Source organism: Chryseobacterium vrystaatense (assembly GCF_000737765.1).
GTDB lineage: Bacteria > Bacteroidota > Bacteroidia > Flavobacteriales > Weeksellaceae > Chryseobacterium > Chryseobacterium vrystaatense.
Genome location: NZ_JPRI01000010.1, coordinates 173,015 through 288,357, shown reverse-complemented (window position 1 = coordinate 288,357; position 115,343 = coordinate 173,015). Strand labels below are relative to the sequence as shown.

105 protein-coding genes and 2 tRNA genes (2 of these 107 running past the window's edge) are annotated in these 115,343 nt (G+C 35.8%); 42 read left to right on the top strand and 65 right to left on the bottom strand.

Going from position 1 to position 115,343, the window contains the following annotated elements; translation table 11 throughout:
* From IW16_RS21470 to IW16_RS25885, 5 genes are all read right to left on the bottom strand, one after another.
* Positions 1-343 carry the 5' portion of a hypothetical protein gene (locus IW16_RS21470; protein WP_034749458.1) on the bottom strand. The gene continues 164 nt to the left of window position 1, outside the view, so the window shows 343 of its 507 coding nt (coding positions 1-343); the start codon lies at positions 341-343; its stop codon lies beyond the left edge, outside the window.
* Positions 344-521: 178 nt separating this feature from the next.
* Positions 522-1,613: a T9SS C-terminal target domain-containing protein gene (locus IW16_RS21465; RefSeq protein ID WP_034749455.1), complete on the bottom strand. Its 1,092-nt coding sequence runs from the start codon at positions 1,611-1,613 to the stop codon at positions 522-524.
* A 288-nt stretch (positions 1,614-1,901) separates the two neighbouring features.
* Positions 1,902-2,471 carry a hypothetical protein gene (locus IW16_RS21460; RefSeq protein WP_034749776.1) on the bottom strand — a complete coding sequence of 190 codons (570 nt, stop codon included), beginning with the start codon at positions 2,469-2,471 and terminating at the stop codon, positions 1,902-1,904.
* A 100-nt stretch (positions 2,472-2,571) separates the two neighbouring features.
* Complete coding sequence (locus IW16_RS21455; RefSeq protein ID WP_034749453.1) at positions 2,572-3,348, bottom strand: hypothetical protein; 777 nt, start codon at positions 3,346-3,348, stop codon at positions 2,572-2,574.
* 112 nt (positions 3,349-3,460) lie between these two features.
* The gene (locus IW16_RS25885; protein WP_051890551.1) at positions 3,461-3,985 is read right to left on the bottom strand and encodes a hypothetical protein; all 525 of its coding nucleotides are present in this window, start codon (positions 3,983-3,985) and stop codon (positions 3,461-3,463) included.
* Between the two features lie 650 nt (positions 3,986-4,635).
* On the opposite strand from IW16_RS25885, the gene IW16_RS21440 reads away from it, so the two are divergent.
* Positions 4,636-4,896, top strand: a complete 261-nt coding sequence (locus IW16_RS21440; RefSeq protein ID WP_034749446.1) for a helix-turn-helix domain-containing protein — start codon at positions 4,636-4,638, stop codon at positions 4,894-4,896.
* A 119-nt stretch (positions 4,897-5,015) separates the two neighbouring features.
* A complete protein-coding gene (locus IW16_RS21435) occupies positions 5,016-5,273 on the top strand; it encodes a hypothetical protein (protein ID WP_034749444.1) in 258 nt (85 codons plus the stop codon).
* A gap of 229 nt (positions 5,274-5,502) precedes the next feature.
* Here IW16_RS21435 and IW16_RS25880 read toward each other — a convergent pair whose 3' ends face one another.
* The 4 genes from IW16_RS25880 to IW16_RS21415 all read right to left on the bottom strand — a co-directional run bounded on the left by IW16_RS25880 (position 5,503) and on the right by IW16_RS21415 (position 9,230).
* On the bottom strand, positions 5,503-6,921 hold the full coding sequence (locus tag IW16_RS25880; RefSeq protein ID WP_051890549.1) for a DNA cytosine methyltransferase: 1,419 nt from the start codon (positions 6,919-6,921) through the stop codon (positions 5,503-5,505).
* A gap of 70 nt (positions 6,922-6,991) precedes the next feature.
* Positions 6,992-7,900: a hypothetical protein gene (locus IW16_RS25875; protein ID WP_051890548.1), complete on the bottom strand. Its 909-nt coding sequence runs from the start codon at positions 7,898-7,900 to the stop codon at positions 6,992-6,994.
* 5 nt (positions 7,901-7,905) lie between these two features.
* Positions 7,906-8,124 (bottom strand): helix-turn-helix domain-containing protein, encoded by a 219-nt coding sequence (locus IW16_RS21420; protein WP_185116424.1) that lies wholly within the window; start codon positions 8,122-8,124, stop codon positions 7,906-7,908.
* A gap of 728 nt (positions 8,125-8,852) precedes the next feature.
* On the bottom strand, positions 8,853-9,230 hold the full coding sequence (locus IW16_RS21415; RefSeq protein WP_131327951.1) for a hypothetical protein: 378 nt from the start codon (positions 9,228-9,230) through the stop codon (positions 8,853-8,855).
* Positions 9,231-9,973: 743 nt separating this feature from the next.
* Between IW16_RS21415 and IW16_RS27240 the strand changes: the two genes are divergently transcribed.
* Positions 9,974-10,273, top strand: coding sequence for an IS3 family transposase (locus IW16_RS27240; RefSeq protein ID WP_034749438.1), 300 nt, complete (start codon positions 9,974-9,976; stop codon positions 10,271-10,273).
* Positions 10,270-11,148 (top strand): IS3 family transposase, encoded by an 879-nt coding sequence (locus tag IW16_RS21405; RefSeq protein WP_034749435.1) that lies wholly within the window; start codon positions 10,270-10,272, stop codon positions 11,146-11,148. Before IW16_RS27240 ends, IW16_RS21405 begins: the two co-directional genes overlap by 4 nt.
* A 1-nt stretch (position 11,149) precedes the next feature.
* Here IW16_RS21405 and IW16_RS21400 read toward each other — a convergent pair whose 3' ends face one another.
* From IW16_RS21400 to IW16_RS21330, 16 genes are all read right to left on the bottom strand, one after another.
* Positions 11,150-11,725, bottom strand: coding sequence for a hypothetical protein (locus IW16_RS21400; protein ID WP_034749432.1), 576 nt, complete (start codon positions 11,723-11,725; stop codon positions 11,150-11,152).
* Between the two features lie 10 nt (positions 11,726-11,735).
* A complete protein-coding gene (locus IW16_RS21395) occupies positions 11,736-12,815 on the bottom strand; it encodes a hypothetical protein (RefSeq protein WP_034749430.1) in 1,080 nt (359 codons plus the stop codon).
* A gap of 322 nt (positions 12,816-13,137) precedes the next feature.
* Positions 13,138-13,869 (bottom strand): alpha/beta hydrolase family protein, encoded by a 732-nt coding sequence (locus tag IW16_RS21390; protein WP_228376976.1) that lies wholly within the window; start codon positions 13,867-13,869, stop codon positions 13,138-13,140.
* Between the two features lie 387 nt (positions 13,870-14,256).
* The gene (locus IW16_RS21385; protein ID WP_131327950.1) at positions 14,257-15,258 is read right to left on the bottom strand and encodes a hypothetical protein; all 1,002 of its coding nucleotides are present in this window, start codon (positions 15,256-15,258) and stop codon (positions 14,257-14,259) included.
* A 36-nt stretch (positions 15,259-15,294) separates the two neighbouring features.
* Positions 15,295-15,957 (bottom strand): DUF6090 family protein, encoded by a 663-nt coding sequence (locus tag IW16_RS21380; RefSeq protein ID WP_034749428.1) that lies wholly within the window; start codon positions 15,955-15,957, stop codon positions 15,295-15,297.
* A gap of 85 nt (positions 15,958-16,042) precedes the next feature.
* On the bottom strand, positions 16,043-16,861 hold the full coding sequence (locus IW16_RS21375; RefSeq protein WP_034749424.1) for a DUF5694 domain-containing protein: 819 nt from the start codon (positions 16,859-16,861) through the stop codon (positions 16,043-16,045).
* Positions 16,862-17,076: 215 nt separating this feature from the next.
* On the bottom strand, positions 17,077-17,634 hold the full coding sequence (locus IW16_RS21370; protein ID WP_034749421.1) for a hypothetical protein: 558 nt from the start codon (positions 17,632-17,634) through the stop codon (positions 17,077-17,079).
* Positions 17,635-17,946: 312 nt separating this feature from the next.
* Entirely contained in the window at positions 17,947-18,552 is a 606-nt protein-coding gene (locus tag IW16_RS21365; protein WP_034749418.1) for a hypothetical protein, read from the bottom strand.
* A gap of 288 nt (positions 18,553-18,840) precedes the next feature.
* Positions 18,841-19,155, bottom strand: coding sequence for a hypothetical protein (locus IW16_RS21360; RefSeq protein WP_165572014.1), 315 nt, complete (start codon positions 19,153-19,155; stop codon positions 18,841-18,843).
* A gap of 334 nt (positions 19,156-19,489) precedes the next feature.
* On the bottom strand, positions 19,490-21,115 hold the full coding sequence (gene groL / locus IW16_RS21355; RefSeq protein ID WP_034749412.1) for a chaperonin GroEL: 1,626 nt from the start codon (positions 21,113-21,115) through the stop codon (positions 19,490-19,492).
* A 118-nt stretch (positions 21,116-21,233) separates the two neighbouring features.
* The gene (locus IW16_RS21350) at positions 21,234-21,512 is read right to left on the bottom strand and encodes a co-chaperone GroES (RefSeq protein ID WP_034723531.1); all 279 of its coding nucleotides are present in this window, start codon (positions 21,510-21,512) and stop codon (positions 21,234-21,236) included.
* A gap of 175 nt (positions 21,513-21,687) precedes the next feature.
* Positions 21,688-21,822: a hypothetical protein gene (locus IW16_RS27120; protein WP_262484382.1), complete on the bottom strand. Its 135-nt coding sequence runs from the start codon at positions 21,820-21,822 to the stop codon at positions 21,688-21,690.
* 263 nt (positions 21,823-22,085) lie between these two features.
* Positions 22,086-22,805, bottom strand: coding sequence for a DUF3108 domain-containing protein (locus IW16_RS21345; RefSeq protein WP_034749409.1), 720 nt, complete (start codon positions 22,803-22,805; stop codon positions 22,086-22,088).
* A 69-nt stretch (positions 22,806-22,874) separates the two neighbouring features.
* A complete protein-coding gene (locus tag IW16_RS21340) occupies positions 22,875-24,089 on the bottom strand; it encodes a dicarboxylate/amino acid:cation symporter (RefSeq protein ID WP_034749406.1) in 1,215 nt (404 codons plus the stop codon).
* A 90-nt stretch (positions 24,090-24,179) separates the two neighbouring features.
* Positions 24,180-25,466, bottom strand: a complete 1,287-nt coding sequence (locus tag IW16_RS21335) for a CitMHS family transporter (RefSeq protein WP_034749403.1) — start codon at positions 25,464-25,466, stop codon at positions 24,180-24,182.
* 18 nt (positions 25,467-25,484) lie between these two features.
* Complete coding sequence (locus IW16_RS21330; RefSeq protein ID WP_034749400.1) at positions 25,485-26,180, bottom strand: DUF2490 domain-containing protein; 696 nt, start codon at positions 26,178-26,180, stop codon at positions 25,485-25,487.
* Between the two features lie 151 nt (positions 26,181-26,331).
* Here IW16_RS21330 and IW16_RS21325 point away from each other — a divergent pair, with 151 nt between their 5' ends.
* Both IW16_RS21325 and IW16_RS21320 read left to right on the top strand, forming a co-directional pair.
* Positions 26,332-27,438 carry a sensor histidine kinase gene (locus IW16_RS21325; protein ID WP_228376975.1) on the top strand — a complete coding sequence of 369 codons (1,107 nt, stop codon included), beginning with the start codon at positions 26,332-26,334 and terminating at the stop codon, positions 27,436-27,438.
* On the top strand, positions 27,438-28,136 hold the full coding sequence (locus tag IW16_RS21320) for a LytR/AlgR family response regulator transcription factor (RefSeq protein WP_034749397.1): 699 nt from the start codon (positions 27,438-27,440) through the stop codon (positions 28,134-28,136). The genes IW16_RS21325 and IW16_RS21320 overlap by 1 nt, the downstream gene beginning before the upstream one ends.
* A gap of 58 nt (positions 28,137-28,194) precedes the next feature.
* Here the strand turns inward: IW16_RS21320 and IW16_RS21315 are convergent, their stop codons facing one another.
* From IW16_RS21315 to IW16_RS21305, 3 genes are all read right to left on the bottom strand, one after another.
* Positions 28,195-29,082 carry a hypothetical protein gene (locus tag IW16_RS21315; protein ID WP_034749394.1) on the bottom strand — a complete coding sequence of 296 codons (888 nt, stop codon included), beginning with the start codon at positions 29,080-29,082 and terminating at the stop codon, positions 28,195-28,197.
* A 20-nt stretch (positions 29,083-29,102) separates the two neighbouring features.
* Entirely contained in the window at positions 29,103-31,493 is a 2,391-nt protein-coding gene (locus tag IW16_RS21310; RefSeq protein ID WP_034749389.1) for a M1 family metallopeptidase, read from the bottom strand.
* Between the two features lie 67 nt (positions 31,494-31,560).
* Positions 31,561-32,139, bottom strand: coding sequence for a HupE/UreJ family protein (locus IW16_RS21305; protein ID WP_034749386.1), 579 nt, complete (start codon positions 32,137-32,139; stop codon positions 31,561-31,563).
* Between the two features lie 69 nt (positions 32,140-32,208).
* Between IW16_RS21305 and IW16_RS21300 the strand changes: the two genes are divergently transcribed.
* Positions 32,209-32,709: a DUF6702 family protein gene (locus tag IW16_RS21300; RefSeq protein WP_034749763.1), complete on the top strand. Its 501-nt coding sequence runs from the start codon at positions 32,209-32,211 to the stop codon at positions 32,707-32,709.
* Between the two features lie 623 nt (positions 32,710-33,332).
* On the opposite strand, the gene IW16_RS21295 is transcribed toward IW16_RS21300, so the two are convergent.
* From IW16_RS21295 to radA, 5 genes are all read right to left on the bottom strand, one after another.
* Entirely contained in the window at positions 33,333-33,929 is a 597-nt protein-coding gene (locus IW16_RS21295) for an acyl carrier protein phosphodiesterase (RefSeq protein ID WP_034749382.1), read from the bottom strand.
* Complete coding sequence (locus IW16_RS21290; RefSeq protein ID WP_034749379.1) at positions 33,926-34,633, bottom strand: VanW family protein; 708 nt, start codon at positions 34,631-34,633, stop codon at positions 33,926-33,928. The genes IW16_RS21295 and IW16_RS21290 overlap by 4 nt, the downstream gene beginning before the upstream one ends.
* On the bottom strand, positions 34,630-35,298 hold the full coding sequence (locus IW16_RS21285; protein WP_034749374.1) for a class I SAM-dependent methyltransferase: 669 nt from the start codon (positions 35,296-35,298) through the stop codon (positions 34,630-34,632). Before IW16_RS21285 ends, IW16_RS21290 begins: the two co-directional genes overlap by 4 nt.
* A 75-nt stretch (positions 35,299-35,373) precedes the next feature.
* On the bottom strand, positions 35,374-36,489 hold the full coding sequence (locus IW16_RS21280) for a helix-turn-helix domain-containing protein (RefSeq protein WP_034749371.1): 1,116 nt from the start codon (positions 36,487-36,489) through the stop codon (positions 35,374-35,376).
* A gap of 11 nt (positions 36,490-36,500) precedes the next feature.
* Positions 36,501-37,850 carry a DNA repair protein RadA gene (gene radA, locus IW16_RS21275; protein ID WP_034749368.1) on the bottom strand — a complete coding sequence of 450 codons (1,350 nt, stop codon included), beginning with the start codon at positions 37,848-37,850 and terminating at the stop codon, positions 36,501-36,503.
* A gap of 55 nt (positions 37,851-37,905) precedes the next feature.
* On the opposite strand from radA, the gene IW16_RS21270 reads away from it, so the two are divergent.
* Both IW16_RS21270 and IW16_RS21265 read left to right on the top strand, forming a co-directional pair.
* A complete protein-coding gene (locus tag IW16_RS21270; RefSeq protein ID WP_034749366.1) occupies positions 37,906-38,316 on the top strand; it encodes a hypothetical protein in 411 nt (136 codons plus the stop codon).
* A gap of 73 nt (positions 38,317-38,389) precedes the next feature.
* Positions 38,390-38,959 carry a YceI family protein gene (locus tag IW16_RS21265; RefSeq protein WP_034749364.1) on the top strand — a complete coding sequence of 190 codons (570 nt, stop codon included), beginning with the start codon at positions 38,390-38,392 and terminating at the stop codon, positions 38,957-38,959.
* A 96-nt stretch (positions 38,960-39,055) separates the two neighbouring features.
* Here IW16_RS21265 and IW16_RS21260 read toward each other — a convergent pair whose 3' ends face one another.
* The 6 genes from IW16_RS21260 to IW16_RS21235 form a co-directional block, all read right to left on the bottom strand.
* Entirely contained in the window at positions 39,056-40,750 is a 1,695-nt protein-coding gene (locus IW16_RS21260; protein WP_034749362.1) for a bifunctional alpha/beta hydrolase/class I SAM-dependent methyltransferase, read from the bottom strand.
* Positions 40,751-40,753: 3 nt separating this feature from the next.
* Positions 40,754-41,989, bottom strand: a complete 1,236-nt coding sequence (locus tag IW16_RS21255; RefSeq protein ID WP_165572013.1) for a phosphatase PAP2/dual specificity phosphatase family protein — start codon at positions 41,987-41,989, stop codon at positions 40,754-40,756.
* A 41-nt stretch (positions 41,990-42,030) separates the two neighbouring features.
* Positions 42,031-42,792: an SDR family NAD(P)-dependent oxidoreductase gene (locus IW16_RS21250; RefSeq protein ID WP_034749360.1), complete on the bottom strand. Its 762-nt coding sequence runs from the start codon at positions 42,790-42,792 to the stop codon at positions 42,031-42,033.
* A 214-nt stretch (positions 42,793-43,006) separates the two neighbouring features.
* Entirely contained in the window at positions 43,007-44,047 is a 1,041-nt protein-coding gene (locus tag IW16_RS21245) for a patatin-like phospholipase family protein (protein WP_034749358.1), read from the bottom strand.
* Position 44,048: 1 nt separating this feature from the next.
* The gene (locus tag IW16_RS21240; RefSeq protein WP_034749356.1) at positions 44,049-44,852 is read right to left on the bottom strand and encodes a phosphatidate cytidylyltransferase; all 804 of its coding nucleotides are present in this window, start codon (positions 44,850-44,852) and stop codon (positions 44,049-44,051) included.
* Complete coding sequence (locus IW16_RS21235; protein WP_034749353.1) at positions 44,842-45,444, bottom strand: CDP-alcohol phosphatidyltransferase family protein; 603 nt, start codon at positions 45,442-45,444, stop codon at positions 44,842-44,844. The genes IW16_RS21240 and IW16_RS21235 overlap by 11 nt, the downstream gene beginning before the upstream one ends.
* Positions 45,445-45,596: 152 nt before the next feature.
* On the opposite strand from IW16_RS21235, the gene IW16_RS21230 reads away from it, so the two are divergent.
* Together IW16_RS21230 and yidC are read left to right on the top strand one after the other, a co-directional pair.
* Positions 45,597-47,204 carry a CTP synthase gene (locus tag IW16_RS21230; RefSeq protein ID WP_034749349.1) on the top strand — a complete coding sequence of 536 codons (1,608 nt, stop codon included), beginning with the start codon at positions 45,597-45,599 and terminating at the stop codon, positions 47,202-47,204.
* 179 nt (positions 47,205-47,383) lie between these two features.
* Positions 47,384-49,180 carry a membrane protein insertase YidC gene (gene yidC, locus IW16_RS21225; protein ID WP_034749345.1) on the top strand — a complete coding sequence of 599 codons (1,797 nt, stop codon included), beginning with the start codon at positions 47,384-47,386 and terminating at the stop codon, positions 49,178-49,180.
* 50 nt (positions 49,181-49,230) lie between these two features.
* Here yidC and IW16_RS26190 read toward each other — a convergent pair whose 3' ends face one another.
* The gene (locus IW16_RS26190) at positions 49,231-49,368 is read right to left on the bottom strand and encodes a bacteriocin leader domain-containing protein (RefSeq protein WP_084694595.1); all 138 of its coding nucleotides are present in this window, start codon (positions 49,366-49,368) and stop codon (positions 49,231-49,233) included.
* Between the two features lie 410 nt (positions 49,369-49,778).
* A complete protein-coding gene (locus IW16_RS21220) occupies positions 49,779-50,363 on the bottom strand; it encodes a ribonuclease HII (protein WP_034749342.1) in 585 nt (194 codons plus the stop codon).
* 313 nt (positions 50,364-50,676) lie between these two features.
* Between IW16_RS21220 and IW16_RS21215 the strand changes: the two genes are divergently transcribed.
* From IW16_RS21215 to argS, 9 genes are all read left to right on the top strand, one after another.
* Positions 50,677-53,652 carry a SusC/RagA family TonB-linked outer membrane protein gene (locus IW16_RS21215; protein ID WP_034749339.1) on the top strand — a complete coding sequence of 992 codons (2,976 nt, stop codon included), beginning with the start codon at positions 50,677-50,679 and terminating at the stop codon, positions 53,650-53,652.
* A gap of 10 nt (positions 53,653-53,662) precedes the next feature.
* Positions 53,663-55,291 carry a SusD/RagB family nutrient-binding outer membrane lipoprotein gene (locus IW16_RS21210; protein WP_034749336.1) on the top strand — a complete coding sequence of 543 codons (1,629 nt, stop codon included), beginning with the start codon at positions 53,663-53,665 and terminating at the stop codon, positions 55,289-55,291.
* A gap of 449 nt (positions 55,292-55,740) precedes the next feature.
* A complete protein-coding gene (locus IW16_RS21205) occupies positions 55,741-58,668 on the top strand; it encodes a SusC/RagA family TonB-linked outer membrane protein (protein ID WP_228376974.1) in 2,928 nt (975 codons plus the stop codon).
* Positions 58,669-58,678: 10 nt separating this feature from the next.
* The gene (locus IW16_RS21200) at positions 58,679-60,103 is read left to right on the top strand and encodes a SusD/RagB family nutrient-binding outer membrane lipoprotein (RefSeq protein WP_034749333.1); all 1,425 of its coding nucleotides are present in this window, start codon (positions 58,679-58,681) and stop codon (positions 60,101-60,103) included.
* 814 nt (positions 60,104-60,917) lie between these two features.
* The gene (locus IW16_RS21195) at positions 60,918-63,872 is read left to right on the top strand and encodes a SusC/RagA family TonB-linked outer membrane protein (RefSeq protein ID WP_034749328.1); all 2,955 of its coding nucleotides are present in this window, start codon (positions 60,918-60,920) and stop codon (positions 63,870-63,872) included.
* 3 nt (positions 63,873-63,875) lie between these two features.
* Positions 63,876-65,336, top strand: coding sequence for a SusD/RagB family nutrient-binding outer membrane lipoprotein (locus tag IW16_RS21190; protein ID WP_034749326.1), 1,461 nt, complete (start codon positions 63,876-63,878; stop codon positions 65,334-65,336).
* A gap of 60 nt (positions 65,337-65,396) precedes the next feature.
* The gene (locus tag IW16_RS21185) at positions 65,397-65,849 is read left to right on the top strand and encodes a lipocalin-like domain-containing protein (protein WP_034749322.1); all 453 of its coding nucleotides are present in this window, start codon (positions 65,397-65,399) and stop codon (positions 65,847-65,849) included.
* Positions 65,850-65,961: 112 nt separating this feature from the next.
* The gene (locus IW16_RS27115) at positions 65,962-66,096 is read left to right on the top strand and encodes a bacteriocin-like protein (protein ID WP_262485521.1); all 135 of its coding nucleotides are present in this window, start codon (positions 65,962-65,964) and stop codon (positions 66,094-66,096) included.
* A gap of 116 nt (positions 66,097-66,212) precedes the next feature.
* On the top strand, positions 66,213-67,979 hold the full coding sequence (gene argS / locus IW16_RS21180; protein ID WP_034749319.1) for an arginine--tRNA ligase: 1,767 nt from the start codon (positions 66,213-66,215) through the stop codon (positions 67,977-67,979).
* Positions 67,980-68,026: 47 nt separating this feature from the next.
* Here the strand turns inward: argS and IW16_RS21175 are convergent, their stop codons facing one another.
* The 5 genes from IW16_RS21175 to ccoN all read right to left on the bottom strand — a co-directional run bounded on the left by IW16_RS21175 (position 68,027) and on the right by ccoN (position 79,781).
* Positions 68,027-68,956: a YihY/virulence factor BrkB family protein gene (locus IW16_RS21175; protein ID WP_034749316.1), complete on the bottom strand. Its 930-nt coding sequence runs from the start codon at positions 68,954-68,956 to the stop codon at positions 68,027-68,029.
* Position 68,957: 1 nt separating this feature from the next.
* The gene (gene tamL, locus IW16_RS21170; protein WP_034749314.1) at positions 68,958-71,285 is read right to left on the bottom strand and encodes a translocation and assembly module lipoprotein TamL; all 2,328 of its coding nucleotides are present in this window, start codon (positions 71,283-71,285) and stop codon (positions 68,958-68,960) included.
* Positions 71,285-76,309, bottom strand: coding sequence for a translocation/assembly module TamB domain-containing protein (locus IW16_RS21165; protein ID WP_084694594.1), 5,025 nt, complete (start codon positions 76,307-76,309; stop codon positions 71,285-71,287). Before IW16_RS21165 ends, tamL begins: the two co-directional genes overlap by 1 nt.
* Before the next feature lie 285 nt (positions 76,310-76,594).
* Positions 76,595-77,482 carry a cbb3-type cytochrome c oxidase N-terminal domain-containing protein gene (locus IW16_RS21160; protein ID WP_034749311.1) on the bottom strand — a complete coding sequence of 296 codons (888 nt, stop codon included), beginning with the start codon at positions 77,480-77,482 and terminating at the stop codon, positions 76,595-76,597.
* A gap of 19 nt (positions 77,483-77,501) precedes the next feature.
* Positions 77,502-79,781 carry a cytochrome-c oxidase, cbb3-type subunit I gene (gene ccoN / locus IW16_RS21155; RefSeq protein ID WP_034749308.1) on the bottom strand — a complete coding sequence of 760 codons (2,280 nt, stop codon included), beginning with the start codon at positions 79,779-79,781 and terminating at the stop codon, positions 77,502-77,504.
* Positions 79,782-79,969: 188 nt separating this feature from the next.
* On the opposite strand from ccoN, the gene IW16_RS21150 reads away from it, so the two are divergent.
* From IW16_RS21150 to IW16_RS21115, 8 genes are all read left to right on the top strand, one after another.
* Positions 79,970-80,263: a helix-turn-helix domain-containing protein gene (locus IW16_RS21150; RefSeq protein ID WP_034749305.1), complete on the top strand. Its 294-nt coding sequence runs from the start codon at positions 79,970-79,972 to the stop codon at positions 80,261-80,263.
* A gap of 117 nt (positions 80,264-80,380) precedes the next feature.
* Positions 80,381-81,811 carry an amino acid permease gene (locus tag IW16_RS21145; RefSeq protein WP_034749302.1) on the top strand — a complete coding sequence of 477 codons (1,431 nt, stop codon included), beginning with the start codon at positions 80,381-80,383 and terminating at the stop codon, positions 81,809-81,811.
* Positions 81,812-82,045: 234 nt separating this feature from the next.
* On the top strand, positions 82,046-82,918 hold the full coding sequence (locus tag IW16_RS21140; RefSeq protein WP_131327949.1) for a GLPGLI family protein: 873 nt from the start codon (positions 82,046-82,048) through the stop codon (positions 82,916-82,918).
* 139 nt (positions 82,919-83,057) lie between these two features.
* The gene (locus IW16_RS21135) at positions 83,058-83,861 is read left to right on the top strand and encodes an AraC family transcriptional regulator (protein WP_034749296.1); all 804 of its coding nucleotides are present in this window, start codon (positions 83,058-83,060) and stop codon (positions 83,859-83,861) included.
* A gap of 108 nt (positions 83,862-83,969) precedes the next feature.
* Complete coding sequence (locus tag IW16_RS21130; RefSeq protein WP_034749293.1) at positions 83,970-84,584, top strand: hypothetical protein; 615 nt, start codon at positions 83,970-83,972, stop codon at positions 84,582-84,584.
* A gap of 4 nt (positions 84,585-84,588) precedes the next feature.
* Complete coding sequence (locus IW16_RS21125; RefSeq protein WP_034749755.1) at positions 84,589-85,692, top strand: agmatine deiminase family protein; 1,104 nt, start codon at positions 84,589-84,591, stop codon at positions 85,690-85,692.
* A gap of 381 nt (positions 85,693-86,073) precedes the next feature.
* Positions 86,074-86,712, top strand: a complete 639-nt coding sequence (locus IW16_RS21120; protein WP_034749290.1) for an HdeD family acid-resistance protein — start codon at positions 86,074-86,076, stop codon at positions 86,710-86,712.
* Between the two features lie 11 nt (positions 86,713-86,723).
* Positions 86,724-87,155: a hypothetical protein gene (locus tag IW16_RS21115; protein WP_034749288.1), complete on the top strand. Its 432-nt coding sequence runs from the start codon at positions 86,724-86,726 to the stop codon at positions 87,153-87,155.
* A 160-nt stretch (positions 87,156-87,315) separates the two neighbouring features.
* Here the strand turns inward: IW16_RS21115 and IW16_RS21110 are convergent.
* Both IW16_RS21110 and IW16_RS21105 read right to left on the bottom strand, forming a co-directional pair.
* A tRNA-Gln gene (locus IW16_RS21110) sits at positions 87,316-87,386 on the bottom strand.
* 248 nt (positions 87,387-87,634) lie between these two features.
* Positions 87,635-87,705 (bottom strand) — tRNA-Gln (locus tag IW16_RS21105).
* Positions 87,706-87,805: 100 nt separating this feature from the next.
* Between IW16_RS21105 and IW16_RS21100 the strand changes: the two genes are divergently transcribed.
* From IW16_RS21100 to IW16_RS21085, 4 genes are all read left to right on the top strand, one after another.
* Positions 87,806-88,837 carry an AMP-binding protein gene (locus tag IW16_RS21100; RefSeq protein ID WP_034749285.1) on the top strand — a complete coding sequence of 344 codons (1,032 nt, stop codon included), beginning with the start codon at positions 87,806-87,808 and terminating at the stop codon, positions 88,835-88,837.
* A gap of 37 nt (positions 88,838-88,874) precedes the next feature.
* The gene (gene arfB / locus IW16_RS21095) at positions 88,875-89,267 is read left to right on the top strand and encodes an alternative ribosome rescue aminoacyl-tRNA hydrolase ArfB (protein ID WP_034749283.1); all 393 of its coding nucleotides are present in this window, start codon (positions 88,875-88,877) and stop codon (positions 89,265-89,267) included.
* Positions 89,268-89,612: 345 nt separating this feature from the next.
* A complete protein-coding gene (locus IW16_RS21090) occupies positions 89,613-89,993 on the top strand; it encodes a GreA/GreB family elongation factor (protein ID WP_034749280.1) in 381 nt (126 codons plus the stop codon).
* Positions 89,994-90,170: 177 nt separating this feature from the next.
* Positions 90,171-91,145 carry a deoxyhypusine synthase family protein gene (locus IW16_RS21085; protein WP_034723588.1) on the top strand — a complete coding sequence of 325 codons (975 nt, stop codon included), beginning with the start codon at positions 90,171-90,173 and terminating at the stop codon, positions 91,143-91,145.
* 263 nt (positions 91,146-91,408) lie between these two features.
* Here IW16_RS21085 and IW16_RS26750 read toward each other — a convergent pair whose 3' ends face one another.
* A complete protein-coding gene (locus IW16_RS26750; RefSeq protein WP_165572012.1) occupies positions 91,409-91,555 on the bottom strand; it encodes a hypothetical protein in 147 nt (48 codons plus the stop codon).
* A gap of 118 nt (positions 91,556-91,673) precedes the next feature.
* Here IW16_RS26750 and IW16_RS21080 point away from each other — a divergent pair, with 118 nt between their 5' ends.
* Positions 91,674-91,970 (top strand): MGMT family protein, encoded by a 297-nt coding sequence (locus IW16_RS21080; RefSeq protein ID WP_034749277.1) that lies wholly within the window; start codon positions 91,674-91,676, stop codon positions 91,968-91,970.
* A gap of 107 nt (positions 91,971-92,077) precedes the next feature.
* Positions 92,078-92,872 (top strand): alpha/beta hydrolase, encoded by a 795-nt coding sequence (locus tag IW16_RS21075; RefSeq protein ID WP_034749274.1) that lies wholly within the window; start codon positions 92,078-92,080, stop codon positions 92,870-92,872.
* 237 nt (positions 92,873-93,109) lie between these two features.
* On the opposite strand, the gene IW16_RS21070 is transcribed toward IW16_RS21075, so the two are convergent.
* The 9 genes from IW16_RS21070 to IW16_RS21030 form a co-directional block, all read right to left on the bottom strand.
* Complete coding sequence (locus IW16_RS21070) at positions 93,110-93,493, bottom strand: helix-turn-helix transcriptional regulator (protein ID WP_034749753.1); 384 nt, start codon at positions 93,491-93,493, stop codon at positions 93,110-93,112.
* Positions 93,494-93,606: 113 nt separating this feature from the next.
* Positions 93,607-94,392 (bottom strand): hypothetical protein, encoded by a 786-nt coding sequence (locus IW16_RS21065; protein WP_131327948.1) that lies wholly within the window; start codon positions 94,390-94,392, stop codon positions 93,607-93,609.
* 9 nt (positions 94,393-94,401) lie between these two features.
* Positions 94,402-94,758: a hypothetical protein gene (locus IW16_RS21060; protein ID WP_034749268.1), complete on the bottom strand. Its 357-nt coding sequence runs from the start codon at positions 94,756-94,758 to the stop codon at positions 94,402-94,404.
* Between the two features lie 2 nt (positions 94,759-94,760).
* Positions 94,761-95,312: a LemA family protein gene (locus IW16_RS21055; protein WP_034749265.1), complete on the bottom strand. Its 552-nt coding sequence runs from the start codon at positions 95,310-95,312 to the stop codon at positions 94,761-94,763.
* Positions 95,313-95,333: 21 nt separating this feature from the next.
* On the bottom strand, positions 95,334-96,413 hold the full coding sequence (locus tag IW16_RS21050) for a hypothetical protein (RefSeq protein ID WP_034749262.1): 1,080 nt from the start codon (positions 96,411-96,413) through the stop codon (positions 95,334-95,336).
* An 89-nt stretch (positions 96,414-96,502) separates the two neighbouring features.
* Positions 96,503-98,395, bottom strand: coding sequence for a molecular chaperone HtpG (gene htpG / locus IW16_RS21045; RefSeq protein ID WP_034749260.1), 1,893 nt, complete (start codon positions 98,393-98,395; stop codon positions 96,503-96,505).
* Between the two features lie 233 nt (positions 98,396-98,628).
* Positions 98,629-99,636, bottom strand: coding sequence for a recombinase RecA (recA, locus tag IW16_RS21040; protein WP_034749257.1), 1,008 nt, complete (start codon positions 99,634-99,636; stop codon positions 98,629-98,631).
* Between the two features lie 204 nt (positions 99,637-99,840).
* Entirely contained in the window at positions 99,841-101,028 is a 1,188-nt protein-coding gene (locus tag IW16_RS21035; protein WP_034749751.1) for an oxygenase MpaB family protein, read from the bottom strand.
* Positions 101,029-101,126: 98 nt separating this feature from the next.
* Complete coding sequence (locus IW16_RS21030; RefSeq protein WP_034749254.1) at positions 101,127-101,900, bottom strand: LuxR C-terminal-related transcriptional regulator; 774 nt, start codon at positions 101,898-101,900, stop codon at positions 101,127-101,129.
* Between the two features lie 431 nt (positions 101,901-102,331).
* On the opposite strand from IW16_RS21030, the gene IW16_RS21025 reads away from it, so the two are divergent.
* A complete protein-coding gene (locus tag IW16_RS21025; protein ID WP_034749252.1) occupies positions 102,332-103,180 on the top strand; it encodes a hypothetical protein in 849 nt (282 codons plus the stop codon).
* Between the two features lie 68 nt (positions 103,181-103,248).
* Here IW16_RS21025 and gap read toward each other — a convergent pair whose 3' ends face one another.
* The 4 genes from gap to IW16_RS21005 form a co-directional block, all read right to left on the bottom strand.
* Positions 103,249-104,253, bottom strand: a complete 1,005-nt coding sequence (gene gap / locus IW16_RS21020; RefSeq protein WP_034749250.1) for a type I glyceraldehyde-3-phosphate dehydrogenase — start codon at positions 104,251-104,253, stop codon at positions 103,249-103,251.
* Positions 104,254-104,284: 31 nt separating this feature from the next.
* On the bottom strand, positions 104,285-105,271 hold the full coding sequence (gene pfkA / locus IW16_RS21015; RefSeq protein WP_034749248.1) for a 6-phosphofructokinase: 987 nt from the start codon (positions 105,269-105,271) through the stop codon (positions 104,285-104,287).
* Between the two features lie 83 nt (positions 105,272-105,354).
* On the bottom strand, positions 105,355-106,227 hold the full coding sequence (locus IW16_RS21010) for a DUF4846 domain-containing protein (protein WP_034749246.1): 873 nt from the start codon (positions 106,225-106,227) through the stop codon (positions 105,355-105,357).
* Positions 106,228-106,259: 32 nt separating this feature from the next.
* Positions 106,260-106,601, bottom strand: a complete 342-nt coding sequence (locus IW16_RS21005) for a winged helix-turn-helix transcriptional regulator (RefSeq protein ID WP_034749244.1) — start codon at positions 106,599-106,601, stop codon at positions 106,260-106,262.
* Between the two features lie 95 nt (positions 106,602-106,696).
* Here IW16_RS21005 and IW16_RS21000 point away from each other — a divergent pair, with 95 nt between their 5' ends.
* Positions 106,697-107,335, top strand: a complete 639-nt coding sequence (locus IW16_RS21000) for a peroxiredoxin-like family protein (RefSeq protein WP_034749243.1) — start codon at positions 106,697-106,699, stop codon at positions 107,333-107,335.
* Positions 107,332-108,132, top strand: coding sequence for a DNA alkylation repair protein (locus tag IW16_RS20995; protein ID WP_034749242.1), 801 nt, complete (start codon positions 107,332-107,334; stop codon positions 108,130-108,132). Before IW16_RS21000 ends, IW16_RS20995 begins: the two co-directional genes overlap by 4 nt.
* Positions 108,133-108,511: 379 nt before the next feature.
* Here IW16_RS20995 and IW16_RS20990 read toward each other — a convergent pair whose 3' ends face one another.
* Both IW16_RS20990 and IW16_RS20985 read right to left on the bottom strand, forming a co-directional pair.
* Positions 108,512-109,270: a TIGR03915 family putative DNA repair protein gene (locus IW16_RS20990; protein WP_034749748.1), complete on the bottom strand. Its 759-nt coding sequence runs from the start codon at positions 109,268-109,270 to the stop codon at positions 108,512-108,514.
* Between the two features lie 100 nt (positions 109,271-109,370).
* Positions 109,371-110,240 (bottom strand): pirin family protein, encoded by an 870-nt coding sequence (locus tag IW16_RS20985; protein ID WP_034749240.1) that lies wholly within the window; start codon positions 110,238-110,240, stop codon positions 109,371-109,373.
* Between the two features lie 94 nt (positions 110,241-110,334).
* Here IW16_RS20985 and IW16_RS20980 point away from each other — a divergent pair, with 94 nt between their 5' ends.
* On the top strand, positions 110,335-110,673 hold the full coding sequence (locus tag IW16_RS20980; protein ID WP_034749237.1) for a winged helix-turn-helix transcriptional regulator: 339 nt from the start codon (positions 110,335-110,337) through the stop codon (positions 110,671-110,673).
* A gap of 44 nt (positions 110,674-110,717) precedes the next feature.
* Here IW16_RS20980 and IW16_RS20975 read toward each other — a convergent pair whose 3' ends face one another.
* Positions 110,718-111,977, bottom strand: a complete 1,260-nt coding sequence (locus IW16_RS20975; RefSeq protein ID WP_034749234.1) for a putative DNA modification/repair radical SAM protein — start codon at positions 111,975-111,977, stop codon at positions 110,718-110,720.
* 143 nt (positions 111,978-112,120) lie between these two features.
* Between IW16_RS20975 and IW16_RS20970 the strand changes: the two genes are divergently transcribed.
* The 4 genes from IW16_RS20970 to IW16_RS20955 all read left to right on the top strand — a co-directional run.
* Positions 112,121-113,449 carry a hydroxymethylglutaryl-CoA reductase, degradative gene (locus IW16_RS20970; RefSeq protein ID WP_034749233.1) on the top strand — a complete coding sequence of 443 codons (1,329 nt, stop codon included), beginning with the start codon at positions 112,121-112,123 and terminating at the stop codon, positions 113,447-113,449.
* Between the two features lie 167 nt (positions 113,450-113,616).
* Entirely contained in the window at positions 113,617-114,696 is a 1,080-nt protein-coding gene (locus tag IW16_RS20965; RefSeq protein ID WP_034749232.1) for a hypothetical protein, read from the top strand.
* Between the two features lies 1 nt (position 114,697).
* Complete coding sequence (locus IW16_RS20960) at positions 114,698-115,084, top strand: DUF423 domain-containing protein (RefSeq protein ID WP_034749230.1); 387 nt, start codon at positions 114,698-114,700, stop codon at positions 115,082-115,084.
* 67 nt (positions 115,085-115,151) lie between these two features.
* A protein-coding gene (locus IW16_RS20955) for a hypothetical protein (RefSeq protein WP_034749228.1) crosses the window boundary here: on the top strand, positions 115,152-115,343 show its beginning. It continues 495 nt past the right edge of the window; 192 of the gene's 687 nt are visible here — the first part of the coding sequence; it begins with the start codon at positions 115,152-115,154; its stop codon lies off the right edge, out of view.

The following is a 115,343-nucleotide window of genomic DNA, read 5'->3' as shown; positions in this document are numbered from 1 at the left end:
TTTCCGGCAGTTGTATTTGCTCCAACAGTGAAAACTGCTCCCTCAATAAGGCTGTATCTGTTGTGGAAAGTATTTTTTCATCATTTATAATTTTCAGTCTGTCCAGATTGTAAATTCCGAGGGTCCATTGTAAGAGGTTATACGCTGTGTCCCATTGTCTAAATGCTGAATATATAATGCCATCAGGTTGTTCAACTAAGATTATTTTATACGGAAACCCTTTAATCGTTGGAAGCTCTGAGAAATAAGCAATGATTTTTTCTCCTGACTTTAACCTGAAATTCTCTATTTCAGTTTTAGCCTCATTCATCAGTGCCTGTATATCGTTTGAAATTCTTTCCATTTTGTCTTTTTTGAAGTGCTGATGTCATTCAGTTATATGATTGATCCCATTTTCGGGCAGAAGCAGGATGAACAGATTAGGCAAAGTGAAAAATCCCCCGCTACCTCAAGAATTCTTTCGTGTAGTTTTGATAAAAAAACAAATCACGGAATTGATATTCATATTTGAAAGGTTATGATCATCTTACAATTTTAACCTTTTGTAAAAGTCCTTTCTCATTTTTATACATAAAAATATAAGTTCCTGCCGGTACCTTTGATACATCTATATTTTTATTATAATAGGCAAAACCTTTAATGATGTACTTCCCATCTATTGAATAGATAGTGTATTCGAACTGGTTGCTGTTATTTTTATTACTGATTACAAAACCGTCTCTGGATGCATTGGTATACACTTTTGTTTTATATACCTGATCTTCATTGGCTGCATCTGCAGAGAGAGCACTTTCACTGATATCTGCCACCTGTATGCTTTTAATCGCTGAGCTGGTGAGAAACGTTGTACTTCCACCGATGACGTATAGTTTATCGTTATATACTTCCGCAGCAGCATGTCTTCTGGGAATCATATTGGATGATAACTGATGCACCTTATTGGTTGTTGTATCAAAATAGGCCAGAAAAGACTGATTATTATAACCGCCTACCATAAAAATCTTATTATCGGATACGGCTAATGAATGGCCGGATATAGCAGCTGGCATCGTATATTGATTGATCCAAAGATTAGTGTTGAGGTCAAAAACATTGATCAGACGTGATGAGGTGCCGTTAAAACCACCAATTACATACAGTTTATCATTAACAATTTTACCCCTTGTTTCTCTGGCTGTAGGCATATTGGGTAAGGGATTCCATGTATTTGAAGCAATATCATAATATTGGAATGTATTAGAAAATTTAGTGGTTGCCGCTCCATTGAGTCCGCTGCCGCCAAACACATATATTCTGCCATTATAGATTGCAGAACCTGCATTTCCTGTATAGGAACGATTAACGGCTCCCTTCGTTATTGTATTGGTGGCAAGGTCTAAAATTTCAAGATGGCTGTTTCCCCAACCGTTAAAAATATAAATTTTATTATTATAAGTCTCCGAATTGGCAAATCTTTTGGGAAGTAGGGTAGCATTGAGAACACTCCAGCTGTTATCAGTAATATTATATTTTTCAATATACTTGGCATCACTTGCTTTTTCCTGATACCCGTTGCTCACATAGATATTATCATTCACAATTACACTGGCTGTGGCACCTCTGCCTCCAGACATATTGGCGAGATTTTTAAATTGAAGCGTTTGTGCATGAACTAATAATGAACCAAAAAATGATAGGAGGACTAATTTTGTTTTCAATGGTGCTGAGATTTAGTGTTTGGTTTCCTTGATTTTCTGTTAAAAATTCGGGATTCTTTTAGCGCCGAATATCAATAGAGCATCGAAGTTCAAATATAGGAAAAAAGTGTAAGTGAATTTTTTTGGTTGGCTTTTCAAAGTTCCAAACGGTAAATGGTTTTGTGAAAATCTTTGCTCTCCAACGTCTCGCTCAGTACAGTCTCTTTAATCGCGGTAAATTGCTAAACGTATTTGATCGAATCCACCTTTTCCTCTAAAACGAAATAAATAGGCATTCAAATTTTGATTTTGCCATTTAATATCATCCCTTACTGTTTCTTCTTTGGATTTTTCTAAATCTTCATATACTTCCAGGTATGGTTTTCCAAGCTTTTCAGTTATATATTTTTTTATTTCTGAGAATTTTTCGGTAAACATACTACCAGGCACTTCCATTTTTTCATTTTCATTCCATTCATACAACTTGAATTTGGTTTGGTCATCTTTTGTGAAAAAATAATCTACTTTAAGAATGAAGCTATTCTCATTTCTTTGATAAGATTTAGGAATTTCAAATGTATGCTTTTCAAAAGTTGGATAAATATTTTCTCCAATTCCCCAAAAATATCCAAGCGTGATATCTTTTGATTTTTTATCTATTTCTTCTTTTTTAATTTCAGTGAAGCTTTTAAGGGAAAGATCTATTTCATCATGTACAGGAACATTGCTGTATTTATTTACTGAACAACTATAAGATATTAGTAAGATAAAGACATAGAGAATTTTAGATTTCATGATCATATTATTTTTGAGTGATTGGGCAGCTGGTGTTTAAAATTTCGTCTCAAAACCTTTTCGCAAAGCTTTTAATTCCGGTTCTGTCAGGTTCCTTTCATTAATTTCCTGCCAGAGTAGCTGTGCTTTGTTGAGTTCTGTTATTCCATTTTTTTTCAGCTCCCCACATCAATATGGCAAAATCCTTTTTGTTATACATGATTCCGTCAAAGTTTATAAAAGTACCTTCATATTGATCGACTGTATTTTTGAAGTCTAATGTTCCTCCTATAGATTCTGTTTTAATATATTTTTCAAGAGTTGAATTTTCGTCATCGTGATTGGCAATGATTTTTTCTTTCACAATATTTTTCACTTCTTCAATGACGTCATTATACTTTAAAAATTGAATGTCTTTGTTGTTGAATTTTAAAACACCATTATTGATTACTGCTTTAGATTTGCTGATACCGGCTAATTCTTTTGCTCTACCTTCTGTTATTTTTCCTTTTAGTTGTGAAGGAATTTGAAAGTTTTCATTTTTGTTGGGGATGATTACGTTATAGAAAAACGAATCATCTTCATTTTTAGGAATTAGCATCAGCATTCCTTTGATACTTCCCTGGTCAACAATCATGAAATAGTAGGAGGGTAATTTGCTCGAAAAATTCCAATAATCATCTATCGTAGGATTTTCATTGATGAAAACGGATGATTGTTTATTATCAATATTATCTTTAATGGTGTAATAACTTGAAGCGATTTCAACATTTTCAAAACTGAAATTTTCTATTTTTTCACTGTTAAATACTGGATTTCCATTTTTATCCAATTGAGCGTACAGGTTTGGACCCGTTAGAAAAATCGATAATAAAAGTATGAATAAATGTCTTTTCATGGATCGTTGTACTATTTCGTTTAACTTTCAAATTTAAGCATTACATCATTATCCTACTTATGCAATGGCGGTAATATTGTTTTTAATTTGTAAAATTTTATAAAAACTTAATTTATTTCTTCTCTCTCCTTTCAAGAATAAGGTGCGCAGCATCCAGCATTTTAATCAGATGGATGTACGGGCTTACGATATTCCTTTCCGGTACATGGTCGTAGACTCCCAATGAGAAATAGATAATCCCGGACATAAAATAATCAAATTCCTGTATGCTGTATTCCTGGAATGCTTTTTTAAAGACCAGCAGAGGATTTTGGTATTCTTTCTCAGAAAGCAGGCCTAAAAGTGGGGGAGAGGGATTTTCCAGCGGAGTATTGCGGGTCCGTTTCTTTTTGTTCAATGTGATGAGATAGCATGCACGGACAAACGACTGGATAGATTGTCGAAATTGAATGATACCGCAAGGATCTTCTTTGATCCAGGTATTTCTTTTTACGGCATAATTCATAATGCTGTTTAATTTTTCTTTGGATGCTGCCAGATTATTGGTCTGAAAGAATGTCTCCATCAGTTGTAACCCGGACTGCTTTTTACCAACTGCCGAAAACCGGGATGGAAAGTCTGTTCTATTCTTTTTCATGAGTTTGTATTGTTATAAAGTATTTCTGTACGAATCGGATCGTTTCTGCTTAAGATGAATTGTTTTTTTGGACTGAACACAGTTGTTGATGCATCATGGAAACTTCACGATACCAGTGCAAGCTGAGTTTTGTTTTTTTACAAGATTTTTTATGGGTTGTAAAAAGGGAGGAAGTTTTGCCAATGCTGAACTTCCCACCCATTACAAGACAAAAAAATTATGATAGAATTTGTGTTTTTCTGAAAGCCCTAAGGCCGCAATGGATTGTACACCCCATTGTAACATGTCATGATACTTGATGTGGTAAAGCGGGCTTAGAAAAAAGAATTGTAGAAAAGCAGAACTGCATGAAAATAAAAACGGCATGGGACTCTACAATATCTGTCATAGAGGTACTGGTATACCGTGCAACAGATAAGAGAGCCCACGCCTAGGTCGTGAGCTTCATACTTATCATCTTGTTGCTTTAAAAATTACCAGTTTTCTATGACAAGACTCTAAGCAATAGCTTCTATGTTTCTTTGAAGTATCGCAAAATTACATCTTCAGATGTAATCTATTGACAAATATAATAAATTTTATTAGATATGGTAATATATTACCATGAAATATTTGATTGAAATTCTAAAATTGCTACTAATTATAAATTAATGGATAGCAAAGACGTTTTAAAATTGTATATGCGGAGTTTTTCTGAACATCTCAAGGAGATAAGAAAGGAAAAATATAATTCTATGGATGCCGTTGCACAAAATTCGGTTTTCGATTCCAGTAATTATAACAAATATGAAAATGGTAAAGGAAATCCAACCATTGAAACTATTCTCAAAATGGCTTCAGCATTCAAAATTCCGCCGAAGGAACTATTTGATTTTGAATTCGATATAGAAAAATATAAAATTGACGAGTAAATCCTGGTGAAAGCTGGGATTTTTTGTTTAAAGTCGGAAGGCTTTGCAGAACGGGGCTTAATATTACCGAATTCTGCAATAAATATTTATGCTTATAATTTGTAACAAAAAATGCAATTATGAATGAGTTTAAGACTGATGAAATCAAAAGAATGGTCTCAGAAAAAATAAAAGAAATAAAAGGAGGAACTCCTTATTCTAAGGTTTCTGAAAGATGTAATGTTACAGCTGCAAGAATTAGTGATGTTGCTAATAACAAGATCGATTGTCAACTCAGTACTTTCATTGAAATTGCAACTGGACTAAGAATGCACCCCAAGGAATTATTTGATATTGTTTTTGATTTTGAAGAATATTATTTAGAATTGGATAAATAAAATAGGCTCCGAAGTCTTTAGACTTCGGAGCTTATCTTATTTAGTTGAAAATGAACTGTCTGAACGAAATTGATTACTTTTAAAGGTCAATGTGCTTTTTGAAAACGTAAAATCATTTTTGTCAACAGTTTCACTAATAAACTTTCAAAATTTTTTGTTATTAACTCTCTTGGTTTTATTGTCTATGAATATTGCGTATAACAGTTAGGGGCTTTGCAAAATGTTTCAATTAAGAACTAAACTCACCATTTTGCAAAACTCCTACTGTATGCTGGCATTTTTCTTCTGTTAGTATTTCAATGGTCTTTTCATTCCCAATTATTGCCATTAACTTTTCAAGCTGTTTGTTCATTTTTAGGTCTCTTTCTTCTTTTCTTCTTAAAATTCCTCTACAAGCTTGTGGACTTAAATAAAACTTTTCAGGAACATTTTCGGTTTGCAAAATGTCCTTAACTTTACTATCAATCGGATTATTTGTTATCGCAGAACTGTTGAGATATAAATTTTGACTAACTAAAAATATGTTGTCAAACAAATATAGCTTTGCATTTAGGTTATTTGGTGATTTTCTTGTTGAATTAAACCAACAAATAATATCTTGTTTTTCACCCATTGAATACTTGTCTATTTGTTTGCCTAACCATTTTACAACTGGAACTGCCCAAGAATTTCCAATTGCTTGAAAACGATTTGTATCACTATTACCATTTATTAAAGTGTAATTATCAGGAAAACCCATTAATCTCTCACATTCTAATGGTGTAAAGCGTCTTATTCTATCATCTTGTGCAACATATAGAGAGCCATTATAGGCGGCTGCATTACCGTTCCATTTTGTTCCGTATGCAGCGTAAAGGCAGTCGGTGTATTCTCTAAATATTTCAAACTTAAAATTACCTTTCTTAAAGATTTTTTCTTCTTTTTTTTTCGTAATCAAGATATCTTGAGAAAATAAATTTAAAATGTCTCCATTTAAACTTTCTTGTTTTTCTGCTTTTGTTTTCTTAACTATATCTTGACTATCAAATTCAAATAATATTTGGTCAGGACGAAAATCTTTTCCTCCTGCAAGTACATATAAACGTTTTCTTTGTTGTGGCAAACCGAAATATTTAGCATCAATTACTCTCCATGCCACATTTCTATTTGGACCTTCTAAATATCCTGCTTTTGTCCACTTTTTTACTTTTATTTCCTCTTCGAATCCTGCAAGTCCAGCAATGAAATTACCAAAAGCGTTTGTTTTATCATTAAGAACTCCTTCAACATTTTCCCATAGAACTATTGAACGGTCTTTTTTTTCTTTTTCTCTGATTTCATCAATTGCATTTGCAATTTCGATAAATGTAATTGTAAGTTGACCTCTTTTGTCGTCTAAACCATTTTTCCATCCTGCAAGCGAAAAAGCTTGACAAGGTGTGCCACCACAAAATAAATCAGGTGCTTGAACTTTGTCTTTTAAAATTAAGTCAGGAAGTTCCGTCATATCACCTAAATTAGGAATGTTAGGGTAGTGGTGATGTAATACTTTTGACGGAAATTCAGCAATTTCTGAGCTCCATAATTGCTCATATCCATAAGGAGCAAAAGCTAATTGAGAAGCTTCAATACCTGAACAAACACTACCAAAAGTCAATTTCTTTTCCATTTTCTTTTCAAATCTCTTACACAAAAGTACAAATGATAATTATAGTATGCAATTTTAATTGATAATTTTATCAATTATTTGTCTTCTCTGCTAGTTTTGTTTTCCAAAGTTCCAAATCATACCAAGGACAACCTTTGCAACCGTTTTCGTCATAAGAATTAGCACCTTCCCAATTTTTATTTCCAATATAAAACCAATTTAGTCCCATATAATCACCTCTTTTACCGGTCTTTACACAAGCATCACAATATCGAGATTTCCACATATTAGTTTGGTTTGAGAGTAATTGAAATTTATTCCTGATTTCTTCATCAGTCATGTCAGTTGGATTGTCAGTTTCTGGAGTGTTCCAACGTTGAGAGGGGAATTTGTGGTCTATCAATAACTCTACATCGCTTCTAACAATGTTGAAGCAAACTTCTTTGTTTCCAAAAAGTTTTTTTATTCTTTTTTTTAAAATTTCAGATATGGGTTTTCTTAATTCGTTACCATGTTCAAACCTACTTTCAATAGGTGGCAACATGATAAGGATATCATGCATAGTTTTTTTTGCACAAGTTGGACAAATTTTTCTTTTAGAACAAATGATATAACCCTTTACTTTCAAGGCTTTTATTCTTGCTGGTGGTTGGTCATTAATTCTGCCTATTCCACAAGTTCTACATTGCCATTCACCTGTGTATAATGCAGCTAAAACTTTATATGTTTCCGTATTTTTGTTTTCCCAACGTGTATCACTTTCAACTATCCATTGTTGAGTATTTGCTGGTTCAAGCAATTGATAATTATTATCAATAAGTTCGTCAAACTCATTGTCAGTTAAATCCAGACCTTGTTTTTCAAGAAATTTTGGTAATGCACCTTGCCAATTCTTTGTTTGATAAGTAAATTCAACTTCTTTAAATACATCATTGGTTTTTTCGGCTGTAAAATACTCTTCATCAACTATGATATATGGCTTAATTTGTTTTTTCCCCATTATTGCTAATTTTTTAAAAGGTCTTCAATTTTGACCTCTAAAGCGCTAGCAATTTTCTCCATATTTATGAGTGTAATGTTTTTTTCAGCTCGTTCTATCATACCAATATATGTTCTATGAAGGTCTGCACGATGAGCCAACTCTTCTTGAGAAATATCAAGTAGCCGTCTGAATTTTCTAACGTTTTCTCCGAAAATATTTAATATTTCGTGTTTTGAAATCATTGCTAACTAAAGTCTACACAAAGCTAACTTTAGTAGTCTATTTTGGCTACATACTATAATTAGCATTTTGGATTTAATAATTTTATGAAATTGTAATTTAGAATGTAAGGTTTGTGGTATTTTATGGTATTCCCCCCCCGCTGCGCAAAGTCTCCCGACTTTGAGCACTTATTTTCATTCATCATAATTATTATATTTCCAAAATTCATTTTTCTTAGTAGGATCTATGACTGGATTTTCAGCAATCTTAACCTCAAGTAATCCTTTTCCAAAAACATAATTACCAGCTGAAAAAGGATATCATTATCTTATTCTTCAGTTGGTAATTATGTTTTTGAGCTTAGTTTTCTAAATTACCTATTAATATCTGAATATTTCTAGCTTTATTTTATGTTTGCGATTTGATGATAGGTCTTTTCGCTAAGGTAAAACGTTGTACAAATTGTTCCTTACGGCAAACCATATTATACAAAAACCACCTATAGAAATAAAGTGGTTAGTATATTACATAGCCTCGGTCGCCGACCGTTACATTATTCCTGGCATTCCACCTCCCATTGGTATAGCACAGGCTCAGCCCCTACTACCGTACGAATCTTTTCGTGTTGTTTAAGTGTAATAAATTAAACATTTTAATAATTTAATCTAAAAGCTAAAACCACATGATACAATCGTGTGGCAGCGAGGGTAATTTTTTATCTGTATAAAAACTGTGTTGGCGGTAGTTTTTAAATACATTTAATAATAATTAATTTTTTTGTCCAATTTCCATGTCCTCCTTTTGCTTTAATTTCAATTTTATATTCTTTTCCTGCTTCTGCTACAAAGTTTTTAGATAAATTATATTCGAAGCAAAATTCGGTATCTTTAAAATCAAGAATAGGAGTAGTATCGGTTGAATTGTTTAAGGTGATCAATAGTTCCTCATTCATTATTAAGTCGCCATCATCATAGATTTTTGCTTTTACTTCAACAGTTGTATTACCATTAAACGTTTGATTGTTAACAGGAGATGTTATTTCTATTCTTGTATAATGATCATCACTACGGCATGAAATGAAAAATATCAGCAGTGTCAATAAAGAAATAGATTTAAAATTTTTCATATGTATTTTTACGTGGTTTTTTATTACTGTTTTTCTTTCTATTTTTCTATAAATTCAATGTAAAAAATTCTATAATTATATTGTTTTTCATCATTTTAGATAAAATTACCGCTAGCACCGAATTTACATATTGTGCTGATATAAAATATACATAATTGCGCCAATATTTTTCTGATTTTGCTTATGTGATTGAAAGTCAGTAATTTAAAAAGTGTTGTTTCTTTGCAAAAAACTATTATTTAAACAAAAAGCCGCTCGATAAAAATAGAGCGGTTTATATATTAAATTGTCCCGGTTGCTGATTATTATATCATTACCCTCGCTGCCGCACGAATCCTTTCGTGTACTTTTATATAATAAATTAAATTAAATATTTAGTAATATAATCTAAAAGCCAAAGCCACACGATATAATCGTAACGGTAGCGAAGATTGTTTATTTGTTATTTTTAAAAACAAGATTTAAGCAATTCCAAATCTTTTCTGGTTTTTCAGATATTATATGAGCAATATTGGTAGAATCAAACAGTTTAATTTTATTTTTTTTAGCAAACATAATAGCTGGTTCAGTAAAACCTAGATGTGAAAATACTATTAAATGAAAAGCATTATGCCTAATATCAACATATTCTAATTCATCAAACCTTATAAATAGTGAATCACCAACTAATTTTCTTATTACAGGAGTGGATATCCTAATTTAGCTTCCAGTTAAAGTTAAGCATAAAACCTTAATTTTAACTTATGAAACGAGAGCGAAAAATCTACGATCCAGCTTTTAAAACCAAAGCCGTTCAATTAAGTAATGAGCGAACTAATATCTCGGAACTCGCACGAGAACTCGGAATTGCAGTCACATTACTCTATAAATGGCGTAAAGAGTACGAAGAATTTGGTGAAGGCAGCTTTCCTGGTAATGGAAATTTAAAGCTGACACCCGAACAGGAAAAAATCCACGAACTGGAGAAAAAGCTCAAGGATACAGAGCTGGAACGTGATATATTAAAAAAAGCAATCGGCATTTTTTCCAAGAACGGTCGATGAAGTATGAGTTTATTAAAAATCATGAATACCTCTTTTCGATTGAAAAAATGTGCTGTATTTTAGAAGTTGGTCCCAGCAGTTATTACAAATGGAAAAGCAAACCAATTTGCAATAGATTGCTTTTGAAAGAAAAAACAAAACAACAGATAACTTCAATTTATTTTGCTTCAAAACAACGTTATGGAAGTCCAAGGATAACAGTTGAACTGAATGTTTTGGGATATAAAATATCACGAATAACTGTTGCGAAATATATGCAAGAACTTGGACTCCGAAGTAAACTGAGCAAAAAATTTAAAGTTACAACCAACTCAAAACACAATTATTTGGTGGCGGAAAATGTTTTGGACAGGAACTTTATCATTTCCAAGCCCTCAAAAGTTTGGGTATCCGACATCACTTATATTCAAACCAAAGAAGGGTTTTTATACTTGACCACAATTATTGATTTGTATGACCGGAAAATAATTGGATGGAGTTTAAGTAATGGTATGAGCACTGAAGAAACAAGTCTTGCTGCTTGGAAAATGGCGCGCAAAACCAGAAAAGTCACAAAAGGATTAATTTTTCACAGCGACCGAGGTGTTCAATATGCGAGCAAGAAATTTACAAAAACCATTGAGTCTTACGGAGTCATTAGAAGTATGAGTCGCAAAGGAAATTGTTGGGATAATGCTGTGGCAGAGAGCTTCTTTAAGTCATTAAAAACGGAGTTAATTTATGGCAACAAACTCATAACAAAAGAAAAAATGGGAATGGAAATATTTGAATACATTGAAATCTGGTACAATAAAAAAAGACGTCACAGTACCCTAAATTACAAAACAATAGAAGAATTTAATAATCAAAACGAAATTTATCAAAATGTAGCTTAACTTATACTGGAAATTTTATTTGCATATCCAGAGTATCAATTTTTTTATTAAAATATTTAGTTTGAATTAATAAATATATTTCTTCATTGAAAACTAAATCGCCAATTTCTTCAGAAAGTTTAACTTTAAAGCTTCCTAAAATATCAATCCCTTTGTCATTTGTATTAGCAGTTAAGTTACAATTAATACCTAAATCTTCTAGAAATATTTTACAAAACTCTTCATAAATAACTCCTTTGTTTTGTTGGTTTTCAAATTCATTTATAAGAGTAATTGCTTCATTATACTTAATACTATGTGATGGGCTATGCTTGCATTTTTCAACATAATATCCATCAATTTTTTCTTCAAGTATTATCTTTTGAAAGTATGAATTAGAGAGATTTACCGACTCAATATGTTTAATTAATTTTTTAAAAGTTTTACTTTTTATATCTGCATATTCATCTATAACCTTTTCTCTTATTTCAGCATTTGAAATTGAACGATATGAAATATCTACAATTAAATCTTCAATAATTTTTGGTCCAGACCAATCATGGCTTATAATTAAATTAACTATTTCATTTACCTTCATCGTTATTTCTTTAATTAGAAATTATATGTAAATGCTTATCTATTTTTGCGTTTATAAGCTCTAGTTTTTCTTTTAATTCAACTGCCCAGTCTTGAACACTTGGGAAACTTGAAATCTTTTCAAAAATCTGATTTAATTCTAATTCCCAATGCTCTTTATCGCTTATTGTTTTTATTTTTTTACTCAAGTTTACTAATAGAATACCGGAATTGGGATCTAAAATTTCATTTATTAATGAGTTAAACTCTTCTGAAGAGTCTTTATCTTTTGAAATATCAATAATAATATCCCTAAATTGTTTTGTATTCAAACCTTGATGAAGTGCTTGATTTATTAATTGAGGTATTTGTATTAATATTTCTTCATAATATTCTTCATCATTATCTTGAAATTCATTCGTTTCTTTATTAATTCCAATTTTTTCACGGATTGAAATATTTTTATCAAATGCCTCTAAATATCCCCAGTTATCATCTGAAATTGGATCAGAGAGTTCAGTTATTTTTGAATATATTTTGAATCTAATTATTGATTCACGGACTTCTTTCAATCCTATTCCTAATTCATTAGAAATTTGTTTGTAAACATCGTGAGAGCGCTGACCTTCAATTGAATCTTCATATAATGAGTTTAAATGTTTAGCTTTAGCAACTTGACTCCATTCTTTTACTGTTGTTACATTTGCTATTCCTTGCGTAATTCTTACTTGTTTCCAAAATTCATCATCTGATTCATCTTCTTCTTTTTCAGCTAAAAGAACTGGTATAAGTGTTAAGTCATTATAGCCTTCAATTTGTAATGATTTTAAGCATGCAACACGTGTATTGCCTTCTATTACAACATATTCACATTCCTGATTTAATTTTTGTAATTTTTCTGAAAATTGATGTGTATCTTTTTTTTGTACAACTATTCTATTCACCCATTTTATATCCTGTTGCATGCTTTTAAGTAATTCCTTTGATTGAGAAGATTGTAACATTTCACTAACCAAAGTTTCTTGTGAGACTTTTCTTTCGTTAACAAACCTTGGATTATAAGGGTCTATCATAATCTTGTTTAATTCAATTTCAGATGGAGTTAATTTCATTTTTTAATTTTTTTAAGTGTAAAGGTTATTAATTTATGTTTTTTTAATAGTCTTGCTAATATTCAAATTTACAAATTCGGTTAATATTATCCGTATACAATTGTACTAGTATTGCTTTTATAATAATACTTTCTAGCTAAATTACAATATTAGAATATTATTTCTTTATGGGAAGCCATACTTTGTAATGAAACAATAAAAAAACCACCCTATAAAACAGGGCGATTAATGTATTAAATTGCCTCGGTCGTTGACCGTTATATCATTCCTGTTTCTGAAATCTTCATTTAAGTGATCTGCTTTAAGCATGTGAACAGATGCTTTATTTTGAAGATTTAGATTTTTTAATCTTCAAAGCTTTCTGTTGTATCCATTGGACAGCAGTATCAACAGGAGCTGTATCATTGCTGGAAGAAGTATTGTGCCCCAGTTTAGAAAAAGAAGCATATTCGAAAGGTTTTCCTTGTGCTTTAAGGGTGTTCAATTGTTCTATACACAACTTTACCGGAATCTGTATGTCTTTTTCACCAAAAATCCAAAGCCCGGGAATTGAAAGGGTATTCAGATAGGTTTTTGGGTCAGTTGCTTCAAATTGGTACCTGTCCGGATCATTTCTGGTATGTTCAATGGCATCTGTTTCTGTATGATTTTCCCAAAAACCATTGTTTCCATTAGTGTAAAACTGGAATCGAAGTTGTTCCAGAGTGGTAATGGTAGGCCCGCTAAATAAAACCATAAATTCAATTTGTGGATTTTTGCTTGCCACCATTGGGATTATCCATCCTGCTTGACTGAAGCCAACTAATCCAATGGGTGTTTTTTTATCTTTCAAATAGGTCTGAAACGTTTCTACAGCTGCATTGGCATCCTGAGCCAATAAAGTAATATTAGCAGTGTCAATATTATTGGTGCCCACAGATGGTCCTACATATACACCACCAGATTCTCCAACTCCACGTTTGTCGTAAGTGAATACAGCAATGCCTTCTTTGGCAAGACGTTTTGCGAATTCCAGTTCTCTTTTTACCGGATCAGATCCGTGAACAATGACCACTGCTGCAAAGGAGTTTTTAGGTTGTAAATGGAGCCTGCGAGAGTGATACCCTGACTTTCAAACTTTACATCCTGAATGGTAGAGTCGGCCGATTGTGAAAATACCATTTCTGGTAAAGCTATTAATAATAGCCAAATAAATACGTTAGAAAAAAAGTTGATTTTCATGGGTTATAGTTACCTATCAAATATAATAAAAAAAACCGCTCTGCAGAAGCAAAGCGGTTTATATATTAAATGGTCTCAGCGACATGCTGTTACATCATTCCTGGTATTTCACCTTCCATTGGCATAGCAGGTTCACCGCTCTTCACTTCAGTGATTACGCACTCAGTCGTAAGAAGCATTCCAGAAACAGGAGCTGCATTTTCAAGGGCAACTCTTATGTTTATTTTAAATATTTAAGACAAGAAGCATTTACCTTTTTCCCTTTCGACGGAATACGCCCCGGAATAGATGTCATATCAGCTATTTGTAAACTTTGAAAATTCATGCCGTCAAATACTCTTTCAAAGTTTAGATATTCATAGGATACGTCATTTCCATTTTTAAATACAACTGCGGCTATAAAACCTTTTCGTAAAACTATGCCATATTCATTTTTTACCACTGTATAGTCTTTGTCAGTAAGTATAACTTTGTACGCGTCGGTTCTTTTCTTAAAAGCTTTTAATACTTCGTTTTCTAATTTTGGATCTGACCATTGCTTTTTTGGGAAACAGTCGCTTTCAATCACTTTTATCGTGTTAGGAATCACCATGTCAATTTCTCCGACTGCAAGAATTTTTTCAGGTTTACTATTATCAGAACATCTGGGGCACACGGGAATCATTTCAATTTTCATTTTATGATTTCCAGGAGTTAATAATTCTGGGTGATTTAAAAGGTCGGTATATAATTCTTCACCAAATAATTCGGTATTGGTACCATCGTTTATACAGCTGTTAATGTTTAGTGAGTGCAATACGTATTCATCATACAGGCTGCCATCTTTGGTTTTAGAAACCTCTTTACCATCGATATACAGTTTGTAAATTATATTGGCAGTTACCATTTCGCTGCCTCTGTCATTTATAACTTTAGCCTTTATACCTTTTTCGACCATTTGTATCAGGATATTATTTCCTATAGAATTAGCCAAAAAACTTCTGATAAATAATTTATCTCCAAAGGTGTAGGAAGAGATATATTTGGATTCAGGGTCGTTTTCTTTAATCTCAGAATTAGCAAATACAATTTTTCCCAGATATTTGCTATTGGTGTTGTTTACTTTTTCTTCGTCGAATAGTACTAATTTAGCTCTTTGCTTTGCAATTTCTTTTGTATCCTGAGCGTTGTACACATTAAAAAATAGTCCGAAGACTATTAAAAATAAGTAGTTAATCTTCATAGTTATAATTTAAGAATTCTCTAGTTTTAGTTTCTTTTATTTATTCATCTCTTTTTCAATTTCTTTGATAAGTTCAATTGATAATGGTTTTGTATTTTGGTCATACACCCTTATGTTATTCTTACCGAGTTTGACAAGAAATTCGATGGTCTTTTTAAATTTGGGGTCAGAATATAATTTCTCTTCAGGTTGATCTGCATTTTCTATCATTTTATCAAAACACTTAAACAGAAAATCATTATAATATTTATCAACTTCGTTAATGGCCGGTACAAATATTTGGTAATAATTCAGGATTTTCTGTTTTAATTTTTCGTTTTCAATGTAACCTATTTTCCCACTTGATTTAAAACCTTCATAATTAGCAATATTCATTTTCGGTCCATGGGAATAAATGGGGAAATCAACTTTATTTTTAGACTTATAAATACTGTCAAGTTGGGGAGTGGTTAATGCTAAAATTTTTTCATATTTTATGTTTGATTCATGGTAAGCATTCTTTTCAATGTCGATATTTTTGATGTCATTCTCCAGATCATTCTTTAAATTACTAAGAAATACGGCTGCTTCCTGTTGTTGATGTCTGTGTTCACTCCAGCTGTGTAACCATATTGAAAGGGTTACAGCAAATACAATAATGAAAATTTCAGTCAATACTTCTTTTACTTTATCTTTTATTGAATGCTCTTTATTGCTCATAGCAGATTGTATTTTTTTTGAGTGTTTTATAATTTCGTCTTGCATGTTTTGTTTTGTCGTTTTAAGTTTAGCTATTGGTTTCAGTTTATTTTAGTACGGTATTGAGCTCAACGACTTCAAAGTCGTCATTATTTTGCAGAAGGTGTTTTAGTATAGGAATATGTCCCTGTCCAAATAGGAGGATAACGTATTGGTCAGTGGGTTTGATTTGAGTAATGATATTAGAGTAAACGGCTAGATTCCTCAAGTACCAGTCAGACACGGATTCTGCACCAATGTAATTCTCTCCGGCACCAATTTTTGCATAATATTTTAGGTACAGTGATAAATTTTTCTGCAAAAGTTCTTTTGTATTGATGTATTTCAGTATTCCGGTGATTGAATTTTGTTTTGTGACACGATCTATTTCACCCATGAAATTATTCGCAGTAGTTCCTAATTCATTTAATATATATACCTGATTTTTTTCTTTAGCCGTGACAGAAACTAAGCTGTCATGTTTCATTCCATAAAAAATATCGACACAATTGATCTGTTTTAAATTTAGTTTTTTGGCTAATCTAAAACCAATTTGCTCCCGTTCAGAAACGGTTAATGTATACTTGTTTTGAGAATAGGCATTATACAGACTGTCGATTTTGGCTTGTTGAGTCAATGGTTTTTCTATCATGACTTTATCAGCATTGGTTCGTTTTAAAACTTCGGTCAGCTCTTCCAGTTCCTTCTGTCTTTTCGGAGCTAAAAAATCGTCAGTCTTTAATTCATACGTATCTAAATGAGGGGTTTCGAAGTGAATGGTCCCGATTAATAGAATTTTGGTTTTAGGTTTAGATTGCTGTCCAAAAGTTGTTGTGACACATAATAGCGTAATTAAAAATGTAGAAATTGTTTTAATGAAAGTCATCCTTTAGGTTATTAGTTTATTTTTTGTTAAAGATAAAGCTTCTTGCGAAACGTAAAGATGAATTCATTACAAAATTTGTAATTGCGTGAAACAGCTGTTGAACTGCATCTTCTGCAGCTTTTCCCGGTTCGCTGTTTTATTGACTTCGTTGTATTATTCGGAACAAAAAAACCGCCCAGAAAAATAGAGCGGTTAGTATATTCATTTGCTTAGAATTAAAATTTTTCATCAGCACCTTTTTTCGTTGCGTTGTATTCAATTAATGTTGCAAATGCTTTTTTTAATCTGTCTACTAAAGCTTGATCGGGTGTAAAACTAAATGCTGTTCTGTAATTATTATAATTTGGGCCACTCATTGAAAGATTGTTATAAAAATTACCTTGGCCTGCTTTGTCATAATCACATTGAACGTAAATTAGTTGTCTTCCTTGAATATAAAAATCTTTTGAGTATTCGTCATTCATTGTTGTGACTTTATTTAAATCAAAACTATAATCACAAAACTGCCTGGATCCATAATTGTTTCTATAAGTGAAAATTCCATCTTTATAAGAAACAAATACGTCGTCACTATGTGTGCTTATATTTTCTTTCATTTTTCCTGCAATCCACTCCATCGTTTCTTGTTTGGTTGGTTTGGAAGTTTTACTTTCCGTAGTGGACTGTGCTGTTTTTGGTTTAGTAGTTTTTACAGTTGCTTTTTTTTGAGCATTCACGTTCATGCTTACAATTGCTGTCATTAAAACAATTGCTAATTTTAATTGTTTGGTCATAGTTTTAGTTTAATGTAATGCTTACTACTGTTGTGGGGTGTCTGTTCAGCTTATTTCCCCTGTATTCATTTTGACTATTTTTATAGAATTTCGTTTTTACTAAACGACTTCAATAATTATATGGTTGGCAAATTTATACATTGTTTTAATTTACCAATATAACATTTATTACTTATTGCAGAGTATTCAGCCAAAATACACAACAAAAAACCGCCCTACAAAAAGTAGAACGGTTCGTATATTAATTTGCCTCGGTCGCTGACTGTTCTGGTATTCCAACATCTATTGGCATAGATGTAGCTACATTTATTTTCAAACGTCTGACTTTACTATAAAATCATAAGCATGCTCGGTAAAATAGACAGGAATATTCTTCCAGTCTAATTTTCTTTTTTTTGCTGTTTCATGTGCAGTTGTCATTAACTCCATAAATCTTGCAATTATAATCTGTTCACACCAATCTCTTGCATCTTGCATTTCATTTGTCCATTCGTCATTTTCTTCTTTTTCTTCAATGCTTTCAAACAGCATTTGGAAATTTTCATAACCTGTCAACACAAATTTTTCGGTGGTCATGGCATCTTCTCCGTAATCAGAAATCCAATCCATATCATCAAGATTAAGTCCGCCGTCTTCTGCGTAAGCTGTTCCTTGTATATACCAAATATCTGTATTAATATCAAATTCATTCATTTCAAAATACATTGATTTAATTTTAATTTTCTTAGAAATTTCTTTATAAAAACTCTCAATCCAATTGACAAGATCATCAATAGGGTTTGTCAGTCTCTTACCAATGATATCGTGAAATTCTGTTTTTGGGATTTTGTTAAGTTCTTTCTCGGCAGTATGAATGGCCTTTTCAAAATCAAGATTTTCGAGATCGGAATTTATTTTTTGTGCAAAATCAAAGTTCATTTTTTTTCTTTATATGATAATAGTTATGTGATTTAGGGCTGTTACAAACTTTTAAATATACGAAACCATAAATAAAGGTCTAAGTAAAATACTAACTGGTCTACAAAAAGTAGAACGGTTAATATAGTAAATTGTCTTGGTCACTGAGTGTTACATCATTTATTGCATTCCATCTCCCATTGGCATAGCGGGTTCAGCGCTCTTTACTTCAGTGATTACACACTCAGTAGTAAGAAGCATATTTTGTACTGATTTTACATTTTGTAATATAATGTTGTACGACGTTTTTTATGTATTTGTAAAGAGTTTTTTTATCTTTCCAATAATTTTTTGAAAGGAAGTTAATTCGTACCCAATGTTCTTACAATGTAAAGCTTCTACAAATTCAGGTAAATTGTAATATATATTTACTTTTAAGGTTACAATTTTCTTGTTTTTATCATTGAATAGACTAATAAATTCATTTCCATCATCATCAATTCCGTTTTTATATCCAAGAATGTCTTTTAGGTGTATAGTTTTTTTTATTAATAAGTAGTTCTTATAAATTAAGTTTTCATGTTGAATATTAGCAAGTATCAATTCATAATAATTTTTTTTCATTACTAAGTAAATTGTAAATAGAAAGACTAAAATAAAATAACTAAACCATAAATAATGTTGTGGAATCACTCCTTTATAAAAAATAAATGGCAGGGAGAATGAAAGAAAAGCAAGTACTATTCTAAAAAAAATGATGAAGTAATTTTTTATTTTTAGTTTCATTAGATTATTTATTCAATTTATTTTTAGGTAAGGGTTTGATGAAATGTTTTACAATTCTCAAACATAGGAAAATCAATATTTAATATTCTAAGATCATATTTCAAAACAAAAAAACCGCCCTATAAAATAGAGCGGTTTATATATTAAATTGTCTCAGCGACACGCTGCGCTATTACATCATTCCCGGCATTCCACCTCCCATTGGCATAGCAGGTTCAGCGCTCTTTACTTCAGTGATTACACACTCAGTAGTAAGAAGCATTCCAGAAACAGAAGCTGCATTTTCAAGAGCAACTCTTGTTACTTTCGTAGGGTCAATGATTCCTGCTTCAAGCATGTTCACATACTCGTCAGTTTTAGCATTGTATCCGAAATCTCCTGTACCTTCAGCTACTTTAGCTACGATTACAGAACCTTCACCACCTGCGTTAGCAACGATTTGTCTTAATGGCTCTTCGATCGCTCTTTTAACGATTTTGATACCAGTAGTTTCGTCAGAATTAATTCCTGTAAGGTTTTCCAAAGCAGTGATCGCTCTTACCAAAGCAACACCTCCTCCAGCTACGATACCTTCTTCAACTGCTGCTCTTGTAGCGTGAAGTGCATCATCAACTCTGTCTTTTTTCTCCTTCATTTCAACTTCAGAAGCTGCACCTACGTAAAGTACGGCAACACCACCAGCTAATTTAGCCAATCTCTCCTGTAGTTTTTCTTTATCGTAATCAGAAGTAGATGTTTCCATCTGAGCTTTGATCTGAGCTACTCTTCCTTTGATTTTAGCTTCGTCACCACCACCGTTTACGATCGTTGTGTTGTCTTTATCAATGGTTACTTTCTCAGCAGTTCCAAGCATATCCAGAGAGATGTTCTCCATAGTGAATCCCTGCTCTTCAGAAATCACCTGTCCACCTGTTAAGATCGCGATATCTTCCAACATTGCTTTTCTCCTGTCTCCGAATCCTGGAGCTTTAACCGCAGCAATTTTAAGAGAACCTCTTAATTTGTTTACAACCAAAGTAGCTAAAGCTTCACCTTCAACTTCTTCAGAGATAATTAATAAAGATTTTCCGCTTTGTGCGATAGGCTCAAGAACAGGAAGCAATTCTTTCATTGAAGAAATTTTCTTCTCTACCAAAAGGATGTAAGGGTTTTCTACTTCAGCTACCATTTTCTCAGGGTTAGTCACGAAGTAAGGAGACTGGTATCCTCTGTCGAACTGCATACCTTCTACAACGTCTACTGTTGTATCGATACCTTTAGCTTCTTCTACAGTGATTACTCCTTCTTTACCTACTTTTCCGAAAGCTTCAGCGATCAAAGAACCGATTGTTTCGTCGTTGTTAGCAGAAACTGAAGCTACCTGCTTCACCATTTCTTTAGAATCTCCAACTTCTTTAGACTGAGCTTTAAGACTTGCAACAACAGCAGTTACTGCTTTGTCGATCCCTCTCTTTAAATCCATTGGGTTTGCACCGGCAGCTACGTTCTTAAGACCTTCTCTTACGATAGCCTGTGCCAAAACAGTAGCGGTAGTAGTACCGTCTCCTGCGATATCATTAGTTTTGGAAGCCACTTCTTTTACCATCTGCGCTCCCATATTTTCTACTCTGTCTTCAAGTTCGATTTCTTTTGCAACAGAAACACCGTCCTTAGTTACGTGAGGAGCTCCGAAAGATTTTTCAATCACTACGTTTCTACCTTTTGGACCTAAAGTTACTTTTACTGCATTAGCCAATGCATCAACCCCTCTTTTTAAAGCGTCTCTTGATTCAATATCGAATTTTATTTCTTTTGCCATTTTTTGCTGTATTATTGTATTATGTACAATGTAAAATGTACTTTTTCTATTTTTAAATAATTTGATTGAACGTTGTTAAAATACTTTGTCACTCTGTACATCGTACTTTTTACAAATCTTACCCGATTACCCCAAGTAAATCTCCTTCCTTAACGATTAAGAAATCTTTCCCGTCTAATTTTAATTCAGAACCTGAATATTTTCCATAAAGAACTTTGTCACCTACCTGAACAGTTGTAGGCTCATCTTTTTTACCTGGGCCTACTGCTACTACAGTACCTTCCTGCGGCTTTTCTTTCGCCGTGTCCGGAATAATAATACCTGAAGCTGTTTTAGTTTCTGCAGCGATCGGCTCGATCAAAACTCTGTCTGCTAATGGTTTAAAGTTTACTGACATAATATATTTTATTTTTTAATTAATTCTCCATTATAATTCTCTAAATGTATGCCATGAGGCACTGATGGATGAAATGGCAGAATTTTATAACCCAGTGTGAAAATTTGGCAGAAAAATGAAAAACGTAAAGCCGGAAACTTCCGGCTTTTGCATTTAACTCTACTTATGGGCTCCATTATGGACAGTGCTGTCCAGGCCCGATCCATAAAGTACATTTTCCCTGATCGTCGCGCTCGCAGCAAACCAGTCTTGCCGCTCCTCCCATAATGGATTTTTGAGCGTCTCTGCTTAATGATTTTGCATTTTTCATTGATTAATATTTAATTTGTTTTACATTCCTGAACGTTTAAGGTCAATCAGGACTTTTGACGATTTGATGTGATAAGTGAAAATCAAAGATAAAAATTTTTATCATCATATAATACACTGTGTGTAGATTTATTTTTGATGTTTGTATTTTGGTTGTCAGTGTTTTAAGGATTGTTTTGTGACAGCGGTATAACGGGTTACTGTTGATCGGATCGGCCTTTGAAAAAAGAAAAGTTTACCATTACAGTAAACTTTATATATTCATTATTGAATGGTTTCCATGGTCATTTTCTTCCCATTCATATCTATATCCTGTTTCAGAATCTTTCGGGTTTCGGGATCTATATAATATGTGACGATCGAGGTCTTGTCTGCAATATCATCAGTTGTTTTTACAGCCCAGACTTTTTTTCCGTTTTCATCTACTTTTTTTACATCCAGAATATAAGCTTTGATCTTCCCTTTTTTAGCATTCGGGTTGTAATCGAAAATAGAAATTTCGGTGGTATAGTTTTCTTTCAGGGGAGAAAAACGGATCATCATTGGATAGCTGCTGCTGTCAAAATAGTCTGCAGCTTCCATTTCAATAGCTTCTTTTTTCTGAGATTTTTTATCAAGATAATAGCCGGTCACTTTTGTCTTACCAGATTTCAGAACCATATCCCGCATCATATTATAAGATGAATGATAAACAGGTTGGAAATTGGCTGTTTTTACGATGGTGGAATCTGTCCATTTTGCATCCGGAGCCTTTTTCAGCTTGACAGTGGTTCTGATGAGAAGGTCAGTTTTGTTTAATTTTTTGAGTTCCGTGATAATGCTTCCGATCTCTATTTTTTGACCTGCATTTTCAGCATACCAGACGGCTTCTGATGTTTCATCTTTGATGAGTTTAGGATCAACAGGACTGTTGGTGGGGGTGATCAGTTTCTGTGAAAATAAATTGACACTGCTTATTAACAAGCATACAAGAAATGTTCTCATGATTTTTTTTAATAATGAGTATTTCTGATTTTCAAAAAGTTACAGATAACAGACCAACTTTTTTCGGGATCAGATAGAGTGGATCTTATTCTTTTGATTGATCTTCGAAATTACTGCTCCGGAAATCGCAATGCTTATAAAATTGGTCACGGATCTAGCCTCATTCATGAAACGGTCTACGCTGTAAAGAAGGGCAATATCCGTTAAAGGAATTTTTCCAAATCTGTTCAGCGTAAAAATTAAAGCAAGAAATCCTGAGCCGGGAACGCCTGATGCTGTTTTTGAAGTCACGGAAATAATCACGAAAAGCCAGAGGTAATCACTGACAGTCAGTGAAATATTGTAAAACTGAATGAGAAAACAGCATGTGACGGAAATATAAATACACGCTCCTGAAAGATTAAAATTATATCCTAACGGGATCACAAACCTTAGGATCTTGCTGTCGTAGCCTTCCGATTCCATTTTCTCGAAGATTAATGGAAAGGCTGTTTTGGATGAAGAGGTTGTGATCACAAGGATAATCTCTTCCTTTAAATCAAGCAAAAATTTCCACAAACGGATTTTGAACACATAAGCAACGATTCCTAAAATCCCAAAGATAAAAACAATGTCAGCGAGATAAACCGTTGCCACTACTTTACTGAGTGGAAGAAGTGTATTGATGCCATATACAGCAACTCCGTATGCAATATTACAGAAGATAATAACCGGAAGAATAATATATAGATATTTGATTACGGTATAAAAAATGGTCAGCCCGCGGTCTAATATGTTCAGGAATTTTTCTCTCGCTTTGGAAAGATTCATCAAAATCCCGGCAACAATAGAAACAATCAGAAAAATTCCGTGACGGTTGAGATACAGAATTCCGGGGATACCTGTATCGCTGATCTCAAATGTTTCGGGAAGTGGCTTACTGATCTTTCCGATTTCAATGCCCGTATCTGCTCCTGGTTTTACTGCAAACCCGAAAATAAATCCTATTATAATGGCTACAGAACTGATGATAAGAAAATAAAGAACCGTTTTCCAGACAATACTGCTGGCATTTCTGATGCCGGAAAGCTGGCAGATTCCGTACATGATCGCCATAAAAATAATGGGAAGGATCAGCATTTCCAAAACCATGAAAAAATAATGACTCACCATTCCCAGCTGAATACTTGACTGAGGTGCATAATGCCCTGTAAGTACACCACCGAGAATAGCGGCAAATACATATAAGGTAAGATTTTTTAAATATCTTCCTGTGAATGTTTTTTTTGTTTCAAAAAGGTTCATCTGAAAAAAATATGCTGTCCGTACAAACCATAACGTAATTCCGATACATCTTTATACGTCTGAAATATAATAATAATTAACGAATTCAGACTAAATCACTCCAAGAATAAGTGCTGCCAGCAGCATTACAAGAGATGATCCCAGTGCCCATTTTAAAGTATATTTCAAGTGGTCTGAAAATTCTACTCCTGCCAGAGAAACCAGTAAATAAGTAGAGGGAACCAAAGGACTCAGAAGATGCGATCCCTGTCCGATAAGACTTGCTCTTCCCAGGATCTCCGGAGAAATTCCCAGCTGATGTCCTGTAGCAACGATGATGGGTAATATTCCAAAATAGTAGGCATCATTGGAAAGGAAAAAAGTAAGCGGAATACTAAAGGCGGCTGTGACAATATTCATATAACCTCCCCAACTTTTCGGAACGATTTCGATCATACTGTTTCCCATCGCCTGCATAATGCCGGAACCATTCAGAATTCCGGTGAAAATTCCTGCCCCAAAGATCATTCCCGCAACAGATAAAGCGTTGCCTGCATGTTTGGAAATGATTTTCTGCTGGTCTTTTAATTTTGGATAATTTATTATGGAAGCAATACAGAAAGCGATCATGAAAGCAATACCTAAAGGAACAATATCCAGAATCATCACGACCAACAGGGTGATGGTAAGCGCCAGATTGATCAGTATTAATTTTGGACGACGAAGCTTTAGATCTACTTCGCCGATGATATCATTGCTGTTATAGTTGGTAAATTTTCCGTGTTTGGCAATTCTTATTTTTTCTCTTCGTCCTAAAATATAGGCAACGAATATCACCCACAGAATTCCTATCGCCATGATCGGGATCATAGGAACGAAAATTTCAGTATGTCCAAGTTTCAGGGAGCTCATTACCCTTGCTGTAGGACCTCCCCATGGAAGAATATTCATAATCTGACCTGCCAGCATAATAATGCAGGTTAGGATCAGTGGATTCATGCCCTGTCTTTTGTAAAGAGGAAGCATTGCAGCAACGACAATTAAATAGGTGGAAGAACCGTCCCCGTCCAATGAAACCAAAGCGGTAAGAACAGCGGTTCCTATTGTTGTTTTGATAGGATTGTCACCAACAGCTTTTAAAATAATATCAACCAAAGGCTCAAAAAGTCCTGTGTCGATCATTAAGCTGAAATAGAGAATCGCAAAGATGAGCATCACACCGGTCAGTGCAATTTCTTTGACTCCGTTTTTCATCATTTCTCCCAGTTCAGGACCAAAGCCCGCAAAAAGAGCTACGGTTACAGGGACGATGACCAAAGCGGTAAGCGGAGTCATTTTTTTGTTCATGATCAGGACCATGAAGATCAGAATCATGAGGAATCCAAGGAAGGTAAGCATAGATGATTTGATTTATAGTTATTTATTTTTGTTTTTCTTTCTCCAGTCGAAACTGTTTCTGTAGCCGATATAGCCGTAGTTGCTTGTAGATCCTGTCTCCATCTGGTTGATAAAAGCGACTTCAATTGCTGAATTTTTTCCGACTTTAATTCCCAGCCCCGCTGTTAAACGGTTGCTGTCAAACGGATCTTCTTTTACCACGTTCATCCTTAATTCATTTTTCAGGATACCATAAAGTTTTTCATTCTCTCCTTTTCTGTTAAAAGGGATTCTCAGGGAAATAAGATACCGCAACCTGACGATGAATTCGTTGGGATTGCTGATAAAGCGTTCTTCCACACGGAAACGGTGGGAAACGGAAGTTCTTCCGATATTTCCACCCAACGTCAGCTGTTGGAAAGGTCTCTTTTCGTATCTCTCTTTTTTAGAATTGTCGGTCTTATAAGAATCCAGTACCAGAAACATGAATCCGGCAGCGGGTTTCACTTCATTGGCTATTTCATAATCTACATAGGCAGAAACCAAAAAAAGTCTGGTGTCATAGGCGAGATCAAAAGAACGGTATTGTGAAAGTGCCGTCAGTGTACTTTTGTCCGTCAGTTTTGCGGACATCAGATACTGAAACCACATATTGTAGTTGTCACGGCTTTGTGCGTTGGCAAAACGGATGATTCCCAGCAGCAAAATGATGATTAATCTGAATTTAATTTTCATGTAATATTGAGTTAATATCCTGATGTCTCAAATATATTTATAAGAACCAGCCGTGAATTTATTTTTCAATCAATGACAGTTTTTATCAGTGAACTGCAGGATGGGATGAAAAAGATGGTATATTTGAAAGATTGAAATTTGGATTTTTTAGATGTTTTTAATTATAAATATTGTATTTATATTATTGGTTTTCAGGATTTTGTTTAATGCAAAAGTTTTGAAAAGACTGATGGAATATCATTGGGGGCTTTTGCTGAAGTTTCAGCATATTTTATTCTTTTTGATCTTCGTTATCATCACTTTTTTCACCGAAAACTACTTTTTGGATGTTCCGGAACTCATCTGGAGTGTTTTATCCGTCATTATTTTTAATGTTGGAATTTACAGTCTCGTCTATGTTTATCTGGTCCCTGAATTCTATCTGTCTAATAAATATCCGGAGTTCATTCTGTATGCACTGATCAGTTTTCTGGTTTCGAGTCTTTTCCGGATTCTTCTGGAGCCGGCGGTTTTCAACATGCATTTTAACGAGACGCTTTCCAATACTAAATTTCTCTACAATGTGTATACATCACAGGGAATTGTCATACTCGTGGCTTCATTTTTAGGAATTACAAAAGATAAATTTCTGATCGAACAGGATTTTAAAGATCTTGGCGAAGAAAAAGACCAGCTTTATCTCGATCTGCTTAAATCGAAAATGAATCCCCATTTTTTGCTCAATACCCTTAATAATATTTATTCCAAAAGTTTTCAGCCTTCAGAAAACACCTCAGAGTCTATATTGCAGCTCAGTAAACTGCTTCAATATGTGATCTATGATACCGGCAAGGAGAAGATCAGTATGGCTCAGGAATTTTCTTCCATCAGATCACTGGCGGGACTGTATCAGTTGAAATATAATAATGTGCTGAACATCAGTTTTGATATTCAGGATGAAGAAACCCTTGAACTGATAGATATTTCGCCGTCATTATGTCTTACCTTATTTGAAAATGCTCTGAAACATTCGGCGGTAGGAATTGAAGCTGAAAGTTATATTGAGGTCCATTATAAAATATTGGATCAGGAGCTTTTGTTTGAGATCAGAAATTCTGTATCGAAGAAAAAAAATCTTGTCGGAAATATGAGTGACAGCGGTTTAGGCAATGAAGCGGTGCTGAATATTTTGGAGAGAAATTATGCCGGGAGATTTACTTTTATATCCGAACCGGCAGAAAACAACAACTATCATACTGTTTTAAAAATAAAATTGTAATGGCTAATCTGACGATTGTAAGTGTAGATGATGAATATCCGGCGCTCCAGCTGATCCAGAAATATTGCGGGCAAATGGAAGATGTGGATCTGCTGAAGATATTTCAGAATCCGGAAGAAGCTCTGGACTATCTTAAAGAGAATAGGGTAGACCTGGTAATTCTTGATATCAATATGCCCTATATCAATGGGATTGAACTTTTGCATCAGCTGCCTTACAAGCCATTGTGTATATTTCTCACCTTAGAAACCCAATATGCGGTAAAGGCCTTTGAACTGGATGTGGTACATTATCTTGTAAAACCTGTTGATTTTGAAACCTTCAGAAAGGCTATTAACAAAGCAAAGGATTTCCTGCAGTTTAAGAATTCGGCAGAACATCAGAAGAAAGAAGACTTTATCATGTTTAAATCCAATTACGTAATGCATAAAGTTCTTCTGAATGATGTGCGGTGGGTACAGGGATTTGGCGAATATATTATTTTGGTGACTCCTCTGAAAAAGTATATGATCCTTGAGCGGATGTCAAATTTTGAAGAGAAATTTCAAAACTTAGGATTTATAAGAATTCATAAATCATATATCGTCCTGTCTTCACATATCAGTTCCTATGATACGGCTCATGTACACCTGAAAGATGGAGAGAAGCTTCCGCTTGGAAGAACCTATAAGAGCTTTGTGAAAAAGGTATTTGAATAAAAAAAACTGCCGTAAAGCAGTTTTATATTTTATAATTTAGAAGTGAAGATTTAAAAACTTATTTACAGGACTGTTCGTAATCATCTATCAGCTTTTGATACATATCTGTAAATAATGCTGTCCTGAATTTCATATTGATTTTTGCTGCTTCAGCTCCTTTTTTTCCTTTAATTAAGGCTTTTCTCTCTATATCTGAAGCCTTTCTTTTTTCTTTAAAAGTTTTGTTGGAAAAATAATCATTCTGTCTTGCCTCATCTACTTTTTTCAGAAACTCGGGACAGTCTGCTCCAATAATTTCGTAAGCTTTATAGAACTTCTTATACAATGTTTTCATATTGAATAAGGCCAGCGGACTTAGTGAACTGTAATCTACCGGTGCTATGGCAAAGGTCTCGTCTGGTTTACTTAAATAAATCATAACGTAGGTAAGCTGGCAGTTGTCTTCATTTCCATCAAATCCCGACGAAAAATTGTCTCCGAAATTGGCTTTACACATCATACTTCTGTAGCCATAAAGGTTAATAGGCCCCTTCTGCATAAGGGGAAGCATCAGTACCGTTCCTTCTGATTCCATTTCCAGATCATTGTTTATTTCCTTTACAATACGTTTATCGAGCTGAAAATTTTCCTGGGTATCTTCATTGGTGTAAATAAGGCTTTTAACATCGGAAACAGGAATGAGCTGTACCTGAGTATCGCTTTTTGATGATTTGAATTTTACTTCCTTTCTGTCCAAATTGGCATTTTTCGAACCTCTCCCTAACATCTGGAAAGTAGCCACATCAGGAAGCATAAAATCCTGGGCAAATCCTTTTTTTGTACTGCCGTCTTCCATCAGAATTTCGATGGGTATAAAATCTCTTTTTCCTGTATAAAACTGTAAAGACTGGGCAAAAAAATAGGGTGCTGACAGTATAATCAGCATTAAAAGCATTAGTTTTTTCATGGTTAGTTTACTGCGAATATTTAGTTTTTCTTTCCTGCGGCCTGCATTGGATTTACTTTGCCGTTAGCGCCGCCTCTTACCGGCCCGCCTCCTTGTTTTTGTTTAAATAATTGGAATTTGGAAACCTGAGTATCAGTACCATTACTGGCCCATAGATTATTGGAAGTGTCAATATCTGCAGTTTCTCTCATCGGGTCAAGCTGTATCGATTTGATCTTTTTGTCAAAATAGTAGGTCTTAGAAACCTTCTGTTCATTCTGTCTCCATATCTGTGCAGATGATTTATCGTATAGTTTTGATCCGTCTTCAAAAGTGAATTCCAGAATGATCGGCATCACCAATCCCCCTTTATTCACAAAATCGATCTGATAGCCTGTAAGGTTTTTGAATTTTTCTTTATCCTTTGCATCCAGAGGAATACCGGCATCTGTTTTTACGGTGTATTCTTTATCGGCATATAATTTCTCCTGACCTCTGTCGTATCTGTAATAGAAATCCTGAAGATCCTTATCCTTATCTACAGAGAATGTGATGTTTTTATCTTCTTTGTTTCTGATTTTTGAAATATCTTCAAATGAATTCTGAAGCGGTTTTTCTACTTTATATTTTGTTTCTTTGGCTTCCTTTGGAAGGGTATTCAAATCGGGAACTGCAACCGTTACTTTATCAATAGCGATATCTACAGGATCTGTTCCGTAGAACCATCCTCTCCAGAACCAGTCAAGATCTTCACCGCTGGCATCTTCCATCGTACGGAAAAAATCTGCAGGTTCAGGATGTTTGAAAGCCCATCTTTTAGCATAGGTTTTAAAAGCTTTGTCGAAAAGTTCTCTTCCCATGATGGTTTCCCGGAGAATATTTAATCCCGTAGCAGGCTTTGAATAAGCATTCGGCCCAAACTGAATAATATTCTCAGAATTACTCATGATCGGTTCCAGCTGATCTTTCGGCAGTTTCATATAATCTGTGATCGTCCAGGCGGGACCTCTTTTGGAAGGGAATTTATTATCCCATTTTTCTTCTGTCAGATATTCCGTGAAGGTATTTAAACCTTCATCCATCCAGCTCCACTGTCTTTCATCAGAATTGACGATCATAGGGAAGAAATTGTGTCCAACCTCGTGAATGACCACGCCGATCATTCCGTTTTTGGTTCCTTCCGAATACGTCCCGTCTTTTTCCGTTCTACCGAAGTTGAAACAGATCATTGGATATTCCATTCCGTTAGCAGCTTCTACAGACTGTGCAACAGGATACGGATAAGGAATGGTAAATTCAGAATAGGTTTTGATGGTGTGAGCCACCGCTTTTGTAGAATATTTTCTATATAAGTTATAAGCTTCTTTTGGATAGAAACTCATGGCCATTACTTTATTATTGTTTTCAGGAATGGTCACACGCATTCCGTCCCAGACAAATTTTCTGGATGAGGTCCATGCAAAATCTCTTACATCATTAGCTTCAAAACTCCATGTTTTTCTCTGTTTGGAATGATTTTTCTCTGCTTTTTTCGCTTCGTCTAATGTTACGATCTCAATGGGTTCAGCAGCACTTTCCGCTTTTCGGTATCTGGCCATCTGATTGGATGATAAAACCTGTTCGTAATTTTTACACTCTCCGGTTCCCCCTACAATGTGATCCGCAGGTACATTCATGGACACTTTGAAATTTCCGAATACCAATGCGAATTCGCCACGTCCCGTGAACTGGTGGTTTTGCCATCCGTGGAAATCACTGTAAACACACATTCTCGGATACCATTGTGTCATGGTATATAAATCATTTCCGTCCTCAGCGAAGTTTTCATAACCGCCGCGGCCGCCCATTTTTATTCTGTTCGGGATATTATAGTTCCAGTCTACTTTGAAAATCAGCTTTTCACCTTTCTTTAAAACCTTCGGAAGGTCAATGCGCATCATTGTTTTGTTCACCGTATATTTCAGTGGGTTTCCTGATGCATCCGTTACCTTTTCCAGATTAACGCCGTAGCCGTTGTCTTTTTCAGGAAGATCGGTGGCTTTCAGCTGTTGATCATTGGAAAAAGCCGGAAGGGTAGAAGGGAATTGAAATCCAGCATTTTTAACGGTGGATTGCTCGTTTTCATCCAATTGAAGCCAGATATAATCCAGATCGTCCGGAGAATTGTTATAATACGTTATGGTTTCTGAACCTTTCAGATTTCTTTTGTCTTCGTCAAGATAGGCAGTGATATCATAGTCAGCCCTGTTCTGCCAATATCCGTGTCCGGGAGCTCCCGAAGCTGTTCTGTAAATATTGGGAGTCGGGAGGATTGTTCCAAGCTGCTCGAATCTGTTTCCGTGGTTACTTCCAGGATTGTTCTGAATATTTTGTGCGGCAAAACCCGTATAGGCTAATACAGAAAATGAAAATAGGACTGCTTTTAGTTTCATTACCGAATGAGTTTAATAATTATCAAAGATAATAATAAGTAGCTGAAAAATTAAAAATGTTTCAAAGTTAAAAAGGAATTTTTTCTAAAGCCATTTTTAAGGATAATGCAAAGACTCCTGAGGATACAAAAAGAATCCAGTCTTTTTTATTGACTTTAAAAACACTTAACAGGATGAATAAAAGGATAAGAATAGCCAGCACAATAACGATCTGCCCCAATTCCAATCCAATATTGAACCCTAATAAAGGAACAGCAATACTCTGGCTTTTAGCAATCATAACCCTGGCAGTATTTGCAAAGCCCATTCCGTGGATAAGCCCGAAAATCAACGCGAGATAATAATTGGCCCGCATAAGAGTCTGCTTTTTGTTTTTCATTAAAATATTGTCCAGAGAAGTGAGAACAATAGTCAGCGGAATCAGAAACTCTACCCAGGCAGAAGGAACTCTGAAAACATCGAGAATACTTAAAGCAAGTGTAATGGAATGCCCGATTGTGAACGCTGTGACAAGGATCAGAATCTTTTTCCAGTCAGTATAAGAATATACTGCGATCAGAGCCAGCACAAAAAGCTGATGGTCTAATGCATCCAGAGAAATAATATGTTCCCAGCCAAGGTTTAAATAGAATAGAAAATCCTGCATCATAACGTAAAAATATAATGCGTACGAAAATAATGATTAATTTCGAACAAATTTTAAATGTCCGAACTTATGAAAAATTTATGGCTGTTTCTGCTTCCTGTATTTTTTTTATTCTCTTTTTCAAAAGCGAAACATCCTTATCATGTAGGTTCTGTAGAAATTAATTATAATTCCAAATCCAAATCTTTTGAAGTTACGGGAAGGTTTTTTCTTGATGACCTGGAAAACGGTCTGTCTAAAAAGTACGGAGGTGCCTTCCATTTTAATGATGATAAATATAAAGCCAGGCTTAATGAGGCTTTAGAAAAATACTGTGCAGAGTATTTTAAACTGAAGTCAGACGGCAGATTTTTAAAAATAAATTATGTGGGTTATGAAGAGGATAGCGAATCTGTAAATGTTTTCCTTGAATCGGAAACAGTAGCTGCTCCTAAAAAATTGGAAGCAGCGGTTAGCTTTTTGTACAACCTTTTCGATGATCAGATCAATATTGTTCACATGATTGTCAACGGTCAACGGCAAAGTGAAAAACTCACTTATCCCAACCGTTACCTGTACCGCCAGTTTTAACAGTTATTTTTTCAGTGTTTTCTTTTAGGTATTATACCATTTTTCATACAAATATTAAATCACTTAAGATTGATTAATAATTTTATATTGTATCTCTTTTAAAATTATTTTTAATAATTAGTCGTTAATGATTTGATCGTTTTGTTATGAATAATATATGTGTAAATATTATTTAGTTAATTAACCTTTATAATATTTGTTTTTTGTTTGAAATAAATTATATTTGTGTAGGTCTAGTTAAGGGTAGTTAATTTTAATTTAATGATTTATTAAAGTAAAATTTTTATTAAAATTATAATTATAATTATTCTGATGATGGAGAGATCACAAATAATGAGAAGAAATAAAACAGTTATTCCTTGCCGACTTTTCGGATATATGATTATCGGTATTGACTAGGTAGGTATTAGTACAAACGATCTGTGGATGATATTAGGTCTTAAAGGAATCGCTACTAAGTAAAATAATAACTCTGATTATAAGGAACAAGACGGTAAATGTGGCTTAACCGGGATATTTTGCCAAATTAATATAGGCACAGCTTAATAAGTCCGCGACAATGAGATATTGATTCTAACAACACAAATTGTTAAAGAGCACTTACGTTCCCTGTAGGTGTTTTTTTATTTATTATCCATTTGGATCATTGCATTGATGCCCTTTGCATGATCAAGGAGATCAGGAAAGAAATCGTCATAGCATTCCTGAAGAAAAGGCTTGTTTTCCAGAAAGGCTTCAAAGACCGGAATGTCTGCCTCAAGATATTTGGCTTTATTGAGTACATTCCGCATACTGAATTTTATACCCCGGTCTTCGCGGTAATTATACAACCAGTCGTCTGCTTCCATTTTAGCGAGCATCATTTTGAAATTTTCAGGAAGCCATTCTTTATGCTCGTTGAGAACTCTGTAAACTCTCAGTGAATGAGATTTCCATTCAGCCAGAGAGTGTAGGCTAAAATCCGTAGCTACAAAATAATCCATCGCAACATCAACAAAAGCACCGGCATACAATCTTACCAGAGGAGAGAACACTTTTTTGGCCTCATGAATAGCGGGGTGAGAATCTGTGAATGTATCGACAGCCCTGTGCATCGTAATACCATCCTGAATATCTTTCGGGAAAGAATAACGGTCCTTGTTCCGGATAAAATCTTCAAGAAACTGTCCTACAATCTGTCCGTCCGAAAATGTAAGAAAAGAATGGGCTAAATAATTCATAAACGAATATAAAAATTTTTATACAAAAACCGGCCATCTGCAAAGGTCTCTACCCAAACTCCTTTTTCCTCTTCTGTATATTTAAAATGAATAGCATTTAAATGGATCTTTTCCGGAGAAACCAAACTAAGCCGAAGTTCGTCATTGCTGACTAAGCTTTGAAACTGGATGGGGTATGACAATATGTTTTGGATTTGCAGGTCTTTATAACCATACACTACTGTACAGTCAGAACCCAATGGCGTAAAACGCTCATGTTCCTGGTAAATATCTACAGAATGAGGATATCTTTCTATAATCTTCAATCCTGCCTGCAAGGCTGTATAATACAGGATAGATGAAAACTGGCAGATTCCGCCTCCGGCTCCGGTCGAGATATTGTTTTTAATAAGATTCCGGCCTTCTTTAAAATTGTTCTTTTCGGTTGGTTTTCCTATTAATTTCCAGAAAGAAAAAACTTCGCCGGGTTGAATAATGAGATTATGAATTTTATCACTGACGACTTTTAAATTATGAATTTTATTTTCACTGAATTCTCCCTTTTTGATAATCTGAGTGAGATCAATGATATGCTCACCAATTCTGCCTGTATCATATTGATCCGGATAACGGTAACGGGACTGAAGCTCATCAAAATATCGCTGTATCAATTTTATGTGCAGTTTCAGGGGATCTGGCAGAATTTTTTTTAATATCAGTTTCATCTTTTTTCCAATACTACGATTTGATAAGAAGCATACTTTTTCAGAAAAGTACGGCAGAGCAGAATATCAAGAGGAAGAAAAAATTTTCTTAAGCTCTTGGGAAGCCTGTGGATGGGAAACAGTAAAATACCTGTAGTACTTTTGGTGTTCCATTTTTCATTGGATAAAAGTGAGATTTCTTTAGCAGTAAAAGTATTTCCTGCATGCCAGTCTTGCTGAGGTGAAACCGTTTTTCTCCGGGCTTTTGTAGGATAATCAAAAATTAAAATCCCATGATGATCCAATTTCCGAAAGCACTCACCAAGGAATTTTGTTGTTTCCTCCTTCGTCTGATGCATGATCACATGAAAACAGAATATACAGTCAAATTCTATTTCAAACGGAATTTTTGAAATCTCGCCAACAGCTGTGATCTTTTCTGCATTTTTTTCTTTTGCGATGCTGAGCATTTTTTCACTGAAATCAACACCGTGAGTCGCAAACTTAAGCAGTCTTCCGGTTCCGCATCCCAAATCCAGAATTTTTGAATAGTTTTTATTTTTGAAAAAAGAATCTAAAAATACATTCTCCTGCCTGTCTATATATTTTCCATAAGAGTTTCCGAAACGGTTTTCTTCGTAGTTTTCTGCAAGATGATCGTAATATTCATGGATACTGTTTTTCATTATTTAAAATTCTTTAGTAAAATTAATTTAATCTAATCTTACTCAATTTCTCAATAGGTATTCCAATTTCTATAACTACTTCAATGATTGCTCCTGTTCCTTTTTAAATTCTGAGGGAGTCATACCAGTCATTTTTTTGAAAATAGTATTAAAAGCAGTTTTGGAATTAAAGCCTGATTCAAATGCAATGCCTACGATAGACCATTTTTTGTAAGAACTATCGGTAAGCATTTTTTTAGCGTGTTCTATTCTGTATTTATTCACAAAATAAAAGAAGTTCTCATTAAACCCATTATTGAGAAGATAAGAAAGCTGATGGCCATTGATCTTAACCAGATCCGAAAGTTTCAGCAAATTAAGATCCCCATCCAGATAAGGTTGTTCCGTTTCCATTAAAGCACTTAACCTTAATTTCAAACCTTCAAGTTCGTGGTCCGGAATCAGTTTTTTTCTTTCAATTTCTTCTTCCTCGCTTTCCCGTTCGATAGACAGCAGCTCATCACGCTGTTTTTTATCTACGGGATAGATCTCTTTTTGCCGGAGTATATAATATAAAGTGCTGTAGACAATAAATAAAAATAAGAGATCCATGACCAGGTGCTGGTGCATCTTATAAACAAAAGCATTAAACAGTTCGTATCCGACCGTTATGATGATCGTAACAAAAAGAAGAAAACTCAGTTTGATCAGCCATTGCAAATCAATATGTTCTGTATTGGATGAAATGGTTTCAATTCTTTTCTGATGCCTTCTGATCTTAAAATAAATCAAAGCTATATAAGGAAGATTATGAGCGACATCTATAAGCAGTACCGCATTGTAGATGATTGGATGATTTTCAGAATTGAATAGCAGAATCCAGTAGATCGCCGGAACAATAAGACAGACGAGATCCCTCTTTTTAAAACAGTAATCGGGATTAATGAAAAACACGACACTGAAAAATAACAGAACAGGAGTGAATATCTGTATGGAATAAACTGCGGAAGTAAATAACGGTCCCGGAGAAAGACCGCAAAATTGCAGGACATTCAAAATCCAGTAGCTGGACCACAGCAATAGAAACAGCCCGAAAAAGAAGTTAGCTCTTCTGTTGACCTTCATCGGATTGACCAATACGGTAAATGAAAGCAAGGTCAGACCCCCGTAAAGAAGGACAAGAACAAACTTTTGAATATTTTCAAGCTGCATACTGAATGGTTTTAAAAGATCCTTTCGTGGAAATCTTCAATTTTACTCACTTCCTCAATCTTAATTCCAAATTTTCTTTTTGGGATCTTGTTGAGGTTGGAGACAAATATTTTTTCATATCCTAATTTTTCGGCCTCAGTAATTCTCTGTTCTACCTGCGCTATGGGACGGATTTCTCCACTTAATCCGATTTCTCCAGCAAAACAGAAGTGCTCGGAAATGGCAATGTCCTCATTGGAAGAAAGAATAGAGGCTACTACGGCAAGATCCAATGCAGGGTCATCCGTTTTGATTCCTCCGGTAATATTTAAAAAGACATCTTTTGCACCAAGCTGGAATCCCGCCCTCTTTTCAAGAACAGCCAGAAGCATATTCAGTCTTTTGGCATCGAATCCTGTGGAACTTCTTTGGGGAGTACCATATACCGCCGTACTTACCAGTGCCTGAATCTCAATCAGCATAGGACGGTTCCCTTCCAGAGTGACTGCGACTGAGTTTCCGGAAAGTTCTTCAAATTTCTTGGTGATAAGAATCTCGGAAGGATTTCTGATCTCTTTTAATCCCTGGGAAACCATTTCGTAGATTCCAATTTCAGAAGTGGATCCGAAACGGTTTTTATTGGCTCTCAGTAATCTGAAGAGATGGTTTCTGTCGCCGTCAAAATTTAAAACAACGTCTACCATGTGTTCCAGAACCTTAGGACCTGCGATCTGCCCGTCTTTGGTAATATGCCCGACCAGGAAAACGGGAACGTTATTTTCTTTAGCATACTTAATGATTTCATTAGAGCATTCTCTGATTTGTGAAACGGTTCCTGGAGAACTTTCAATCAATTGAGACTGTAAAGTTTGGATAGAATCAATAATAATGAAATCAGGTTCCAGTTTTTTAGCTTCATGAAGGATCTTTTCCAGCGATGTTTCAGTATAAAGAAAGCAGTTTGGGTTCTGCACGTCAGTTAATCTGTCTGCTCTCATTTTAATCTGAGAAGCACTTTCCTCACCGGAAACATAGAAGATTTTTTTCTTCATTTTTAAAGCCAGCTGAAGCAGCAGGGTTGATTTTCCGATTCCGGGTTCACCACCAATCAATGTTACAGAACCTAATACAATACCGCCTCCTAGAACACGGTTCAGTTCTTCAGAAGGTGTTTTTATTCTCGGTTCTTCAACGGTTTCAACTTCAATAATATTGATAACGTGTTGTTTTGTTTTTGAAAAAGGTGGAGTTTTAGATGAGGTTTTTTCCACCACTTCCTCCACGAGGGTATTCCATTCCCCACAGTTCTTGCACTGTCCCATCCATTGGGAATATTGGGTTCCGCAGTTTTGACAGAAATATGCTGTTTTCAGTTTTGCCATACTGCGAAGTTAAAAAAAATGAGTGTCCTTTTGGAATTTTAATTAATTTTCGGCTATGAAAAATATGATCCTAAAAAGTCTGGCTTTATTGATTGTAATGAGTCTTCTCAATGCTCAGCTTGCTGATTGGACCGGGAAATTCTTTACACAGTCCGGAGTTCAGTTTGGAATGCTTTCAGCCTCTATTATCGTAGCATGTCTGATTATTACGGTGATTGCATGGGTAACGATACTATTATTCAGGAAGAGCTATGATGCCATATGGAAAATTGCTGTTTTGTTTGAAGTCCTTTACCTGTTGATGCTCTTGCTGTCCGGGACCAATCCTTTTACCTATTTTGTGGAGACAACAGATGTTCATCTTACAAATTTACTGTTATATATAAATTCAATAGGTGTTTTTATCGCAATGTGTCTTTTTGATGTAATTTATTCCAGAATAATTTTATCTAAAGTTAAAAACTAACATACATCAATCGTGGGTGTATCTTTATGTTCTATCTTTACTTTAATTAAAAAACAATCAAAAATATAGTACAATGAAAAAAGTATTTTTATCTTTCTTATTGGTATTGGTTAGTGTAACAGCTTTTGCTCAGAGTATATGGGCAGTAGATCCTATGCATTCGTCTGTTAACTTTAATATCAAGCATATGGGAATCAATTTCGTTCAGGGACGTTTTGATGTATTTAAAGGAAAAGTAAGTACGCAGGGGGCTAATTTAGATAATGCCAGTCTGAATTTTGAAGTAGGAGTAAACTCAATCAATACCGGCGTGGAGATGCGTGACAAACACCTTAAAAGTGCTGATTTTTTTGATGCTGAAAAATATCCGGCTATGACTTTTAACAGTACTTCTATCACAAAGGATAAGAATAACACTTATCTTTTGAAAGGAGAACTGAAAATTAAAGAGACCACAAAAGAAATTACAGTACCGGTAACATTTGGTGGTGTTGCTAAAAACCAACAGGGAAAAGAAGTAATGGGCTTCCAGACGAAATTTACTGTTAACCGTTTGGATTATGGAATTAAATATGACCCAACAGGTGCAGGAGTAGCCAAAGATGTCGAAGTAAGTTTATTTTTCGAAATGGTAAAAGAATAGTTTATAGGTAATCATATAAGTTAAAAAGGTTTTTCAAGTGATTGAAAAACCTTTTTTATTTTTACACAACCTGCTGTAGGCGTATCTCTTTTTGATCTAAGAATTAATTCCGCCCGAAGAAACTGTGAAAATACCATAATCATCAATGAGCATATTTTCCTTCTGAACGCCACTGTATTTCATGACCCTGTCGAGTTCTTTCTGAGAACGCCTTCTCATGATCCAGTCTTTATTCTGATGATTATTCAGAACATAGGCAATCATCTTTAGCTGCGGGTGCCATGGCTGTCCAGTGTACACAATAAAAGATTTTTTTTCAGAAATAGAAATTGCACCTTTAACCGCTTGAGCTGCCATTTCATTATCTCCAAACAGTTCAAGAATCCCTGAAATAATAGTAATATTAGGTTCGAAATCTAATTTTTTGTAGGTTTCAGGATCAAAGCAGTCAAAATTCGTAAAACGGATGTTCTGATAATTTTTTTCTCTGATTACTTTTTCTCCGATCTCAATATTAGCCTTGACAAATTCATTGATGACAATCTCAGAATCGGGATGTTTTTCTTTAATATCAAATAAATAATTACCCGTTCCACCTGCAATATCCAGGATCTTTATTTTTCGGCCTTCCTTTTTTAGTTTCTGGATGTTCTCTTCCAAAAGTGCAATCAGATGCTCTTTACGGATGCGGATTCCTTTCCAGCCTATCGCATTGAGATAGTTCTTATCCATCATTTTCCCAAAACCTAATTTCCCCTTGGGTTGGTTCTGATAAACATAATGAAGTGAAGCACCGGAATCAAAGCCATATTTCAGGCCGATAGCCATTCCATTGCTTATTTTTCCAATGTTATTCAGTGAAAATTTCTGAAGTTTAAAATTAAAATTGTTCCCGATATTATTCTGGAGGTCTTCATATTCTTTCACCGAAAATCGATCGGTATGAAGAGAAGCTGTTTTATGCGTTCTGCCAAAACATTTTTCGGCAAAATCTACAATCTTATCGTACACCTTTTCCTTTCCTGTGTCAAACAGAATTCCATGAAAAAAGCCGGATAGTACTTCATATTTCTTTAAATCTGTATCAAGTTTGTCATAAAATATTTTTTGTTCCTTATTGAAAACAACATGATCTTTTTCTGCAGCCAGAATCAAAGCAGGAGTATCAATAGCTTCAGCATCTTCTACCAGACGTTTTCCTGCTTTTGCGAGATCTATAAGAAGCTCAGCGTCTATTGATCTGGTGATCAGTGGGTCAGTATCATAAGCTTTCTGCTGTTCCGGGTCATGAGTCAGCATTGTAGATTTTACATAACTCTTGATGATCAGTCCTTTTTTGAGTTTTGTTCCCAGAGTGATCATTTCATTAGCGAACGGAACAATAAGATTAATTTTAAAAGCAGGCGCTAAAAGAGCCATTCCTGCGATGTCAGGTGCGAAATCATGAACCCAGGCCGAAGCTACAACACCTCCGATACTGTTAGCCAAAACAAAAATATCTGAAATTTTCACGTCGTATTTTAATCCCAAAAATTTCGAAAAAGAATTCAGATCTCTAACATAATCCATGAAGATGGAAGAGGTTGCTGTTTCTGTATGCCCGTGGCCCCGGAGGTCAAAAGCGAAAATATTATATTTCGAAAATTGTGTTGATTGCGCAATATCATTCAGTCGTTCTGAATGTTCGTGTCCACGGTGGATCACGATGATGCTTTTCTGTTGAGGCTGATAATTCCATTCACGGAAAAAAATAGTACTCCCGTCAAAACTTTTAAAATGTCCGCTGTTCATAGTTTAATTTTTTTTCAAAAAATCCTTCACATAAGGATGGATCACCGCATTTTTATTGATGCTTTTCATCATTTCTGCTGCTTCCTCTATGGGTAAAGATAGAATATTTTTCATTATTAAAATACCTATAACAGAGCTTCTTGTAAAGCCCATCGTACAGTGAATGAGAATTTTTCCATCTATCGGAAGCGTTTTGTACTTCTCTGTGATCTCGGCGATCAGTTTTTTGGTTTCGGTATTGTCAAAAGTTCCAATATCCAGAAAAGGGACTGAATGATAAAAAGTACGATTTTTTACGTTTAAAGTTTCCTCAATTTCTGCTGAAAGGTCATACACGAAAATAGGACTGCCACTATCAAAATAATGTTGATCTTCGGAACTGGGTCTTGATGAAATATAGATACGCGGGGCAATTTCCAGCGGTATTTTATTCTTTCTCAAAAATTTCCAGAAAATCCGGTAGACCATCAGATATGGTGAATAAAAAATTTTACGTGGTAAAGAAATATTTCCTTCTATATCTTTTAAGAAATGGACATTGTTCTTTTGATAGTGATATCCAATGATTATTGACATTAGAGCCGGCCAAAGCAAAAACAGCGATAGATGATCGGAAGACTTATCCAAAAGAAGTGCCGCCGATATCTGGATCCAGCCCAATAGAAAATAAACATTGGCAACCTGAAAATTTCTGTGCTGGAAATCATTTTTACGGTAAGGAAAGATGATAAAGCTGATATGAGCCAAGACAGTTCCTGAGAGGATATCAATGAAATGGTGTTGGTAAGTTGTCAGTGTTGAAATACCAAGTAAAATAAGCCATAACATTATAAAGTTCCCTATTTTTCTAAAATTTCTGAAAACAGTCCAGAATACAAAAGCATAAGCGATATGCAGTGAAGGAGCCTGATTAAAAGGTGAATCAAATGTTTTTAAAAATTCAAAAGAGTAACCGAGAACAGAATTGTTGGTTATTGGTTTTACCAGAGAAAACTGCAGTGGAAATATAATAAAGGATAGCCCCGCTGTTATAGTAATGAAAAGCATTCTTCTGGTCAAAACTTTAAGCTGTTCATCATCTTTACACATGAAAAACACAGAACAGAAAAAAATCCCGCTTGTCATATACGGAATAATGCTCCATGGGAGAAACGGGATGTATTTTTCAAAATCAAATACAAAAGACGGGACTTTTCCGGCCCTTGAAGTATACCATGCTGCAAAGTTGTAAACAGTCATGAATACAGTTGCACAGATTATAAAAGCTGTAATTTGCTGTTTTAAGGTCGGTCGTCTTTCATCCATTTGGCTTTCCTGAACATGATCATATTTAATAAAAACGAAGGCAGTAAAGAGAGTGATCTCATCATCCACTTCATCTTAGTTGGGAAAATAACGAATTTTTTCTGCATTTCTATGGCTGCAACAATAATTGCTACCGCTTTTTCAACATCCGTAAGAAATGGTTTTTTGCTGAGATCATTATTGTTAAGCTGTCTTAATTTCAGAGTATCTACATAGCCTGGGGCAATTGTTGTTACAGATATTCCAAAGGGTTTCAGGGCACGACGGTACGCGTCACCAATCTGAATAACAGAACGCTTTGTTTTGGTATAGAGGCTTGAATTTTCGTAATCTAAAATTCCGGAAACAGAAGCTATGACAGCTATATGTCCTTTTTTCTGTCCTTTCATTGCTTTCCGGGCGATTTCAAAACAATTGACTGTTCCCAAAATATTGGTTTGAAGCATTTCTTCGGCTTCCTCATAGGAAATTTTTCCGGCTACATCTTCGGCATAGCTACCTGTACAATTGATGAAAATATCAAGATTTTTTCCATGTTTTAGAAAGGATTGCACTGCAGAGCCAATAGAATCCAAATCGCAAACGTCCGCCTGGAATGCTTTTAAATTTTTAAAGCTGTTGGCAGAAACCTTTCCCGGATTTCTTCCACATATTCCTACATAATATCCTTTATCAAGATAATGCCGGGCAAGAGCATAGCCAATACCGGAAGTTCCGCCTGCTATAAAAATATTCATGAGATGGTTGTAATTTGAATTTTATGTAAAAATAGATTTTAAAACTGAAAGTTGGCTAAGTTTTTATCACTCACAAAAGGTATAAAAGTTTTGGAATGCTTCAGTGATTAGAAAGACCATAGTTTTGAAGATATCAATAGAAGCGGGCTTTAGCCCGTTTAATCAAAATAAAAATACATCTGGCTTTGGCCAAAACATATTTCAACATGCAAAATTATCCACGGATAGATTTGATGGTCTGATTAAATCCATACTGCCATTGCATTTCCATATCTTCTGCAAATTGTTGATGGTCATTAGGAAAAGAAAAATCAATCTCAAATTTTTTCCAGTTGATTCCTTTTTTTAGATAATGACCTTTTAAATCCCGTTTAATATGAGTTGTGTCAATCTGGAAATCCGGTGATAGTTTTTCAATTTCTGCAAGTCTTTCATTTCCGCTAAAACCCAGCACAGCGCGGACAAAAGCTTCTTCAACCGGACTGTAATACTGTTTTTTTTCAATAATGATTTCATCAGCAAGGTGCTGGGCCAGTTCTATAGGGATAAGATCAATGGCTCCGCCGGCGAAATATTTCCCCTTAAGAAAAAAAGGTTCTACGTAAAACATATCGGAAACAGAAATTCGGGTACTTTCAAGCAAAGAAAGGTCGGTTTTTATTAACGGTCGATTTTCAACAGCACTGTTCATTAAATTTTTAGATTTGATGGTGATTTGCCCGGGATTAATTTTTTCTGCCGTTGTTGAGTCTGTGATAATAATTTTCCGGTAAAGTTTTCTGTCCTTTCTTTTCTGTTCAGTTTCCTGTGGGTCAAAAAGTATTTCGGAACCGATAATTACGGTGGGAATTATTTGTGAAAACTGAGTGTTTTTTAAAGATGGAAAAACCTTGGACAGATCTTGGGGCATTTCTACGAGGTATTTGCTGAAAACATCTTCAATGAAAGGAGCGTTTCTCTTGTTGAGAATCTTTTTTAAAGACAGAACGCCTATTTGAGAAAGCTTTTTATATGGTGTCAAAACAGTGCCCGACACAAATTTGAAATATTCTTCTGATTTCAGGTATTCCTTTCGGGATATGTTGTCTGAGAAAGAGTTGATCACGGTTGCGGCAAATGCTCCCCCGCATGAAGCAATGATGATATCTGGTTTCATTTCCAGTTCTTCCAGAGCGGCGAATATTCCGAGGTAGATCATGAGCCTGGTTCCTCCTCCCGAAAACAAAATTGCTTTTTTAAATTTTTCACTCATCATATTACCTTGTTATAAGAAGAGTCAAAATCCAGAAAAAAATAGGTGCATTGAAAATCAGGCTGTCCATTCTGTCCAGAAGGCCACCATGTCCGGGTAGCAATGCTCCCGTATCTTTTACAGCTCCTTTTCTTTTCAGATATGACATAAAAACATCGCCAAAGAAACCTGAAACCCCCAAGATAACTCCTACAATAGTATTTATGAGGATGTCAGCCTGTAATAAGAACAACCCTAAGATATTGCTTAAAATAACGGTAAGAAAAACGCCACCGATAAATCCTTCGAGGGTTTTATTGGGACTTATTTTTGGTGTGATCTTATGTTTTCCAAAAAACTTGCCCATTAAATATTGAAAAACATCGTTAAGTTCAGTTACAACGACCAAAAAAATGATAGCATTCAATCCTGAGACTGTTTCTCTTACGAATAGTAGATGGGGGAAAGCAAGGAGACAAACCATTAAAGCTATGAGAACCCCGTAAAGCTTTTTTATATTTGTTTTTAAAAGAAGAAAATACAGCAGGACAATAACTGCCAAAGCAGCACTGTAAAGGAAGTAGTTTTCACAAGTGAAAAAGTAGAACAGTAAAAACTGTGCAGTTCCAACAAATAGTGATGGAATGATACGATTTGAATGTATTTTATATAAGCTTAAAAATTCAAAAAAGCACTGAAAGCTGATCCATGAAACGAAAAGTTTCATGGCAATAGGGTGAGAGATTCCGAGTGCAAAAACAATGATGATATAAATCCATGTTTTTACCCTTAGTGGAACATCAGCAAATTTATTTTCTTCAGGCTTCATGCAGTGATTTCTTTAATCTGATATACGTACTGATTATCAGTAGAATAATAAGAAGACCAAAAATATACTTTGATATTCCTGAAATATCCGCGCCAAAAAACACAGCCAGTCCATAAACTCCCAGAATCAGGGCACGGTCACTTTTCCCCATTGGACCATCATAGCGGCGTTCTTTTCCAATGGCCTTTCCGATCAAACCTGCAAATTCATTGATGATACTAAGTACAATGAATATGATGATGAGGTATAGACTTTCCGGCTGGAATTTCAGCAGCGGAAAAAAGATAATCACATCGGAGACGATATCACCTACTTCATTTAAAACTTCTCCTAACTTGCTGGTCTGATTAAATTTTCTGGCCATCATTCCATCTAATGCATTCAGAGCCATCCTGAGCAAAAGCCCGATTGGAAGACTCAGGAAGAACCATCTGGACTCATCCGCATTCCAGAATAATACTCCGATTACAACAGAAAGCAGTATAGAACTTACCGTAATCTGATTGGCTGTAATGTGATTCTTATGCAGGAATAATAAGACCGGGGTAAGAAGCTGCTGAAATTTTGGTTTTAATTTATAGACGGAAATCATGATGGATATAGCTTTTGGGCATTGTGTATATCAAATATAGATATTTTTTTTTAGCAGAATTTATAATTGATAGAGGAGGGTTTTCGCATTTTCAAAATTTAAAAAATTGCTTTGTGTCTCTTTTTCCCATAACTTTGCACAAACCTAATCTAATGAGTAAAAAGAATACAAAGTACATCTTTGTGACAGGAGGTGTAACTTCATCTTTGGGAAAAGGAATCGTGTCTGCTTCTCTGGGGCTTTTATTAAAATCACGCGGTTTTAATGTAACGATCCAAAAACTGGATCCTTATATCAACATCGACCCGGGAACACTGAATCCATATGAACACGGAGAATGCTATGTAACCGAAGATGGTGCAGAAACGGATCTGGATTTAGGTCACTACGAGCGTTATCTTGATGCTCCTACTTCCCAAAACAACAACGTTACTACCGGGAAGATCTACCAAACAGTTATCGAAAAAGAAAGAAAAGGAGATTTCTTAGGAAAGACAGTTCAGGTAATTCCTCATATCACCAACGAGATCAAAAGAAGAATCAAAATGCTTTCCAAGCAGAACTACGATATCATCATTACTGAGATTGGCGGAACGGTAGGGGATATTGAATCTCTTCCATACATTGAAACAGTACGTCAGCTGAAATGGGAGCTTGGTGAGAAAAATTCTATGGTCATTCACCTTACATTATTGCCTTATCTGGCTTCAAGCGGTGAGTTGAAAACAAAACCTTCTCAGCATTCCGTTCGTCAATTGATGGAAAGTGGAATTATGGCAGATGTTTTGGTTTGCAGAACAGAACATAATATTCCAAAAGATCAGAGAGCGAAATTAGCTCAATTCTGTAATGTTTCTCTTGATAATGTGATTGAATGTAAAGATTTGGAAACGATCTATGAAGTTCCAATGTATCTTCAGAAACAAAACTTTGATGATGTAGTTTTAAAAGAATTAGATCTGAAAAATGATAAAGAAGCTGATCTTAAAGATTGGAAAACTTTCCTTAAAAAATTCAAAAACCCTAAAAGAACTGTAGAAATTGCCTTAGTAGGAAAATATATTTCTCTACAGGATTCTTATATTTCTATTGCTGAAGCTTTCAAACATGCAGGTGCAAGTCTGGAAACTGAAGTGAAAGTAAGATGGGTGTACAGTGGAGATATCACTGCTGAAAATATTAATGAAACCTTAAATGGTGTAGACGGAATCCTTATTGCTCCAGGTTTTGGCGATAGAGGTATTGAAGGTAAAGTTCTTACTGCTCAATATGCAAGAGAGAATAAAGTTCCTATGTTGGGAATTTGTTTGGGAATGCAGATTATGACCGTTGAATTTGCAAGAAATGTTCTTGGTCATTCAAAAGCCAACTCAATGGAATTTGATACTTCTACACCTGATCCTGTAATTTCTATCATGGAAGAACAGAAAAATGTAGTAGATAAAGGAGGTACAATGCGTCTTGGAGCATGGAAATGTTCATTAAAAAATGGTTCCAGGTTATACGATATCTACGGTTCCAAAAATATTTCAGAAAGACACCGTCACCGTTATGAATTTAACAGTGATTATCTTCAGGAATTTGAAAAGAATGGTTTCCTTGCAACGGGTACCAATCCTGAAACAGGGCTGGTAGAAGCTCTTGAGCTTACTGATCATCCGTTCTATGTAGGAGTGCAGTATCACCCTGAATATAAAAGTACAGTAGCAACACCTCATCCGCTTTTCAGAGCTTTTATCAAGGCTTGCGAAAAGAAATAAGGTAATTGTATACGATAAACGTCTTAACATAAACTCAAGCTGATTCTTCTCAGCTTGAGTTTATTATATAGTAACATAGTAATGCATAGAGTTTTGATAAAAAAATAGTATTTTTGTCAGCTCAAAAAGCCGCATATTGTGATGCTTGATTAAATTTAAAATTTTAATATAAAAATAAAATGCAAGAAAACAAGGGAATCGATAAAAGTCAGATGATCAGTTTTGCAGTTTTGTGTTTGGTTCTTTTCGGATTCATGTTCTATTTCCAGAACAAGCAGTCGAAAGAAGAGCAGGTAAAAGCTCAGGAACAGAAAATCGAGCAGGTAAAAAATGCTGTAAAACAGACTCAGGCAAGTAATATCAATCCAAATGTAACTCCCGGTGCGATTCAGACGGCCAGTTTGAGCAACAAAGAGCTGAATGTAGAATTCTCAAGCTTAGGAGGGCAGGTTTCTAAAGTACAGCTTTCGGAATATAAAGCATATGATCACAAAACGGATAATGCAGATCTTCCGCTTTATCTGATCGATAAAAAAAATTCAAACTACGGTTTTCAGTTTAAAGACAAAACCGGTAAAGTAATCAATACTAAAGACTTAGTTTTTACACCTGCTGTTAATGGCAATGCTGTAACGATGACAGCGAACTATAACAGTGCTGTTATTCAGTTTGTATATACATTACTTCCGAAATACACACTTGATTTTAAGGTAAGAACCAAAGGACTTGCAGCTCTTACTTCTGATAATAAAGCAGACTTTATCTGGGATTATAGTGTGAGAAACTTGGAAAAAGGTAGAGCTCAGGAGCAGTCCCATTCAGAATTTTCATATGCATTCAATAATTATAAAGATTATGATTATGATGGCAGAACGGAGATGAGTGAGGAAAAAGAAACCCTTAACTGGATCGGTGTAAAGCAACAGTTTTTTACTTCTGTAATCGAAGCAAAAAGCGGTTTCACTCATAGTAAAGGAAATCAGGAAGCTATTGAAGAAGGAGAATATCTGAAGAAACTTAATTTTGAAGGGTTTGTTCAGATGACAGGGAGTGAGCTTAATCAGGATTTTACGTGGTACTTTATGCCGCTTGATTTACCTCTGTTAAAAACGTATGATAAAAACTTTGACGAAATCCTGCCTTTAGGATGGTCTTTCATTGGATGGATGAACCGTGGGTTCTTCATGCCGATGTATAATATTATTGCTGAATGGGGACTTACAGCAGGCTGGGTGATCTTCTTAATGACAATCATTGTGAAATTGATCTTATCACCGATTATGTATAAGCAGCATAAATTGAGTGCGATGATGAAAGTGATCCGTCCTGAAATTGACGAAGTGAATGCGAAGCTGAAAGATGCAGACCCAATGAAGAAGCAGCAGGCGACGATGGAAATCTACCGAAAGGCTGGTGTAAATCAGATGGCGGGATGTCTTCCGGCACTGGTCCAGATTCCGATCTTCTACGCCTTATTCCGTTTCTTCCCGAACTTTATTGATCTGAGAGGAAAAGGATTCTGGTTTGCAAAAGATTTGACAGCTTATGATGACTTGATTAAACTTCCGTTTAAGATTCCTTTCTTAGGAGATCATTTAAGTGTTTTTGCATTAGCGTGTACCATAGTAATCTTGATCTATACAGTAATGACTTCAGGAAATATGCAGCAGCCTCAACAGGAGGGAATGCCAAACATGAAAGTGTTGATGTATATCTTCCCTATTACATTCCTGTTCTTCCTTAATACATCAGCATCTGGACTTTCATGGTATTATTTTGTATCCAATGCGATCAACATTTTAATTATCCTTGTTATTAAATATGTGATACTGGATGAGAAGAAAATTCATGCACAGATTCAGGCAAATAAGGAAAAACCAAAGGCAGAAGGTAAGTTCCAGAAGAAAATGAGAGAGATGATGGAGAAAGCTCAGGATCAGCAGAAAATTCAGGAGCAACAGAAAAAGAAGAAATAAGAAATATTCTATATATAAAAAAGAGAAGCAAATTTTGCTTCTCTTTTTTTTTAGTTACAAGGTTTTGGAACCGGTTGGTTCATGTCTGGGCAAGGTGTACCACAAGCACAGATTTGTCCTCCCTTAATTTGCTTTAATTGATTTTTACTAATTAATTTAGCGTTTTTGATTTTTGTGATGTTTTTCATATTTTAATATTTAATTTGTTTTTATATTTCTTAATAATTGGAAAGAAATATACGGTGTTTGTAATTCAAATATAAATAAAAATATTTGCTCCAAATGTTTTTATTTGAGTTTTATCAATTTTAAATGGTAGTAAACTTCCCACATATCAGCATTTTCAACAGTGGTATATGCTATGCCTGACATTACTGGTTCTGTTCTTCTTAGAACTATCAATATTTTATCTTCTGTGCTACTATATATATGTATTGGATGATAAGAAACTTTTGTAAAGAGTTAGGTGAATAATGAGAAGTGATACCAATGGAAAATTCAGGAGCAAAAGAAAAAAGGAATAAAAAGACTTTTATTATAGAAAAGCGGAGCAGGTTACTGCTTCGCTTTTTATTTTTATTGAACTCTAATTTAGATGTTAATCATATTTCAGTCTGAACGACTGTCTGTGATGTTTTGTGGGACCATGTTTTATTAAAGCTTGCTGATGTGCTTTTGTAGCGTACCCGAAATTAGTGTTCCAGCTGTATTCCGGATGTTCTTCATGAAGTTCGATCATTAATTGATCTCTGTAATTTTTTGCAAGAATTGAAGCAGCTGCAATAGAAAGAACTTTTGAATCTCCTTTAATAATGCATTGGTGAGGAATATAATTATAAGGATGAAATTTATTTCCATCCACCAAAATCAGTTCGGGAGTAATTGTTAACTGATCCAGAGCACGATGCATAGCGTGAATACTCGCATTAAGAATATTGTGCTCGTCAATGAACGAAGGTGGTAGCTCTGCGATGGCGTAGTTTTTAACATTGTCTTTGATATAGCTGTCCAGTTCCATTCTTGTTTTGAATGTTAACTTTTTGGAATCATTAACCAAGTTTTGCTGAAAACTGTCATCTAAGATTACAGCAGCAGCGACTACCGGTCCGCTCAAACATCCTCTTCCTACTTCATCACATCCTGCCTCGATGTACAGGTCTGTCCATTTTTGTAATAAATCCATTTGGTTATTTATATCATTTCATAAATCAGCTGTAAAATTAGCGAAAATTACATTTTATGTTGATTCATCTTTTTTTTAATTTATTTTAATTTAAATGAGGATATTGCTTCTATTTGAATCAATGATTGAATTTTGTTTAATTGTAGTGTTTTTGGTGTTTTTCATAGATATATCTTTTTTGTTGTAGTATTTTTAAGTATTATCTTTTTTATGGTTATATTATTTATTAATTTAAATATATTTAACGAAATATTTGGTGATTTTAAGAAAGTTTCACATATTTGTAATCAATAAAAAAATAATCAATTTAAATATGAAGAAATTAACGACTAGTGTTTTAGTGGTAGTTCTTTCCTCAACATTTGCTTTAGCAAGTGCACAGAAAAGGGATACTGTTAAAACGACAGAGATTGGTGAGGTTATTATGACCGGGGCCATGAACAGAAAAATGAAGCTGGATGCTCAGACTTCAACAGCTGCTGTTATTAGTAAAGAAAAGCTGACACAGGCTGGAGCTCCCAATGCTATTGCGGCTCTGGCAAGTAAAGTTCCGGGACTTACTATCAATAAAACAAGCAGTAGTGTTGACGGTACATATGATATCAAAATCAGAGGTTCGAGAACATTAACCGGAAGTACTGCGCCATTGATCGTTATTGACGGTGTAATTTCTTCTATGACTATTTTTCAGTCATTACCTTCTGATGCGATTGAATCTGTTACAACTCTATTGGGTCTTCAGGGCGCTGCTCTATATGGATCTCAGGGTGTAAATGGTGCGATTATCATCACCACTAAAAAAGGAAGTGGCTCAAGAAAACCAAGAGTTAGTTTTAACAGCAATGTGGAATTCGATAATGTGCTTTTTACCCCTAAAAGACAACAAAAATATGGTCAAGGTTGGTATGGAGACAGAATCCACGTCGAAAATGGTTCTTGGGGACCTGCGTTTACTGATCCTGCGTATGCTGGGCATAATGTAGCGATTGGTGTACCTTTTTATGATGTAAACGGCGATGGAATTATTTCTGTGAATCCAGATGGGGATGTTCCTGCTGCAGACGCAGCGGCATCTGTTTTTGCTCCGTTTGCTGCAAGAAGCAAGGATAACGCCAAGGAATTTTTTAACACGGGATTGAATTTAAATAACACACTAAGTATAACTGGAGGAAGTGAAGGTGCATATGCGGGATTGACAATTAACCGTCAGGATAGAGAATTCATCGTTGCTGAGGATAAATTGAAGAAAACCTCTGTTACGTTGAACGGAGGCTTTAAAATGGATAAATTTACTTTAGATGGATCGGTGACCTATATTAACAGCTCTGTGAATACAACGGATCCTGCTTTATATAGAAATCTTCTTCAGTCGTCTCCTGAAATCCCAATTACGGAATTCAGAAACAGTCCGAATCCGTTTGCGTGGACCTTATTTTACCAGAATCCATACTGGACTATTAGAAATATAAGAAACACTACAAAAACGGATATTTTAAACGGAACAATTTCATTAGGGTATAAATTTAATGACCATATTTCCATTACGAATAATGGAACAGCCCAAATCACTTCGACGGATATACTGAACTATAACAACGGATATGTTCCATCGACTGCAACGCCAAGAATTGTATCCGCTCCTAGTCCTATTACATCGACATTTTTGCAGTCTAACGCAGTCAATAGGTATTACTATAACGACTTAATGGCGAATTTTAATTATGACTTTACAAAAGATATCAACTTTAAATTAACATTGGGATATAACGTTCAGCGAACAGAATTGAAAACCACCAGTGTAGGAGGTAATGGTATCAAGATTCCTGGGATTTATCAGTACTGGAATCTTACGAATCTGACTAATCCATATAGATTGAATAACAGAAGGTTTATTGATAATAGATATGCCTATTTTGCGAATTTAGATCTATCATACAAAGATTATTTATATGTGAATGGGACAGCACGATATGAAAATTCATCTAAGCTGCTTCATTCTGATAAGAGCCAGCCAAGTGATTCTGGATACTTCTATTATTCAGGTGGGGTGTCCTTTATGCCTTTGAAAGCCTTCAATATTGAAAGTAATACTATAAGCAGATTTGTAATCAAGGGATCTCATACCAGAGTAGGGAATGATCCGGTAAATGTTTTCGCAATCGAAGATACAGTTGTTTTAGGTACAGGTTATCCGTTTGGTACAGGTCCTTTAAGTTTTACGAACAATCAGACTCCTACCGATACCAATATTAGACCTGAAAAAGTAACCAGTAATGATATCAGCTTAGGTTTAGGATTCTTAAAAAACAGAATTACCTTAGATGCCAGTGTTTATCTTCAGACGACAAAGGATTTGATCACTAACCAGACTACATCATCTGCCTCAGGATTAAGATTTACTCCGGTTAATATCGGTGATATCCGTAATAAAGGAATGGAGATAAGTTTGGGGTTGGTACCTATTAAAGGCACTGATTTTTCATGGGACTTAAATCTGGCATGGTCCATCAACAGAACCAAAGTAATTGAGCTCGCTAACGGACAGGATGAGGTCAATCTTACTACGGGAGGTATTGCCGGGATTTTTGCAGTTAAAGGAGAGGAGTTTCCAATGTTGAAAGGTACGGCGTACATGAGAGATGAGCAGGGCAGAATTATCATCAACCCTGACAATGGAAATCCTTATATCAGCAATAAATATGTTAACTTTGGTAGAGTGACACCTAATTATACCTTAGCATTAAATACGAATTTTAAATATAAGAATTTTGGTTTCTATGCGGTTCTAGATTACAGAAACGGAGGTAAATTATACTCAGGAGCTATGAGTGGATTGGCATTCAGCGGAAACTTAGAACAGTCTGCAGAATATGACAGAACTCAAGGTGGTTATGTTATTCCAAATTCTGTGTATATGAATTCTGCAGGGCAATATGTTGAAAATACATCCATAAAATCCGGAGGAAATGATTATACAGGTTTGCCGGATTATTACGGAAAGGTGTATGGAGGGATTGCGGAAAACTTTGTGATAAGCGGTACAGCATTCAGAGTTAGAGAATTAGGAGTATCTTATGCCTTAGGTGCGGATATGGCAAGATCAATCGGGCTTTCAGGATTAAGTTTCAGCGTGTATGCAAGAAACCCATTCTATAAGTTTGCAAAAGACAATAAAGGCTATTCTGATCCTGAAGGATCGTTTGGAACAGGCAATATAGTTGGTCTTACAAATAATAACCAATATCCATCAACTAGAACGGTAGGTTTTACCACCACTATTAATTTTTAAATAAATCATAATGAAAAAGATATTAATACCAATTTTAGGAATGACCACGCTGCTGTTTTTTAACTCATGCAGTGACGATTTCTTAGATGTTAATCAAAATGTGAATGAAGCTTATACCAATCAGGTAAGTCCTAAGGATAGGTTGTCAGCTGCTGAGTCTATCGTATTCAGAACGCAGGGCAATACCATGAATAGATTTGGTAACCTGATGATGAATGCATGGGCAGGAAATATTTATTACTTTGCTTCTCCATATGGTGATGAATTCAGAATGGCTGCAGATGCACAGTTTTATGATAATATTTGGGATAACCTTTATCTGGGAGTAAGTAATCTACAGGCAGTTATTGATGCTCCTGGTGCTGAAAATTACCCACATCATGTTGCAGCAGCAAAAGTGATGAAAGCTTACTATATGCAGATGATTGTTGATCTTTATAATGATGTTCCTTATTCTGAAGCATTCAAAGGGCAGGCTAATAAGAACCCCAAATATGATAAAGGTAAGGATGTGTATAAGGGACTGATGGCTGAGTTGAATCAGGCACTTGCTTTGATTCAGCAAACACCTGTGGCTACTAACAGAATAGGATATGCAACAGAAGATCCTATTTTCTCTGCTAGTAATACTGTAACAGGTGTTGCTGCTACAGATTTGGCAAATTGGAAAACATTTTGGACAAAGATGGCCAATACGGTAAAGCTGAAAATGCTTGTGAGACTCTCTAAATGTACTGACTCAGAAGTTACAACATGGAGAAATGCGGAACTTCAAGCTATGAGTTCGCTTACTAATAATCCACTTAACTTTATTGATAAAGATGTTAAGATCAATCCAGGCTACGTTACTTCTACAGCGGATCAAAGGAACCCGTTCTATAGTACTTTCGGAAGAATTGACTTAGATGCGCAAGATGTAGGTCAGGATTTCAGGATTACAGTAGCATCGGACCACATAGTTAAGACCTTAAAAGGAGAAACAGCAGAAACATTCGGCGTTGAAGATCATAGGATTAGTAGATTATTTAAGGCTAATGGGATGGGTGATGATTCTAATGATGATTTGGAAAATATGAAAGGACAGGTTCAAGGAGGTACTAAAGAAACCGGAGCTAAAGAAACAGATTTTGCAACCTTGGGTGAATTTATGATCTATAGTACAAGTGGGGCTACTACTGCGGGGTTAGTACTAACATTGTCTGAAGTTAAGTTTTTACAGGCTGAAGCTGCAGTTGTATATCCTACCACTATGTTATTCAATGCTGAAACTAGTTTCAACAGTGGGATTACTGAATCATATAAAACATTCGGTTCTTCTCCAGCAGATGCTGGTACTTATCTAACAGATATAGCAACGAAGCCAGGTGTGGGCTGGGCTGCTACAGCTAACAAGATCCAGGCGATTCAGTATCAAAAGTGGATTGCGTTGACGAATATTAACCCAACGGAGACGTACATCAGCTATACGAAAACCGGATATCCTCAGTTGCCGATGCCTATAGGTTCTTATTATCCAACAAGACCTAAAAGATTAATGTATCCGCAATCTGAGTATGTTTCTAATAGTGCCAATGTGCCGAATCCAAGTGTTAACGATATGTACAATATCAACGCTTATTCTCCATTCTGGTTAAAATAAAGACGACAAATTTTTTAATATATTTTATACCGCCTTCGGGCGGTTTTTTTTGTTTTATGGTTTTTGTGTGACGTTTTAGGGAATAAAAATGATATAAAGGAGAAGTTTCAATAATTACTCATTTATTGATTTTTAGCTACTATCTATTTGATTACCATTTTGTTTTGGATATTTGTTGTGGTTTTTGTGAATTTAAGGGTTGTCAGAAAAAAAGTAACAACTAACCTTTTTGTTTTGTTTAATATTCATTGAATGATACTTCGTATTAAATTATTTTATTTGAATTGGTTTAATTAGTTTACGAGTGCTGTTTATTTTACTATTTCTTTGCGTCTTTAGTAAATTTTTGCAAAATTGGACACAGATAATTTATTATAGATTGATATGAAGAAATTAACAGCAAGTGTACTTTTCCTTGTTTTGTCTTCATCCCTAGCTGTGCTCAGGAGGTGAAGAATGATACGGTTAGGACAAAAGAAATTGAAGGAGTTGTTGTAACAGCTCTCGGAATTAAAAGAGAAAAAAAATCTTTGGGCTACGCATCTCAAGAAATAAAAGCGAGCGCACTTTCAGATGGAACAACGAATACCGGAAATATCGCATCTCAATTGTCGGGTAAAGTAGCAGGGCTTAATGTTACTACGAGTAACAATTTTGGTGGTTCATCAAACTTACTGATAAGAGGAATTAAGTCTCTTAGCGGTGGAAATCCACTAATTGTTATTGACGGTTCACCAGTAAATAATACGTATACACAGGAAAAAAATGTAGATTACGGAAATGCATTGTCTGACATCAATCAGGAAGATATTGAATCAATTAATGTTTTAAAGGGTGCAGCTGCATCAGCTTTGTATGGGGAAAGAGGGCTAAATGGTGTAATTGTTATTACAACTAAAAATGGAAAAGGAAAAGAGGATGGATCCTGGGGGGTAACATTTTCTTCGTCAATGCAGGTTGGGTTTATTGATAAATCTACATTTCCTGAATATCAGACAAGATATGGGGCTGGTTATTCTCAAAAATTTGGAACTCAGGCAGCAGATGGTGTAAATAATACAAACTTTGGTGCTGATGCATCTTGGGGACCAAAATTTGATCCTAATTTGTTAGTTTATCAATGGGATTCATTCGATCCAACTTCTCCAAATTACAGAAAAGCTACACCTTGGGTTGCTGCTAAAAATGGACCGATTGAATTTTTCGAGAACCCTACTACGTTTACAAATACTATAACTTTGGAAAAGGGGCAAAAAGGGAAAAATATCAGTTTTACTTATGACAATATGATGTCCGATGGATTGATGCCAAATTCACATATTAATAAAAATAACTTTTCTTTAAAGATCAATTATGATCTGACGCCAAAGTTACATTCTTCTTTCTATTCTACGATGACTTTGCAGGAAACTAAAGGCAGAAGTATTACAGGATATTCTGATAATACAGTGACTGGTTTTAGACAGTGGTGGCAGGCTAATGTAGATGTTAATGATCTGGAAAGAGCTTACTTTGCTAATGTTAATCCTGATATTGCCAGTGCTACTAATAATTATGGAAATGTGACATGGAGTAGAAAATCAGCTGGTGATGGAAGGCCTGCATATTGGAATAATCCATATTTCCAGGCGTACCAAAACTATACCTCAGATAAAAGATATAGAAACTTCACCTATGCGCAAGTGACTTATGATTTACTAGATAATATAAGTGTTACTGGAAAAGTTTCTTATGACAGATCAAACCTTATCGCTGAAAACAGATTGGCTGTTGGGTCATTGCCACAAAATTTTGGACAATCAAATAATTCGATTTCCTCTGGTTATGCTAGACGTGAGGTATTAAGAAGTGAAACTAATTATGATTTGATGGCGAATTATAAATTTAACATTACAGATAATATTAATGTTTCTGGAGTGTTAGGAGGAAATATACGTAGGAATTATTTTAATTCTGCTTATGCTTCAACAGAGGGAGGGTTGATTGTTGCTGGAATTTATGCCTTATCAAATTCTAGGAAATCACCTTTAGCATCAGATGAAAATGAATTTACAACACAAACTAACTCAGGATATGTCACTGCATCGTTAGACTTTTATAAAATGTTTTATTTAGATGGAACATGGAGAGTGGATCAAAGTTCTACTTTACCAGCTGGAAATAATGTTTATAACTATCCTTCAATAACTGGGGCTGTAATTATGTCTGAAATTTTAAATACAAAAAATTGGATGAATTTCTGGAAATTACGAGCGAATTATGCTGAGGTTGGTGGTACTGCTGATCCTTATCAGCTCGCTAATAATTACAGGTCTGCTGGTATTTTGTCAGGAGTTGGGATATATAATTCAATTTTAAATCAATCCAATCCGAATCTGAAACCTCAGAGATCTAAAGAATTTGAAATAGGAACTGAAGCTCATTTTCTAAAAGATAGAATAACAGTAGATTTTGCCTATTATAAAACAAAGACAGTTGATCAGATTATTACTCTTCCTGTTTCTTCAGGAACAGGATATATTGGAAAAGTTATAAATGCAGGGAGGATTGATAACACTGGATATGAAGTGCAATTAGGCTTAGTGCCTATAAAATCCAAAGATTTTACATTGAATATTGATGTTAATTGGTCAACAAATAAAAACCAGGTAGTAAGCTTGTATCCGGGAATTACTAATCTTTTACTTAATAGTTTTCAAGGTGGTGTTTCTTTGAATGCAAGAGTGGGAGAAGCTTGGGGAACTTTGGTTGGATCAGATTATACCTATCTGAACGGTGAAAAAGTTATTAACCCAAATACAGGTAAGTATTTGCAGAATAGTAATCAAATCCTTGGAAATACAACACCTGATTGGATTGGTGGTATCAGAAATAGTATCAAGTATAAGGGGTTCTCTTTAAGCTTCTTAATTGATATGCGTAAAGGGGGAGATATATTTTCAACCGATATGTATTACGGATTATCGTCTGGTTTGTATAAAGAAACTGCCATAGGAGATTATAGAGATAAAAATGTTGTTCTTCAAGGTGTTCTTCCAAATGGATTACCCAATACGATTGCACTGTCACAGTTTGATAATGGACATTCTACCGGATATAAGACGCAACCTCCCGGAGAGTTTATTTATGATGGTTCTTTTGTTAAGCTAAGAGAGGCGAGTATTGGATATATGCTTCCTAAATCTGTATTAGCGGGTACTAAGATCTATGATGCTAAAATTTCGATTGTGGGTAGAAATTTGTGGATAATTCATAAAAATTTACCATATGCAGATCCAGAGGCTGTAGTAGGTGGAGGGCTTAATTCTTATGGTTGGTCTATTGGTTCGATGCCTACTACAAGAGATCTGGGAGTTAATGTAACGTTTAAATTCTAAGTTGTAAAAAATGAAAAATATTTTAAAAATAAGTCTGGTATCTGCATGTATAGCTTTGAGCTTAAGTTCATGCCAAAGTGATTTAACTTCTCTTAATAATGACCCTAAGCACCCATCTGTTTTGCCGTCTGAGAATTTATTGGCCACAGCTTTATACCAGTCTTCATATTATATGGATAGTCCAAGTGTTAATTTTAACAATTATAGATTTTTTACACAGCAATGGGCTGAAACTCAATATCCAGATGAAACTCAATATAACTTGATTACTCGAAATCAACCTAGAAATCATTTTAATAGAATGTATGTTTATAGTATTAATAATATTAAGCAGGCAAAAGCTAATTTAAAAAATGAAGTTGAAACCGAAGATATTCGAATAAATAAATTAGCAACGTTAGAAATTGAAGAAATTTTTATCTGGGAAAATATAGTTGATACGTATGGAGATGTTCCTTACTCTGAAGCCTTTAAACCTGATGAGATTTTAAACCCCAAATATGATGATGCGAAAACTATTTACGTGGATTTAATTAAAAGAATCAATGATGTTATTGCAACTATAGATCCAGCTGTTAATGGATATTCAGGTGACTTAATTTATTCAGGTGACATGAAAAAGTGGATAAAATTTGCTAACTCTGTTAAATTAAGATTGGGTATAAATTTAGCCGATGTCGATCCCGCATTATCAAAGGCCACTGTTGAATCAGCAGTTTTGGGAGGAGTTATTTCTTCTGATATAGAGGCTTATAAATTTAAGTATGACGGAAATACATTTTCAAACCCTGTTTTTGACAATCTTGTTGCTTCTAATAGAAATGATTTTCTTCCCACCGAATTAGTTATTAATACTATGAGTAGCTTGTCAGATCCAAGAATGGAAATATGGTTCTCTAAAGTGGGTGGTGTTTATAAAGGTGGTGTTTTTGGAGATCTAAATGACCCATATACTAATTTTTCACAATTAACGTCTTATTTTAGGTCTCCAACAGCAGCCTCTAATTTATTGAGTTACACGGAAGTGGCTTTTCTAAAAGCGGAAGCTGCTGCCAGAGGATATTCAGTTGGGGGTACTGCTGCAGAACTTTATGCAGCGGCTGTCACAGCATCAATGCAAGAGAATGGAGTAAGTCCTGCCGATACGGCAAGTTATTTAGCCGCTAACCCCTATAATGAAATTGATTGGAAACAGTCTATTGGGGTTCAGGCATGGATAGCGATGTTTAATAAAGGGTTTGCTTGCTGGAACTTTACAAGACGTTTAGATAATCCTGTTCTTGTAAATCCTCCCAAGTCTAACTTATCATCAGTGCCTTACAGAATGCCATATTCAGACCAGGAATATGTTTTAAATGGCGTAAATGTGAATGCAGCAGCCAGTAAAATAGGAGGTGATAAAGCAACTACAAAATTATTCTGGGATATATTTTAGAAAAGTGGTTTTAATATTTTAACATTTATAGTAAGTTACCTTTGGGTAGTGGGTCGGAAGAATTTTTCTTCCGACCTTTTTTGTATTGAAGTTGAGCTTTTTTTTCGTTATAGATTAATTCTTACATGTTAGAGATTATAAGTGGTGCTTCTAGTATAATAGTCATTCGTTAGGTTAGGTGTTCTTAGAATTAAAATACTTTATTGGCTTCTTACAAGATTTTTTTGGTATAACAAAAAATAGGGGGTAGCTGTACGTTGAGAAATTTTCAAAGTAGGTTCTGATTCTTGTATGAAGCTTATATGTTTGAAGTGTTCAGGTCTGTATGATAAATTTTAAAATATATTCTAATTCAAATAAGCTTTATCAAATCTGCTCCTGTACAATTATCGAAAATTTTGGCTCAGTATATTGCTGTTTTAATACTACTTTCTTTAGAGGTTTTTCTGTTCTTTAATCTAATAACTCATCTAAAATGAATAAAAAAAATAATATGCATAGCATTGTTTTGTTTTGTATGCATATCTTAATTTATCATAAATAAGTGAATAATTCTTTTGAGTATCAGTGTTTTACAGTTGTTTTCGTTAATATTTCTTATAGAAATTATCAATTAAAAGCATTTGTGTTTTTCAAAATAAAAATATTATTAAAATACGCTGGTTTTGTTAAAATTATTTATTTTAACATTATTTAGTAATTTTTTACATTAAATTATTGAAAATTGTTAAATATTTAATATTTTTTTTAGATTTTACTTTGTGATTTTAATAAAGTTTTACAAATTTGTACAGTCACAAAATTAAAATTTGATATGAAGAAACTAACAGCAAGTCTGCTTGTTTTGGTATTGTCTTCCTCGATTGTTGTCGCCCACGCCCAGCAAAAGAACGATACGATCCAAACAAAAGAAATTGAAGGCGTAGTGGTAACTGCACTCGGAATCAAAAGAGAGAAAAAATCTTTGGGATATGCATCCGAGGAAGTAAAAGCTGCAGAGTTGACCGGTGGGACTACTAATACAGGGAACGTGGCATCACTTCTTTCCGGTAAAGTGGCAGGATTACAGGTTAATACAAATAATAACTTTGGAGGATCTGCCAACCTTTTGATCAGAGGGTATAAATCTCTGTCAGGGGGATCGCCACTTATTGTTATTGATGGATCGCCAGTTAATAATAATACAGTTGCAGGATCTACATTTGATTACGGTAACTTTCTTTCAGATATTAACCAGGAGGATATAGAATCTATTAACGTTCTAAAAGGGGCTGCAGCATCTGCATTGTATGGAGAAAGAGGTAGCGACGGGGTCATCCTGATTGTTACTAAAAGTGGTAGAGGCAATAATGACGGCAGTTGGGGAGTTACTTTATCCTCAGGAATAACAGCTGGATTTATTGATAAATCTACTTTCCCTAAATATCAGACAAAATATGGTGCAGGATATACAGGTGGTTTTAACAGTCAGCTTTCTCCTGACGGTTATAACTATGCGAATTTCCTTGATGATGCTTCTTATGGCCCTGCCTATAATTCAAATCTTCTAGTATATCAGTGGGATTCATTTGATCCTTCTTCTCCCAACTATGGTAAACCCAGACCTTGGGTGGCTGCTAAAAATGGGCCGATAGAGTTTTTTGAAACTCCGATGACTTACGTGAATACACTAACTCTCGAAAAGGGAACAAAGACATCCAATCTCTCTTTGTCCTATTCCAATATGCTTTCTAACGGGCTACTGCCTAACTCGGAACTTCGAAAAAATACCATATCTGCCAAGTTTAGCCATGATTTTACTGATAAACTACATGCTTCGGTTTTTACAACCTTAACATTACAGGATACTAAAGGGCGAAATGAAACAGGCTATTCTGATAATATCGTGTCCGGTTTCAGACAATGGTGGCAGACCAATGTTGATGTCCTTGCATTAAGAGATGCGTACATGAATAATGGGAACTCTAATTTTTCATGGAACAGAACTTCAGCTGCTGATCCGACACCTCAGTTTTGGAACAATCCTTATTTTCAAAGATATCAAAACTATCAGTCGGATAACAGAACCAGAGTGTTTAGTTATGCTCAGCTGAAATATGATGTGTCCAAAAATTTTGGGATCACAGGTAAGTTATCCTATGACGATTTACAGATGGTTATAGAAGAAAGATTGATGAATGGATCTTTGCCACAGGTATTTGGAGCTTCCGGACTTAATGCAACTTCAGGATATTCAAGGACCAATGTGAAAAATACCGAAATGAATTTTGATCTATTTGCCAATTATAAGATAGACATCACACCGGATTTGAATGTAAGTGGTATTGCCGGAGGAAATGTTAGAAGAAATCTGGTTGATAATGTTTTTGCAACTACAGAAGGTGGACTATCCAAGCCTGGATTGTTTGCCATATCCAACTCAGTGAGGTCTATTCTTCCTCCTGATGAAACGTATGCAAAATCGCTTACGTCCAGTTTGTATGCAACGGCTTCTTTTGGATTTAAAAACATGTTGTATGTTGATGGTACTTATAGAGTAGACAGAAGTTCAAACCTCCCAAAAGAAAACAATACCTATGATTATTACTCCGTAACAGGGTCCCTGATTTTATCAGAATTTGTAAAACAACCTTGGCTAAGCTTCTGGAAAGTGAGAGGGAATTATGCAGAAGTAGGATCATCTACCACTAATTACAGACTTGTAAATACTTTCAAAGCAAGAGGAGAGGGACTGTTTGATCAGCCTTTTTTCCTGGCCAATCCAAATTTGAGACCTCAGAGATCTAAAGAAACAGAATTTGGTATGGAAGCCCAGTTCTTTAAAAACAGATTAGGTTTTGATGTTGCGATCTACAAAACAAGAACGTTTGATCAGATTATCAACTTACCTGTTTCACCAGCTACGGGTTATAGAACCTTTTTGGTGAATGCGGGACAGATTGATAATAAAGGGATAGAAGTACAGTTAAACGGAACACCGGTTAAAACAGATAAATTTACCTGGGATATCAATGTAAACTGGTCTAAAAACGAAAATGAAGTAATTTCATTAAACGGAAATTCAACGAACTATTTATTGGCGAGTTATCAGAATAATGTATCTATGAATGCAAGAGTTGGAGAAGCTTTTGGAGCGATAGTAGGTTCTGATTATGTATATGATGCCAATGGACAGAAAGTGATTAACGCGACTACAGGAAGATATCTGAAAAATAATAATCAGGTGATCGGTAATGTTACGCCTGACTGGGTAGGGGGTGTAAGAAACAGCTTCCGTTATAAAGAATTTTCACTAAGCTTTCTTATTGATGTGAAGCAAGGGGGAGATGTATTTTCTCCGGATATGGGATATGGAATTTCAACAGGACTTTATCAGGAAACTGCAGATTATAGAGAAAGTGGGGTTGTGTACCCAGGAGTGAATCCTAACGGTAATATCAATACCACACCTACGAGCCAACCGAATATTAGTGGTCGTGTCGACGGGTATAATGCAATGCCTAATATCCGATTTGTATATGACGCGTCTTACGTTAAATTAAGAGAAGCCAGCATAGGATATACTTTACCTAAATCAGTATTAGCTAGTACCTCTATCCGCGATGCTAAAATTTCATTAGTGGGAAGAAACCTATGGATTATCCATAAAAATCTTCCGTATGCAGATCCTGAAACAGGAACAGGAAATGGCCTGGCAGCGAAAGGCCAGTCGATAGGGTCTCTGCCTACGACTCGTGATATTGGGATAGATATAACTTTTAAATTCTAAAAAATGAAAAAATTAATTTTAATCATAGGTTTGGCTTCAGCAGCATTAACATTTAATTCGTGCGAAAGAGATATTACTTCTCTGAATGAAGATCCAAAACATCCAACTGTAGTTCCTTCCGGTGTACTTTTTGCAAGTGCCGAGCATGCTTTGCTTGATCAGGTGCTGTCCGCCAGCGTTAACCGTAATATTACCAGGTTTTTCACGCAGCAATGGGCGGAAACAGTATATGTAGACGAAAGTAATTACAACATGACGGCAAGACCGATCCCAAGAAATCATTACAACCGTATGATGGCTTCAGCTTCTGCTGTTATTAATTCTCCGGGGGTATTATCTGCTTTAAGAGATGCAAGAAAATTTCTTGAAGATGAAGGGGTAGGTGCTGTTAAAAAGAATAATAATATTGCTATGATTGAATTGGTTAATGTATATGCATGGGCCAATTTAGTAGATACTTATGGAGATATTCCTTATTTTGGAGCATTGAAGGCGACAGCAGAAAATCCCGGAAATGCAGAAATTCCATACGATGATGCCAAGACCATTTATCTTGATCTTATTAAAAGAATCGATGCTGCTGTAGCGATGATTAATATTTCCGAACCAGGGTATTCCAATGATCTGATCTATAAGGGAGATATGGACAAATGGAAAAAGATGGGGAATTCTCTGAAATTTAGGTTGGCTGTTACATTAGCTGATGTAGAGCCTGCTCTTGCTAAAACATATGCAGAAGCAGCATTTAATGCAGGATTATTTACTGATAAAAGTGATAATTTTGGTCTGCAGACTTTTCCGTCAGGACTATTGTCAAATCCGGTTTATCAGGACGTCATACAATCTGGTAGAAATGACTTTTTACCTTCCGATGTTTTGGTTAATTTTATGAATTCTAAGAGTGATCCTAGAAGAGATGTATGGTTTACAAAAGTTGCAGGACTTTATGTTGGGGGATCTTACGGAGATGAAAATACCTTTAGTGATTTTTCTCACTTCACAAACGCTATTTCCGGTGAAAATGCACAGGGGTTTTTATTGGATTACTCTGAAATTATGTTCTTAAAAACTGAAGCGGCAGCACGAGGATTTTCTGTTGGTGGTACAGCAACTGATTTATACAGTGATGCTATTAAAGCTTCTATGACAGAATACGGAATAAATGACACAACTGCAACTGCATATATTGCAGCCAATCCGTTTGACGCTGTGAATTGGAAAAAATCCATTGGTGAACAGGCTTGGGTAGCGATGTTTAATAAAGGCTTCCAGGCATGGAACTTTACCAGAAGATTAGATTTCCCGGTATTTACAAACCCTGCTGGATCATTAGTAGAAGGTGTTCCGGTAAGAATGTTTTATTCTGATCAGGAATATCTTTTGAATGCAACTTATGTAAAAGCAGCTGCTCAGAAAATTGGGGGAGATAAAGTGACCACCAAGATATTTTGGGATAAATTTTAAACTAATAGCAGTCAAGACAAAGGAAAGCAAGCTTTGTTAGACTAATGTAAATAATATGATATGAGAATTTTTGTAGGAGTTTTTCTTTTAATTTGCGCCGTTTCATGCTCCAATGGAGATGATGATAATGTTGTTGCACCGGAACCAGTCAATGTTAGCGGAAACTGGAAGCCTGTTAAATATGAATTTAGAGGTAAAACCATCCCGTTAAGTGCCTGTGAACAAAAAGGGCACATCCTGATTAATACAGATTTTTCAGGATCTTATGACAGATATGATACAGAAGCCGTAACCGGAAACTGTATCAAACCGGATTCTTTTGCCGGGCAATGGGTTTTTGACCAGTTGTACAGTACTTTGAATCTTAAATATGTAGAAGGAGGAGTAACTAAAACAGTTCAAAAAGAAATAGAATCATTTTCCCCTACGGAGCTAAGGATTTTGGATAATTCTAAAAATCTGGACAACGTTCCCGGAAATGATGAAGCTACTTTAATTTTTATAAAAGAATAATATTCAATAATCTAAGAAAAACCGCCGTCAGGCGGTTTTTTTTTTACTTCGTTTTTTTAGCCATTCCAATTCTTTTATTTATATTTGATTACCAACCAAACAATTAGTATTTATGAAAAATTTAAAAAAATTATCGAGTGTGGAATTAAAAAAAATTCAGGGAGGGCAGGCTCCTGCTTGCTGCCTGAGCTGGAATCCGGCAACAAGAGAATGCCGAAGATGGGATTTCAACTGTCTGAACCCTTAATTTAAACTTTTAGAGACTTCATTTATGAAGTCTTTTTTATTTCACTAAATTTGTATCTCAAATTTTGAGGTAAAATAAAGCTGTCCTGTGCAGCTTTTAAAAAGTAATATATACACATGAATATTAAAGATAGTATAGAGAAGAAACTTTCGGAGGTTATTTTAAATGTATTTCAGTTAAAAGACATCAATCTGGAAGTTCAGGAAAATAAAACGGAATTTGAAGGTGATTTTACCATTGTGACATTTCCATTGGTAAAACAGCTGAAAAAAAATCCGGAAAGCATCGGTGTTGAATTAGGAGAAGCTTTGACGGAACAGTCTGATCTGTTCGAAAGCTTTAATGTAGTGAAAGGGTTCCTTAACGTTAAAGTAAAAAATCAGCTTTTTGTAGATAATTTCAAATCTGTAACCCATGATTTTGATACGGTAGAAAAAAAGAACTCAACGGTAATGGTGGAATATTCTTCTCCAAATACCAACAAACCGCTTCACCTAGGACATATCAGAAATAATTTATTAGGGTTTTCGGTATCACAGATTCTTAAAGAAGCAGGATATGATGTTATTAAATCTCAAATTATCAATGACAGAGGGATTCATATCTGTAAATCAATGTTGGCCTGGGAGAAATTTGGTAAAGGAGAAACTCCGGAATCAACGAATACAAAAGGAGATAAGTTTGTTGGAAACTATTATGTAGAATTTGATAAAAACTACAAAACAGAAATTGCAGAACTTGTAGCCAATGGTTCAACCGAAGATCAGGCAAAAAAAGAAGCTCCATCGATTGTTGAGGCTCAAAAAATGCTTCTAGATTGGGAAAGTGGCGATGAGACCGTAAGAAATCTTTGGAAGGAAATGAACTCGTGGGTTTATAAAGGCTTTAGCGAAACCTATAAAAGATTAGGGGTTGATTTTGACCAGATTCAATATGAAAGCAATACCTATATATTAGGAAAAGATCTGATTCAGGAAGGTCTGGATAAAGGTATTTTATATCAGAAAGAAGATGGTTCTGTTTGGTGTGATCTTACAGATGAAGGACTTGATCAAAAATTGTTGCTGCGTTCAGACGGAACGTCAGTGTATATGACTCAGGATTTGGGAACAGCTGTGGAGCGTTTTAAACAAAATAATATTCAAAAATTAATTTATACAGTAGGAAACGAACAGGATTATCATTTCCAGGTTTTATTTAAAATACTGAAAAAATTAGGATATACATGGGCAGATCAATTGTTCCACCTGTCTTATGGAATGGTAGAACTTCCTAACGGAAAAATGAAATCCCGTGAAGGAACTGTTGTAGATGCTGATGACCTGATGCAGGAAATGCACGAGACGGCCAAATTAAAAGCGACAGAACTTGGAAGATTGGAAGGCCTTTCAGAAGAAGAAAAAGTAGCTTCTTATGAAATAATAGGTATGGGAGCTTTGAAATATTTCATGCTGAAAGTAGATCCCAAGAAAAAAATGCTTTTCAATCCTGAAGAAAGTATTGAATTTAACGGAAATACCGGGCCTTTTATTCAGTATACCTACGCTCGTATTCAATCCTTAATGGCAAAAGCTAATTATCAGTATAAAGAAGTTTCTACAGTTGATGCCAACCAATTCGAAAAAGAATTGATCATATTATTGGTCAACTATAAACATGTAGTGGAAAAAGCAGCGGAAGCATTAAGTCCTGCATTGGTAGCCAACTATGTATATGATTTGGTTAAATCTTACAACTCATTCTATCAAAATCAAAGCACTCCGATTGTGAAGCTTGAAGATGAAAATTTAAAACAATTCCGTTTAAATCTATCAGATATTACGGCAAAGACAATAAAAAAATCATTAGGCTTACTGGGAATAGGAACAGTAAACAGAATGTAAAAAATAAAAGCCTCTTGAATTGTCAAGAGGCTTTATTATTAAAAGAATCAAACTTGAGGTTTTTGATTCTTATGACTGTCTTCATAGAGTTTTGCATCACTCCATTTTGCATGTTTTGAAGGAATGATTTTATATCCTTTTTTATACGTATACACCTTTGTAAATTCGGCTCCGAAGAAAACCAGCATACAGGAATAATTGATCCACATCATAATTAAGATCACTGTCCCAGCGGTTCCAAAAGCAGAAGTAGGCTTGAAATTTCCAAAATAAAGGCCCAGTAAAAATTTACCTAACGTAAATAAAATAGTGGTCAGAAAAGCACCTTTCCAAACCGGCTTCCAGCTGATTTGTACATCCGGCAAAAACTTGAACATTAATGCAAATAACAGCATTACAAGCGCAAAACCTACTGCGAAATTCACTAATTCTACCAGTAAGTAAGTTTCAAAACCGAAGTATGTAGTTATTAAATTATTAAAAACACTGATCAGCGAAGATAGAATCATCGTGATCATCAGTAGAAATCCAATCATAAGGATCATTCCCAGTGAGTTTGCCCGGTCCAAAAGGAATTTAACTAAAGCTTTTTTAGGGGCAGACTGTACATCCCAAAGGCTGTTGAGTGAATGCTGAAGTTGGAAAAATAGAGTAGTTGAACCAAAAACCAATGAACCAATCCCTACAATCTTCATGAAAATATTCTGTTTGTCAATGAGGGCTCCGGCAATCATGCTTTCTACACTTTTTGACACTTCTGTTCCCATAATTCCGCTGATCTGATTGCTGATCTCACCACGAATGGCTTCTTCACCAAAAAAATTACCTGCGATCCATATGATAATAATCAATAATCCCGGAATAGAAAAAATAGCGTAATACGCCAAACTTGCAGAATCTCGTGATGCGTTGGAATCATTCCATTCGTCGAAAGTCTCTTTTAAAGTTTCCCAGAAAAATTTGATATTGTTGATCATATTAAAAAGGATATCCTATTGCTATATTTAAAACTAAATTATCTTTTCTCCACTGTGAATCTCCGAAATTAATTCTGTCAAATGCCCATCGGTCTCCTTTTTCATAATAGGGAACACGCAAAGGCATAGCAAGATCCAGTCTTAAAATCAAGATAGAGAAATCAAGTCTTAGACCAACTCCTGCTCCAACGGCAACTTCGCTTAAAAATTCTTTCGAAAATTTAGCTCCGGGTCTTTGTTGATCTTCATTAATTAACCAAACATTTCCTGCATCAGCGAACACGGCAACATTTAAGAATTTATAAATATTGGCGCGGTATTCCGCATTTAATTCCAGTTTAATATCCCCTGACTGGTCTAATAATGTTCCCTGCTCAATCTTTCTCGGATCAAAACTTCCGGGACCTAATGTTCTTGCACGGAAGGCTCTGATACTGTTACTTCCTCCTGAGAAAAATTGTTTAGAGAAAGGGATAAACTCTGAATTTCCGTAAGGATAAGCTACTCCAGCAATCAACCTTGTGGCTATAGATGTTTTTTCTGTAAACTTATGATAGAGTCTGAAGTCATTTTCAATTTTAGCATATTGACTGAAAGGTATTCCGAAAATTTTTCTTTCTTTTCCCTTTTCAACATTGGCACCAGTGACCAAACCAGTAATATTTCCTGCCAGATCCAATGTCCCCTTATAATAAATAGTGGTAGGCTTGGAAAGCATTGTATTCGTATACGTATAAGAATAAGTAGGACCGAAAATCAGCTGCTTTTCAACGACTCTTTGCATCGCATCACTCTTTTCAGATTTTGATTTATACAAATCTGTAACCTTGGAGGGAGAAACCAATGTAATATCTATTACCTTCAGGTCATGCTCTTTTCTTGCATTTTCTTTCCATAAATATCCAAAAGAAGCACTGAATGTATTAAGTGTATAATATTGTGTCCGGTTTTGGAATTCAAATCCTAAATTGATATTCGTCCTTGGAACAAAAGCACTCGAGGAGTTGAAACGGAAAGGAGCCACGATTCTCGGAATGGAAAGCTGAACGGTAGATCCTGCCCGAAATAAATTCTGTGCGTCTTCCTGACCTCCCATCTGAAAATCAAAAGCTCCATAAATAGATGCTTTAAATTGTTCAGCCCCTTTGAAAAAATTTCTGTGCGTCCAGTTCAGGTTTAATTCACTACCCGCATAATTCGCAGAATTGGTTCGTCCCAAAGCTTCCAGTCTGAGTGACTGAATTTGTCTTGGTGTCAGCAGATAATAGGCATCAAAACGATGACCTAATGAATCGGATACAATAAATTCATTTTTTACAAATTTGAAAACCCCCAGACTGATCAGACGGTTAAGAGTAAGATTATGATTGGTACGGTTGTAAAGATCTCCTTTCTTAAAATACAGAGCCCTGTCAAATATTTTCGGTTTAAATTTATGCTTTGGATCAATGACATAAATGTCATCATAGGCATATTTAGAAAGAGAGTCCTGATTCATCGGAACGCTGTATTTGCCTCTCTTCACATCCTGAATATTATAATTAGGGAACACAATAACTTTATCAATACTGAACTGCTCCGTTGCCAGATCAGGAGTATCTTCTTTTAATTTTACGTTAAGTTCAACCTCGTGCTTTTTGCTCACAGTGCTGTCTGCCTGAACAATAATATTGTCCGGACTGAAATAATAAAATCCTCTTTCTTTTAATCCGTTATCAATCCGTTCTCTTTCATTTTTTATGACATCAAGATCGAAGGGTTTCCCAGGTTTAAGCAAAGTCTTGTCGGTGAAAGTCTGAATTTCCCTGTTGATGAGAGTAGAATCCTGTTGAAACTTAACATGATTCACCAAATATCTTGCGCCAGGTCTTAAAGTATAAATGACCTGTGCTTTCTTATTCTTAGACACTGTATCATAGGTCGCTTTTGCATTAAAATACCCCTTGTTTTCAGAATAGTTTTCAATGATCTTTCTGTTGAATTCACGATCTACATCTCCCAGCAAAACAGGTTTTTCACCCACTTTATATTTTAACCAATAATTAAAACCCTTATCTTTTTTAGGTTCTTTGGCAATATTATAAAAATATAATTTCGGACGTAATCCTAATATTTTGGAATTGGGTTTGGGAACCAGATTTTCTTCCAGTGCTGCCTGAAGTTCATTTTTGTCTTTCTTGGAAAGGCTGTCATTTTCGATTTTTACTGTACCACCCGTGTAAAGCATCTGACCTTCCTTCAGGAATTTTGTATTGCTGCAGGAAAGACTGACAGCGGCAAAACCCGAAGCAAACACATATTTGGAATATTTATTAAATCTACTTTTCATTATTTAAATTCTACCACTTGGTTATTCTTGTTTTCTTTTTTACGTCTGTCTTTCTTAGATTTTCTGAAAATCTCACGGAATTTATCATAGTCTAAAGTGATGATAAACCCTAACCCTGTTTCTATGATCTGTCCCTGAAGAGCGACCTGGTATTCATCTTTACGGTAAGCTCTCATCATATAACGTCCATCTTTTGACAGGCTGTAATCAATGGTTACATTTCCGGCAATATTGGTAGTGTTTTCGTTTTGACGCGCTTCACCTTCCAGAGCAAAATTACTTCCCACAGAAACTTTCAGACGGTCATTCAATAATTTTTTGCTTACCCCCACGTTCAGGTCAGTTCTTGTATTTTTTGTTCCGCTGGAATAATCTTCAGAAGAGTCCAAACCTAAGTCTATATCAACTCCTTTGATCAAACCGGAGGCAAGATTGTTCAATTGCTGAGAAAGAATTTTACTCACACTTTGTCTGGCCATCATTTCAGCCGACATTCCGGCACCGGATTCAAAAGGATTTTCTCCAATGAAACGGTTCAGTAAAAGCAGGGCAAACACCTGTTTATTCATTTCAGATTCCTGAGTTCGAAGCTGAGTCAGTTTCTGATCCACGATATCGGTTACCGCAGATGAAACAGAATTGTTCTTTTCGTCTGTAGTGATATCAAAACTGATTTGCGGCTTCAGAAGTTCACCCTTCATTTTTAATAAGGTATTGAAAGGTATTCTTTGTTTAAGCTGATTCAGTACAGAGGCATCATCAACTTGCTGTTCAACAAGATCAATAGGAGGGGCCTGCGTTTTATACACGGCTGTAATATCCATGATGGCTGCCGTTGGTTCTCCGGTCCAGGTGATGGTACTTCCTTTCTGGATATCAAATTTACGTTTCAGAACACTTACGGAAAGTTCATAAGATCCTTTTTCCACTTCGTACACTCCTACAAGCGTTATTTTTCCTGAAGGATCAATTCCGCCTGTCAACTCTGCTTCTCCCTGAAGTTTTACAAAATCTCCGTTAGCCTTATCAATTACGATAGACATTTTGGCTTCTTTGCTTACTTCGATATTCACACTTACATCCATTCCTTTGAAACGGGTCTGTGCTTTCAGAGAATCTGCTTTAATCGTTTTATTTAAAACCACCTGATCCTGATCAATGAACTCTACAATTCCATCCCTTTCCTGTACAGACGGGCTTGACTGTGGAAGTACGAATGTGAAATCTGTATCATCGGAAACTGCCAGCCTTCCGTCGACCTTTGGAAGATCCAGATTTCCACGGATATGAAGTCCCGCATCGATAGCAAGAATTCCATACATCATTGCATCATTGGATTTTTCTGAGTTCACCACTTTGAAATCCTTGGCATTCACATCAAGATTGAACGCAAAATCTCGGTACGTCTGAGTAAGAACCTGTCCATCTACAACGAGTGAATTGCCGTCCTTATCATTTATTTTAAATTTATTAAACTCAATACCTCTGTTGGTAAAATCAATTTCGTCATTAAGTTTTCTGAAATCACTGCCTGTTTTTGCAATTTCCAGTCCGGCATCATTGAATTTTACCTTACCTAGAATATTAGGTTTTTCTGTATTTCCGGTAATTTTTAAATTTCCTGAAATATAGCCCTCCGTATTCGTAATGGCATTCATGGAAAAGCCCTGAACACTCTTCATCTGCAGTTTATTGATCGCCATATTCAGATCAAAAGTGCTTGAAGAAGTATTGTAATCCCCGAGGATTTTCACATCGTTGTTATTGCCTGATAAGGCAACGTCAGCATTCAAAATATTCGCCGAAGTATTATTTACTTTAGCAGTCAGGTTCCCGACCGGGCTTCCGTAAACGATCAGATCTGTGATATTAAGATCAGAAGTGAACGTCATATTTTTCGTTAAGTCTCTAAGCTGAGCTGTTCCGTTGATCGTTCCTCTGGCCAGAATTGTATCTTTCTTGATCAGTTCTGTGATCGTTTCAATTTTAAAATCTTTCAGTGAAACATTTAGCGGGCTGCTTGGGCTCTCTGTTTCAGACTGAAGTGAGATTTGACTTCCTCCATTGGAAAGAACAAAATTATCCGCCAAAATTCCTTTGCTGCTGATCTGAATCTTATTGTTTTCAGCAACATTCCAGTCTGAATAATTTAATTTTAAACCGTTCGGATTCAGGGAAATTTCGGTAATATCATTTAAAGATTTGGCATTTCCTGCAATAAGGAACTGCGTAGCATCTTTGTCATCTTTCGTGGTAACATTATAATTGATGGTATTGTCGGCCACATCTCCAGTTATGGCAATTTTTTTCAATGTGAAGCTTGAACTTTTTAAAGCGGCTGCATTCAGGTTATATTGTAATGCCTGATTTTCATTGGTTACTTTTAAAGCAACATTTTCCAGTGAATTTTCACCGTACAATAGCTGCGGAATCTGTCCGTCAATTTCTATTTTTTGAGAATCGGCATCATAATTTCCTGCTAAATTGATCGTTTCAAAACTTTTCAGTTCAGGAACAAATTTTCTGATCAGGTCATCATTTTTGATTTTAGCATCGAAAGTAAAATGCTGCCCCGGATCGATTTTCTGTCCTTTAGCAGGTTTCTGAAACTGGTAATATTGATTGATCGTCTGCGTCAAAGCACCAAAGATCTGCGTCAGTTTGTATTTCCCTTTTAAAGAAACATCAGCAATCTGAGAATTGAAAATAATCTGTGTTGAATCTTGCGTGGAAGAAGCTTTCAGATTCACTTCCTGTACCGGATAAACTTCTTTGGTATCTGAAAATGCAAAATCTTTTAAATTTAAATATCCATTCAGTGCATCAGGATCAAGGCTTGAAAAATCACCGTCAATCTTTCCTGCGATGATCATCGGCTTCTCATAGAATCCAAGTTTATTCACATCCAGTTTGATAACCTCACCGTTAATTTTTACTGTAGGATTTTTTTCACTGTAAACTCCTGAAGCTATTAAATTCAGATTTGCATTCGGATCTTTTGAGTTTAAAACAATGTTATAAACCCCCTTATTAATTTTGCCGGTAAGATCCATATTCTGGTAACGGTATCCTTTGTAAACAGCGGATGCCACATGGCCTTTTAGATCGGCTTTAGCATTTTTGAAATCAAAGCTTTCTCCTTTGGCAGAAATCTGGGCTGTGATAGGTCCGATATCTTTATTCTTAATGATCTTTCCGACCTGTATTGCCTGAAGGTTAGCTTTTATATCGTACAGTTCCCTGTTCTTTCTGCTCATATCCACATCTGCAACAATAGCTGCATTTCCAAGGGTAGAGTAGAGGTTCAAATCGGTCTTTACTACTTTGGTTGTTCCTTTAGCATTTCCTTTGATGCTGAAATGGGAAGGCAGAGAGATATTTGAGGGAATGGTGTTTTTCGGAACAAGATTGTACACGGTTCTGGCCTCTGCTGAAAATTCTCCGATCCTCAGATCATAGTAAAGGTTTTCAGGCTTCATTGCATTTTTTATTCTTCCCGAAGCTGCTACCCTCAGCTGATCCAAACCTGAAACTTTAAGATCTTTGATCAGCAGGTCATTGACAATTCCCTGAACGTTAGCATTAACATTCAAGATGGCATTCGGATATTTATTGAAGGGTACTGTGTTTCGTAACGTCGGAACGATATTCAAAATATCAGCAAACCCAATTTTTGAATCTTTTATATTGGCAGAGATTTTTACGGTACCTGGATTTGAAGTCAGTTGGTCAAGAGAATCATAATTTAATACGACTTCATCACGGATCAGTGTTTTTGGAGTCTGCAGATAAAGGTCTTTCAGGTAAGCCTGTTTTTCAGCATACATAAAATCTGTGTTGAATTTTTGAATATTCAAGCCTCTTCCTTCCTGAATTTCCGCGGAGTTAACGGTTCCCGCAAAAGTATTATCCTCCATTTTGAAACTTCTTACTTCCACGTTCATTTTTGAAAAATTCATGTGGTTGAAATCCATTCCCTGTTTCGTGGGAGCAATAGCCGTATTGTTATACACCGCTTTTACGTCGTTCAGAACAAGTTTCCCAAGGATTACTTTCATGGCTTTATCGTGATCTGAAACTTTCGAAACTTCCGGTTCTTTTTTATCTTTCGGATTGGCATTTTGCGCAGGAAGATAAAGATTGGCATTAATATCTGCTCCGGAAAGAAAAACATTGGAAATATTGTAGGCATTATTTTCGAGATCCAGCTTATTCACCTTGGTGCTTAATTCTTTGAACAGAACTTTAGCAAAGGTTTTGGTATTGTCATCACCGTAATCAATATCGAAATTCGTAAGCTTGATTCCTCTCAAACCAATATTCATTGGTTTTTTGTCATTCAGAGAATCAACCTTTTTTTCTACTTTTTTTGCAACCTCTTCAACCAGATCCTGCTTTAATTTTAATTTCAGTCCGTCAAGATTGATATCATTGACCGCATACGTGTTTTTGTTGAGATCAAAAGTTTTAACCCTGGTATCAAATGATTTGAAATATAATTTAATATCATTCCTCGACTGTTGGTCGTTGAACGTTACCCCAATATCTTTTAAATTGATCTTATCAAGAGAAATAATGAAAGGTTTGGAAGAGCTTTCCTCCTTGTCACTGGTGGCAAAAGCATTGATAATATAATCGAAATTGAAGGTTCCGTTGGGTTTCCGGACCACATTGGCGCGGGCTCCTTCAAGATCTACAGAGGTAATGTCCGCTGTAGAGCTGATAAGTTTCAGCATATTCAGACCCACATCCAGCTTTTTTACAGCAAGAAGTGTATCTACATCCTGTCCTTTAAGATAAAGGTTTTCCATCACAAGGCTGTTAGGAAATCCTATATAGACCCTTTCCAGACTTACTTTTGTCTTGATCTTTTTTTCAAGATAGACGACGAGTTTGTCTTTGATGAAATTTTGAACGGCAGGAAGCCTTAGACTAAGGATGAGAAGGGTAAGGAAGACCAATATAGAAATAATGGTTATTGCAATACGCTTGAAGAGTTTACTTTTGTTAATTTTCAGTTTCAAATGCGTCAGGTTTGTAACAAAGATAAGAATACTATTTTATTAGTTCTTTGTTGTGGTATCCTGTTCAGATGCAAAAATCCTGCCTTGGCTGTCCGGATATGGAATTTAGTTTAGTAGTTGTCAAGTGAATAGGTTGATATAGACAACCAAGGTGTGGATTATTTTGTTTAAAAAGCCCCCTTTGTATCATTTTTTTTATGTTGAAAAGGTTTAGCAAAAATGAAAATTCAAATGTTAGATTAGTTTCAAAGGGGGCAAGGAATATATGGAGATAATAAATTTTTGTTAATTATTTGCATTGTCCCATTTCACTTCTTCACCCTGGGGAGTCGCTCCGCCCTGAGCCGGAGTGATCGGAGAAGTTTCCTGGTTGATATGATAGATATAGGCCGCAATCTTTTCAGCATCTCTTCCGGTGATGGTTCCGTCTTTGATGAAAGGCCTCATGGTAGGATTGTTCGGAGATCCGTTTTCAAGCATCCAGAAAACATTTTTAAAAAGACTTTTCTCTTTTATGTTGATCCAGTGTGAGTCCGTAAGATTGGGACCGATTCCTCCTTTTCCTCCATCACCATGACAGGTTACACAGTTGGTTTTGAAAAGTTCCTGACCTTCTGCAATATTATCCGCACTGTATTTTGCTGTTGCCAGATCAATCTGAGGTGCTGTTTTTTCATATTCCGCTATAGACGCCAGCATTGTTTTCACTTCTTTATCATATTCAGCTTCCGGATGAGCATAGTCTGTAAAAGCGAAGGCAATAAGATAGACGGCACAGAATATACATCCGAACCAGAACAGGCCTATCCACCATTTTGGCAGTGAGTTGTCTAGCTCTGTGATTCCGTCAAAACCATGATCGATAAGAATATCTTTTTCTTCAGTAGCAGATTGTTTTTTAAACGCTGAATTCCAAAGCTTCTGATAATAGGGAATATTTTTTTCTGCTAAATATTCTTTCTTTTCCTCTTCCGAAAGTCTGTTGAAACTTTCGTTTTCAACCAGATCTCCAATGGAGTTCATGATCATAAGAAGGATAACAGCGATTACAATAAGCGCCCAGAAAAAGGGAGAAGAAAAATAACCTGAATCTCCGGCGAACATTTCAAACGCCATGATCGTTAAACCTATCGTTGTTGCGATATATATTGAAATGGGGGTTCTCTTTTTCATTGCAGTACAATTTTAAGGGTTATTCAGCACTTGCGGTCTGGATTTGGGTTGTTTTAATATCAGTACCTAATCTTTGCAGATAAGCAATCATGGCTACAATTTCTCTCTGCTCAAGAGGAACATAAGACGGGCCTTTTGCTGTTTTTTCTTTTTCCATCTGATCTTTTAGATCGGCAGCTTCAGAATATATTCGCTGTACAATAGCTTTAGACTGGTTATCTGCCCATTGACCTGCAGAATCTATTTCTGCTTTTGAGTAAGGCACATCGAAAGAATTTTTCATCAGTCTCATTTTATCAACCATTTGAGTACGGTCCAGTTTATTTGTAATCAACCATGGGAAACGCGGCATGATAGAACCGGCAGATGTAATCCTTGGGTTGTACATGTGTTTAAAGTGCCATGAATCAGGGTTTCTTCCCCCCTCTCTGTGAAGGTCCGGTCCTGTTCTCTTAGATCCCCATAAGAAAGGTCTGTCATAAATAAACTCTCCCGCTTTGGAGTACTGCCCGTTTTTTCCTTCAAACCTTACGATCTCATCACGGAAAGGTCTGATCATCTGTGAGTGGCATGAGTTACACCCTTCACGTACATAAAGATCCCTTCCTTCCAGTTCAAGCGGTGTATAAGGTTTTACAGCCGTGATCGTAGGAACACTTTCTTTAAGAGATAATGTTGGAACGATTTCTATTAATCCACCTATAGCAACAGTGATAAAAGCTAATATGGACAGTAGTTTTGGAGTTCTTTCCAGCCAAAGGTGTACCCCTTCGCCTTCTTTTCTTGCAGTACCGATATTTGCCAATGCAGGGGCTTCCGCAGGAACTTCTTTCTGAAATGATCCTGATCTAACGGTTTTGACAACGTTAATGACCATTAAAATAGCTCCTGAAATATAAAATAAACCTCCTAAGAATCTCATTTTAAAGTAAGGAATAATAGCCGTGACTGTATCCAGCCAGTTTTTCCATAATAAAGTTCCGTCCGGGTTGAACTGTTTCCACATCAATCCCTGTGTGAATCCTGCGATATACATCGGAACTGCATAGAAGATAATCCCCAGTGTTCCCAACCAGAAGTGCCAGTTGGCTAATTTTTTAGACCATAAAGGCGTTCTCCACATAATCGGGATCAGATAGTATACCACTCCGAAAGCCATGAAACCATTCCATCCAAGCGCACCTAAATGTACGTGACCGATTACCCAGTCTGTGTAGTGCCCGATTTTATTTAAAGATTTTGTAGCCAGTAAAGGTCCCTCAAAAGTCGCCATACCATAACAGGTAATGGCTACCACGAAGAATTTTAGGATGGGATTGTCTCTTACTTTATCCCAGGCTCCCCTTAAGGTAAGAAGCCCGTTCAGCATTCCTCCCCATGAAGGAGCAATAAGCATGATAGAAAATCCTGTACCTACGGCCTGAGCCCATGCCGGAAGCGCCGTATACTGAAGGTGGTGAGGGCCTGCCCATAGGTATACGAAAATCAGCGACCAAAAGTGAATAATGGATAATTTATAGGAGAATACAGGTCGCTGTGCCGCTTTCGGCATGAAGTAGTACATCAGACCTAATACCGGAGTTGTCAGTACGAATGCTACGGCATTGTGGCCGTACCACCATTGTACAAGAGCATCTTTTACACCGGCATATGCAGAATAGGATTTCCAGCTTGTGAATGATAAAGGAACCTCAAGATTATTAAAGATATGCAGCATAGCCACGGCGATCCATGTGGCGATATAGAACCAGATGGCTACATAAAGGTGTCTTACCCTTCTCTTTGCAATGGTTCCGAACATGTTGATCCCAAAGATAACCCACGAGAAGGTAATCAGGATGTCAATCGGCCATTCGTGTTCTGCATATTCTTTAGACGTATTGATTCCCATTAAAAACGTGATCACTACGGCAACGATCATCAGCTGCCATGACCAGAAATGGATCCATGATAGCGTATCGCTGTACATTCTTGTTTTTAAAAGTCTCTGCATACTGTAATAGGCACCGCAGAAAAATGAATTACACACAAAAGCAAAAATAACGGCACTCGTATGAAGCATTCTGATCCTTCCGAATCCCATAGCGCCCTGCGTGTTGATTAATCCCTGAATATTTCCGCTTCTCAAACTCTGAATAGTGGTATCATCTGTCCCGAATAAAAACTCAGGCAACTCAGGGTAGAAAAGCATCAGCGCGGCCGTAAGTCCCAGCAGAAAGCCGACCAGACCGAATACGATAGTAGCATACAAGAATGCTCTGACAATATTATTGTCATAATTGAATTTTTGCGTCTCCATAATTCCAATTGTTGTTGTACCGAAGTAATATTTATCCTCCGAAATAAGGCCGTACTGTCCCTGATCCGTATGAAAAAATAAATATCATGTAACGTGTATAATGTTTTGCCAAAGGTATTTATTAACTTTGTGTAAGTCTAGTGGGTATCCTTCTAAACTATACCGAAAACTACTAAAAACAAAAAACGATGAAAGTGTGTGGTCAAAATATCAGAAAAATCCGTAGAAGCAAAGACTTTACGCAGGAGTATATGGCTTTTGAAATGGGGATTTCCCAAAAGGCCTATTCCGACATTGAAAATTCTAAAGTAAAAATCAACCTGGACATACTGACGAAGATTTCTGATATTTTGGAAATTAAACCTTCTGATATTTGCAGCATTTCCCACAAGTGCGGAATGGATGGGAATGACGACAGGTACCAGTCGCTTTTAGAGTATATGAAAAAGAATAATATTTCTGTTCCGGAGGAATATTTGTAGAGAAATACTGCTCTTCTGCTTTTTAATTCTTTAAAACTGAATAAATTGAATGTTCCATAGGTTTTATAGAAGGCAAATTTCTCTAAAGTTTTATATATTTAGGGCATAATTCTTTTTATGAGCAGCGAACAGAAAACGGAACCGAATGACGGATCTCTTGTCCGGGGATTAACCAACAGACACATACAATTAATTGCCCTTGGAGGAGCCATAGGAACAGGACTGTTTCTCGGAATCGGACCGGCAGCCGTTTTAGCAGGCCCATCCGTTATTCTTGGATACGCATTGGCAGGAATCATTGCATTCTTTATTATGCGCCAGCTGGGTGAAATGGTTGTTCAGGAGCCTGTTTCCGGAAGTTTCAGTCACTTTGCCTATAAATATTGGGGGAACTTTCCCGGTTTTGCATCAGGCTGGAATTACTGGATCCTTTACATCCTTGTGAGTATGGCCGAACTGACGGCTATTGGACATTATATTCATTTTTGGTGGCCGGAAATCCCACTCTGGGTGTCCAGCTTATTCTTTTTCATAGTTATTAATGCCTTAAATCTGGCCTCTGTAAAAGTATATGGAGAAACCGAATTTTGGTTTTCCATTATCAAAGTGGTTGCCATTATCGGGATGATTGTTTTTGGTATTTATTTATTGGTGAGTGGTACCGGAGGAGATAAAGCGAGCATCTCGAATTTGTGGAATGACGGAGGTTTTTTTCCAAAAGGTTTTTTTAATAAAAGCGAAAGTGGATTTTCAGGTCTGTTTGCAGCGATGGCGATGATCATGTTCTCTTTCGGAGGATTGGAACTCATTGGTATTACGGCTGCTGAAGCTAAAAATCCCGAAAAGACAATCCCAAAAGCAACGAATCAGGTGATCTATAGAATACTTATTTTCTATGTGGGAGCTCTGGTTATTTTATTTGCATTGAGTCCGTGGAGAGAAATTACCGAAGGGACAAGTCCTTTTGTAATGGTTTTCCAGAACTTAAATGGATTTGAATTCAATATTTTCGGGAAAGTGATACAGTTCAATATTTTAATTGCCAATATCCTCAATCTGATTGTTTTAACGGCAGCATTGTCCGTTTATAACAGCAGCGTTTACAGTAACAGCAGAATGCTTTTCGGATTGGCTCAGCAGGGAAATGCACCAAAATTTTTAAAGAAACTGAACAAAAACAGTGTTCCTACGAATGCGATCCTGATCTCTTCATGTTTTGCAGGAATCTGTATTATCATCAATAAACTGGTACCTGAAAAAGCATTTGAATACCTGATGGCTTTGGTGGTATCTACGTTGATTATCAATTGGCTGATGATCTGCTATACCCATTTGAAATTCAGAAGAGAAAAAGATAAATCAGGGGTGAAAACATCATTCCCATCCATATTTTATCCGGTATCAAATTACATCTGTATCCTGTTCTTGGTGGCTATTTTGGTATTGATGAGTATTACAGGAATGGAGATTCAGGTGATCTTAATTCCGGTCTGGCTGGCGTTCCTATTCCTGATGTTTAAACTCTATAAACCTAAAACCAAATTGTAATACATCATATCGTCAAACATTTTTGATGGATCAACGAACAATATATATATTTTAAATAATAGAAAGGATGGATTTTAATCTGTCCTTTTTTTGTACTCAAGTAGAATCTATATGGAAGTATATTGATGATGGAATAAAAAATGTATACTGATACCGGCTTTAGGTCTGCTGGCTGAAGTACAAAATTCAAAAGTTGTCCTTTTCGGTGAAATTTTGTAAGTTACTTAAGTTTTTGTGATTCAATTTGAGTTCGTCAAACAGGCGTTTTCACTTGAGTGGCAAGCTCGAAACATTAACCGAAATTTCATGAAAACAACACGCAAATTAAAACTCATTTTATTTTTTTTAATACTGTCAACACTTTGTTTTTCACAGAAATTTAGTTTTATATACGAAACTAAATATAAAGCAATTAAAGCAAAGCCGAAGGATATTACTACTGAGAATATGATTTTGGATTTTGAAAATAATAAGTCTGTTTTTCGGGAATCGGCATCCAAAGATGCTGATTCCTTGCAGCTTATTAATAAAAATGGAAGCTATAGGACGGGAGTTGAATTTCAATTTTACGTTAAAAAAGATATTAATACTAATAAAATAGAAAAAATTGTTACTTATTTACATACCAATTATCTGCTTCCTGTTGAAGAAAAATTAAACTGGAAAATCTTGCCAGAGCAAAAAACAATAGGGAAGTATAAAGCGCAAAAAGCAGAAGTAAGCTACGGCGGCAGAAATTGGAAGGCATGGTTTACTACAGAATTACCGTTTAATGATGGGCCCTATGTTTTCAATGGTTTACCCGGCTTAATTATTTCTATTGAAGACACAGAAAATGAGTACTCATTCAATTTAATACAAATAAAAAAAGGAGGAAACTGGTTTGATGCAAGGACAAAAACGATTAAAATTGATTGGTCAAAATATGATACGCTGGGAAAATCATATTATAATGACCCTTGGAATACCAAAACTGCCAAAAAAGCTACATTTATTGATCCTCAGGGAAATCAAAAAGATATGAACGAAATGATCAGGCAGGCACAACAATCGATTCTTGAGGAAGACAACCCTATAGAGTTGAATCACAAAATCAACTATCAATAAATACATCAGCTGGCATGATACCGGTGCTGTCGAACGGGTATTTTGTCATTTGCCGGCAGTGAAATTTTGTTGATTTCATACACTGAAATGCTGTATCTTTATGAGTATATAAACTAATCGATTTGTAAAATATAAAGCCGTGCAGATCAGTTTTAATGAAATACAGAAAATTGTTGATTTTATCGAAGAAAACTTTGACAGGGAGATCACGGCCTATGAAATAGAACATTTGTCCAGGTATTCTTACCGCAATTTTCAGAGGATTTTTTTTAAGATCTTTAAAGAGACTATTTCGGGGTTTCAGAAACGGCTAAGACTGGAAAAATCGTATAAAAAATTGATCTATACCACAGATGAAATTTCTGAGATTGCCTGGGAAGTTGGGTATTTCAATATCCAGTCTTTTTCAAAAGCGTTTAAAAAGCAATATCATATTTCACCTGCAGAGGCAAGAAATCAGAAGCAGGAGATTTTTAGAGAATTCATAGATTGTGAAACTGTAGATCTGCAATATGAAATAAAATATAAAGATGCTGTTTCCGTGTACTGTATCTTTATAAAGGCTAAAGATTATAATAATCAGGAAATTAATGATTTGTGGGCAGAGATTGAGCAGAAAAATGGAAACTGCTTTCCTTCATATGGAATTGTATGTGATCAGCCCTTAATTACCAACAGTTCTCATTGCAGATATGGAGCAGCGATACCACAAATTGTTTCAGAAAACTCCGGCTTTAGAAGGATAGAAATTTTTGGAGGTAAATACATCAGGTTTGTTCATGATGGATCTTTTGACAGTATTTTAGAAACTTACCGTTCTTTTTATCGCTTTTGGCTCACCCAGCCAGATCTGCTGCTTGACAATTCAGATGTTATCGAAGAATATATGCCGTCTGAAAATGGAGAAATGCTTACCCATATTTACTTTCCCCTTCATTCTTAAAGATGTCCTTTTAGGACAAGTTTTATTTTTTCGGTCATCTAATTTTGCATCAGAGAAATATCCGGGCTTAAGGAATTTCTACAGAACAAATTTAGAAAACAAGACAGAATGAAAAAAAATGGAATTCTCTTGATCATATTAATTTCATCGTATGCAAAATCTCAGGTTTCTATCCAGGCTTGTGGTGGAAACAAAGAAGCTGAGGTGTTGGGAATTTATGATAAAGATTTTAAAAACAGATGGAATTACTTTGTATCGGGAACAGCCTCCTATGATTATGAGACAAGAAAAGTGAGTCCCGGAATTTATCAGAGCCTTAATTATTACGTGGGGAACGATTGGGGAGCGTCTGCAGGAGTTTATATTTCGGATGAAGATGTGATGCCTTCGTTAGGAGTGGCTTATGTGAAAGAAACCCGAACCTTGGGAATCAATTTATTTCCAGCTGTTACCTATTCATTTGATACCGGAAAATTTGGATTAGGACTTTACACGCTAGTGGAATATACCCCTAAATTGAATGAAAATCTTAATTTCTACAGTATGCTGATGGTAGAATCTGATTTCAGTTTTCAGGAGCATCAGGCCAGCAGTCAGATCATCCGTTTGGGAATAGAAAACAGCAAAAAGATGCAGTTCGGGATAGGAAGCAATATTTCGCAGACAGGAAGTACTTTTGAAACCGATATCAATTTCGGACTATTTATTGGAAAAAAATTTTAATGATATGAATCAATTATTTGCACTCGCCTTATTATTCAATACTACATTTTGTATGGCACAGACTTATCACTTTCCCGAAGAATCTTCCCCTCATGAAGGAACATGGCTGCAATGGCCCCACCATCATCAGCACGGTACAGAATACCGTAAAAGAATAGAACAAACATGGATTGATATGACACGCGAACTTCAGTCCGGCGAAAAAGTTCATATCATTGCTTATGATGATACCGAAAAGAAAAGAATTTTTGATCTCTTGGAAAAAAATAAAATCTCTTTAAAAAATGTTGATTTCAAAGTATACCCTACAGACGATGTCTGGATCAGAGATAACGGACCTATTTTCGTTAAAGATGGCCAGGGACGTGTATTAATCGAAGACTGGGGTTTCAATGGATGGGGAGGAAAATATGATTACGAAAACTGTGATGAAATTCCTCAGCGGATCGGAACAGATCTGGGCATTAAAGTAATTGATCTGAATGAAGAAATGGTGAATGAGGGAGGCTCCGTAGAAACCGATGGAAACGGTGTTCTCATGGCTTGTAAAAGTTCAGTGATCAGCCAGAAAAGAGAATCTACAAGAACAAAAGGAATTACACAGCAGGAAGCTGAAGACCTGTTTAAAAAATATTATGGAGTTTCCAAAGTCATATGGCTGGATGGTGTTACAGGACTGGATGTTACGGATATGCATATTGATGGTTTTATGAAATTCATCAATCCTAATACCATGATCACAATGGACGAGGATGGCCTTTTTGAAATGGGACTTACGGATAAAGATATCAATACACTTTACGAAGCATCTAATATCGATGGAAAAGAGTATAAAAAAATATACCTTCCTGCTACTAAAAATAAAGTAAAAACAGCCTATGGAAAACAGTTGGAAGATAAAGGTTCTTATGTGAATTTCTATGTGGCCAATAAGGTGGTTCTGGTTCCGAATTATGGCGATCCCAACGATAAGGTAGCTAATAAAATGATACAGGATCAGTATCCGGACCGAAAAGTTATAGGGATAGATGTAAGAAATTTATACGAAAACGGTGGAATGATCCACTGTGTAACGCAGCAGCAGCCAGCCGGGAGTTTTCTGAAATAAATCTAAACTAAAGAACGAACGGTAAAAGCATCTGATAAGATAAATTGAATTGAACTCATTTTTTCTTTTCGGATGCTTTTTTTTAATAAATATTATTACACATAATGAATATTGGGTTTCTGTATTTTCTTTGTTTATAGGGAATGTTAGAAAAAGAATAGGTCGATGTCATTAGAAATGATATTTCTTACTTTTTGTGAATGTTAAATAGGTCTGATCAACAAATAATTAGTGTTTGATTTGGCTATTTACTACGTTGTTTTTTTGTAAATTAGTGACAGGTTACATCTCGAATTCATTAGAAAAACTGATTATTTTGAGAGTCCTGCGGACAAGCTGAACACCGCGACACAAAGTAAGCAAAACTATAAAAACACATATATGGCTAATTTATTTGAAACCCTGACAAACACAGTGAAACATTGGTATATCCCATTGATCTTTGGAATTGTATTTTTAATCTGCGGTTTTTATGTATTTAGTGTACCTCTTGCTACGTATGTAACTCTTTCAATATTTTTCAGTATTTCCTTTTTATTTTCAGGGATTACGGAAATATTTTTTTCCTTACAGAATAGCAAGTCGCTCCAGGGATGGGGTTGGTTTCTGGTAAGCGGATTATTGACTGCTGCCATTGGAGTGTATCTGGTCGCTTATCCGCAAATTTCAATGTCGATTCTTCCGTTTGTGATAGGATTTACTTTGCTGTTCCGTTCCTTTCAGCTGCTGGGATTTGCTTTTGATTTGAAGAGTCATAAAAATCTGAACTGGGGAAATGTTGCCTTGGCGAGTGCGGGAGGGATTATATTCTCTTTACTGCTTATATTTAATCCAGTATTTACAGGACTTTCTTTAGTTACCTTAACGGCTATATCTTTTATTTTCATAGGAATTGCATCCATCATGCTGGCTTTAGATCTTAGAAAGCTTAAAAAATTCCCGGGAAAAATAAGTGAAGAACTGAAAAGTAAAATGAAATCTCTTCAGGATGAGATTGATGATTTAAAAATGAGAAAGTAAATAAAGAAGATATGAAAAAATTGATATTAATATCGTTCGTTTGTATTGGAACAGCAGCTTTCTCTCAAAATAAGAAGATCGGGGATCAATATGCATCCAGACAGCCACAGGATCTTTCTGTTCCACCTCCGCCAACTATTACTTTTCCGGCTCAGTTTCCGGGTGGAAATAAAGCTTTTGTGAAAAAAGTTGAAGAGAATTTGAATAAAGAGGCATTAAAGTCTTTATCACAAAAATTAGATACACAAATCATTCTTAAAATCGATAGTGACGGAAATGTTTTGAATATTTCTACTTATGGAAAAAATGATATTTTTAATGATGAGGTGAAGACAGCTGCAGCAAAAGCTACCGATAAAATACAATGGACTGCCGGAAAAAATAGTCGCGGTGAAAAGGTAATTGATATTGTGAAAATTCCTTTTCGGTATAAAAATTTGTAGATTCTTTCATCTAATATGATTCTGTTCAATAGTTTTATAGAATTAAATGAAAAATGCATTGTAGGACTTTGCCTCTTCCTCTGCGAATATGGTGAAGAGTTTGAATTAAAAATCGATCACTTTATAAAAACAAAAACCATCCTTAGAAAAGGATGGTTTGTAGACCCACAGGGATTCGAACCCCAACTGATGGTACCAAAAACCAGAGTGCTACCGTTACACCATGGGTCTGTTTTATTTTGATGCTGCAAATTTACAATTTTTTTCTTTACAGGCAAGACTCTCCCGAAAAAAAGTAGGGTGTTTTTTAGCCTGAAACAGGTAATAGTCTATGTTCTTAGCAGTTAAGTTTTGTTTTTATAAGATACCTGTATTTTTTTGAATACCTTCGTTAGGTTACAGACGACAGAATAGTTAAAAGCTTTGACATTATATAACAAAAAAACCATTTGAAAAATCAAATGGTTTAAAATAAATTGTAGACCCACAGGGATTCGAACCCCAACTGATGGTACCAAAAACCAGAGTGCTACCGTTACACCATGGGTCTGTTTTTATTTTGGTGATGCAAATTTACAGCTTTTTTCGATAGATACAAGAACTTTTTAAACTTTTTTTTAAATTTACACGACTTTTTATTTGATATAATCATGCTGGTAGACTTCAAGAATCTCAATATTAATAATTTATCCTTTCAAACGGATTTCGAACATAAAATCAAATTTTTTTTGGATGAATGGTTTTCCGATGGACATACCGTAAAAGTGCAGACCTCCGGTTCCACAGGTGTCCCTAAAATTTTTGAAATCGAAAAAAAGAAAATGCTCAATTCTGCTGTGATGACCTGTAATTTTTTAGGTTTAAAAGAAGGAGATAGAGCATTGATCGTTCTTCCTGTAGAATATATTTCCGGTAAAATGATGCTGGTTCGTTCAATTGAAAGAAAATTAAAGTTAATTTCTGCAGAACCGTCTCTTAAACCGGCAGAAGATTTGGATGAAGAAATAGATTTCTGTGCAATGACTCCGCTTCAGGTCGAAAATTCTCTCGACAAACTGCATTTAATAAAAAATCTGATCATCGGGGGAGCTGCGGTTTCCGAAAATCTGAAGGATAAAATCTTAGCTAAAAGGAACCTTTCCAGTTCAAACCGTATTTTTGAAACGTATGGAATGTCTGAAACCCTTTCCCATATTGCTTTAAAAGAACTTATGCCCAAACAGGAAGATTACTTCACTGTTTTTGAAAATGTTTCAATTTCTTTGGACGAAAGAGGCTGTCTGAAGATTTTTGCACCAAATGTAAATGCTGAGGTACTGCAGACTAATGATTTAGTTGAAATTAAAAACGAAAAACAGTTTAAATTTTTGGGAAGAATTGACAATGTCATTAATTCAGGCGGGGCAAAAATTTTTCCCGAAAGCTTAGAAATTCTGGTCAAAAAAGAAATTCCAAATGAAGCGATATTTGTCGGCATAAAAGATGAAAGCCTCGGTCAGAAATTAATACTGGTCATTGAAGGAGAAGAATCTACAGATCTGATTAAAAAAATATTGGAAATTGATTTTGAAAAAAGCTTCCACAAACCCAAGAAAATTGTTTTCACTGAAAATATCCCAAGAACTCCAAATGGCAAAGTAAACCGGATGGAATTACATAAAATAATAGAGGCAGGGCTATAATATTTTATCTTTACCCTTTTAATCCATTCATTAAATCATGAAAGACTTTTCAAAAGAACTCAGTTTCAAAACTTCCCGCAGCAGTGGGGCAGGTGGGCAGAATGTGAATAAAGTGGAAACTTCTGTGACGGTTCTTTGGCTTGTCGCTGAGTCCGAATTTTTTCATGATGATCAAAAGGAACTGATCCAGACTAAACTAAAAAACAGGATCAATGCTGAAGGCTATATGTTTCTCACCGTTTCGGAAAGCAGAACCCAGCTGATGAACAAAAATAAAGCGATTGAAAAAATTATTGAAATCGTAAATAAAGCGCTCATTGTTCCCAAGAAAAGAGTCCCAACCAAACCTTCGAAAAACCAGAAGCAGAAAAGACTGGACACCAAAAAGAAAATTTCCGATAAGAAAGAAAACAGGAAATTTAAATTTTAGAAAGCAGCAGAATAGGGTGATGTGTTTTGCAGGTCAAAAAAAATGAGTATCTTAGGGTATTAATAATATTATTATAAAATATGACAGCAACTATTTCTTTATCTGCAGATTGCCACTCTAATGGCCTTTTGCTGTCGTTGCTGTACTTACATACAGATTCTTTTCTTAAAAGTTCCAAGGACTTTATTAATTAAGCCCTGTCAGGATCCACGACAGGGAAAGTATTCCGGTAATTTTACATATTATTTTTTGCAGTTGTCTACGGCGAAAAGACTAAACAGGTCTTTATCCCGCATTGGATCACTGGGTATTACTGCATCCATCAATTAAAAAAAGAATTAGAACATGTCCGATCATATTATTGTAACCACAGGAATCTATGATGCTATTAAAGATACCCTCAGAAGAAAAAAGGTAAGCATCCTTGAAGAGAAAAGACTCACGGAAGAATTGAGGAAAGCCAAACAGGTACTCAGAAGAGATCTTCCGGAAGATGTTGTGACTGTGGACAGAAAGGTAACCATCAAAGACCATACTCAGGATTTTGAACATGAATATATTTTCGTTGCTTCTGCAAAGGCTAAACCTGCAAAAAATAAACATTCCATCCTGTCGGATATTGCTCTTGCCACCGTTGGGTATAAAGTTGGGGATGTTATCGATTGGCCTTTTAAAGAAGGAGAGAGAAAAATTGAGATCTTAAAGGTGGAAGCCTGGGCAGGATAACAATAGGTAAACAATAGTTAATAAAGTATAGCCCTCTTGTGGCTGTACTTTTGATATAAAAGTAAATTTTAAGATGATTTTTTATCATTTGTTAAAAAAGAATGCCCAGACAGGAGTTTCTTGAAGGACTCATGTTGCATTCCGTTTTTAAGTTTTATCTTTGCAAAAATTAAAAAAATGAGCAAACCGATTTCTGAATTTATAGAGAAATATTACCTGCACTTCAATGCTGCTGCCTTGGTAGATGCATCTAAAGGGTATGTTGCACATCTTAAAGATGGCGGAAAAATGATGATCACTTTGGCAGGGGCGATGTCTACTGCTGAATTGGGAAAGATTCTTGCAGAAATGATCCGTCAGGGGAAAGTTGATTTTATCTCTTGTACAGGAGCTAACCTTGAAGAAGATCTGATGAATCTTGTGGCACACTCTCACTACGAGAGAGTTCCTCACTACAGAGATTTGACAGCACAGGATGAGTGGGCTTTATTGGAAAGAGGATTAAACAGAGTTACAGATACATGTATCCCTGAAGAAGAAGCTTTCAGAAGACTTCAGAAGCATATCGTAGATATTTGGAAAGATGCAGAAGCTAAAGGTGAGCGTTATTTCCCGCACGAATTCATGTATAAAATGATCCTTTCAGGAGTGCTTGAGCAGTATTATGAAATTCCAAGAGAAAACTCATGGATGATCGCTGCAGCTGAGAAAAACCTTCCGATTGTAGTTCCGGGATGGGAAGACTCTACTATGGGTAATATCTTTGCTTCTTACTGTATCAAAGGTGAGCTTACCGCAACAACGATGAAATCAGGGATCGAATACATGATGTATCTTGCAGACTGGTATACTAAAAATTCAGCTGGAAAAGGAGTTGGTTTCTTCCAGATCGGAGGAGGTATCGCCGGAGATTTCCCAATCTGTGTAGTGCCGATGCTTTATCAGGATATGGAAATGCATGACGTTCCTTTCTGGTCTTATTTCTGTCAGATTTCAGATTCTACAACATCTTACGGTTCATATTCTGGAGCAGTTCCAAATGAGAAAATCACTTGGGGTAAACTGGATATCACTACACCGAAATTTATCGTTGAAAGTGATGCAACCATCTGTGCACCATTGATGTTCTCTTACATCTTAGAAAATTCTTAAGAATAACCTTCTTATAAAGATACGAACGCTTCAATGTATTTGAAGCGTTTTTTTTAACCCGTTATGGCGAGCATAACGAAGAAATCTCACTTCAAAACAGAATCGAATGACGTATTCATCATCCATACTTATGCAAAAATAAGTGCGTGTCCCCCGCCGTTCCTAAATCCCAAAGGGGGGTCGGGCTGCTCCGGGCTCCACTTCGTTCCGGTACGATGTACCGCTCACTACCGTTCGCGCCCTCCATATCCCTCACGCGGAGATCAGTCAAGGGAATTCACCAGCACAAAATAACGGTAGGCCAAAATTCCTTTCTCAATCTTGGTAAGACTGTTCGGATCTTTACTGCTCAATTTTGGGAGCATCTTTTTATTCACTGCGTTCAGCAGTCTGAAAAATGATTTTTTCATATCTTTATATTTAAAATGAAACATCATTGAATAACTAGCAGTTCAAAAATGATGCAAAAGAAGATGTAAACTTAATTTAGGCTATATTTTTCATTGAAATTAAACAGAGGTATTGGCTATGGACGAAATTTTCAAACAACAGATTTACGAGATCACAAGACTTATTCCGAAAGGAAGAGTTTCCTCTTATGGAGCTATAGCTAAAGCGGTGGGCTATCCCAATCATTCCCGCCATGTAGGAAAAGCAATGGGAGGATGTCCTGAGGATGTCCCTGCGCACCGTGTAATATCCAGTTCGGGAGTATTATCTGTCCCTGAATTTCAAAAAAGGCTGGAAGCAGAAGGGATTACTGTTGAAAATTTGAGAATAAAAGATTTTAAAAAACTGTTTTGGAATCCCTTAGAGGAACTTTAATCCCGTAAATCTACCATTCGGTCGATTGTATTCACCTTTCCGTCGTCTTTTTTTTTTAACCTGCTAAGGATCGCAATACCTTTGGTTCATAAATAAAACAAAAACTTATGAAACCAATGTCAATCTTCTCGTTACTGTTTCTTTTTATTGCGGTATTTTCAAATGCACAAATGGATGATAAATTTTATCAGCCCAGCAAAGAAATGAAACCTTTTGAGTTTAAAACACCTGAACAGGTCAGTTTTTCTGTAGATAAAGATACCATTACAGCTTTTATCGCAAAACCTAAGATAACAAGCCCAAAGAAAACAATTTTCTATTTTCATGGTGCTGCAGGAAACGTAACCACCTATCAGTTCATGACCAAACCTTTGGTAGATGCCGGATATCAGGTTGTAATGATCGACTTCAGAGGATATGGATTATCAACAGGTAAACCTTCTCATAAAAATGTGGCGGAGGACGGCCAGAAGTTCTTTGATGAGCTGATGAAAAAATCCGACATTAAAAATACAAAAGTGTACCTCTACGGTGCTTCTTTGGGAACTCAGATTGCAGCTCACCTTGCAAAAGATAATGTTTCTAAAATTTCAGGTCTTATTCTGGATTGTCCGATGGCTTCTTTTACGGATATTGCAGCTCACTTTGCCCCTCAATATAAAGATTTTATCCTCCAGTCAATGGTTTCTCCATACGCAGCTAAGGAAGATGTAAAAGCTTTAGGAAAACTTCCTGTACTTATCATTCATGGAGGAGATGATAAAACAGTTCCGTTGGAACAGGGGAAATTGGTTTTTGATAATACTTCCGGAGCGAAAGTATTCATACAGTCAAAAGGAGATCACCTGCAGGGATTGGTCAATAATAAAGAAGAAATTCTGAAGGCCATTGAAAAATTATAAAGATGGTTCCGGCGGCGAAGCCGCCGGAACCAAAAAAAATATTATTTCATATTTCAACCAGTAGAAGTCGGATCACAATTCCCTTTCTATGAAGAGGTGGATTTTTACCGCAAAAATGCGGGGGAGTTAAAAAAGTACATCCAGTATATTGCTACAAATAAAAATGCCCTAAATACGGATGAGTATTCAGGGCATTTACAATATATAAATTAGCAGGTGGATTTTCAAAATCCACTGTTATTTTCTTCCTCTGCTGGGAGTTCTTAATTCTTCTTTTAATTTTTCATTTTCCTCTTTCAATAGAGCGATATAATCCTGTAGATTCTTGATAATAGATCCCGGAATATTATTAAACTGATTCATTGTTCCATTTCCGGAAGAACTGTCATTAAATACAGGATGGTCATAATTAATAACTACTTTCGCTTCCTCATCTTCATAAATTTCTTCAACATTAACATCGAGGAAACGGGCAATTTTGTCCCATTCGTCCCTGATGATCTTTACATCACCGCTTTCTTTTCTGCTGTAGTTGGATACATCAGTTGCGATAATATCAGCTACCTGCTGCTGAGTATAGCCTTTTTGTTTTCTGATGACGCGTAATTTTTCTTTTTGCATATCCGGCATTTTATACAAAAATGGAAAAAAAGGATAATGTGTACAAGGATTTATGGCACAAAAATTCAAAAAATACATAATGAGATGGTATGCTTCCAATCACGCTGTATCAATTATTTTGACATTCGTTTTTTGAAGTTCGAAAACCTACGTGAGCTTTTAACTGGTTTTTCTTTAGTAAAAATAACTTTTAGATATCCGAAGAAAGCAGGAATCAGAAGAGTTACAAAAAGACTGCAAATTCCCAATGCCCAAATCGGCATATCATTTCTTCTCCCCTGAAAATATTCCCAGATCACCCAGGACATGGCACCGATAAAGAATAACATAGCTGCAGGAAAAACCAGGTACAGAACAAACCCCATTCCTATCCGTAAAATAATAGAATAGTCCAGCCCTAAGGAATATAATAAGAACCAAGCCATAGCCAGACCGAGTAAAAAGAGGAATAGAGAAACAATAAATATAGGAAGTAGCTGCGTTTCAAAACTTAAGTTGGTTACCCTTTGATCTCCATTTTCATAACCAATGGTTATTGTTTTTCCAATTTCTACAGGATCGCTGCTTCCATAGTTTAAAGGTTTTTTTATCGTTTGGTTATTATCATTTCTGAATTCTACTACAGCGGTTTTTGTATCATTACTGCTGGAGTCTGTGAAATCATAATCCACAACCTTAGCCTCATATTTTGGGGCTGAAAAAAAAGCGGTGACAGGGTGAGCAATCAAAGCCACCAGACCGAAAAAGAAACATGAAACCACAAAAACGACCAGTGCAGGGTAAATAAACGAAGTGGGAGAAATTAATGTATCATGACGCTTGGATTTCTTTCTTCTGTAATTCATAAACAGAGTGAATGCTGTAAATAGTAAGGATGCCCATAAAATGAATTGTCCCATAGTTTTGTTTTAACGGTTGTGTTTGTTTTTTAATTTAGAGGCGTCTTTTATAAAATTCACGGTCTCCTCTGTATTGAATAACGTGAAAATCGTTACACAAAAAAGAATACATATATAAATCAAGGTCAGCTTCAGTTTTTCAAAGCCTGTAAAAGCGGAGAAAAAAATAAAAGGGATCAACACAATAACCGACAGTCCGAAAGTGAGAATAATAAATTTGAGGATTTTTTTGACAAATAATATCTTACTGAAAACACTGTACAGTATACACAATCCCAGTGTAAGAATGGGAAAACCAATAGCCAGACTTCCGAAAAATTTTTCAGAACTGATAAAACTGCCAAGTGAGCCTAAATCTATTTCCATAATTAAAAAGTGATGTTGTTATACTGTTTTTCGCTTTCAGAGAATTGAAGCATTTCCATTTTTTGGTAATTCATCATTTTGGCAAAAATAAAATCAGGGAACACTTCAATTCCGGTATTGTAAAGATTAATAGAATCGTTGAAATACTCTCTTCGGTCAGCAATGATATCTTCCAGCTCACTTAATCTTTTTTGCAGTTCAAGAAATGACTGGCTGGATTTTATTTCGGGATAACTTTCTACGGTAATCATAAAAGATTTTAGTTTTCCGTCCATATGACTCGCAATTTTCATTTTTTCTTTGCTTTCATGGGTACTGAAATACTGAGAGCGGAGCATTACAAGTTCTTTCAAAATTGTATTTTCGTTCAGTGCTGTGGCCTTTACCGTCCTTACCAGATTAGGGACTTCGTCTGCACGCTGTTTCAGCACCACATCAATATTGGAAAAAGCTTTTTGAGAATTATTCTTAAGCATCACCAGTCTGTTGTAGGTATTGATTAAGAAGGTAATAAGACCGACTGTGACTATCGTTATGAGTAAAAGCGGTATCATGTTTCAGTTTTAGATTAATGGCTAAAAAAAGCCTTCAAAAGGGTTAGAATGTAATATTTCTTTCCAGTTTCTTTTTTCAATAATGATTTTAGTCCCATTCATTGTAATGGGCGTGAAAAGAATAAAGGCAGAACAGACAGCAATGCATGCTAATGTGGTCAGTGCTCTCAGCTTTAAGGGCCGCCATTTGTTGAAAAAATTGACAATATCTAAAGGGGCAATTCCAAACACTTTTTTACCCTCATCAAAACGGAGAATAGAATGGGAACCTTCATAAAATGCCTGTCCGATTAAGAGGAAGTCAGTTTTTTCATCGAGAATAAATTCCTGATAACGTTTTCTGCCATCTTCCCGCGAATTTGTTGGTAAAAAGTTAATCCATTGAAGTTGGTCGGGAATGATTTCTATTTTTCCGGTTTCATCTTCAATATAGAAGTTTTTAAGTTCCATTTTTCTGGAGATTTCACGGTAGGATGTTGAGGTTCTGCCATCATCATCTCTTGACGTGTGGATTTCATCAACAGTATAAATATATCCTACACAAGAGGTATCTGTATCCGGAGAAACGACTGAATGAATAGCTTTTGCCTTTCCTGAAATTTCTGCAAGACCCATCGCTACACTTTGTATCGTTGAAGTAGGCAGAATTCTCTGGTAGAAGTAAAAGCAGTTGGTATTATTGGGGAGAATAGAACTTACAATGATCAGAAAAAAAATAATGAAGAAAGAATAGAGTCCTAAATAGAAAAAAGCAAGGTATCCCAGCAGGGCCAAAAGTCCGCCACCAATAATTTTCCAGACCGGGATTTTATTTTTTTGCTGTTCTTTAAAAGAATCAATCGTAGATTCTATACCGTTTTTTATAAACCCTATAATCGCCATGACGAAAACGGAAAGAAACAAGACAATGAAAATAATTCCTGATTCTTTTTGAAAGAATAAAAAAGCGACTCCTAAAATAGCGGGATCTACGATAAACATAATCCAGCCTGGTTTTAGATTTACATTGAAGATTCCAGACAAAATAAGCGTATGAAACAACGCAATTCCTAGACTGAACAGCAAGAGAAAGGGAAGTATTTCAGAGGATATTTCGAACATGGATTACGTTTTGAACAAATGTAATGATATTCCTAATAACAAAAACGGCATAGATAAACTATGCCGTTTCTGCTGATATTCTTCTGATATTATTTTTCGAGCTGCTTGTAGCTTCTCTGGATAAAATCTGTAAGGTCTTTTCCTTTCAGTAGATTCTGCGATAGTTTCGCGAGATCCAGAGCGTACCTGATCAGCGTTTCTTTCTCCTGAGGATTTTCAGTCTTTAAGATCTGGCTGGAAAGTTCACTGTTTGAGTTCACTACCAGATTGTACATTTCCGGGAAGCCTCCCATACCGAACATTCCGCCTCCGCCTGTTGCCTGCATCTCTTTCATTCTTCTCATAAATTCCGGCTGAGTGATGGTAAACGGAGCATCATTGCTGTCAAGATCTTCAAGCTGTACTGTGAATTTAGCATCCTGTACGGCTTCTTCCACGTTCTTTTTTAATGATTCCTTTTCAGTTTCATTTAATTTGGAAATAACAGGTTCGTCTTTCTTGATCAGATTATTGATATGGTCTGCATCTACTCTTGCAAATGAGATCTTCTCTTTTGAAGTTTCCAGTTTCTGGATCACGTGAGAAATAACAGGTGAATCCAGTAACAGTACATCATAACCCTTATCATTTGCAGCCTGAATGTAGCTGTGCTGTTCGTCTGCATTGGTTGCATAAAGGACTACGGTATTACCGTCTTTGTCTGTATGTGCAGGCTGTATTTTTTCAATCAATTCATTCCACAGGAAATATTTTCCGTCTGTGGTAGGATATAAGGTAAATTTATCTGCTTTTTCTGCGAATTTCTCTTCCGTGATAATTCCGTATTCGATTACTATTTTAATGTCATTCCATTTCTGTTCGTAATCTTCACGGTTCTCATTAATCAACGAAGACATTTTATCAGCTACTTTCTTGGTAATGTAAGATGAAATCTTCTTCACTGCACCATCTGCCTGAAGATAAGAACGGGAAACGTTCAACGGAATATCCGGAGAATCAATTACCCCTCTCAGAAGCATCAGGAAGTCAGGAACAATACCTTTCACCTCATCCGTTACAAATACCTGGTTCTGATACAGCTGAATTTTATCTTTGTCAATATTCAAATTATTGCTCAGTTTCGGGAAGAATAAAACTCCTGTAAGATTGAAAGGATAGTCAACATTCAGGTGAATATTAAATAAAGGCTCTTCAAACTGCATTGGATACAGTTCGTGGTAGAACTTCATATAATCTTCACTGGTCAGTTCGCTTGGTGCAATGGTCCATGCTGGTGTTGGATTATTGATGATATTGTCTACCTCCTCAGTTTCAGCAACCGCATCTTCAGCTGCATCTTCCGGCAATGGAAGGGTATGGGTTTTTGTTCCGAATTTGATTGGAACAGGCATGAATTTATTATACTTTGAGAGAAGCTCACGAATCTTAGATTCTTCAAGAAACTCGGTAGAATCTTCTGCAATATGAAGAACGATTTCTGTTCCTCTATCTGTTTTGTCAGTGGTTTCTTCAAGAGTGAATTCAGGACTTCCATCACAGATCCATCGTACTGCTGCACCTTCTTTATATGATTTTGTAATAATTTCTACTTTTTCTGCCACCATAAATGCAGAATAGAAACCAAGGCCGAAATGACCGATGATTCCAGAGTCTTTTGCGGAATCTTTATATTTCTCAAGGAATTCTTCAGCTCCGGAAAAAGCAACCTGATTGATGTATTTCTCAACCTCTTCAGCAGTCATCCCAATTCCCTGGTCGATGATGCGTAAAGTTTTTTGCTCCTTATCGATTTTAACCTCAATTTTCGGGTTTCCGTATTCCACTTTAGCTTCCCCGATACTTGTCAAATGCTTTAATTTCAAAATAGCATCTGTTGCATTGGAGATCAGTTCTCTCAAGAATATTTCGTGGTCACTGTAAAGAAATTTTTTAATAAGTGGGAAAATGTTTTCCACAGATACATTAATATTTCCTTTAGTCATCATATTTTTAGATTTTTTAATTTCTTATTAATGCTCAAAAAAAATACCATGAAGAAGAATGTGACAGAATGACAGAACATCACTTCAAGTTAAAAGGAATCTATTAAAATTCAATAGAAGCGGCTTTAGCCCGTTTATAAAATATAAATACATTCATTGGCTGTAGCCGAAACCTAAATTATAAAAAAAAGACAGCCCGAAAGCTGTCTTAATTTATATAGATTGAAAAAAAATTATTTAACCTTATTTTTCAATTCTTCTTTGATTTTGTTTTCCAATTCCTCAGCTAGCTCAGGGTTGTCTTTTAACACATCTTTTACAGCGTCACGACCTTGTCCTAATTTGGTTTCTTCATAACTGAACCAAGAACCACTTTTCTTTACAATTCCCTGTTCTACAGCCTGATCAAGGATTTCTCCTGTCTTAGAAACTCCTTCACCGTACATAATGTCGAATTCAGCCTGTTTGAAAGGCGGAGCTACTTTGTTTTTCACAATTTTCACTTTCACACGGCTTCCTACTGCTTCATCTCCATTTTTAATAGGTGCACTTGCTTTTCTGATATCTACTCTTACAGAAGCATAGAATTTCAATGCGTTACCTCCTGTAGTTGTTTCCGGGTTTCCGAACATTACACCGATCTTTTCTCTCAACTGGTTGATGAAAATTACAGTACATTTTGTTCTTGAAATTGTAGCCGTCAGTTTTCTTAGTGCCTGAGACATCAGTCTTGCGTGAAGACCCATTTTGGAGTCTCCCATTTCACCTTCAATTTCTGCTTTTGGAGTTAATGCCGCAACAGAGTCAATGACAACGATATCAATTGCCCCTGAACGGATCAGGTTATCAGCAATTTCCAGAGCCTGCTCACCATTGTCCGGCTGAGAAATGATCAGGTTTTCAAGATCGATTCCCAGTTTTCCTGCATAGCCTCTGTCAAAAGCGTGCTCTGCATCAATAAATGCTGCAATTCCTCCTGCTTTTTGAGCTTCTGCAATGGCGTGAAGAGTTAACGTTGTTTTACCGGAAGATTCAGGTCCGTAGATCTCAATGATTCTTCCTCTTGGATATCCACCTACTCCAAGAGCGATGTCTAATCCTAAAGATCCGGAAGGAATAACTTCAATGGTAGTATCGATAGTACTGTCACCTAATGTCATTACAGTTCCTTTTCCGTATGTTTTATCTAGCTTGTCAAGCACTAATGCAAGTGCTTTTTTCTTATCGTCTATGTTGCTCATCTGTTGTTAAAATAATTGTTCAAAAATACGGAATTTTACCATCAAAAACTAATATTATTTAATTTGAAAAACTGTTTTTAGAGTTAAATAATTATAATGTTTTGAGGCTGATGTCATTCATTACGAACGGAATGTGGACTTTTATGATTCAAAACATAAAAAAAATATTTTTCGTCTTTGATAGCTGCTCTGCCTGTTGATTTTCTAATGAAAATTTGAATTTTTTGTAATTTTCAGATAATCTTCCAGTACTTTCATCTGGTCTTTGTCTCCCTTTTTTATTCTGGCATCTCTGCTTACTACCGTATCATAGATCTTGTTGATCAGGATTTTTGTTTTAGGAAATAAATTTCTATTTGGAACCTCAGGAATCTGTAACCTTTTGCAGACTTCATCATCCAACAGGAACCATGTACAGCAAATATGCAGATACCTCAGGCTTTTCCTTTGAAACTTGAATTTTAGAATTGGATTTTCCAGAGATTCGTTCAGTAAAGAGTGAGCCAACAGGATAGAATCTTTATCTGAAGGGGGCTGTACAGAAGTCCAGAGATAAAAATATTCTGTTGCCTGCTTTTTGGTATCGGGAAGAAGTTCTTCCGGAATTCCCAATAAGTATCCCACATATTTCCAGAGATGGAAAATACCTTTCTCTTCTTCTATAGAAAAAGTGTTTCCTAATTTTTGCAGACTATGAAGAAAAACAAGACTGAAACCAATATAGGTAGCCATCATATCCCAGGAATTGATCGGTTCGCCCCAGTTTTCAGTATCCCATTGCTTGTAATGCTTCTTTATCGAAAGCCTGGCATAAGAATGAATCAGGCGGGTCTTTATGGCAAATTCATATCCCTTTGCATGGAGATGAAGTGCATCATAACGGGTAGCATTCACCCAGAAATCCAGGGTTTCGGAAAGGCGTTTTACAGCACCTTTTTTCAAAGCCTCAGTAGCCGTAAGAGGTTTGTTGAGATAAGCATAATCATAGCCGCCCATCAGGCAGTAATCCCTAAGTGATATCAGCGAGTCCAGATTACTCCGCATGCAGAGTTCGGCGCCACTTTTCAATAGACTGTAATCAAGCCAATCTGGAATATGCTGGGTCTGAGAGAACAGTTTCTTGACACTTTCCGGAACATCGGCTGATTCGGAAACACCGTTTCGTATATAATCTTCAATCTCCCGGGAGGCTTCCTGATATTTTTGAGTAAAATAGACCTCTTTTACGACTTCATCTCCAATGTCATCTACATGATAAAAGTGAGAGGCAAATTTATCAAACTCCTTAAAACTCACCTCGGCTCCGGAAAAATCAATAAGCTGTTTTCCATTTCCCTTCTCCCAAAAATCTTTGAAGTGGGTGGAGTTTTTAAAACGGGGATGTACGGTCATTTTTTCCATTGCACTATAAAAATACAAGTTTTGCACCGAAATTCCCTGGTGAGATTTATCAGCCTTTCAATAAATCCTTTATATGAAAATGGCAGATATCAGACAAGCCCTCTTTCAAAAGCCTTTTTTACAAGTTCCTTGCAGTTTCTGGAATCCGTTTTCCGCAAAATATTTTTTCTGTGTGTACGCACAGTATGTTCAGAAAGACTTAGGGACTGGGCTATTTCGGGGCCGGAATAGCCTTTGGTAATAAAGGCAAGGATTTCCATTTCCCTTTTCGTTAAATGTTCTGAAAACTGTTCAGGTTTCGAAAAGCATTCCAGTTTCACCTGTTGAAAATCATTTCTCGGACCTATCCCGGAAATCAGAACGGTAAAAGAATTTTCTTTGGTGATATGATGGATATTGGTATGGATATTTATAGCCTGTACAGGGATGCCGGTCTCATCTTCCATAGTAATCATGGACTGATGATGGAAAAGTTCATAGTTTCCTTCTGCTGTTTTCATTCTGAAGCAGTAGCTGCATTTAATATATAGCTGATGTTCCAGACCTATTTCTGTCATTTTGTCGATCAGGGTCTGTTCTGCTTTCATCACAAATTCCATATCATCGGGATGAGTAAGATCAAGAACATCCTTTAAGTTTTCAGGGTAGGATTCAAGTCCGTGAAGTTTTAAGATGTTTTCATGGTGGTGTGAAAGTGTACTGTTGGTAAGATTAAGGGCATAATAATAAAACTCACCGATCGCAAACATCTCACCGATGATGCGTTCGACAGGAGGTCTATTCAGGATCTCTCTGTCTCTTCTGATGCCTGGATAAGTATTCCAGACTTCAATGAGAGGATGTTTTTTTTCTGAATTCTCCATGAATAAATAGTTTTACGCTAAAATAACTAAAATACTTACAAAATACCACAAAAGGGGGATTTTTTTACTTTGATAAAATTCTAAACTTTGTAATAACTAATAACCATGGCAGCTCAATTTATTCTGTCCCGTTTTGTTTAATAATTAAATTTTTTCTGTAATCTATTTTTAATCAGAAAATATTGATCGTCAGACTATTGATGGACCGTTATAAGAACGGTTTTACCATACGCTAATAATGAATGTTATAAAAACAGTTTACTCTTTTCTTTTTTAGTTGTTTGAAAATGATAAACTAATAGCCTCTCGTTGCTGGGAGGCTTTTTCCTTTTTAGATACGTCTTATTTTTTTATTCTGATGTTCAAAATCACCCAAAAGGGTTATTTACTTGTATTCCTGGAATTCCAAACTTTGTATAAAACTAATAGCCATGAAAACAATTGTATTTTTATTTTTCCTGTTTTGGGCGGGAATGGTCTTAGGACAGGATCAAAAATCCTTTAAAGAAAGAAATAGTGTCGCTTTAGACTGTTTTGTATATACAGCAGCGAAGAAAAAAACTGATTCTGTTGTTAGAAAAAATATCAAATACAGCGCTAATAGGCAGATTATTTCTTTCGAAGAAGATACTTTAAAAAAGCAGCCTGAAGAAAGATCATTTGTTACATTAAACGAATCTGAGACAGGAATTGATGCTGGCAGTATAATTACTGCAAATTTAAAAGTTGTAGACAAGAAAATAATGATTTATCCGTGGTACTTTAATTACAACTCTAAAACCAACAAGTTTTTTGATGAAAATGACGTATATATAAAAATGAAGGATCGTGTGAATTACGGTTTCCCTTATAGATCTATACAAGTTGGACTAATCACTTTACCCGTTAAATGGTACATGGATAGTAAGATAGGAAACATTGAAACGAGTTTGAATGCCATGATTAATGTGGGATATAAATTTGGAAATTCAAGATTTGTAAAACTTCCAAATGAAGAGAAACCAAGAGAGTATAAGACCGGATTTTCTGTAAATGGATTGGCTGGTATTTCTAAAATTGAATTAGATGAAAACAATACTTCATTGTCTCAGAATGGTATTGCTAAAGGTAATGTGGCTGCAATCTCATTGGGTGGCTCACTGGGGTATCATTATAATGATTTTACACTAATGATTGCTTTAGGGTTTGATTTGCCAACAAGCAACAGGAAGAATTGGAATTTTAATGGGGTTCCCTGGCTTGGATTAGGGATAGGATATAATTTCTTGAAATTTAATTAACCGGTACCGTATAAACAAAAAACCTTCCCACTGGGAAGGTTTTTTTATAGCGTATAGCGTATTACTTATTATAAAGAAGCAGAATGGATAAGCATATCTACCAATTTGTTTGAGTAACCCATTTCGTTGTCATACCAAGAAACAAGTTTTACAAAGTTTGGAGAAAGCATGATACCAGCGTCTTTGTCGAAGATAGAAGTTCTCTTATCTCCTACGAAATCCTGAGAAACTACTGCATCTTCAGTATATCCTAAGATTCCTTTTAATTCGCCTTCAGAAGCAGCTTTAATAGCAGCGCAGATCTCATCGTAAGAAGTACCTTTTTCTAATCTTACTGTAAGGTCAACTACAGAAACGTCTACTGTAGGTACTCTGAAAGACATACCTGTTAGTTTTCCGTTTAATGAAGGGATTACTTTTCCTACTGCTTTAGCAGCACCTGTAGAAGAAGGGATGATGTTGTTTAGAGCAGCTCTTCCACCTCTCCAGTCTTTCATTGAAGGACCGTCAACAGTTTTCTGAGTAGCCGTTGTAGCATGTACAGTCGTCATAAGACCTTCTACGATTCCGAAGTTATCGTGGATTACTTTTGCTAAAGGAGCTAAACAGTTGGTTGTACAAGAAGCGTTTGATAAAATTTTGATATCGTCAGTAAGTTCTTTGTGGTTCACACCCATTACGAACATCGGAGTGTCGTCTTTAGATGGAGCAGAAAGGATTACTTTTTTAGCTCCGGCGTTGATGTGAGCCTGAGCAGATTCTTTAGATAAGAAAAGCCCTGTAGATTCTACGATATAGTCAGCACCTACTTCATTCCATTTTAAGTTGTTAGGATCTTTCTCAGCAGTTACTCTGATTCTTTTTCCGTTTACCACAAGGTCGTTCCCTTCAACAGAAACTTCTCCCGGGAAAATACCGTGTACAGAATCATATTTTAACATGTAAGCCATGTATTCTGCGTTGATTAGGTCATTGATTCCTACTACTTCAATGTTATCTCTTTCAGTCATTGCTCTGAAAACAAGACGTCCAATTCTACCAAAACCGTTGATACCTACTTTGATTGTTGACATAATAGTTTGTTTTAGATTTATAAAAAAATAATTAGATTGCTAAAATTTCTGAAATCAGTAAAAGGTCTTTATTGATTTCATTATGTTTTTTAATGGCATCTTCGATCGGTGTATACACCATATCATTGGAACGCATTCCGGCCATTACATTTGTTTTTCCTTCCATTAATCCCACTACGGCACCATAACCCAGTCTGCTGGCCAGAACTCTGTCTGCACAGCTTGGAGAACCTCCTCTCTGGATATGGCCTAAGATCGTTACACGGATATCATAATCAGGGAATTCTTCTTTCGTCAGGTTGGCAAGATCATAGATGCTTCCCTGCTTTTCACCTTCAGCTACTACAACGATACTTGATGCCTTTCCTGTCTTTTCAGCCTTTCTGAAATTAGCAAAAAGTTCATCTCTGCTGTCTTTTTTCTCAGGAATCAGAATGTCCAGGGCACCCGTTGCTAATCCACTGTTTAACGCAATGAAACCTGCATCACGACCCATCACCTCTACAAAGAAAACTCTGTTGTGGGAAGTTGCCGTATCACGAACCTTATCAATGGCTTCCATAGCCGTGTTTAAAGCGGTATCGTATCCGATTGTATTATCTGTTCCGAAAATATCATTGTCAATAGTTCCCGGTACACCGATTACTCTGATACCAAACTCTTCGTAAAAAACTTTTGCTCCGGTGAAAGTTCCGTCTCCTCCGATGCATACCAATGCATCCACACCATGCTTTACACAGTTGTCGTAAGCTTTCTGACGGCCCTCATGAGTTCTGAATTCCACGGATCTGGCGGATTTCAGAATCGTTCCGCCCTGATTGATTATATTTTTTACGGAACGGGGACCCATTTTCAGGAAATCATCATTGATGAGCCCATTATAGCCTTCCCTTACTCCGTAGCATTCAATATTATAATAATTTGCGGTTCTTACTACCGCCCTTAATGCTGCATTCATACCTGGAGAGTCTCCTCCGGAAGTAAGAACTGCAATTTTTTTTACAGCACTCTCTTTCATCTAGTAAAAAATTTCGAACACAAATTTACAAAAACAAGTTCAGATAATGGCAGTAAGTTGATAAGAGTTTTGAATATAAATAATTAAAAGCTCCTAAAATTTGTAGGCTTAAAAAAATACCTGGCAGTTTTCGTTTCAGAAGAATTTACATCAAGACGATACCATGGCGAAATATTTTTATCAAAAGGATTGGAAAGCATATGAATAGATTGCGCTGGAGTGAATCCTTCACTTAATAAAAATAACTTTTCCCCTTTCTTATTTTCACATACTCCTGAAATAAAAACAATATGCCCCGGACTTCCCGGTGTGATCAGGATGTCACCGGTTTTCAGATCTGAAGTTTTTGCGACAGGTTTTGTCTCTTTATTTAAAGATATCGTTCCGGCATAGTTGAAGATCAGATCCAGATACTTTCTGAAATTTTGGTAGGAATCGTCAAAACCTGCTGTTTTCCTGAAGTTGACGGAATTTCCATTGACGAAAGCGCGGATACCACTTTTATAATCATTCCATGAAACCAGATCACCGCTTGTAAAATGGAATTTGATCTCGTCAAACCTTTTGGCTTTATATAAATATTCAGCCCGCAGCCGGATTGCAGCATCCGCGCATTGCTGAAGATCCTTATTCCCTGTATCAATATCAAAAACAGCTTCATGAACATCCTGCGTTGCAATGGGAGTTCCGTCATATGTTAAGATCTGACTTCCGTAAGGTTTCAACCTGAAGTGCTCAATAAAGTACCCAAATGAATTTGGCTGTTCTTCTACCCACACATAGTTTTCAGGGGGTGAAAATCTTTCTTTGATGGTATTTTTATCTTTATTGACCGGAACAGAATGTTCTGAAATCAAAGCCTTGGTTATTTCGATTTTACTGCCTGACACAGATTTATCATTGCTGCATGCTGAAAGTGCAAAGGCAGCAATCAGAATCAAAATAATTTTTTTCATTTGGTTTTTATTTAAATACAAATATCAAAGATTTAAACTTTAGAATCCTCAGGAATTAATAATTTTCCCCAATCATTCAGCTGCCAAAGAATTTTTACCAGCTTTTCACCTAACTCGGTCAGTGTATATTCCACCCTTGGTGGCAGTTCATTAAAAGATTGTTTTGTAAGGATACCGTCCTCTACCATTTCATTAAGCTGTTGGTTGAGAACCCTGCGGTCTACTTTAGCAATACCCCGAAGAAATTCACTCGGACGTTTCTTACCTTCATTAATCTGCCATACAATAGGAATTTTCCATTTTCCACTAATGGTATTCACGGCTACTTCCAACGGACAGATTTTATTTTCTTCAGCTTTCTCCTTTGTTTTCATAAAATTGACTTTTTTATCCCTATGGGTTGAAAATATGCGTTATTGCTTATTCTGATCCGCTTTTAGACCTTTGTAAAAATAATAAAATTTAAAAGATGAATGTTCTGGCTAAGCAGATTGAAGAATTGAATCACACATTGTCTTCACAGCTTCCAAAAGAAGTTTTGCACGTATTTGAAAAATCTATTGAAGATCTGAAAAACCGCAACCTGGAAGAAAGCAGTTGTAAGGTAGGTGATAAAATGCCTGAATTTTCCCTTCCCAATCATAAGGGACAAATGATATCGTCAGCAGAAATTCTTAAAAAAGGAAAAATGATCCTGGCTTTTTACAGAGGAAACTGGTGCCCATACTGTAATCTTGAGTTGAGATCTCTGCAGGAAAATCTCTCAGGAATAAAAAACAAAAATGCTTTTCTGGCAGCCATATCTCCTCAGACTTTAGATCATTCCAGGACAATGGCCGAGACTCATGAACTGGATTTTGATGTTTTGACAGATGCGGATAATACATTGGCTAAAAAGCTGGGAATTGTTTTTCAACTACAGGATTTTTTACTTCCTTATTATCAAAACCTTGGAATTGATCTTGCAGATTTTAATGGGAATGCAGAAAACAGCCTTCCCATTCCTGCAATATTTGTAGTAGACGGGGAGGGGTGTATTATTTTCAGATTTTTAGATGTAAATTACATGAACAGACTGGATGTTGAAGAACTTATTAAAGTATTATGACAGAAAAGAGAAAAGGTGCCCGCTCTATAAAAGATATTCCTGCGGATGTCCTCGAACGCTTAAACCGGGGTGAAATCGAAAGTGTAAATCTCACTGAATGGCTGGCGGTAGATCAAAAACTGTTGCTGGAGCATTTGCTCCAGCAGAATAACCGAACAGAATATTTGAAACCTATTTTAGAAAATGTAGACCAGCTGAAAAAACAAACCGTTAATACCATTAATGAAACTATCGGAATTGGTTTACTTAATCTGTCGGCTAAAAATAATGACGATGAGTTTCTACTTAAACTTTCAGCCCATACGGCAGATCTCGTACGTTGCTGGGCTGCTTATACCATTGGACGAAACAATAATTTGAGTGGTAAAGAAAAATTAGACAGGATTCAGCCATTTGCCTCTGATCCTCATTTTGGAGTGAGGGAAATCTGCTGGATGACGGTACGTCCGGATATCTCCAAAAATCTTGATGAAAGCTTATCTATTTTAGCACGATGGACGATGCATGACAATGAGAACGTGAGACGTTTTGCCAGCGAATCTACAAGGCCGAGAGGAGTTTGGTGTGAGCATATCATTGCTTTAAAGCAAAATCCCGGACTTGGACTGGAAATTCTCGAACCTTTACGATCAGATTCTTCAAGATACGTGCAGGATAGTGTAGGTAACTGGTTGAATGATGCCAGCAAATCACAACCCGAGTTTGTAGTAGAATTATGTGATGAATGGCTTCGGGAAAGTCCGACAAAAGAAACGCAGTATATCGTAAAAAAAGCTTTGCGAACCCTTAAAAAGTAAGAGTTATCCACAAGGAAAGAGTGGTGATGTAATTTTTATTTACCTATATCGCAGATTTTCATGTTTTTAAATGTTTTTTTTAACCCTTTATTCTCCTTGGCTAAGGAATAATTTGCTCAATTTACCACGGAAAATAAGATTGAAAAAGCTTCAATATTAACTGTATATTAACTGAAAAAAGTTATCCACAATGTGAGTTTTTAATTAATGTGAATTATATATATCAAAAAATGAATAGTTTAAATAAGTGGAGCCACAAATAGACCTGAAATTATATTTTTTTTTCGCTAAAATAAAAAGTTATCCACAATATGGAATTATTGATTACAATTTTAAAACTTATTTTTAAAGATCAGCTGTTAAAATTTTTAAGAATCTGCTACGATTTTTCGGTCAGATATTTCCAGTATCTCTTTGGAACATGCTGAATATGGAGTTTTAAATTCTTTCGTTCAACAATATTGGTTTTCGTAAAGTAACGCTGCCAAAGGGTCTGATAGTTCTTTTCCTCGTCATGGAATTTCTGTTGATACTGATGCAGATCTAATTTTTCTTCAGGATAAAAGAACTCACAGTTCTCAAGATCATACAGCAAGCCATAATTTCTTCTCAGGTCATAGATCATCCATTTCTGATCCTGATAACGGTCTTTAAAATGCTTCCGTATTAACGGTAAAACATCAAAATCAGGATCTATTTTCGCAAAAAAGACACCATCCAACATTTTCTCAAAGCGAACAAAAGCGGTCATTCTATGTCTTTCACGATCCACGGATTTACAGATCTTTGAGATTTTTAAAATATCACAATCAGCATAGTTTTGAAGTATATTTTCCTGGGGATGCTGTATAGATTGCTGTATTGCGGATAAGATAATTTTTTCAGACTCAGAATCTTCGGATAAAAACACCTTCAATAGCTGATGGATTCCTGATTTACCAATATTCTGTTCGAGTTTATTTAAAACCCTTTCTGCTTTATCATTCTGTGTAATTACATCATGAATTTCGGCGAACATATTCTCCTGATGAAAACGCCCTTTGCTGATTATTTCAACATCTTTATACCTGTATTCGAAGACTTCGAATACTGCTGTTAAAAGACCGTCAAAACTTCCGTCATAAATCAGCGTGGTCATCATTCTATATATTGGTCATGTAAATGTATTCCATACAAAAATAGACAAAAAGGACGCTCATAAAGAATTGTGAGTGTCCTTTTTTTATAGATTTATTCAGTTATTTTGATTCTTTAAAATACTGGATTTTTTGCGATTCAGGGAGGCTGTTCAGATGTGGCATTTCACCGTGACGGTATTCTCGGTAAAGTCTTGAAATATCTTCTGCGCTATCTGCTACAAATGGCCCATGCTGTACCACGGAAGCATTATGCGGCTGCCCTGCGTACAAGACAAAACGGGCGGTTTCTTCATTGGTATCAAAAATCAACTGGCTGTTTTCATGGGTTGCCGCCTTATTTAGCCATCCGGTTTGTCCGGTTTTGATCGTTTTTCCGGCAATACTAACTGAGCCTTCCAGCATATAAATCAAACCATTATAATCTCCCGGGATTTCCTGAACGATCTGTGCGTTTTTTTCCATTCGGTAATCTATTAAGCTGAAAGGAGTGTAGTCTTTAACAGGAGAGGTAAGCCCGTTGCTTTCGCCACTGTAGATCCTTATTTCATATTGATCCGTGATGATCTTAGGTACATCTTCCAACAGTATTTTTTGGAAAAATGGCTGCGTCCAACGTTTGTCAGGAGGAAGTACAATCCAAACCTGCAGAAAATGTACATTTTTTTCCGTGGAGATTTCTTCTGTATGAATAATTCCTTTCCCTGCAGTCATGATTTCAAGACTGCCTGTTAGCAGGTCTTTTTCGTCACCCTGTAAAACAAGAGTTAATGTTTCAATTCCTGCATGAGGATGAGGTCCGCCTACTGCAGGGCCTCCGGGAAGATTCAGGTCATCATCCATAAATACAATAAACGGATCGGAATTCTCGTAGGGAATATTTTCCAACACATTTAATGCTCTGTGTCCATTTCCTAGGAAACCCTGTCTCCATGAACCCTGTATTACTGATGCTATTGTTCTCTGTATCATTGTAAGTGCTTTTATTTATAAGTCAAATTTCAGAAAAAAAACTCTAAATTTATCATGTGTTACATAAAGGATAGTAGTTACAAAAAGGATACTTATGCATACGAAAGAAACATGCCAGAGATCTATCCGCGCCATTAAAGATACACTGGATGTGGTAGGGGGAAAATGGAAATTAGTCTTAGTGACAGTCTTGATGAGTGGAAAAAGACGGTTTGGAGAATTGTCCCGGGAAGTGGGGATTACACCGCGTATTTTATCTAAAGAATTGCAGGAGCTGGAAATCAATGGTTTGGTGAGCAGAACAGTTCTTGATACCAAGCCTGTTACCGTGGAATATGAATTGACACCCTATAGTAAAAGTCTTCAGGAAGTGTTGACTTCTATGGAAAAATGGGGTGAGGATCATAGAGAAAAGACGATTAGAGAAATGTAATGTGTAAATACTCCAGGTTTGTGGTCAGAATGGTAAGGATATGATCAAAATAAAGTCAACTGCTGCGAAAACTGGTTGTGAAATTTAGATGAACTTCCACCGATGAGCAGTTTTCTTAAATTTTTATCTGTTAAATACCGCAAGTATGCATTTCCTGCATTAAAGTCTATAAAATACTTTGCCCGGTTCACAGCAGCTCCTAGTTTTTTTAAATGATCCATATTCAAAACCTGAAAACGGCGCGCCTGAACGATTTTATGTGCTGTTTTTACTCCAATTCCCGGAATCCTTAAAATCATTTGGTAATCCGCAGTTTGCAGATTAACCGGGAATTGATGCAGATGCCTTAAAGCCCAGCTCAGCTTTGGATCGACTTCTAAATCTAAAAAGGGCATATTGGGGTCGAGAATTTCTTCGGCTTTAAAACCATAAAATCTCATTAACCAATCCGACTGATACAAACGGTTTTCACGAAGCATCGGAACTTCGGTTGTCAAAGAGGGGAGTCTTTTATCTTCCAGAACAGGAACATATCCGGAATAATACACTCTTTTCATATTGAAGTTTTTATAAAAATGGTCAGCAACTTTTATAATCTGCAGATCATTTTCATTGGTAGCACCTACGATCATCTGGGTAGACTGTCCCGCCGGGGCAAATTTCGGAACTTTTCTGAAAATTTTCTTCTCCTCTTTATATTGGTCGATTCCTTTCTGGATATAACGCATAGGATTGATCATATCCTGGCGGTTTTTTTCAGGAGCCAGCAGCTTCAATCCACTTTCTGTAGGAATCTCAATATTGACAGAAAGCCTGTCTGCATACAACGCAGCTTCCTGCATCAGTTCATCACTGGCACCGGGAATAGATTTTAAATGAATGTAGCCATTGAAATTTTCTTCAGTCCTTAATCTTTTTGCAACCCGTACCAGACGTTCCATCGTAGTATCTGCATTTTTGAAAATTCCGGAACTCAGAAACAGACCTTCAATATAATTCCTACGATAAAAATTTATAGTGAGATCCACCACTTCTTCCACCGTAAATGCTGCCCGTTTAATATCATTGGAACTTCTAGATACACAATAAGCACAGTCGAAAATACAATGGTTGGTCAGTAAAATTTTGAGCAGGGAAACACATCGACCATCTTCTGTATAAGTGTGACAGATCCCGCTTACAGAGCTGTCTCCTAAAGCGCCTTTTTTATTTTTTCTCGTACCTCCGCTGGATGAGCAGGAAACATCATATTTCGCCGCATCAGCAAGGATTTCGAGTTTTTCTTTCAGGCGTTCAAAATTCATATTTTTCGCTGGGTGTTACAATTTGTATCAGAACTTTATCCAAAAATAGTTCCAAAATATATAATTATCAACTTTTTTCTATGGAAGTTATCAACAATGGAGACTGACAAAATTACTATCTTTACACCTATTAAATTTATGCTATGGATCATAAACCGGTAGAAGGTTTCTCTAAACTTACAAAACAGGGAAAAATCGATTGGCTTGTAAGCGAATACCTTGAAGGAAAAGAAGAATATCAAAATATATTAAAACAATACTGGAACGAAAATGCTGATCTTCAGAAACTTCATGAAGAGTTTTCTGAAAATACGATCTCCAATTTCTATATGCCCTATGGAATTGCTCCCAATTTCTTAATTGACGGCAAACTATTCGCGCTTCCAATGGCTGTTGAAGAAAGTTCAGTAGTAGCTGCAGCTTCTAAAGCTGCCAAATTCTGGATTGATAAAGGAGGTTTTAAAACCACTATTATTAACAATGAAAAATTAGGACATACCCACTTTATATTTAATGTAGAACCTCATAAACTTTTACATTTCTTTAATTTTAATTTAAAGAAAAAACTGTTTGAAACTACAGAGGCTATCACCTCAAATATGAGAAATAGAGGGGGAGGGATTTTAGATATCAAACTTGTAGACAAAACTGCTGAAATGCCGAATTACTATCAGCTTAAAGCAAGCTTTGATACGGTAGATTCCATGGGTGCGAATTTTATCAATTCATGTCTTGAGCAGTTCGGAAAAACATTAAAGCAGGAGATTGCAACAAGTGAAGATTTTACACAGGAGGAAAAGAACTCACTTCAGATTGTGATGAATATTCTTTCCAACTTTACACCGGACTGTCTGGTAAGAGCTGAGGTTTCATGTAAAATCGAAGATTTAAAAGATGACAGTGGAATTTCCAATGAAGAATTTGCAAGAAAGTTCAAACAGGCAGTTACCATTGCTGAAATAGAACCTTTCCGCGCGACAACTCACAATAAAGGAATTATGAATGGGGTAGATGCAGTAGTAATCGCCACGGGAAATGACTTTAGAGCAACAGAAGCCTGTGCTCATGCCTATGCTGCGAGAGACGGACAATACAGGTCTTTAACGCACTGTACAATAGATAACGGAATTTTCAGATTCTGGATTGATCTTCCGATCTCTGTGGGAGTAGTAGGAGGGCTTACCAATCTGCATCCACTGGTAAAATTCTCACTGGCACTTCTTGGAAAACCTTCTGCACAGGGGCTGATGAGTATTCTTGCTGTTTCCGGCCTTGCCCAAAACTTCGGAGCACTTCGTTCTTTAGTAACCACCGGTATTCAGAAAGGACACATGAAAATGCACTTATTGAATATTTTAAATCAAATGGGTGCTACTGAAGAGGAAAAGCAACATTTTGTAACGTATTTCAAAGATAAAACGGTGAGTCATCATGAAGTTATTAATGAATTTAACAGATTAAGAGCTCAATAATGCTGCAGATCATTTTACCCCTTATATTTATCGCCTTTGGAATTTTTCTGAAGAAAACGACATCGCCAGGATTTAGAAATTCTAAAAAACTGTCCAATGTGTTTATTATACTGGGCATTTCAACCTTGGTTGCAAAAATTATTTTAATCTTTATAAAGTAAGGAATAATGAAAAGGAAAATACTCTTCTTTCTATTGATTTCGGGTTTAAGTTTTTCGCAACAGAAAAATGTGAAGATCAGTGATCTCCAGCCGAAATCTGAAGAAGCTGTATTTCCCGTGATTTCCTATCCACAGAATTCTTTGATCGAAAAGAAGATCAATACTTTTCTGCAGGTCAATGAGCTGGAATATGTACCGGATTCCGGACCCAATCCTTTTAAGAAGGCTTCTTCGGCGACGATAGCCTCTACCAATTATCTCTATTTTTACAGCTGGGAAAAATTAGAAACGCCTAAAAATATTTTAAGCATTAGTATGGAAGGAGAGGCATCAGGAGCTTATCCTGAGGGTTTCTCAAAATCGTATAATTTTGATCTGAGGACAGGAAATTTGATCAATTGTCAGGATCTGTTTAAGCCTGGTGCAGTTAAAACCATTGAAAATATAATCAATCAAAAAGTAAAGAAGAGAGTGGATGACTTTCTTGTTCAATTACGGGCAGAGAAAGATCCGGATGTAGAAGTTCAGGATCAGATTGCGATGTATGAAGACTGCTTTATGGAGCATACCTTAAGGTATATCGAATTTTTTTTTGGAAAGGATCAACTGACTTTTGTGGCCGGAAGATGTTCCAATCATGCAATGAGAGCATTGGATGATCTGGGAAGACACACCATTGAAATTCCTTACAAAGATCTGGAAAAATACTGGAGCCCTTATGCAAAAAATCTTCTTTCGGGTTCTGAAAAACCGGATGCTACTGGTATTCAGTATAAATTGTTTAAAGGTAAAATAGACCATAAATATCCCATTACTGTTTTGATCAGATATCTATATGGAGATCATGATAAAACGTCTTTTTCTGCTGTATACTGGTATGATAAAAATAAGAAACTAATTGAGTGGAACGGGAAGTTGAATGGAAGCCATATCTCAATCACAGAAAATGATTATTATAGTGAGGATACGAATCAATGGATGCCGAAAGCGCTTATAGAAGCGGATATGAAAGGCAGTAAAATGGTGGGAACCTGGCAGGATTACAAAACAAAAAAATATTTAAATCTAGAATTAGAAGAATTATAAAATGAAAACAATTACTTTAATTTTCGGTGCTGCATATGGAATGCTGTCAGTTATTCTGGGAGCTTTTGGCGCGCACGCTTTAAAAAAAATATTGTCTGTTGAAAGACTGGAAAGTTTTGAAACAGGAGTGAGATATCAGATGTATGCTGCATTCTTTTTATTGATTGTAGGATATATCTTAAAATTTGATACCTCATCACAAAAATGGATTTCTATTTTAATGATCGCCGGAACCCTATTGTTTTCTTTCAGTATTTATTTCCTGAGTTTACAGGATTATCTGGGAGCCAACTTGAAATTTTTAGGACCCATTACTCCTCTTGGAGGTCTCTTTATGATTTTAAGCTGGGGAATGCTGATCTGGTATTTCGCCAAAACAAAAATATAATCAGTAGTTCAATCTACAAAAAGAAGGCACTCTCGATGATAGACTGTGCCTTCTGAAAAATAAAAAAATGAATAACTGCCTTACCCTGTTTTTTATTACGCTCATCACTTTTTTTCTAAGCATTCAAAAGGTAAATGCACAAGGAAAGATGCAATTGCATAATGGAAAAATTTTCACGGAAGTGAAAAATATACAAAAACGTTTTTCGGACAGTACAGGTCGTTATGATTATAAAAAAGATCCCGGTTTATATTCTGAG

Excerpts from the sequence above, each read along its gene's own strand:
- IW16_RS21465 (WP_034749455.1), bottom strand. The coding sequence starts at position 1,613 with ATGTCTGGAGGCAGAGGTGCCACAGCCAGTGTAATTGTGAATGATAAT.
- IW16_RS21460 (WP_034749776.1), bottom strand. The coding sequence starts at position 2,471 with ATGAAATCTAAAATTCTCTATGTCTTTATCTTACTAATATCTTATAGT.
- IW16_RS21455 (WP_034749453.1), bottom strand. The coding sequence starts at position 3,348 with ATGAAAAGACATTTATTCATACTTTTATTATCGATTTTTCTAACGGGT.
- IW16_RS25885 (WP_051890551.1), bottom strand. The coding sequence starts at position 3,985 with ATGAAAAAGAATAGAACAGACTTTCCATCCCGGTTTTCGGCAGTTGGT.
- IW16_RS21440 (WP_034749446.1), top strand. The coding sequence starts at position 4,636 with ATGGATAGCAAAGACGTTTTAAAATTGTATATGCGGAGTTTTTCTGAA.
- IW16_RS21435 (WP_034749444.1), top strand. The coding sequence starts at position 5,016 with ATGAATGAGTTTAAGACTGATGAAATCAAAAGAATGGTCTCAGAAAAA.
- IW16_RS25880 (WP_051890549.1), bottom strand. The coding sequence starts at position 6,921 with ATGGAAAAGAAATTGACTTTTGGTAGTGTTTGTTCAGGTATTGAAGCT.
- IW16_RS25875 (WP_051890548.1), bottom strand. The coding sequence starts at position 7,900 with ATGGGGAAAAAACAAATTAAGCCATATATCATAGTTGATGAAGAGTAT.
- IW16_RS21420 (WP_185116424.1), bottom strand. The coding sequence starts at position 8,124 with ATGATTTCAAAACACGAAATATTAAATATTTTCGGAGAAAACGTTAGA.
- IW16_RS21415 (WP_131327951.1), bottom strand. The coding sequence starts at position 9,230 with ATGAAAAATTTTAAATCTATTTCTTTATTGACACTGCTGATATTTTTC.
- IW16_RS27240 (WP_034749438.1), top strand. The coding sequence starts at position 9,974 with ATGAAACGAGAGCGAAAAATCTACGATCCAGCTTTTAAAACCAAAGCC.
- IW16_RS21405 (WP_034749435.1), top strand. The coding sequence starts at position 10,270 with ATGAAGTATGAGTTTATTAAAAATCATGAATACCTCTTTTCGATTGAA.
- IW16_RS21400 (WP_034749432.1), bottom strand. The coding sequence starts at position 11,725 with ATGAAGGTAAATGAAATAGTTAATTTAATTATAAGCCATGATTGGTCT.
- IW16_RS21395 (WP_034749430.1), bottom strand. The coding sequence starts at position 12,815 with ATGAAATTAACTCCATCTGAAATTGAATTAAACAAGATTATGATAGAC.
- IW16_RS21385 (WP_131327950.1), bottom strand. The coding sequence starts at position 15,258 with ATGAAGATTAACTACTTATTTTTAATAGTCTTCGGACTATTTTTTAAT.
- IW16_RS21380 (WP_034749428.1), bottom strand. The coding sequence starts at position 15,957 with ATGAGCAATAAAGAGCATTCAATAAAAGATAAAGTAAAAGAAGTATTG.
- IW16_RS21375 (WP_034749424.1), bottom strand. The coding sequence starts at position 16,861 with ATGACTTTCATTAAAACAATTTCTACATTTTTAATTACGCTATTATGT.
- IW16_RS21370 (WP_034749421.1), bottom strand. The coding sequence starts at position 17,634 with ATGACCAAACAATTAAAATTAGCAATTGTTTTAATGACAGCAATTGTA.
- IW16_RS21365 (WP_034749418.1), bottom strand. The coding sequence starts at position 18,552 with ATGAACTTTGATTTTGCACAAAAAATAAATTCCGATCTCGAAAATCTT.
- IW16_RS21360 (WP_165572014.1), bottom strand. The coding sequence starts at position 19,155 with ATGAAAAAAAATTATTATGAATTGATACTTGCTAATATTCAACATGAA.
- groL (WP_034749412.1), bottom strand. The coding sequence starts at position 21,115 with ATGGCAAAAGAAATAAAATTCGATATTGAATCAAGAGACGCTTTAAAA.
- IW16_RS21350 (WP_034723531.1), bottom strand. The coding sequence starts at position 21,512 with ATGTCAGTAAACTTTAAACCATTAGCAGACAGAGTTTTGATCGAGCCG.
- IW16_RS27120 (WP_262484382.1), bottom strand. The coding sequence starts at position 21,822 with ATGAAAAATGCAAAATCATTAAGCAGAGACGCTCAAAAATCCATTATG.
- IW16_RS21345 (WP_034749409.1), bottom strand. The coding sequence starts at position 22,805 with ATGAGAACATTTCTTGTATGCTTGTTAATAAGCAGTGTCAATTTATTT.
- IW16_RS21340 (WP_034749406.1), bottom strand. The coding sequence starts at position 24,089 with ATGAACCTTTTTGAAACAAAAAAAACATTCACAGGAAGATATTTAAAA.
- IW16_RS21335 (WP_034749403.1), bottom strand. The coding sequence starts at position 25,466 with ATGCTTACCTTCCTTGGATTCCTCATGATTCTGATCTTCATGGTCCTG.
- IW16_RS21330 (WP_034749400.1), bottom strand. The coding sequence starts at position 26,180 with ATGAAAATTAAATTCAGATTAATCATCATTTTGCTGCTGGGAATCATC.
- IW16_RS21325 (WP_228376975.1), top strand. The coding sequence starts at position 26,332 with ATGTTTTTAATTATAAATATTGTATTTATATTATTGGTTTTCAGGATT.
- IW16_RS21320 (WP_034749397.1), top strand. The coding sequence starts at position 27,438 with ATGGCTAATCTGACGATTGTAAGTGTAGATGATGAATATCCGGCGCTC.
- IW16_RS21315 (WP_034749394.1), bottom strand. The coding sequence starts at position 29,082 with ATGAAAAAACTAATGCTTTTAATGCTGATTATACTGTCAGCACCCTAT.
- IW16_RS21310 (WP_034749389.1), bottom strand. The coding sequence starts at position 31,493 with ATGAAACTAAAAGCAGTCCTATTTTCATTTTCTGTATTAGCCTATACG.
- IW16_RS21305 (WP_034749386.1), bottom strand. The coding sequence starts at position 32,139 with ATGCAGGATTTTCTATTCTATTTAAACCTTGGCTGGGAACATATTATT.
- IW16_RS21300 (WP_034749763.1), top strand. The coding sequence starts at position 32,209 with ATGAAAAATTTATGGCTGTTTCTGCTTCCTGTATTTTTTTTATTCTCT.
- IW16_RS21295 (WP_034749382.1), bottom strand. The coding sequence starts at position 33,929 with ATGAATTATTTAGCCCATTCTTTTCTTACATTTTCGGACGGACAGATT.
- IW16_RS21290 (WP_034749379.1), bottom strand. The coding sequence starts at position 34,633 with ATGAAACTGATATTAAAAAAAATTCTGCCAGATCCCCTGAAACTGCAC.
- IW16_RS21285 (WP_034749374.1), bottom strand. The coding sequence starts at position 35,298 with ATGAAAAACAGTATCCATGAATATTACGATCATCTTGCAGAAAACTAC.
- IW16_RS21280 (WP_034749371.1), bottom strand. The coding sequence starts at position 36,489 with ATGCAGCTTGAAAATATTCAAAAGTTTGTTCTTGTCCTTCTTTACGGG.
- radA (WP_034749368.1), bottom strand. The coding sequence starts at position 37,850 with ATGGCAAAACTGAAAACAGCATATTTCTGTCAAAACTGCGGAACCCAA.
- IW16_RS21270 (WP_034749366.1), top strand. The coding sequence starts at position 37,906 with ATGAAAAATATGATCCTAAAAAGTCTGGCTTTATTGATTGTAATGAGT.
- IW16_RS21265 (WP_034749364.1), top strand. The coding sequence starts at position 38,390 with ATGAAAAAAGTATTTTTATCTTTCTTATTGGTATTGGTTAGTGTAACA.
- IW16_RS21260 (WP_034749362.1), bottom strand. The coding sequence starts at position 40,750 with ATGAACAGCGGACATTTTAAAAGTTTTGACGGGAGTACTATTTTTTTC.
- IW16_RS21255 (WP_165572013.1), bottom strand. The coding sequence starts at position 41,989 with ATGACTGTTTACAACTTTGCAGCATGGTATACTTCAAGGGCCGGAAAA.
- IW16_RS21250 (WP_034749360.1), bottom strand. The coding sequence starts at position 42,792 with ATGAATATTTTTATAGCAGGCGGAACTTCCGGTATTGGCTATGCTCTT.
- IW16_RS21245 (WP_034749358.1), bottom strand. The coding sequence starts at position 44,047 with ATGATGAGTGAAAAATTTAAAAAAGCAATTTTGTTTTCGGGAGGAGGA.
- IW16_RS21240 (WP_034749356.1), bottom strand. The coding sequence starts at position 44,852 with ATGAAGCCTGAAGAAAATAAATTTGCTGATGTTCCACTAAGGGTAAAA.
- IW16_RS21235 (WP_034749353.1), bottom strand. The coding sequence starts at position 45,444 with ATGATTTCCGTCTATAAATTAAAACCAAAATTTCAGCAGCTTCTTACC.
- IW16_RS21230 (WP_034749349.1), top strand. The coding sequence starts at position 45,597 with ATGAGTAAAAAGAATACAAAGTACATCTTTGTGACAGGAGGTGTAACT.
- yidC (WP_034749345.1), top strand. The coding sequence starts at position 47,384 with ATGCAAGAAAACAAGGGAATCGATAAAAGTCAGATGATCAGTTTTGCA.
- IW16_RS26190 (WP_084694595.1), bottom strand. The coding sequence starts at position 49,368 with ATGAAAAACATCACAAAAATCAAAAACGCTAAATTAATTAGTAAAAAT.
- IW16_RS21220 (WP_034749342.1), bottom strand. The coding sequence starts at position 50,363 with ATGGATTTATTACAAAAATGGACAGACCTGTACATCGAGGCAGGATGT.
- IW16_RS21215 (WP_034749339.1), top strand. The coding sequence starts at position 50,677 with ATGAAGAAATTAACGACTAGTGTTTTAGTGGTAGTTCTTTCCTCAACA.
- IW16_RS21210 (WP_034749336.1), top strand. The coding sequence starts at position 53,663 with ATGAAAAAGATATTAATACCAATTTTAGGAATGACCACGCTGCTGTTT.
- IW16_RS21200 (WP_034749333.1), top strand. The coding sequence starts at position 58,679 with ATGAAAAATATTTTAAAAATAAGTCTGGTATCTGCATGTATAGCTTTG.
- IW16_RS21195 (WP_034749328.1), top strand. The coding sequence starts at position 60,918 with ATGAAGAAACTAACAGCAAGTCTGCTTGTTTTGGTATTGTCTTCCTCG.
- IW16_RS21190 (WP_034749326.1), top strand. The coding sequence starts at position 63,876 with ATGAAAAAATTAATTTTAATCATAGGTTTGGCTTCAGCAGCATTAACA.
- IW16_RS21185 (WP_034749322.1), top strand. The coding sequence starts at position 65,397 with ATGAGAATTTTTGTAGGAGTTTTTCTTTTAATTTGCGCCGTTTCATGC.
- IW16_RS27115 (WP_262485521.1), top strand. The coding sequence starts at position 65,962 with ATGAAAAATTTAAAAAAATTATCGAGTGTGGAATTAAAAAAAATTCAG.
- argS (WP_034749319.1), top strand. The coding sequence starts at position 66,213 with ATGAATATTAAAGATAGTATAGAGAAGAAACTTTCGGAGGTTATTTTA.
- IW16_RS21175 (WP_034749316.1), bottom strand. The coding sequence starts at position 68,956 with ATGATCAACAATATCAAATTTTTCTGGGAAACTTTAAAAGAGACTTTC.
- tamL (WP_034749314.1), bottom strand. The coding sequence starts at position 71,285 with ATGAAAAGTAGATTTAATAAATATTCCAAATATGTGTTTGCTTCGGGT.
- IW16_RS21160 (WP_034749311.1), bottom strand. The coding sequence starts at position 77,482 with ATGAAAAAGAGAACCCCCATTTCAATATATATCGCAACAACGATAGGT.
- ccoN (WP_034749308.1), bottom strand. The coding sequence starts at position 79,781 with ATGGAGACGCAAAAATTCAATTATGACAATAATATTGTCAGAGCATTC.
- IW16_RS21150 (WP_034749305.1), top strand. The coding sequence starts at position 79,970 with ATGAAAGTGTGTGGTCAAAATATCAGAAAAATCCGTAGAAGCAAAGAC.
- IW16_RS21145 (WP_034749302.1), top strand. The coding sequence starts at position 80,381 with ATGAGCAGCGAACAGAAAACGGAACCGAATGACGGATCTCTTGTCCGG.
- IW16_RS21130 (WP_034749293.1), top strand. The coding sequence starts at position 83,970 with ATGAAAAAAAATGGAATTCTCTTGATCATATTAATTTCATCGTATGCA.
- IW16_RS21125 (WP_034749755.1), top strand. The coding sequence starts at position 84,589 with ATGAATCAATTATTTGCACTCGCCTTATTATTCAATACTACATTTTGT.
- IW16_RS21120 (WP_034749290.1), top strand. The coding sequence starts at position 86,074 with ATGGCTAATTTATTTGAAACCCTGACAAACACAGTGAAACATTGGTAT.
- IW16_RS21115 (WP_034749288.1), top strand. The coding sequence starts at position 86,724 with ATGAAAAAATTGATATTAATATCGTTCGTTTGTATTGGAACAGCAGCT.
- IW16_RS21100 (WP_034749285.1), top strand. The coding sequence starts at position 87,806 with ATGCTGGTAGACTTCAAGAATCTCAATATTAATAATTTATCCTTTCAA.
- arfB (WP_034749283.1), top strand. The coding sequence starts at position 88,875 with ATGAAAGACTTTTCAAAAGAACTCAGTTTCAAAACTTCCCGCAGCAGT.
- IW16_RS21090 (WP_034749280.1), top strand. The coding sequence starts at position 89,613 with ATGTCCGATCATATTATTGTAACCACAGGAATCTATGATGCTATTAAA.
- IW16_RS21085 (WP_034723588.1), top strand. The coding sequence starts at position 90,171 with ATGAGCAAACCGATTTCTGAATTTATAGAGAAATATTACCTGCACTTC.
- IW16_RS26750 (WP_165572012.1), bottom strand. The coding sequence starts at position 91,555 with ATGAAAAAATCATTTTTCAGACTGCTGAACGCAGTGAATAAAAAGATG.
- IW16_RS21080 (WP_034749277.1), top strand. The coding sequence starts at position 91,674 with ATGGACGAAATTTTCAAACAACAGATTTACGAGATCACAAGACTTATT.
- IW16_RS21075 (WP_034749274.1), top strand. The coding sequence starts at position 92,078 with ATGAAACCAATGTCAATCTTCTCGTTACTGTTTCTTTTTATTGCGGTA.
- IW16_RS21070 (WP_034749753.1), bottom strand. The coding sequence starts at position 93,493 with ATGCAAAAAGAAAAATTACGCGTCATCAGAAAACAAAAAGGCTATACT.
- IW16_RS21065 (WP_131327948.1), bottom strand. The coding sequence starts at position 94,392 with ATGGGACAATTCATTTTATGGGCATCCTTACTATTTACAGCATTCACT.
- IW16_RS21060 (WP_034749268.1), bottom strand. The coding sequence starts at position 94,758 with ATGGAAATAGATTTAGGCTCACTTGGCAGTTTTATCAGTTCTGAAAAA.
- IW16_RS21055 (WP_034749265.1), bottom strand. The coding sequence starts at position 95,312 with ATGATACCGCTTTTACTCATAACGATAGTCACAGTCGGTCTTATTACC.
- IW16_RS21050 (WP_034749262.1), bottom strand. The coding sequence starts at position 96,413 with ATGTTCGAAATATCCTCTGAAATACTTCCCTTTCTCTTGCTGTTCAGT.
- htpG (WP_034749260.1), bottom strand. The coding sequence starts at position 98,395 with ATGACTAAAGGAAATATTAATGTATCTGTGGAAAACATTTTCCCACTT.
- recA (WP_034749257.1), bottom strand. The coding sequence starts at position 99,636 with ATGAGCAACATAGACGATAAGAAAAAAGCACTTGCATTAGTGCTTGAC.
- IW16_RS21035 (WP_034749751.1), bottom strand. The coding sequence starts at position 101,028 with ATGACCGTACATCCCCGTTTTAAAAACTCCACCCACTTCAAAGATTTT.
- IW16_RS21030 (WP_034749254.1), bottom strand. The coding sequence starts at position 101,900 with ATGGAGAATTCAGAAAAAAAACATCCTCTCATTGAAGTCTGGAATACT.
- IW16_RS21025 (WP_034749252.1), top strand. The coding sequence starts at position 102,332 with ATGAAAACAATTGTATTTTTATTTTTCCTGTTTTGGGCGGGAATGGTC.
- gap (WP_034749250.1), bottom strand. The coding sequence starts at position 104,253 with ATGTCAACAATCAAAGTAGGTATCAACGGTTTTGGTAGAATTGGACGT.
- pfkA (WP_034749248.1), bottom strand. The coding sequence starts at position 105,271 with ATGAAAGAGAGTGCTGTAAAAAAAATTGCAGTTCTTACTTCCGGAGGA.
- IW16_RS21010 (WP_034749246.1), bottom strand. The coding sequence starts at position 106,227 with ATGAAAAAAATTATTTTGATTCTGATTGCTGCCTTTGCACTTTCAGCA.
- IW16_RS21005 (WP_034749244.1), bottom strand. The coding sequence starts at position 106,601 with ATGAAAACAAAGGAGAAAGCTGAAGAAAATAAAATCTGTCCGTTGGAA.
- IW16_RS21000 (WP_034749243.1), top strand. The coding sequence starts at position 106,697 with ATGAATGTTCTGGCTAAGCAGATTGAAGAATTGAATCACACATTGTCT.
- IW16_RS20995 (WP_034749242.1), top strand. The coding sequence starts at position 107,332 with ATGACAGAAAAGAGAAAAGGTGCCCGCTCTATAAAAGATATTCCTGCG.
- IW16_RS20990 (WP_034749748.1), bottom strand. The coding sequence starts at position 109,270 with ATGACCACGCTGATTTATGACGGAAGTTTTGACGGTCTTTTAACAGCA.
- IW16_RS20985 (WP_034749240.1), bottom strand. The coding sequence starts at position 110,240 with ATGATACAGAGAACAATAGCATCAGTAATACAGGGTTCATGGAGACAG.
- IW16_RS20980 (WP_034749237.1), top strand. The coding sequence starts at position 110,335 with ATGCATACGAAAGAAACATGCCAGAGATCTATCCGCGCCATTAAAGAT.
- IW16_RS20975 (WP_034749234.1), bottom strand. The coding sequence starts at position 111,977 with ATGAATTTTGAACGCCTGAAAGAAAAACTCGAAATCCTTGCTGATGCG.
- IW16_RS20970 (WP_034749233.1), top strand. The coding sequence starts at position 112,121 with ATGGATCATAAACCGGTAGAAGGTTTCTCTAAACTTACAAAACAGGGA.
- IW16_RS20965 (WP_034749232.1), top strand. The coding sequence starts at position 113,617 with ATGAAAAGGAAAATACTCTTCTTTCTATTGATTTCGGGTTTAAGTTTT.
- IW16_RS20960 (WP_034749230.1), top strand. The coding sequence starts at position 114,698 with ATGAAAACAATTACTTTAATTTTCGGTGCTGCATATGGAATGCTGTCA.